General features: G+C 65.8%; 112 protein-coding genes and 1 riboswitch (1 of these 113 running past the window's edge). Of the genes, 62 read left to right on the top strand and 50 right to left on the bottom strand.

The window, feature by feature from the left end; all coding sequences use genetic code 11:
- The first annotated feature begins 12 nt into the window (after positions 1-12).
- The 5 genes from BBTA_RS08275 to BBTA_RS08255 all read left to right on the top strand — a co-directional run bounded on the left by BBTA_RS08275 (position 13) and on the right by BBTA_RS08255 (position 3,112).
- Positions 13-459 carry a nuclear transport factor 2 family protein gene (locus BBTA_RS08275; RefSeq protein ID WP_012042015.1) on the top strand — a complete coding sequence of 149 codons (447 nt, stop codon included), beginning with the start codon at positions 13-15 and terminating at the stop codon, positions 457-459.
- Between the two features lie 120 nt (positions 460-579).
- A complete protein-coding gene (locus BBTA_RS08270) occupies positions 580-855 on the top strand; it encodes a hypothetical protein (RefSeq protein ID WP_012042014.1) in 276 nt (91 codons plus the stop codon).
- 187 nt (positions 856-1,042) lie between these two features.
- Complete coding sequence (locus BBTA_RS08265) at positions 1,043-1,483, top strand: nuclear transport factor 2 family protein (RefSeq protein WP_012042013.1); 441 nt, start codon at positions 1,043-1,045, stop codon at positions 1,481-1,483.
- 126 nt (positions 1,484-1,609) lie between these two features.
- Positions 1,610-2,539, top strand: a complete 930-nt coding sequence (locus BBTA_RS08260) for a hypothetical protein (RefSeq protein ID WP_012042012.1) — start codon at positions 1,610-1,612, stop codon at positions 2,537-2,539.
- A 150-nt stretch (positions 2,540-2,689) separates the two neighbouring features.
- Positions 2,690-3,112: a hypothetical protein gene (locus BBTA_RS08255; protein WP_012042011.1), complete on the top strand. Its 423-nt coding sequence runs from the start codon at positions 2,690-2,692 to the stop codon at positions 3,110-3,112.
- A gap of 312 nt (positions 3,113-3,424) precedes the next feature.
- Here BBTA_RS08255 and BBTA_RS40675 read toward each other — a convergent pair whose 3' ends face one another.
- From BBTA_RS40675 to BBTA_RS08240, 3 genes are all read right to left on the bottom strand, one after another.
- Positions 3,425-3,568 carry a hypothetical protein gene (locus BBTA_RS40675; protein ID WP_041750475.1) on the bottom strand — a complete coding sequence of 48 codons (144 nt, stop codon included), beginning with the start codon at positions 3,566-3,568 and terminating at the stop codon, positions 3,425-3,427.
- Positions 3,569-3,686: 118 nt separating this feature from the next.
- Positions 3,687-4,166: a MaoC family dehydratase gene (locus BBTA_RS08245; protein ID WP_012042010.1), complete on the bottom strand. Its 480-nt coding sequence runs from the start codon at positions 4,164-4,166 to the stop codon at positions 3,687-3,689.
- Positions 4,166-4,627 carry a MaoC family dehydratase gene (locus BBTA_RS08240; protein ID WP_012042009.1) on the bottom strand — a complete coding sequence of 154 codons (462 nt, stop codon included), beginning with the start codon at positions 4,625-4,627 and terminating at the stop codon, positions 4,166-4,168. The genes BBTA_RS08245 and BBTA_RS08240 overlap by 1 nt, the downstream gene beginning before the upstream one ends.
- A 222-nt stretch (positions 4,628-4,849) precedes the next feature.
- Here BBTA_RS08240 and BBTA_RS08235 point away from each other — a divergent pair, with 222 nt between their 5' ends.
- Complete coding sequence (locus BBTA_RS08235) at positions 4,850-5,140, top strand: DUF4282 domain-containing protein (protein ID WP_041750474.1); 291 nt, start codon at positions 4,850-4,852, stop codon at positions 5,138-5,140.
- A 15-nt stretch (positions 5,141-5,155) separates the two neighbouring features.
- Here the strand turns inward: BBTA_RS08235 and ychF are convergent, their stop codons facing one another.
- The 4 genes from ychF to BBTA_RS08215 form a co-directional block, all read right to left on the bottom strand.
- Positions 5,156-6,253 (bottom strand): redox-regulated ATPase YchF, encoded by a 1,098-nt coding sequence (ychF, locus tag BBTA_RS08230; protein WP_012042007.1) that lies wholly within the window; start codon positions 6,251-6,253, stop codon positions 5,156-5,158.
- Positions 6,254-6,292: 39 nt separating this feature from the next.
- On the bottom strand, positions 6,293-6,898 hold the full coding sequence (pth, locus tag BBTA_RS08225) for an aminoacyl-tRNA hydrolase (RefSeq protein ID WP_012042006.1): 606 nt from the start codon (positions 6,896-6,898) through the stop codon (positions 6,293-6,295).
- Between the two features lie 72 nt (positions 6,899-6,970).
- Positions 6,971-7,669, bottom strand: coding sequence for a 50S ribosomal protein L25/general stress protein Ctc (locus tag BBTA_RS08220; RefSeq protein ID WP_083780625.1), 699 nt, complete (start codon positions 7,667-7,669; stop codon positions 6,971-6,973).
- A gap of 194 nt (positions 7,670-7,863) precedes the next feature.
- Positions 7,864-8,154: an accessory factor UbiK family protein gene (locus BBTA_RS08215; RefSeq protein ID WP_012042004.1), complete on the bottom strand. Its 291-nt coding sequence runs from the start codon at positions 8,152-8,154 to the stop codon at positions 7,864-7,866.
- A gap of 243 nt (positions 8,155-8,397) precedes the next feature.
- Here BBTA_RS08215 and lgt point away from each other — a divergent pair, with 243 nt between their 5' ends.
- The 5 genes from lgt to BBTA_RS08190 all read left to right on the top strand — a co-directional run bounded on the left by lgt (position 8,398) and on the right by BBTA_RS08190 (position 13,026).
- Positions 8,398-9,255 carry a prolipoprotein diacylglyceryl transferase gene (lgt, locus tag BBTA_RS08210; protein WP_012042003.1) on the top strand — a complete coding sequence of 286 codons (858 nt, stop codon included), beginning with the start codon at positions 8,398-8,400 and terminating at the stop codon, positions 9,253-9,255.
- Entirely contained in the window at positions 9,252-10,379 is a 1,128-nt protein-coding gene (locus BBTA_RS08205; RefSeq protein ID WP_012042002.1) for a class I SAM-dependent methyltransferase, read from the top strand. Before lgt ends, BBTA_RS08205 begins: the two co-directional genes overlap by 4 nt.
- A gap of 20 nt (positions 10,380-10,399) precedes the next feature.
- On the top strand, positions 10,400-11,146 hold the full coding sequence (pgeF, locus tag BBTA_RS08200; protein WP_041751328.1) for a peptidoglycan editing factor PgeF: 747 nt from the start codon (positions 10,400-10,402) through the stop codon (positions 11,144-11,146).
- Between the two features lie 201 nt (positions 11,147-11,347).
- Positions 11,348-11,908, top strand: coding sequence for a hypothetical protein (locus tag BBTA_RS08195; protein WP_371260187.1), 561 nt, complete (start codon positions 11,348-11,350; stop codon positions 11,906-11,908).
- Between the two features lie 164 nt (positions 11,909-12,072).
- A complete protein-coding gene (locus BBTA_RS08190; protein WP_012041999.1) occupies positions 12,073-13,026 on the top strand; it encodes a ribose-phosphate pyrophosphokinase in 954 nt (317 codons plus the stop codon).
- A 961-nt stretch (positions 13,027-13,987) separates the two neighbouring features.
- Here the strand turns inward: BBTA_RS08190 and BBTA_RS08175 are convergent.
- Positions 13,988-14,452 carry a hypothetical protein gene (locus BBTA_RS08175; RefSeq protein WP_012041997.1) on the bottom strand — a complete coding sequence of 155 codons (465 nt, stop codon included), beginning with the start codon at positions 14,450-14,452 and terminating at the stop codon, positions 13,988-13,990.
- A gap of 185 nt (positions 14,453-14,637) precedes the next feature.
- Here BBTA_RS08175 and BBTA_RS08170 point away from each other — a divergent pair, with 185 nt between their 5' ends.
- The 5 genes from BBTA_RS08170 (at position 14,638) to BBTA_RS08150 (ending at position 20,509) form a co-directional block, all read left to right on the top strand.
- Positions 14,638-15,870: a benzoate/H(+) symporter BenE family transporter gene (locus BBTA_RS08170; RefSeq protein ID WP_012041996.1), complete on the top strand. Its 1,233-nt coding sequence runs from the start codon at positions 14,638-14,640 to the stop codon at positions 15,868-15,870.
- Positions 15,871-16,019: 149 nt separating this feature from the next.
- Complete coding sequence (locus BBTA_RS08165) at positions 16,020-17,339, top strand: sugar ABC transporter substrate-binding protein (RefSeq protein WP_012041995.1); 1,320 nt, start codon at positions 16,020-16,022, stop codon at positions 17,337-17,339.
- Positions 17,336-18,274, top strand: coding sequence for a carbohydrate ABC transporter permease (locus BBTA_RS08160; protein ID WP_012041994.1), 939 nt, complete (start codon positions 17,336-17,338; stop codon positions 18,272-18,274). Before BBTA_RS08165 ends, BBTA_RS08160 begins: the two co-directional genes overlap by 4 nt.
- Positions 18,271-19,095 carry a carbohydrate ABC transporter permease gene (locus BBTA_RS08155; RefSeq protein WP_012041993.1) on the top strand — a complete coding sequence of 275 codons (825 nt, stop codon included), beginning with the start codon at positions 18,271-18,273 and terminating at the stop codon, positions 19,093-19,095. The genes BBTA_RS08160 and BBTA_RS08155 overlap by 4 nt, the downstream gene beginning before the upstream one ends.
- Positions 19,096-19,414: 319 nt before the next feature.
- Positions 19,415-20,509 (top strand): HWE histidine kinase domain-containing protein, encoded by a 1,095-nt coding sequence (locus tag BBTA_RS08150; RefSeq protein WP_012041992.1) that lies wholly within the window; start codon positions 19,415-19,417, stop codon positions 20,507-20,509.
- A 7-nt stretch (positions 20,510-20,516) separates the two neighbouring features.
- On the opposite strand, the gene BBTA_RS08145 is transcribed toward BBTA_RS08150, so the two are convergent.
- The 8 genes from BBTA_RS08145 to BBTA_RS08110 all read right to left on the bottom strand — a co-directional run bounded on the left by BBTA_RS08145 (position 20,517) and on the right by BBTA_RS08110 (position 30,054).
- Positions 20,517-21,332 (bottom strand): XdhC family protein, encoded by an 816-nt coding sequence (locus tag BBTA_RS08145; protein WP_012041991.1) that lies wholly within the window; start codon positions 21,330-21,332, stop codon positions 20,517-20,519.
- Between the two features lie 27 nt (positions 21,333-21,359).
- On the bottom strand, positions 21,360-22,565 hold the full coding sequence (locus BBTA_RS08140) for a VWA domain-containing protein (RefSeq protein WP_041750471.1): 1,206 nt from the start codon (positions 22,563-22,565) through the stop codon (positions 21,360-21,362).
- Positions 22,562-23,431: a MoxR family ATPase gene (locus BBTA_RS08135; protein ID WP_041750470.1), complete on the bottom strand. Its 870-nt coding sequence runs from the start codon at positions 23,429-23,431 to the stop codon at positions 22,562-22,564. The genes BBTA_RS08140 and BBTA_RS08135 overlap by 4 nt, the downstream gene beginning before the upstream one ends.
- A gap of 272 nt (positions 23,432-23,703) precedes the next feature.
- Positions 23,704-26,124 (bottom strand): aerobic carbon-monoxide dehydrogenase large subunit, encoded by a 2,421-nt coding sequence (locus BBTA_RS08130; RefSeq protein ID WP_012041988.1) that lies wholly within the window; start codon positions 26,122-26,124, stop codon positions 23,704-23,706.
- Positions 26,121-26,621, bottom strand: a complete 501-nt coding sequence (locus BBTA_RS08125; protein ID WP_012041987.1) for a (2Fe-2S)-binding protein — start codon at positions 26,619-26,621, stop codon at positions 26,121-26,123. Before BBTA_RS08125 ends, BBTA_RS08130 begins: the two co-directional genes overlap by 4 nt.
- A gap of 192 nt (positions 26,622-26,813) precedes the next feature.
- The gene (locus BBTA_RS08120) at positions 26,814-27,677 is read right to left on the bottom strand and encodes a xanthine dehydrogenase family protein subunit M (RefSeq protein ID WP_012041986.1); all 864 of its coding nucleotides are present in this window, start codon (positions 27,675-27,677) and stop codon (positions 26,814-26,816) included.
- Positions 27,678-28,038: 361 nt separating this feature from the next.
- Positions 28,039-29,271 (bottom strand): MHYT domain-containing protein, encoded by a 1,233-nt coding sequence (locus tag BBTA_RS08115; protein WP_012041985.1) that lies wholly within the window; start codon positions 29,269-29,271, stop codon positions 28,039-28,041.
- Between the two features lie 171 nt (positions 29,272-29,442).
- Positions 29,443-30,054, bottom strand: a complete 612-nt coding sequence (locus BBTA_RS08110) for a 6,7-dimethyl-8-ribityllumazine synthase (protein WP_012041984.1) — start codon at positions 30,052-30,054, stop codon at positions 29,443-29,445.
- A gap of 76 nt (positions 30,055-30,130) precedes the next feature.
- A riboswitch (FMN riboswitch) is annotated at positions 30,131-30,326 on the bottom strand.
- A 392-nt stretch (positions 30,327-30,718) separates the two neighbouring features.
- Between BBTA_RS08110 and BBTA_RS08105 the strand changes: the two genes are divergently transcribed.
- A complete protein-coding gene (locus BBTA_RS08105; RefSeq protein ID WP_012041983.1) occupies positions 30,719-31,219 on the top strand; it encodes a YbjN domain-containing protein in 501 nt (166 codons plus the stop codon).
- A 183-nt stretch (positions 31,220-31,402) separates the two neighbouring features.
- On the top strand, positions 31,403-32,224 hold the full coding sequence (gene proC / locus BBTA_RS08100) for a pyrroline-5-carboxylate reductase (protein WP_012041982.1): 822 nt from the start codon (positions 31,403-31,405) through the stop codon (positions 32,222-32,224).
- A 152-nt stretch (positions 32,225-32,376) separates the two neighbouring features.
- Here the strand turns inward: proC and BBTA_RS08095 are convergent, their stop codons facing one another.
- The 4 genes from BBTA_RS08095 to BBTA_RS08080 all read right to left on the bottom strand — a co-directional run bounded on the left by BBTA_RS08095 (position 32,377) and on the right by BBTA_RS08080 (position 36,384).
- The gene (locus BBTA_RS08095) at positions 32,377-32,772 is read right to left on the bottom strand and encodes a thioesterase family protein (RefSeq protein WP_012041981.1); all 396 of its coding nucleotides are present in this window, start codon (positions 32,770-32,772) and stop codon (positions 32,377-32,379) included.
- Positions 32,773-32,993: 221 nt separating this feature from the next.
- Positions 32,994-33,257 carry a tautomerase family protein gene (locus BBTA_RS08090; protein WP_256374695.1) on the bottom strand — a complete coding sequence of 88 codons (264 nt, stop codon included), beginning with the start codon at positions 33,255-33,257 and terminating at the stop codon, positions 32,994-32,996.
- A 48-nt stretch (positions 33,258-33,305) separates the two neighbouring features.
- Positions 33,306-34,844, bottom strand: coding sequence for a histidine--tRNA ligase (gene hisS / locus BBTA_RS08085; RefSeq protein ID WP_371260206.1), 1,539 nt, complete (start codon positions 34,842-34,844; stop codon positions 33,306-33,308).
- 460 nt (positions 34,845-35,304) lie between these two features.
- Positions 35,305-36,384, bottom strand: a complete 1,080-nt coding sequence (locus BBTA_RS08080) for a branched-chain amino acid aminotransferase (RefSeq protein ID WP_012041978.1) — start codon at positions 36,382-36,384, stop codon at positions 35,305-35,307.
- Positions 36,385-36,725: 341 nt separating this feature from the next.
- Here BBTA_RS08080 and BBTA_RS08075 point away from each other — a divergent pair, with 341 nt between their 5' ends.
- From BBTA_RS08075 to BBTA_RS08065, 3 genes are all read left to right on the top strand, one after another.
- The gene (locus BBTA_RS08075) at positions 36,726-37,277 is read left to right on the top strand and encodes a MarR family winged helix-turn-helix transcriptional regulator (RefSeq protein WP_041750469.1); all 552 of its coding nucleotides are present in this window, start codon (positions 36,726-36,728) and stop codon (positions 37,275-37,277) included.
- Positions 37,274-38,005, top strand: coding sequence for a response regulator (locus BBTA_RS08070; protein ID WP_012041976.1), 732 nt, complete (start codon positions 37,274-37,276; stop codon positions 38,003-38,005). Before BBTA_RS08075 ends, BBTA_RS08070 begins: the two co-directional genes overlap by 4 nt.
- 318 nt (positions 38,006-38,323) lie before the next feature.
- Entirely contained in the window at positions 38,324-39,712 is a 1,389-nt protein-coding gene (locus BBTA_RS08065; protein WP_012041975.1) for an ATP-binding protein, read from the top strand.
- A gap of 81 nt (positions 39,713-39,793) precedes the next feature.
- Here BBTA_RS08065 and BBTA_RS08060 read toward each other — a convergent pair whose 3' ends face one another.
- Together BBTA_RS08060 and BBTA_RS08055 are read right to left on the bottom strand one after the other, a co-directional pair.
- Complete coding sequence (locus BBTA_RS08060; protein WP_012041974.1) at positions 39,794-40,339, bottom strand: DUF3617 family protein; 546 nt, start codon at positions 40,337-40,339, stop codon at positions 39,794-39,796.
- A gap of 81 nt (positions 40,340-40,420) precedes the next feature.
- Entirely contained in the window at positions 40,421-40,741 is a 321-nt protein-coding gene (locus BBTA_RS08055; protein WP_041751327.1) for a hypothetical protein, read from the bottom strand.
- 169 nt (positions 40,742-40,910) lie between these two features.
- Here BBTA_RS08055 and BBTA_RS08050 point away from each other — a divergent pair, with 169 nt between their 5' ends.
- From BBTA_RS08050 to BBTA_RS08035, 4 genes are all read left to right on the top strand, one after another.
- Positions 40,911-41,375: a hypothetical protein gene (locus tag BBTA_RS08050; RefSeq protein WP_012041972.1), complete on the top strand. Its 465-nt coding sequence runs from the start codon at positions 40,911-40,913 to the stop codon at positions 41,373-41,375.
- Between the two features lie 134 nt (positions 41,376-41,509).
- On the top strand, positions 41,510-42,211 hold the full coding sequence (locus BBTA_RS08045) for a ribonuclease T2 (RefSeq protein ID WP_012041971.1): 702 nt from the start codon (positions 41,510-41,512) through the stop codon (positions 42,209-42,211).
- A 123-nt stretch (positions 42,212-42,334) separates the two neighbouring features.
- Entirely contained in the window at positions 42,335-43,195 is an 861-nt protein-coding gene (locus tag BBTA_RS08040; protein WP_012041970.1) for a 23S rRNA (adenine(2030)-N(6))-methyltransferase RlmJ, read from the top strand.
- Positions 43,196-43,446: 251 nt separating this feature from the next.
- Positions 43,447-43,662 (top strand): cold-shock protein, encoded by a 216-nt coding sequence (locus BBTA_RS08035; protein WP_012041969.1) that lies wholly within the window; start codon positions 43,447-43,449, stop codon positions 43,660-43,662.
- 335 nt (positions 43,663-43,997) lie between these two features.
- On the opposite strand, the gene BBTA_RS08030 is transcribed toward BBTA_RS08035, so the two are convergent.
- Positions 43,998-44,618 (bottom strand): outer membrane protein, encoded by a 621-nt coding sequence (locus BBTA_RS08030; RefSeq protein WP_012041968.1) that lies wholly within the window; start codon positions 44,616-44,618, stop codon positions 43,998-44,000.
- Between the two features lie 242 nt (positions 44,619-44,860).
- Between BBTA_RS08030 and uvrC the strand changes: the two genes are divergently transcribed.
- The 10 genes from uvrC to BBTA_RS07980 all read left to right on the top strand — a co-directional run bounded on the left by uvrC (position 44,861) and on the right by BBTA_RS07980 (position 55,298).
- Entirely contained in the window at positions 44,861-46,927 is a 2,067-nt protein-coding gene (gene uvrC, locus BBTA_RS08025) for an excinuclease ABC subunit UvrC (RefSeq protein WP_012041967.1), read from the top strand.
- A gap of 125 nt (positions 46,928-47,052) precedes the next feature.
- Positions 47,053-47,388 (top strand): GIY-YIG nuclease family protein, encoded by a 336-nt coding sequence (locus BBTA_RS08020; RefSeq protein ID WP_012041966.1) that lies wholly within the window; start codon positions 47,053-47,055, stop codon positions 47,386-47,388.
- A 283-nt stretch (positions 47,389-47,671) separates the two neighbouring features.
- Positions 47,672-48,289, top strand: coding sequence for a CDP-diacylglycerol--glycerol-3-phosphate 3-phosphatidyltransferase (gene pgsA / locus BBTA_RS08015; protein ID WP_041750468.1), 618 nt, complete (start codon positions 47,672-47,674; stop codon positions 48,287-48,289).
- Positions 48,286-48,537 carry a molybdopterin converting factor subunit 1 gene (gene moaD / locus BBTA_RS08010; protein WP_012041964.1) on the top strand — a complete coding sequence of 84 codons (252 nt, stop codon included), beginning with the start codon at positions 48,286-48,288 and terminating at the stop codon, positions 48,535-48,537. Before pgsA ends, moaD begins: the two co-directional genes overlap by 4 nt.
- A gap of 24 nt (positions 48,538-48,561) precedes the next feature.
- Positions 48,562-49,026 (top strand): molybdenum cofactor biosynthesis protein MoaE, encoded by a 465-nt coding sequence (locus tag BBTA_RS08005; protein ID WP_012041963.1) that lies wholly within the window; start codon positions 48,562-48,564, stop codon positions 49,024-49,026.
- Complete coding sequence (gene prmB, locus BBTA_RS08000; RefSeq protein WP_041750467.1) at positions 49,026-49,991, top strand: 50S ribosomal protein L3 N(5)-glutamine methyltransferase; 966 nt, start codon at positions 49,026-49,028, stop codon at positions 49,989-49,991. Before BBTA_RS08005 ends, prmB begins: the two co-directional genes overlap by 1 nt.
- Before the next feature lie 332 nt (positions 49,992-50,323).
- On the top strand, positions 50,324-51,667 hold the full coding sequence (locus BBTA_RS07995; protein ID WP_012041961.1) for an aspartate aminotransferase family protein: 1,344 nt from the start codon (positions 50,324-50,326) through the stop codon (positions 51,665-51,667).
- Between the two features lie 184 nt (positions 51,668-51,851).
- Entirely contained in the window at positions 51,852-52,415 is a 564-nt protein-coding gene (locus BBTA_RS07990; protein WP_041750466.1) for a phage holin family protein, read from the top strand.
- A gap of 417 nt (positions 52,416-52,832) precedes the next feature.
- Positions 52,833-54,428 carry an EAL domain-containing protein gene (locus BBTA_RS07985; RefSeq protein ID WP_012041959.1) on the top strand — a complete coding sequence of 532 codons (1,596 nt, stop codon included), beginning with the start codon at positions 52,833-52,835 and terminating at the stop codon, positions 54,426-54,428.
- 15 nt (positions 54,429-54,443) lie between these two features.
- Positions 54,444-55,298 (top strand): TIGR01459 family HAD-type hydrolase, encoded by an 855-nt coding sequence (locus tag BBTA_RS07980; RefSeq protein WP_012041958.1) that lies wholly within the window; start codon positions 54,444-54,446, stop codon positions 55,296-55,298.
- A gap of 67 nt (positions 55,299-55,365) precedes the next feature.
- Here the strand turns inward: BBTA_RS07980 and BBTA_RS07975 are convergent, their stop codons facing one another.
- Complete coding sequence (locus BBTA_RS07975) at positions 55,366-55,761, bottom strand: response regulator (protein ID WP_006613531.1); 396 nt, start codon at positions 55,759-55,761, stop codon at positions 55,366-55,368.
- A 268-nt stretch (positions 55,762-56,029) separates the two neighbouring features.
- Here BBTA_RS07975 and BBTA_RS07970 point away from each other — a divergent pair, with 268 nt between their 5' ends.
- The 6 genes from BBTA_RS07970 to BBTA_RS07945 all read left to right on the top strand — a co-directional run bounded on the left by BBTA_RS07970 (position 56,030) and on the right by BBTA_RS07945 (position 64,759).
- Complete coding sequence (locus tag BBTA_RS07970) at positions 56,030-57,010, top strand: bifunctional riboflavin kinase/FAD synthetase (RefSeq protein ID WP_012041956.1); 981 nt, start codon at positions 56,030-56,032, stop codon at positions 57,008-57,010.
- Positions 57,011-57,231: 221 nt separating this feature from the next.
- A complete protein-coding gene (ileS, locus tag BBTA_RS07965; RefSeq protein WP_012041955.1) occupies positions 57,232-60,231 on the top strand; it encodes an isoleucine--tRNA ligase in 3,000 nt (999 codons plus the stop codon).
- A 226-nt stretch (positions 60,232-60,457) separates the two neighbouring features.
- Complete coding sequence (gene lspA / locus BBTA_RS07960; RefSeq protein ID WP_012041954.1) at positions 60,458-60,955, top strand: signal peptidase II; 498 nt, start codon at positions 60,458-60,460, stop codon at positions 60,953-60,955.
- Between the two features lie 168 nt (positions 60,956-61,123).
- Positions 61,124-61,822 carry a hypothetical protein gene (locus BBTA_RS07955; RefSeq protein ID WP_041750465.1) on the top strand — a complete coding sequence of 233 codons (699 nt, stop codon included), beginning with the start codon at positions 61,124-61,126 and terminating at the stop codon, positions 61,820-61,822.
- Between the two features lie 172 nt (positions 61,823-61,994).
- Complete coding sequence (locus tag BBTA_RS07950) at positions 61,995-63,380, top strand: pitrilysin family protein (RefSeq protein ID WP_012041952.1); 1,386 nt, start codon at positions 61,995-61,997, stop codon at positions 63,378-63,380.
- Between the two features lie 8 nt (positions 63,381-63,388).
- Complete coding sequence (locus tag BBTA_RS07945; RefSeq protein ID WP_371260205.1) at positions 63,389-64,759, top strand: M16 family metallopeptidase; 1,371 nt, start codon at positions 63,389-63,391, stop codon at positions 64,757-64,759.
- Between the two features lie 136 nt (positions 64,760-64,895).
- On the opposite strand, the gene BBTA_RS07940 is transcribed toward BBTA_RS07945, so the two are convergent.
- The gene (locus BBTA_RS07940) at positions 64,896-65,531 is read right to left on the bottom strand and encodes an alpha/beta hydrolase (RefSeq protein WP_041750463.1); all 636 of its coding nucleotides are present in this window, start codon (positions 65,529-65,531) and stop codon (positions 64,896-64,898) included.
- 867 nt (positions 65,532-66,398) lie between these two features.
- Here BBTA_RS07940 and arfB point away from each other — a divergent pair.
- The 5 genes from arfB (at position 66,399) to BBTA_RS07915 (ending at position 69,959) form a co-directional block, all read left to right on the top strand.
- Positions 66,399-66,818, top strand: coding sequence for an alternative ribosome rescue aminoacyl-tRNA hydrolase ArfB (gene arfB, locus BBTA_RS07935; RefSeq protein WP_006610408.1), 420 nt, complete (start codon positions 66,399-66,401; stop codon positions 66,816-66,818).
- A gap of 219 nt (positions 66,819-67,037) precedes the next feature.
- Positions 67,038-67,355: a c-type cytochrome gene (locus BBTA_RS07930; protein ID WP_041751325.1), complete on the top strand. Its 318-nt coding sequence runs from the start codon at positions 67,038-67,040 to the stop codon at positions 67,353-67,355.
- Position 67,356: 1 nt separating this feature from the next.
- Positions 67,357-67,752, top strand: coding sequence for a VOC family protein (locus BBTA_RS07925; protein ID WP_041750462.1), 396 nt, complete (start codon positions 67,357-67,359; stop codon positions 67,750-67,752).
- Positions 67,753-67,803: 51 nt separating this feature from the next.
- Positions 67,804-68,352: a hypothetical protein gene (locus BBTA_RS07920; protein WP_012041946.1), complete on the top strand. Its 549-nt coding sequence runs from the start codon at positions 67,804-67,806 to the stop codon at positions 68,350-68,352.
- A gap of 38 nt (positions 68,353-68,390) precedes the next feature.
- The gene (locus tag BBTA_RS07915; RefSeq protein ID WP_012041945.1) at positions 68,391-69,959 is read left to right on the top strand and encodes a GMC family oxidoreductase; all 1,569 of its coding nucleotides are present in this window, start codon (positions 68,391-68,393) and stop codon (positions 69,957-69,959) included.
- A 202-nt stretch (positions 69,960-70,161) separates the two neighbouring features.
- On the opposite strand, the gene BBTA_RS07910 is transcribed toward BBTA_RS07915, so the two are convergent.
- Positions 70,162-70,476 carry a ribbon-helix-helix domain-containing protein gene (locus BBTA_RS07910; RefSeq protein WP_012041944.1) on the bottom strand — a complete coding sequence of 105 codons (315 nt, stop codon included), beginning with the start codon at positions 70,474-70,476 and terminating at the stop codon, positions 70,162-70,164.
- Between the two features lie 204 nt (positions 70,477-70,680).
- Between BBTA_RS07910 and mutL the strand changes: the two genes are divergently transcribed.
- The gene (gene mutL, locus BBTA_RS07905; RefSeq protein WP_012041943.1) at positions 70,681-72,537 is read left to right on the top strand and encodes a DNA mismatch repair endonuclease MutL; all 1,857 of its coding nucleotides are present in this window, start codon (positions 70,681-70,683) and stop codon (positions 72,535-72,537) included.
- A gap of 221 nt (positions 72,538-72,758) precedes the next feature.
- Here mutL and rsmD read toward each other — a convergent pair whose 3' ends face one another.
- Positions 72,759-73,313 (bottom strand): 16S rRNA (guanine(966)-N(2))-methyltransferase RsmD, encoded by a 555-nt coding sequence (gene rsmD / locus BBTA_RS07900; protein ID WP_012041942.1) that lies wholly within the window; start codon positions 73,311-73,313, stop codon positions 72,759-72,761.
- Positions 73,314-73,322: 9 nt separating this feature from the next.
- Positions 73,323-75,395, bottom strand: coding sequence for a pseudouridine synthase (locus BBTA_RS07895; protein WP_012041941.1), 2,073 nt, complete (start codon positions 75,393-75,395; stop codon positions 73,323-73,325).
- Between the two features lie 131 nt (positions 75,396-75,526).
- On the opposite strand from BBTA_RS07895, the gene BBTA_RS07890 reads away from it, so the two are divergent.
- Positions 75,527-75,973: a nucleoside deaminase gene (locus tag BBTA_RS07890; RefSeq protein ID WP_012041940.1), complete on the top strand. Its 447-nt coding sequence runs from the start codon at positions 75,527-75,529 to the stop codon at positions 75,971-75,973.
- 12 nt (positions 75,974-75,985) lie between these two features.
- Here BBTA_RS07890 and purD read toward each other — a convergent pair whose 3' ends face one another.
- From purD to BBTA_RS07870, 4 genes are all read right to left on the bottom strand, one after another.
- A complete protein-coding gene (gene purD, locus BBTA_RS07885; RefSeq protein ID WP_012041939.1) occupies positions 75,986-77,269 on the bottom strand; it encodes a phosphoribosylamine--glycine ligase in 1,284 nt (427 codons plus the stop codon).
- A 68-nt stretch (positions 77,270-77,337) separates the two neighbouring features.
- A complete protein-coding gene (locus BBTA_RS07880; RefSeq protein ID WP_012041938.1) occupies positions 77,338-77,652 on the bottom strand; it encodes a transcriptional regulator in 315 nt (104 codons plus the stop codon).
- Positions 77,653-77,657: 5 nt separating this feature from the next.
- Positions 77,658-78,206 carry a hypothetical protein gene (locus BBTA_RS07875; RefSeq protein WP_012041937.1) on the bottom strand — a complete coding sequence of 183 codons (549 nt, stop codon included), beginning with the start codon at positions 78,204-78,206 and terminating at the stop codon, positions 77,658-77,660.
- A 13-nt stretch (positions 78,207-78,219) separates the two neighbouring features.
- Positions 78,220-79,143, bottom strand: a complete 924-nt coding sequence (locus tag BBTA_RS07870; RefSeq protein WP_012041936.1) for an alpha/beta hydrolase — start codon at positions 79,141-79,143, stop codon at positions 78,220-78,222.
- A gap of 197 nt (positions 79,144-79,340) precedes the next feature.
- Between BBTA_RS07870 and xseA the strand changes: the two genes are divergently transcribed.
- Positions 79,341-80,951 carry an exodeoxyribonuclease VII large subunit gene (gene xseA, locus BBTA_RS07865; RefSeq protein ID WP_012041935.1) on the top strand — a complete coding sequence of 537 codons (1,611 nt, stop codon included), beginning with the start codon at positions 79,341-79,343 and terminating at the stop codon, positions 80,949-80,951.
- Positions 80,952-81,022: 71 nt separating this feature from the next.
- On the opposite strand, the gene BBTA_RS07860 is transcribed toward xseA, so the two are convergent.
- Complete coding sequence (locus tag BBTA_RS07860; protein ID WP_012041934.1) at positions 81,023-81,850, bottom strand: dienelactone hydrolase family protein; 828 nt, start codon at positions 81,848-81,850, stop codon at positions 81,023-81,025.
- A gap of 179 nt (positions 81,851-82,029) precedes the next feature.
- On the opposite strand from BBTA_RS07860, the gene BBTA_RS07855 reads away from it, so the two are divergent.
- A complete protein-coding gene (locus BBTA_RS07855; protein ID WP_012041933.1) occupies positions 82,030-82,257 on the top strand; it encodes a DUF2093 domain-containing protein in 228 nt (75 codons plus the stop codon).
- Here BBTA_RS07855 and lpxK read toward each other — a convergent pair.
- The 6 genes from lpxK to BBTA_RS07825 are packed head-to-tail and all read right to left on the bottom strand — an operon-like array spanning position 82,227 to position 87,808.
- Entirely contained in the window at positions 82,227-83,264 is a 1,038-nt protein-coding gene (gene lpxK / locus BBTA_RS07850; protein ID WP_012041932.1) for a tetraacyldisaccharide 4'-kinase, read from the bottom strand. The genes BBTA_RS07855 and lpxK overlap by 31 nt on opposite strands.
- Positions 83,257-84,564: a 3-deoxy-D-manno-octulosonic acid transferase gene (locus BBTA_RS07845; protein ID WP_012041931.1), complete on the bottom strand. Its 1,308-nt coding sequence runs from the start codon at positions 84,562-84,564 to the stop codon at positions 83,257-83,259. The genes lpxK and BBTA_RS07845 overlap by 8 nt, the downstream gene beginning before the upstream one ends.
- A complete protein-coding gene (locus tag BBTA_RS07840; RefSeq protein ID WP_012041930.1) occupies positions 84,557-85,294 on the bottom strand; it encodes a lysophospholipid acyltransferase family protein in 738 nt (245 codons plus the stop codon). The genes BBTA_RS07845 and BBTA_RS07840 overlap by 8 nt, the downstream gene beginning before the upstream one ends.
- 17 nt (positions 85,295-85,311) lie before the next feature.
- Entirely contained in the window at positions 85,312-85,551 is a 240-nt protein-coding gene (locus tag BBTA_RS07835) for a DUF4170 domain-containing protein (protein WP_009031572.1), read from the bottom strand.
- 57 nt (positions 85,552-85,608) lie between these two features.
- Entirely contained in the window at positions 85,609-86,355 is a 747-nt protein-coding gene (locus BBTA_RS07830; RefSeq protein ID WP_012041929.1) for a 3'(2'),5'-bisphosphate nucleotidase CysQ, read from the bottom strand.
- A gap of 58 nt (positions 86,356-86,413) precedes the next feature.
- Positions 86,414-87,808, bottom strand: a complete 1,395-nt coding sequence (locus BBTA_RS07825; RefSeq protein WP_012041928.1) for a TldD/PmbA family protein — start codon at positions 87,806-87,808, stop codon at positions 86,414-86,416.
- Between the two features lie 283 nt (positions 87,809-88,091).
- On the opposite strand from BBTA_RS07825, the gene BBTA_RS07820 reads away from it, so the two are divergent.
- On the top strand, positions 88,092-88,616 hold the full coding sequence (locus tag BBTA_RS07820; protein WP_041750459.1) for a DUF6101 family protein: 525 nt from the start codon (positions 88,092-88,094) through the stop codon (positions 88,614-88,616).
- On the opposite strand, the gene ubiA is transcribed toward BBTA_RS07820, so the two are convergent.
- From ubiA to BBTA_RS07805, 3 genes are all read right to left on the bottom strand, one after another.
- On the bottom strand, positions 88,617-89,549 hold the full coding sequence (gene ubiA / locus BBTA_RS07815) for a 4-hydroxybenzoate octaprenyltransferase (protein ID WP_012041926.1): 933 nt from the start codon (positions 89,547-89,549) through the stop codon (positions 88,617-88,619).
- Entirely contained in the window at positions 89,546-90,217 is a 672-nt protein-coding gene (locus tag BBTA_RS07810; protein WP_041751324.1) for a hypothetical protein, read from the bottom strand. The genes ubiA and BBTA_RS07810 overlap by 4 nt, the downstream gene beginning before the upstream one ends.
- Positions 90,218-90,489: 272 nt before the next feature.
- The gene (locus BBTA_RS07805) at positions 90,490-90,918 is read right to left on the bottom strand and encodes a hypothetical protein (protein WP_041750458.1); all 429 of its coding nucleotides are present in this window, start codon (positions 90,916-90,918) and stop codon (positions 90,490-90,492) included.
- Positions 90,919-91,121: 203 nt separating this feature from the next.
- On the opposite strand from BBTA_RS07805, the gene BBTA_RS07800 reads away from it, so the two are divergent.
- The 6 genes from BBTA_RS07800 (at position 91,122) to BBTA_RS07775 (ending at position 97,123) form a co-directional block, all read left to right on the top strand.
- On the top strand, positions 91,122-91,874 hold the full coding sequence (locus tag BBTA_RS07800; protein WP_012041923.1) for a 16S rRNA (uracil(1498)-N(3))-methyltransferase: 753 nt from the start codon (positions 91,122-91,124) through the stop codon (positions 91,872-91,874).
- Positions 91,875-91,992: 118 nt separating this feature from the next.
- Positions 91,993-93,153: an ATP phosphoribosyltransferase regulatory subunit gene (locus BBTA_RS07795; RefSeq protein ID WP_012041922.1), complete on the top strand. Its 1,161-nt coding sequence runs from the start codon at positions 91,993-91,995 to the stop codon at positions 93,151-93,153.
- Positions 93,150-94,127, top strand: coding sequence for an ATP phosphoribosyltransferase (hisG, locus tag BBTA_RS07790; protein WP_012041921.1), 978 nt, complete (start codon positions 93,150-93,152; stop codon positions 94,125-94,127). The genes BBTA_RS07795 and hisG overlap by 4 nt, the downstream gene beginning before the upstream one ends.
- Before the next feature lie 70 nt (positions 94,128-94,197).
- Positions 94,198-95,241, top strand: a complete 1,044-nt coding sequence (locus BBTA_RS07785) for a glycosyltransferase family 2 protein (protein ID WP_012041920.1) — start codon at positions 94,198-94,200, stop codon at positions 95,239-95,241.
- Entirely contained in the window at positions 95,238-96,080 is an 843-nt protein-coding gene (locus BBTA_RS07780; protein ID WP_012041919.1) for a ChbG/HpnK family deacetylase, read from the top strand. Before BBTA_RS07785 ends, BBTA_RS07780 begins: the two co-directional genes overlap by 4 nt.
- A 239-nt stretch (positions 96,081-96,319) precedes the next feature.
- Entirely contained in the window at positions 96,320-97,123 is an 804-nt protein-coding gene (locus BBTA_RS07775; protein ID WP_041750457.1) for a DUF2076 domain-containing protein, read from the top strand.
- Positions 97,124-97,442: 319 nt separating this feature from the next.
- On the opposite strand, the gene BBTA_RS07770 is transcribed toward BBTA_RS07775, so the two are convergent.
- The gene (locus BBTA_RS07770; protein ID WP_012041917.1) at positions 97,443-98,222 is read right to left on the bottom strand and encodes a L,D-transpeptidase; all 780 of its coding nucleotides are present in this window, start codon (positions 98,220-98,222) and stop codon (positions 97,443-97,445) included.
- 308 nt (positions 98,223-98,530) lie between these two features.
- Between BBTA_RS07770 and BBTA_RS07765 the strand changes: the two genes are divergently transcribed.
- Entirely contained in the window at positions 98,531-99,310 is a 780-nt protein-coding gene (locus tag BBTA_RS07765; protein ID WP_041750456.1) for a protein phosphatase CheZ, read from the top strand.
- A 120-nt stretch (positions 99,311-99,430) separates the two neighbouring features.
- Here the strand turns inward: BBTA_RS07765 and BBTA_RS07760 are convergent, their stop codons facing one another.
- Positions 99,431-99,943, bottom strand: a complete 513-nt coding sequence (locus BBTA_RS07760) for a hypothetical protein (RefSeq protein ID WP_041750455.1) — start codon at positions 99,941-99,943, stop codon at positions 99,431-99,433.
- Between the two features lie 330 nt (positions 99,944-100,273).
- On the opposite strand from BBTA_RS07760, the gene groES reads away from it, so the two are divergent.
- The 3 genes from groES to BBTA_RS07745 all read left to right on the top strand — a co-directional run bounded on the left by groES (position 100,274) and on the right by BBTA_RS07745 (position 103,667).
- Positions 100,274-100,570, top strand: a complete 297-nt coding sequence (gene groES / locus BBTA_RS07755; protein ID WP_008961387.1) for a co-chaperone GroES — start codon at positions 100,274-100,276, stop codon at positions 100,568-100,570.
- A gap of 119 nt (positions 100,571-100,689) precedes the next feature.
- Positions 100,690-102,333 (top strand): chaperonin GroEL, encoded by a 1,644-nt coding sequence (gene groL / locus BBTA_RS07750; RefSeq protein WP_012041914.1) that lies wholly within the window; start codon positions 100,690-100,692, stop codon positions 102,331-102,333.
- A gap of 140 nt (positions 102,334-102,473) precedes the next feature.
- On the top strand, positions 102,474-103,667 hold the full coding sequence (locus BBTA_RS07745; RefSeq protein WP_012041913.1) for a hypothetical protein: 1,194 nt from the start codon (positions 102,474-102,476) through the stop codon (positions 103,665-103,667).
- Between the two features lie 121 nt (positions 103,668-103,788).
- Here the strand turns inward: BBTA_RS07745 and BBTA_RS07740 are convergent, their stop codons facing one another.
- Positions 103,789-104,199: an META domain-containing protein gene (locus tag BBTA_RS07740; RefSeq protein WP_041750454.1), complete on the bottom strand. Its 411-nt coding sequence runs from the start codon at positions 104,197-104,199 to the stop codon at positions 103,789-103,791.
- Positions 104,200-104,344: 145 nt separating this feature from the next.
- On the bottom strand, positions 104,345-106,009 hold the full coding sequence (locus tag BBTA_RS07735; RefSeq protein WP_012041911.1) for an L-lactate permease: 1,665 nt from the start codon (positions 106,007-106,009) through the stop codon (positions 104,345-104,347).
- A gap of 319 nt (positions 106,010-106,328) precedes the next feature.
- Here BBTA_RS07735 and BBTA_RS07730 point away from each other — a divergent pair, with 319 nt between their 5' ends.
- Positions 106,329-108,095, top strand: a complete 1,767-nt coding sequence (locus tag BBTA_RS07730; RefSeq protein ID WP_012041910.1) for an ABC transporter ATP-binding protein/permease — start codon at positions 106,329-106,331, stop codon at positions 108,093-108,095.
- A gap of 358 nt (positions 108,096-108,453) precedes the next feature.
- Here the strand turns inward: BBTA_RS07730 and BBTA_RS07725 are convergent, their stop codons facing one another.
- From BBTA_RS07725 to BBTA_RS07710, 4 genes are all read right to left on the bottom strand, one after another.
- Positions 108,454-109,446: a TorF family putative porin gene (locus tag BBTA_RS07725; protein ID WP_012041909.1), complete on the bottom strand. Its 993-nt coding sequence runs from the start codon at positions 109,444-109,446 to the stop codon at positions 108,454-108,456.
- Positions 109,447-109,906: 460 nt separating this feature from the next.
- Positions 109,907-110,353: a hypothetical protein gene (locus BBTA_RS07720; RefSeq protein WP_012041908.1), complete on the bottom strand. Its 447-nt coding sequence runs from the start codon at positions 110,351-110,353 to the stop codon at positions 109,907-109,909.
- 75 nt (positions 110,354-110,428) lie between these two features.
- Positions 110,429-111,754, bottom strand: coding sequence for a glycolate oxidase subunit GlcF (gene glcF, locus BBTA_RS07715; protein ID WP_012041907.1), 1,326 nt, complete (start codon positions 111,752-111,754; stop codon positions 110,429-110,431).
- Positions 111,751-112,376 carry the 3' portion of an FAD-binding protein gene (locus BBTA_RS07710; RefSeq protein ID WP_012041906.1) on the bottom strand. 613 nt of this gene lie beyond the right edge of the window, so 626 of the gene's 1,239 nt are visible here — the last part of the coding sequence; its start codon lies beyond the right edge, outside the window; its stop codon occupies positions 111,751-111,753. The genes glcF and BBTA_RS07710 overlap by 4 nt, the downstream gene beginning before the upstream one ends.

The following is a 112,376-nucleotide window of genomic DNA, read 5'->3' as shown; positions in this document are numbered from 1 at the left end:
CATGGAGACAGGATGATCGAGCACATCAACAAGCAGCGCGTGCGCAAGCTGCTCGAGGCCCATGCCGCCGGCGATTTCGACGCGGTCCTGGCCCATTGCAGCGAGGACATCGAGCATTTCGCCTCGGCGCCGATCGACATCTTTCCCCATCTCGGCCGCCGCGTCGGCAAGGCCGAGGTGCGGCAGATGTGGGAGATGACGCGCAGCCGCTATGCCGATGTCAGGCACGAGATCAAGACCATGATCTGCGAAGGCGACCAGGTTGCCGCCGACCTGCGCATCTTCCTCCGCAAACGCGACAATGACCGCATCGTGCAATACGACCTCGCCGCCTTCTACACCCTGCGCGACGGCCGCATCAGCCGTATCCGCGAGATCATGGATACATTCGACCTGGTGCAGCAGGTGCTCGAATGCGATCTCGGCCGGCTGCTGATCGCAGGCACCGCCCGCCCCTGAGGCCAGCGCGACGCGGATCACCGCCGATCACGCAAACGTCACTGGCACCAGGTTCCGCTCATTGAACCTCGCCTCTGCGCCCCGAACCCATCAGCGGGCGGTTGATGGGGCATGGCTGAGATGAGAATCGCGTTCCTCGCGATAGCGGGACTGATCATGGGCGTCGTGGGCGGCGCCACGGTGGGCATCGGCCTCGGACTGGGCTGGATCCAGCTGTTCAATAGCAGCGAATTCGAAGGCTACGCCGGCATGCTGGTGGTCTTCACCTTCATGCCGCTCGGCGCACTGATCGGCGGCCTCGGCGGGGCAACCCTGTTCGGCATGGCCGCCTTACGCGAGCATGAGGCAACCATTGCGCGTCAGCGCATGGGTCACGAGGGCGTTAACGAGGCGTGAATGCCGGAAGCCTTGCCATCGCAACACGGACACGCATTTGTGCGATGCGAAAACAAGCCTTGCGTGTGTCGCTGTTTCGCGTATCTGGTGCAGCGGAATGAGATTCGGTGCCCGGCGCGACTCCATCGACGATGTCGCCTGCAGACTGGTGCGCCGCCTTGCAAGCCAGATCAGGATCACCATCAGGATGACGGAGCACAGCCTCTGGCGTCTGTCGCACGCATTGCATCGCGCGATCAACGAACGCCATTTCGACCCGCTCGCCGAACTCATCGACGACGACATCGACTGGGCCATCTACGGCCCGATCGACATGTTTCCCTTCCTCGGCGCGCGGCTCGGCAAAGAGGCCGTGCTCGATGCCATCCGCCAGATCGCCGACCATGTGCGCATCCGGAAGCTGGAGCGTGAGACCCTGATGCTGGGTGACAGCACCGCCGCCACCATGGTCCGCTGCGCGATGACCACACAGCATTCGGACAAGCCGATCACAACACGTCTCGCGCAATTCCTGCAGTTTCGCGCCGGCAAGCTGGCGCGGCTGCGGATCCTGATCGACACCTTCGATCTGGTCGAGCAGACCTTGGGCCATCCGATCGACCTGCCGCGGATCGGCAGCTTCGCCTGACCTTCCGTCGCAGAGTTGTATAAATTTGATATACAACCAAACACATCGTGATTGGTGCGGTCATAATTTTGCGCCAAGATTCAACCATATTCCGACGGACAGGTTCGGGCGGCGGGGGTTGCTCTCATGATATCGTGTGGTCGCGCGCTGGCGGTTATCACAGCCAGCTTTGGGCTCACTGCGGCCGCCGCCCAGGCGCAGACATTGATGCAGGCAACGCCACAGTTGCAAATCACGCCGTGGCAGCAAATCGCCCCCGCGCCTCAGGACGGCGACGAGGATGGACCGGACAATCAAGCAGCGGCCGTCGATCCGATGCAGGATATCGACGTCAGCAAGCTCGACTGGACTCAACTCGCGATCGACGAGACGACCTTTCTCGACCGGCCTGAAGCCGCAGCCGCGAAACGAAAAGCCGCCGCAGAAAAGGCCGCCGCGCTTGACTGGGCCAACCAGAACAAGGGCGCTGCAACAGGCGTGTCAGTCAAGCAATCGGTCTCACCGTTCTGGGATGCGCGCGTCGGCGCTGACATGACCGTCGCGCGACAACCGACAACGATGTCCGAACTGCTGGCCGAGAAAGCCGAGAACGGCGGCAACGCTCCGCAATCCGGCGGCTCGGCCTGGGCCGCCGTCACCGCACCGGGCGCCGGCTCCATCTGGGACAAGACAGCAATCGAGGCGCGCGTCGATCCCAGCTCGGACCAGAGCCGGATCGGCACCACCATCACCAAGGCGGTGCCGATTGATCACTACAATCTGACTCTGCAGAACGGCTACAATGTCACGCAACAGGGCATGGTGCCGATTCCGGGCGCAGCGCCGCGCTCCAGTCGCAGCTTCGATACCGAACAATCCGCGAAACTATCCATCCAGGATACTGGTACGAGTGTCACCGCCGGGCAGACGCTGTCGTCCAGTGACGACAAATGGCTGCGCAAGATCGGCGCCGAGCAGAAGCTGTCCGATGGCCTCAGCGTATCGGGCTCGATCGGCGAGACGGCGCAAGGCGGCACCAGCAAAAGTATCTCCGCCGGCTTCAAACGGAGCTGGTGAGCTTGACAATTGTGGCGACTTGCCACGAATGATCGAACCGCTGCCGCAGCTTCGCCGCGATGTGGCCCAATTTGGCCGCACTGATAGGTTTTAGGTTTTCGTCGTGCGGGGACACCGCGCTCGCTTGAACGCGAAATGAGGAATGAGCCGATGAATGTTATCCGTCCGGACAAGATCGAGGGAACTGAAACCGAGCTGGATCCGGATCTGGCGGCAGTGTCCGAAGTCGAGGCCGGCATTCGTGATTTCGTCCGTAACGACATCGCTTACCTGCGCCGTCCGAATGCCACAGCCGCAGCAGCCACAGCTGAGCCTGCGATCGATGCGGATGCGGCGGTCAACAGCGTCACGTCGCTGATCCAGCGCGTCGCGGGGACCTCGCTGTCGGAGATCGAGAACCTGATCGGGGAGCTCGAGAGCCTGCGCGAACTGCTGCATGCTGAAGGCCAGCGCGTTCAGCGCGAGATCGCGAGCTACGCCCAGCTCAGTCAGGCCGCGATGAAATCCACCCGCGCCATCGCCGAGAATGTGACGCAGTGGAAGCGCGCGGCCGACGGCCTGCGCAACAGCTGAGCCCTTCCTGAGAGTTCATCGAGAACCGTCGCGCGTGGCCTCGCGCGGCGGTTTTCGTCGTAGCGAAGGGATGTCGCCGGCAATGACGCGCCCCGTCGTCCGCCGGGCGCGTCGTCAGGGCTGATCTTGATAAAGACAACAGGCCGAGGAAGGTTCAACCTCGTCCACCGCACCAAGGGTGGTGGTTGCTGAGACCGAGGCGATCCGCGTCATCGGATCGGGGCAATCCCGTGGCGGTCGGGGTCGTCCGCGTCAACCGCCGGGCCGTTTGGTCGATGCGCCGCGCGCGCGACCTTAACGAAGTCTTAACGATCACTCCTCGATCGAGGCTGACGTCTCCAACGAATACGAACCGTCGGCATAGCCCTTCACGACCATCCCGGTCGCAAGCATCACCGCGAGCGTCACGCTGGCAAAGATAAAGCCAAGGAGTTTCAGACCGCTCCGATCTGCCATGCTTACTCACCCCAAATCCTGATCCCTGGATGGCTGTCTTATAGAGTCCGGGTTCAGAATGCGTTAGCGCGAACTTCGTTCCGGGCCGACAAATCCCACCAAGCGTGACCTTTTCGCCTCAACCATTGTTCCGCCGCGGCACAAAGGCCGACGCGAGCACGGAGAACACCAACTCATCGCGTTGATTGATGCCGATGTTGCGCACTTGCAGAATCCCCCACTGGGGACGCGAGGCGGATGCACGCAACGAAGCGATTTCGCTGGAGTAGGTGATCGTATCACCGGCGAGCACCGGCTTGTACCAGCGCAGATCCTTGAAGCCAGGCGACGGGCCGCCGAGAACGATCGGCTCGCCGCGCGTGGGTGCAAGATCTGCGAGCCGCTGATTGTCGGCAACAATCAGTTTCATGCAGACCGATCCGACATGCCAACCGGATGCGGCCAATCCGCCGAACAGCGAATTTCGGCCCTCGTACTCGTCGAGATGAAAACGTTGCGGATCGAATTGCCGAGCGAAACGTTTGATGTCTTCCGCGGTGAACGTGTAGGTTCCGAGTTCGCGCCGCTGTCCAAGCTGGAGGTCCTCGAAGAAGCGCATCAGCCGGCCCTCCCACTGCCATCACGCCGCTCGACGATGATCGGCGACACCATCTCGCAGAGCGTCTCGCCAGACTTGTTGCTCACGCTGCATTTGAACGTGACGATGCCGGTCGACGGCCGGCTTTGCGAGACCCGTGCTTCTACGACCTCCACATCGAGCATCAGTTCATCGCCCGGCCGCAACGGCGACAGCCAGCGCACCTCGTTGACCCCCGGCGAGCCGAGCGAGGCGGTCCGGCCAATGAAGCCGTCGAACATCATCCGCATCATCAAAGAGCAGAGATGCCAGCCCGAGCCCGAGAGGCCCTTGAGCATCGACTGCAGGGCGGCCTGCTCGTCGAGGTGCATCGGTTGCGGATCGAACTCCGACGCGAAGGCGATGATCTCGTCGCGGGAGACAAACCGCGGACCGAAACTGCCGAAATGTCCTTGCGGAAAATCTTCGAAGGTGAGGGTCATGGGGACAAGATTGGCTGGGAGAAGCCCGATTGTGGCCGCACTTTGCAGCAATCACAACCGGGCCGCTCGCATGGCTGACGCCCGGTGCGGTCGCACAAGAGCGCCACGAGGCCCTCCATCCCGAGAACGATGTCGACCGCGCCTGATCGTCATCTGGCGGAAGAGTCGAGCACGACTTAAAGACGGACTTGCCTGCGATTCGGAATTTGCTGGGGGATCAGGATGTTGGAATTTCGCGATTTGTTCCAGTGGGACCGCTTCATCACGCCCACGATCATCAAGACCTTCTATTGGCTGGTGATCGCTCTCATCATCCTCTCCGGAATCCGCGGTATTTTCGCGGGGCTGTCGGAGATGGCCATCAGCCCGTTCGGCGGCTTCCTGATGCTGTTGTCGTCGCTGGCCGGGATCATCGTCGGCATGGTGTTCTCGCGCATCATTGCCGAGTTCGTCCTGATCGTCTTCCGCATCAACGAGCACCTCGGCGCGATCCGCGAGCAGGGGCGGATGTAGCCGCCCCAAAAGGCGCTAGTTGTTGAAGCGGAAGTGCATCACGTCGCCGTCGGCGACGACATACTCCTTGCCCTCGAGACGGAGCTTGCCACCTTCGCGCGCCCCTGCCTCGCCGCCGAGCGCGACGTAGTCGGCATAGGCGATCGTCTCGGCGCGGATAAAGCCCTTCTCGAAATCGGTGTGAATGACGCCGGCCGCCGCCGGCGCCTTGGTGCCGCGGTGAATGGTCCAGGCACGCGCCTCCTTCGGACCGACGGTAAAATAAGTGATCAGATCGAGCAGCTGATAGCCGGCGCGGATCAGCCGGTCGAGCCCGGCCTCTTCAAGACCCAGCGTCTCGAGGAAGTCGGCACGTTCCTCGCGCGACAGCGTTGCAATCTCGGATTCGATCTTGGCGGAGATGACGACGGCGACCGCGCCCTCCTCCTTGGCCCGCGCGAACACCGCCTGCGAGAAGCTGTTGCCGTCCTTGGCCGAGCCTTCCTCGACATTGCAGACATAGAGCACCGGCTTCGATGTCAGCAGTCCGAGCATGCCGAAGGCGCGCTCCTCCTCGGGCTTGCGCTCCAGCAGCCGCGCCGGCTTGCCGTCACGCAACAGCCCCAGGGCGCGGGTGACGAGATCATGCTGCTCCTTGGCGTCCTTGTCGCCGCCCTTCGCCTTCTTGGCGAGGTTGTCGACGCGCTTCTCGAGGCTGTCGAGATCGGACAGCATCAGCTCTGTCTCGATGGTCTCGATGTCTGCGAGCGGCGCGATCTTGCCCTCGACATGGGTAATGTCGGAATCCTCGAAGCAGCGCACAACATGCGCGATCGCGTCCACTTCGCGGATGTTGGCCAGGAACTGGTTGCCGAGGCCCTCGCCCTTGGACGCACCACGCACCAGGCCCGCAATGTCGACGAAGGTCAGCCGCGTCGGAATGATCTGGCCCGATTTGGCGATCGCCGCGAGCTTCTCGAGCCGCGGATCGGGCACGGCAACTTCACCGACATTTGGCTCGATGGTGCAGAACGGATAGTTCGCGGCCTGCGCCGCGGCCGTTTCCGTCAGTGCGTTGAACAGAGTCGACTTGCCGACATTGGGCAACCCGACAATTCCGCATTTGAATCCCATGATCCGTCCCGCATCCTCTCAGGGCCACAGCCTGGGCGCTCACGCGGCGCCGGCGTCGCCCTTGTCCAGAAAACCCTTGGCCTGCAGCGCCAAATGCACCTTGTTGGCGAAGGTGGAGTCGCGCTTGCCCGTCAACAAACCCGCATTGTCGGCCACCGCCTGGCAAAGCGCCTCGACCCACGGCATCTCGGACTTGGCGAAGTCCGACAGCACGTGGCCATGCACCAGCTCCTTGACGCCGGGATGACCGATACCAAGCCGGACGCGGCGGTAGTCATTGCCGAGATGCGCCGAGATCGAGCGCAGCCCGTTATGTCCGGCGATGCCGCCGCCGACCTTCACGCGCAGCTTGCCGGGCGGCAATTCCAGCTCGTCCTGAAACACGGTGACGTCGCCGACGCCGAGCTTGAAGAAACCGGCCGCTTCCTGCACCGCGCGGCCGGATTCGTTCATATAGGTCGTGGGCTTCAGAAGGATGACGCGCTCGGAATCGAGCGTGCCTTCCGAGGTCTCGCCCTGAAACCTGCGGCGCCAGGGCGAAAAGCCGTGACGCCGCGAAATCTCATCCACGGCCATGAAACCGATATTGTGCCGGTTGCGCGCATATTTCGCGCCGGGATTGCCGAGACCAACAAACATCAGCATGGCGCGGCATCCGGACATGCCGGTGTCCCGGCCAGCGCGAGCATCGCCCGCGCCAGCCGGAAGCACACAGGCTTACTTCTTCTTCTCGGGTGCCTTGGCCGCGGCAGCCGGGGCCTTGGCGGCAGCGGCGGGAGCCTTGCCAGCGGCAGCAGGCGCAGCCGCGGCCGGAGCAGCCGCCGCACCAGCGGCCTTCTGCTCCTCGCCATAGCCCGACGGCGGCACGATGGTGACGAGGGTCGCGTCCTCGCGCGACAACGTCTTCACGCCGGTCGGCAGCTTGACGTCGGAGATGTGCAGCGAATGGTTGATCTCAAGCGCGCTGACATCGGCCTCGATGAACTGCGGAATATTCTCCGCCAGGCATTCGAGGTCGAGCGTGTGGGTCACGATGTTGACGGTGCCGCCGCGCTTCACGCCCGGCGCGCCTTCCGAACCCACCACATGCAGCGGCACGCTGACGCGGATGGTCGCGCCCTGGCCGAGCCGCATGAAGTCGACGTGGATCGGGAAGTCCTTGACCGGATCGAGATGGAAGTCGCGCGGGATCACCCGGTGCTTCTTGCCGTCGAGGCTGATGTCGAAGATCGTGGTCAGAAACCGGCCCGCCAGGATGCGCTGGCGCAGCTCGCGGTCCTCGACCGAGATCGGCAGCGGGGGCTGGTTGTCTCCATAAATCACTCCGGGCACTCTCCCGGCGCGACGCTCTGCCCGTGCGGCCCCCTTGCCGACTGACGGACGGGCGGTCGCCTTCAGTTCTCTGACGGTCGCCATCGTGTTAAGTCCTTGTTTTAAAAAGTTAAAGGCCGCAATGCGGCCCGTTGCTGGACGTCCTTCGGCAAGCCTCCAGGGGTGCGGGGGCCGCGGACGTGGCGGCGTTCTAGCGGCAAACCGCCGAAATGACAAGGAAATGAAGGGGCCGCCTGCCCCTTCCTCCCGGCCCGGCCTGGGATGACCCGGCCGCAGCGTCAGCCATCCGCGCTGCCGCCGCCCGGCTGGCCGCCAGCGGCGCCGCCCAATTTGGCCTCCAGCGCGGCGATCCGCGCCTTCAAGGCCTCATTCTCCTCGCGGGCGAGCCGCGCCATGTCCTTGACGGCCTCGAACTCCTCGCGCTTCACGATGTCCAGGTCGTTCAGGATCTTTTCCGCCTGGTTGCGGATGACGGAATCGACTTCCCGCTTCATGCCCTGGGCGGCCCCGGCGGCATCGTTCATCAGGCGGCCGAGTTCATCGAAAAACCGGTTGTTGGTCTGGGTCATGCTAAAAAACTCCGCGTCCCGCGACGAGCACGATGATGGAAGACAGAATGGCGATCCGTCCGGCCGCCTTCAAGATGGGCCCGTCTTGTCACGCCGCGGTTTCCTTGTCATCGTACTTGTTGTGCTGGCCGGCCGCGCTGTATGAGCGGCCCAGCGACCGCATCGCGCCGCGCATGGTCACGCGGGGCCGTTCGAAGCCCGCATGCACCTGAAGCGGGACGCCGTGCCCACGAAAGCCAGTGAATGACGCCTCTCCTCATCGACTTTCCCGTGTTCGATCCGATCGCGATTGCGATCGGCCCGTTCGCCATCCGCTGGTATGCGCTCGCTTATATCTGCGGCATCGTCATCGGCTGGCTCTATGCCCGCTCGCTGCTCGGGAAAGACCGGCTGTGGGGCGGCCCCGCCCCGGTCTCGCTGCCGCAGTTGGACGACTTCATTCTCTGGGTCACGCTCGGCATCATCCTCGGCGGCCGCACCGGTTATGTGCTGTTCTACAATCTGCCGTTCTTCATCGATCACCCGCTGGAGATCTTCGAGCTCTGGAAGGGCGGCATGTCCTTCCATGGCGGCTTCGTGGGCTGCGTGATCGCGGTGATCTGGTTCAGCCGTCGCAATGGCCTGCCGATCCTGTCGCTCGGTGACCTGACCACCGCGGTCGCGCCGATCGGCCTGCTGCTCGGCCGCATTGCCAATTTCATCAACGGCGAATTGTGGGGGCGCGCGGCCGATCCGAGCCTGCCCTGGGCCATGATCTTCCCGACCGACCGCGCCCACCTGCCGCGGCATCCGAGCCAGCTCTATGAAGCAGGACTCGAGGGCATCGTGCTGTTCATCGTGCTCGCCGTGATGATCCGGTTCGGCGCACTGAAGCGTCCAGGCCTGATCCTCGGCAGCTTCATCGGCCTCTACGGGGTCGCGCGCATCGTCAGCGAGCTGTTCCGCGAGCCGGACCCGCAACTCGGTTTCCTCTGGCGCGGACTCACCATGGGCATGCTGCTGTCGGTGCCGATGCTCATCGTCGGTGCGATCCTGGTGGTGCGGGCGCTGCGCAAGCCTGAGCCGCATCAAGCCACTCCCTCGCTGCAGGCCAATCCGTGATCGAACTGTCGCCGCTCCACTCCGAGATCAAGCGGGTGATCAAAGCGTCCGGGCCGATGCCGGTCTGGCGCTATATGGAGCTGTGCCTGATGCATCCGGAACACGGCTATTACATTTCGCGCGACCCACTCGGTCGCGAGGGCGACTTCACCACCGCCCCCGAAGTGAGCCAGATGTTCGGCGAGTTGCTTGGCTTGTGGGCGGCCTCGGTCTGGAAAGCTTCCGGCTCGCCCCAGCAGTTCCGCCTGATCGAGCTGGGCCCCGGCCGCGGCACCATGATGTCTGACGCGCTGCGGGCGCTGCGCGTCCTGCCGCCGCTGTACCAGACGATCTCCGTGCACATGGTCGAGATCAACCCGGTGCTGCGCGAGAAGCAGAAGGCGACCCTGACCGGCCTGCGCAACATCACCTGGCATGAGAGCTTCGACGACGTGCCGGAGGGCCCAAGCGTCATCTTCGCCAACGAATATTTCGACGTGCTGCCGATCCACCAGATGCTGAAGCGCGAGACCGGGTGGCATGAGCGCGTCGTCGAGCTCGATGCGGAGGAGAACTTCGCCTATGGCACGGCGGCCGAGCCCACGCCGGGATTCGAGCTGCTGCTGCCGCCGCTGGTGCGGGCGGCGCCGCTGGGGGCGATCTTCGAATGGCGCCCGAACAACGAGATCATGGCAATCGCCAAGCGCATCCGCGAACAGCGCGGCGCCGCCGTAATCATCGATTATGGTCATGTCCGCAGCGATGTCGGCGACACGTTCCAGGCCATCGCACGGCACAGCTTTGCCGATCCCCTGAAAACCCCGGGGCTCGCCGACATCACCGCGCATGTCGATTTCGAGGCGCTGGCGCGCGCGGCGGACGCCGTCGGCGCCCGCGTCCACGGGCCGATCACGCAAAGCGAGTTCCTGCGCCGGCTCGGCATCGAGACGCGCGCATTGACCTTGATGCAAAAGGCCTCGCCCGACATTTCCCGGGACATCGCAAGCGGATTGAAACGCCTGATCGAGGGCGGCCGCGGCGGCATGGGCTCGCTGTTCAAGGTGCTCGGCCTGTCCGATGCCAGCATTCCCGTTCTGGCTGGAATCAGCGACGAACATACGGGCGGAAAACCAGGAGGGGCATGATGCTGGTGTCATCGGATGTGATGTCCGCGATTCCCGGCGTGCGACACGCCTTCTTCACCCGCGAGGGCGGTGTCTCCGACGGCATCTATGCCGGCCTGAATGGCGGGCTCGGATCGAATGACAGTCCCGACAGCGTGCGGGAAAATCGCCGCCGGATGGCGGAGCGGCTCGGCGTCGCGCCGGACCAGCTTCTCAGCCTGCACCAGGTCCATTCGCCCGACGTCGTCATCGCGACCGGCCCCTGGGACGGCCCTGTCCGGCCGAAGGCCGACGCGCTCGTGACCGCGACGCCCAATCTCGCGATCGGCGTGACCACGGCCGATTGCGGGCCGATCCTGTTCGCCGACCCGGAGAAGCGCGTCGTCGGCGCCGCTCATGCCGGCTGGAAGGGCGCGCTGACCGGTGTGCTCGAGGCCACGCTGCAGGCGATGGAGGAACTCGGCGCCGAGCGCGGCCGGATCATCGCCGCGATCGGTCCTCTGATCCGCCAGCAAAGCTACGAAGTCGGCGCCGAATTCGTCGCGCGTTTCATCGACGACGACGCCGAGCACGCCCGCTTCTTCCTGCCCTCGCAGCGTAAGGGTCACGCGATGTTCGATCTCGGCGGCTTCATCCGGATGCGGCTCGAGAGCGCCGGCGTGCTGCTGATCGACGATCTCGGGCTCGACACCTATGCGGATGAACGCTTCTTCAGTTACCGCCGCTCCGTGCATCGCAAGGAGCCGGACTACGGCCGGCATGTCCACGCGATCATGATCGAGGGCTGAAGCAGGGCGTGATTGTGGCCGCATGGGGGTTGGTTAACCCTTTCTAAACAACAGGCTGCACTCTGTCCCGGTCTGTGGCAGTGGCGACCTAGACGTTAATCGATTTTAACGATATCGCTCCCATCCATGAGGGGAGCGTCGACACCATTGCGACTGATCAGCCGCGCCACGCAGCACGCATGCGTCCTTGCCGCTTTGATCATGTCTGCCGCAACGCTCGCCGGCTGCGCGACCAGCGGCACCAGCGGCCCCGCCAACGCCTATGCGATGGCGCCCTCCTCCGACGGCGCGACCATCGCCTTCGAGCAGATCGACGGGCCGCCGCCACAAATCTTCGACCGCATGGTCAACGTGCTCGACAGCGAGTCCAAGCTGCGCAGCCTCGCCATCGTGTCGCGCGAGGCGCCTGCCGCCTATCGGGTCCGCACCTATCTTTCGGCCCAGGTCGTCAGCGGCAAGAGCGTCATCGCCTGGGTGTTCGACGTCTATGATCGCAACCAGCAGCGCGCGCTCCGCCTGTCCGGAGAGGAGCCGGTCGGACGCGGCGGCCGAGACCCCTGGAACGCCGTCGACGACATGGTGTTGCGGAAGATTGCCCAGGCCGGATTCAGCGGGCTCTCCAATATGCTCAACGGCACGGCGCCCGCCGAGACCGCGCCGGCACAGCCCGCCCCCGTCACCCGCGGCCCTGCGGTGGCCACGACCGAGCCTCCCTCCACCGCCGGCACCAGCGTCGCCGCCCTGGGCTACACCGACCATTAGGCTAGCGGCGCAATTTGCGCCGCTTTTTGACCGGGAAAACAGCTGCGGCGGGTTGCCATGCGCGCAGTGTCCTTGATATCACCTCGCCCGTCACACAGTGCCGGTTCCACGGATATCCCGATATGCTGAACAAGGTCTCCAGCGAGCCGCGAGGAGAATTCGCGATGTCGGCCAAGAACGGCTCCATCAAACTCGTCGCCGGCAACTCCAACCCGGCTCTCGCCGCCGGCATCGCCGCCGAGCTCGGCCTGCCGCTGACAAAGGCCGTGGTCCGGCGCTTCGCCGACATGGAGATTTTCGTCGAGATCCAGGAGAACGTGCGCGGCTCCGACGTCTTCATCCTGCAGTCGACCTCGTATCCCGCGAACGACCTGCTGATGGAGCTCCTGATCATCACCGACGCGTTGCGCCGCGCCTCCGCGCGCCGCATCACCGCGGTGGTTCCATATTTCGGGTACGCGCGGCAGGATCGCAAATCCGGCTCGCGCACGCCGATCTCGGCCAAGCTCGTCGCCAACCTCATCACCCATGCCGGCGTCGATCGCGTCATGACGCTCGACCTGCATGCCGGCCAGATCCAGGGCTTCTTCGACATCCCGACCGACAATCTCTATGCCGCGCCGCTGATGGTGCGCGACATCAAGGACCGGTTCGATCTTTCCAGCGTGATGGTCGTCTCGCCCGACGTCGGCGGCGTCGCGCGCGCCCGTGGCCTCGCCAAGCGCATCAATACGCCGCTTGCGATCGTCGACAAGCGCCGCGAACGGCCCGGCGAATCCGAGGTCATGAACGTGATCGGCGACGTCTCGGGCCGCACCTGCATCCTGATCGACGACATCGTCGATTCCGGCGGCACGCTGGTGAATGCCGCCGATGCGCTGCTCAAGCACGGCGCCAAGGATGTCTACGCCTACATCACCCATGGCGTTCTCTCCGGAGGGGCCGCGACCCGCATCACCTCGTCGCGCCTGAAGGAGCTCGTGATCACCGATTCCATCATGCCGACCGAAGCCGTGCGCAACGCCCCGAACATCCGCGCTTTGCCGATCGCCCCGCTGATCGCCGAGGCCATCGGCCGCACCGCGGCAGAAGAATCGGTGTCGAGCCTGTTCGACTGAGTTGCTGAACTAACAGCATTACCCCCGGCCTCATCCGACCTCGTTCCTAACGCGCGATCGCCTCGATCTGGGCCACCCTCCCCTGGATGGGGAAGGTCGCTCGCGGGCGAGCGGGGTGGAGTGATGCCACGGATGCCGGTGCTTGCGGAGAGATCACCCCACCCCGCTTCACGATCCGCTTCGCTAGCGCCCCTGCCCTCCAGGGGAGGGTGGGCATCGTGCCACACGCGGACATCTCGCCGTTCGTGATAACGCCGTGCCTCTTTCATCGCGACAATCCCCGACAGCATCTTGCAGATGAGCTTCTGCGATCTCGCAGCGCGTTTGCGTCCGAGCTCTGAGTCAGCATCGCCCTTGACTTAGAGGGCGCAGGGAAGGCCGGGCCTCGACTGAGGCCCGTGGCCCGCCTGCTCAAAAAAATGCAGGCGGCAGGTACCACAGGTCCAGCCGGACGACCCGGCCCTCCCTGCGCGGTGGCTTTAACGGCTGCTTCGCGTTCTCCCCGGTGCGCCGGGCTTTCTGGCCACCGTTGCCTGCGCGGCGCGTCAGCGCCGGCGCAAGCGTGACACCAGCATCGGGGTGCCAGGACCGCGCGACTTGACCGTGCGCAACGAACCGTTCGTCGGCGCGACATCAGCCGCGCTGCGATCCGCTACGCCCATCGCATTCCGCTGCCGATGCCGTCTGGTGGGGCAAACTCGCACAGGAATCCTTCACTCATGATCTTGCCCTTCCTCAAGCGACCGGCACGCTAGACAACGGTTGTAGAGCCAGACGTCACCGCGGATCGCTCCCTCGGCGTCCAGCCAATAGGCGTAGGCGACGCGGCCATTATCCTCGACGACAATCGTTGCGGTGGCCGCCAAGAGGCTGATGACTGACGAGGCCGCCTGAGGTCGCGCGTGCATCTGCCTCCGATCTGAACGGTTCGAGTTTTCCTGACGGGCTCGAACGACACCGATCACATATCACCGTCGAGCCGCTCGACAGAACCAAACTCCAAACGCAGCAATCTCTCCATCGCCGCACTCATGTTGGGAACGACGGTGCCGTAGTCGAAGCGACTGGGTGACGCGATCACCCCGCGCAGATAGTCGCCCACGCGATACACCGCGCGGACGTTCGAGCCGAGCCGATCGAGCGTCGCCCCGATCCGATCCAAAGGTGTCTCCGACTCCAACGTGAAGACAGCCGACACGAATGAGGACAGGACGCTCTCGACGATGGCGCCCTCGCGCAGCATCAGTTCGATGGCGTCGGAGCGATCGTTCGCGATCGTCTCATTCGTATCGTCGCGAACCTGAAGCAGCACATGACACACTCTCGTGCGCTGGAGAGGAGGAATGGACACGTCGCCCCGCTCGAGCGCCTGCAAGGTCTCTGCGGGCACAAAGTCTCCAAAGATGGCGCGGAGACGTTTTCTCATGAACCAACTCACGGTCGATGATAGCCTCGACGAGTCCAACTCCGTCAATCGAAACCGTCGTCACCGCGCGGAACGCCAGCTGCGCGGCGATCATCGGCCGCCTTGCACAGCTCATGCGGTTGGTTCACAACATCCCACGAGACGCCCTGGACAACAACAAGAACACGGCCCGAGCCCCGCCCCTCATGTTCAATGCCATCGAACGCCCCGCGGGCCCGCCGCCCGGCCTTGGCCAGATCATCAGCGATTTCGGCCCGCTCTACGCCTCGCACGGCTTCATCGGCTGGCTGTTCGCGATCACCGGGCCGGTCGCCATCATCCTGTCGGTCGGCGCCAATGGCGGGCTGTCGCAGGCCGAGATCGCGTCGTGGATCTTCGGCGTGTTCTTCATCAACGGTCTGCTCACGATCCTGCTGTCGTGGCGCTATCGCGAGCCGTTGGTGCTGTTCTGGACCATTCCCGGCACCGTGCTGATCGGCCAGTCGCTGACGCATCTGAGCTTTGCGCAAGTCGTCGGCGCGTTCTACGGCACGGCGCTGTTGATGCTGATCCTGGGGCTCTCCGGCTGGGTCAAGCGCGCGATGCAGCTGGTGCCGATGCCGATCGTGATGGGCATGGTGGCCGGGGTGTTCCTGCGCTTCGGTCTCGATCTGGTCCGCGCCGTGCTCGCCGACTTCGCCATCGCCGGGCCGATGGTCATCATCTGGCTGGTGCTGACAGCCCTGCCCGCGCTCGGGCGGCGCTGTCCGCCGATCATCGGCGCGCTGGTGATCGGCACGCTCGCGGCCTTCATGTTCGGCAAATATGATCAGGGCACCTCGCTGCAGATCGCGCTGATCACGCCGGTGATCCCCACGCCGTCCTGGTCGCTCGCGGCCATGATCGAGCTCGTGGTGCCGCTCGCAGTCACCGTGCTGGTGGTGCAGAACGGCCAGGGCTTTGCCGTGCTGAGCGCCGCCGGCCACAAGCCGCCGGTCAACCTCGTCACGGTGGCCTGCGGCATCGGCTCGGCGCTGGCCGCGATCGTCGGCGGCGTCTCGACCTGCCTCACTGGCCCGACCAACGCGATCGTCGTCGCCGGCGGCGAGCGCAAGCGTCATTATACCGCCGCGATGCTGGTCGGCGTGCTGGCGCTCGGCTTCGGCTTGCTGGCGCCGACCTTCACGACGCTGCTGTTGATCGCGCCAAAATCCTTGATCACCACATTGGCCGGACTGGCCATGCTGCGGGTGCTGCAGACGGCGTTCGTGACCGCATTCAAGACGCGGTTCTCGCTCGGTGCGCTGATCGCCTTCCTGGTTACGGTGGCCGATGTGCCGCTGCTGAATATCGGCGCCGCATTCTGGGGGCTGGTCGCCGGCTTTGCCACCTCCTGGCTGTTGGAGCGGGCCGACTTCACAGCCGACGCTCAGACCTGAGTCGAAGCGCCTGCGATCTCGCTGCATCGCATCACGCTCGCTCGTGACATCTGCGCACATCGCGCAACGCCCTGTTGCAGCGCCGCTGGATCGCGCTACACTTCCCGACCAAACAAGAATGATCTCAAGAATCATTTGGGGAGGACACGATGACCGCGATCACGCGCCGGAACATGCTTGCGGGCACGGCAGCAGCGGGCGCATGGGCGCTCACCGGCCAACCTGCCTGGTCAGAACCGCAGTGGAAGAAATATGCCGGCACCAAGCTCGAGGTGATCCTGGCCAAGGGGCCGCGCGGCGACAATCTGCAGAAGAACATCAAGGAATTCACCGCCCTGACCGGCATCGAGGTGGAATCCGAGCAGATCCCCGAGCAGCAGCAGCGCCAGAAGGTGGTGATCGAACTGTCGTCCGGCAAGCCAAGCTTCGACGTCGTGCATCTCAGCTATCACGTGCAGAAGCGGCAGTTCGAGAAGGCCGGCTGGCTCACCGACGTCACCGACTTCATGAAGGATCCGAACCTCACGGCCCCGGACCTCGTGCCGGGCGATTTCTCAGCCGCCGGCCTGACTTACGCCAGCAACGACAAGGCCCGCATGTTCTCGCTGCCTTGGTCGGTGGACTACTTCATCCTCTACTATAACAAGGAGCTGCTGGCGAAGAAGGGCGTCGAGGTGCCGAAGACGCTCGACGAGATGGTGGTGGCGGCGCAGAAGCTCACCGATCCCAAGGACGGCACCTTCGGCTTCGTCGGCCGCGGCCTGCGCAACGCCAACATGACCTTGTGGACCAACTTCTTCCTCAATTATGGCGGCGAATTCCTCGACGCCAAGGGCAACATCCAGACCGATGGTCCCGAGGCGATCGAGGCCACCAAGCTGTATCAGAAGCTGCTGACCACTTGCGCGCCTCCGGGCGTCGCCGGCTTCAACTGGATGGAGTCGATGGCCTCGTTCACGCAAGGGCGCTCGGCGATGTGGATCGACGGCGTCGGCTGGGCGCCGCCGCTGGAAGATCCCAACGCCTCGCGCGTCGTCGGCAAGGTCGGCTACACCGTGGTGCCGGCCGGACCCAAGGGGCAGTATTCGGCGACCTATGGCGACGGCGTCGGCATTCCCGCGGCGTGCAAGAACAAGGAAGCCGCCTGGCTGTTGTGCCAATGGATGGTCTCCAAGGCGCAGGGCGCGCGGCTGGTGCAGGCCGGCGGCGGCGTGCCGTTCCGCAACTCGGTGCTGGGCGATGCCGAGATCCAAAGCGGCGTGAAGATGCCCAAGGAATGGCTGCAATCGGCGATCGACTCCGGCAAGATCTCCAAGCTCGGCCTGCCCGTCATCATTCCGGTGGCCGAATTCCGCGACCTCGTCGGTGCGGCGCTGACCGCCACGCTGTCGGGCGCCGATCCCGCGACCGAATTGAAGAAGGCCCACGAACAGTTCCGCCCGATCCTGGAGCGCAGCGAGAAAGCGTGAGCACGATCGTCGAGCAGGTCTCCGGCGCGGCGAGCGAGGCCGCCGCGCCGGAACGCGCATTGCGGCCGCCGTCCTACTGGCCGTTCGTGGTGCCGGCGCTGGTCACCGTGCTCGCGGTGATCATCTTTCCCTGGCTGTTCACGATCTGGATGAGCTTCCAGGAATGGAAGGTCGGTTCGCCCACGGCCTTCGTCGGGCTATCGAACTATCTGCGCTTGCCGGCCGATCCGCGCTTCGTCGAGTCGGTCGGGCACACGCTGTCCTACACGGCGCTGTCGGTGCTGCTGCCGCTGGTGCTCGGCACCTTGGCTGCCGTGGTCTTCCACGCGCGCTTTCCGGGACGTGGCCTGCTGCGCGCGCTGTTCATCATGCCGATGATGGCGACGCCGGTCGCGATCGCCCTGGTGTGGACCATGATGTTCCACCCGCAGCTCGGCATATTGAACTATCTGTTGTCGCTCGTCGGCCTGCCGCCGCAGCTCTGGGTGTTTCATCCGGGCACGGTGATCCCGTCGCTGGTGCTGGTCGAAACCTGGCAATGGACGCCGCTGGTCATGCTGATCGTGCTCGGCGGCATCGCCTCTTTGCCGACCGAGCCCTATGAGAGCGCGCAGATCGACGGCGCCTCGACCTGGCAGATGTTCCGCTACATCACCTTGCCGCTGATCATGCCGTTCTTGTTCATCGCTGCGATGATCCGTGCCATCGACGCGATCAAGAGCTTCGACATCATCTTTGCGATCACGCAAGGCGGTCCGGGCTCGGCGTCGGAGACCATCAACCTCTATCTCTACAGCGTCGCCTTCGTCTATTACGACCTCGGCTATGCTTCGGCGATCGCGGTGGTGTTCTTCGCGCTGATCGTAGCGCTGACCGCATTGCTGCTGGTGCTGCGCCGGCGCGCGCAGTGGAATGCGCTGGGGACCGACACATGAGCGCGCACACCATCCTCGGCCGGCTCGGGCTGGCGCTGGGCGTGTTCCTCATCGTCTCGCCGGCGATCCTGTTCTTCCTCTGGATGATCTCGCTGTCGGTGAAGTTCGAGGTCGACAACGCGGCCTATCCGCCGGTGTTCTGGCCGGAGCATTTCGCCTGGAAGAACTACACTGATGTGCTGTCGTCCAACCGCTTCTTCACCTATTTCAAGAACAGCCTGCTGGTGACCGGCGGCGCCACGGCGCTGGCGATGCTGGTCGGCGTGCCCGCCGGCTACGGCATCGCCCGCATGGCGGCACATAAATCAGCGATCGTGATCCTGATCGCACGCATCACGCCCGGCCTGTCCTACCTGATCCCGCTGTTTCTGCTGTTCCAATGGCTCGGCCTGCTCGGTACCTTGTGGCCGCAGATCATCATCCATCTCGTCGTCACCGTGCCGATCGTGATCTGGATCATGATCGGCTATTTCGAGACCACGCCGATCGAGCTCGAGGAGGCCGCGCGGATCGACGGCGCCACGCGCTGGCAGGTCTTCCGCCACGTCGCATTGCCGGTGGCCAAGCCGGGTCTGGCCGTCGCTTTCATTCTCGCGGTGATCTTCTCCTGGAATAATTTCGTGTTCGGCATCGTCCTGGCCGGACGCGAGACACGCACCTTGCCGGTCGCGGTCTACAACATGATCTCGTTCGACCAACTCTCCTGGGGCCCGCTCGCCGCAGCGGCCCTGATCGTGACATTGCCGGTGCTGCTGCTGACGGTCTTCGCGCAGCGTCAGATCGTGGCCGGGCTGACGGCGGGGGCAGTCAAGGGCGGTTGACGAACGATTGGCCATCATTGCGGCCGCGACCGCGCATATTCCGCTCGATGGAGAACGGATCGCGGACAATTTGCGGCGCGCACGCCGTTCGCCTTCGTCAAGCCATGTTCCGCTCCATGGTTACCTAAATGGAACCGGGATTCGTTCCCGTGCTTGACGCGTGGAGAGATCATCTTCAAAGGTTTCAAAGAGTTTCTGTGCCGGCTTCGTTCCAGCCGAATACCACTGTGCCCGCGCGATCGACCGGCTCGGATTGGCGCCCCGTTCGGTTCGTCGTGCAGATCCATCACCGGCTGAACGCCAGACCGACGAAAGTTGCATGACGTCCGATCGCGACGCCTCCGCGCCAGACCGATTGGCTGCCCTGTTGCAGACCGAGCTGCTCGACTCGCCGCCCGAGCCCGGTTTCGATCGCGTGACGCGGCTTGCGACACGGCTGCTGGCTGCGCCCGCATCGATCATCGCGCTGGTCGACCGCGACCGGCAGTTCTTCAAGAGCTCCGTCGGCCTGTGCGAGCCGTGGGCGTCGCTGCGCGAAACGCCGCTCAGCCACTCGTTCTGTCAGCATGTCGTGACCACGGCTCAGCCGCTCGTGGTGGTCGACGCGAGCGAGCATCCGCTGGTGAAGGACAATCTCGCAGTGCCGAGCCTCGGCGTGATCGCCTATCTCGGCGTGCCGCTGAAGCTGCCGAGCGGCGAGGTGATCGGCGCGCTCTGCGCCATCGACCACGTGCCGCGTCCATGGAACGAGGAGGATATCGCGCAGCTCACCGAGCTCAGCGAGATCGTGATGGACGAGATCGCGCTGCGCACCGAGAATGCGCGCAGACGCACCATCGAGCAGCATCAGCGCGTGCTGGTGCACGAGCTCAATCACCGGGTCAAGAACACGCTCGCGCTGGTCGACAGCGTCATCGCGCTCAGCATCCGCGCCGACACCGCGCTGACCGAGTTCGGCGAGGTGCTGCGCGGCCGCATCGCCGCGCTCACCCGCAGCCACGCGCTGGCGCTGGATCGCGGTCGCGAGGCGCTGGGCCTCGACGAGCTGGTCCAGGCCGAGCTTGCGCCGCTGCAATGCGACCGCGTCGCAGTCGAGGGGCCCGCCGTGCAGCTTGCGCCGGGGATTGCGCTCTATCTGTCGATGGGCCTGCACGAGCTGATCACCAATGCGGTGAAATATGGCGCGTTGTCGAATGACGGGGGACACGTGGCGCTGAGCTGGACGGTCGACGATGGCCGCCTCAAATTATCCTGGCAGGAAAGCGGCGGGCCGCCGGTCGCGCCGCCTGCGCGCAACGGCTTCGGCTCGCTGCTGTTCGAACGTATTCTCGGCGCGGCACTGAAGGGCGAGGTGACGCGCGACTTCGCCACCGATGGTGTCAAGGTGACGTTCGATCTGCCGCTGACGCCGTGAGCTTCGTTCAGCCGCGCTGACCGCGCCGGCGCGTCAGCGTGATCTCGGCGAGGATCGACATCGCGATCTCCTCCGGCGTGATGGCGCCGAGATCGAGCCCCGCCGGCGCTTTCACCCTGTCGAGCAGCGCAGCGTCGATGCCGTCTTTGATCAGCTTGTCGCGCAGGCTGTCCATCTTGCGGCGGCTGCCGACGAAAGCGAGATAGGTCGCATCGCAGCTGAGCGCGGCACGCAGGGCGACTTCATCGCCCTTGCCTTGCGTCGAGACCACGATGAAGCGGGCGCCGCCGGCCAGCTGCTCCAGCGCAAAGCCATCGACGCACACATCGACCTCCGGTGTCGCGACGAGGTCGGCGGCCGGCGCCGCCAGGGTGACATGATAGCCCAGGGGCCGCGCCTGCGCGGCGAGCGACAGCGCGACCGGGCTCGCGCCGAAGATGACCAGCGACGGATGCGGCAGCACCGGCTCGACGAAGACGTCCATCGTCCCCTGGCTTGGACACATGTTGGCGGCGAAGCGCACGCCCTCGCGGGTCTCGCCGGGCCTGACGCCGAGCTCGGCCAGCAGATTGTCCGGTTGCACCGAGATCATGCGCGGGATGCCGTCGGCCAGCGCCTCGCGCGCCGCCTTCAGCACCGCGCCGCGGGCGCAACCGCCGCCGATCCACCCCGCCACGATCGTGCCATCGGACCGGATGATCGCCTTGGCTCCGGCTTTCGCAGCGGTCACCGACACCGTGCGCACGACGGTGGCGAGCACGAAGCTTTCTTCCCTGGCCTTGAGCTGCGCGGCCAGATCGAGCAGTTCGGTGGCGCCCATCATGAGTCTGTTCCTCGCGACGACATGGCCTCACAACCTCGCCAGATAGGGCTCCAGCGCCGCGAGCGAACGCAGCGTGTGCGCCGGGGCGTAGAGATCGACATGAGGCAGCGCGGCCTTGATGCCGCGCGCCTCCGGCGCGTAGCCGTCCCAGCCGAGCATCGGGTTGAGCCAGACGATGCGGCGGCAGCGGCGGCGCAGTTGCGCCATCTCGCGGCCGAGCAGGGCCGGATCGCCGGTGTCGTAGCCGTCGGACACGATCATCACGCAGCTGCGCGAATGGAGCACGCGCGCGGCGTGCCAGCGATTGAAGGTCTGCAGGCTCTCGCCGATCCTGGTGCCGCCGCCCGCCCCCTGCGCCATCATCGACAACCGGTCGAGCGCGCGCGCCGCGTCCCTCTCCTTCATCGCATCGGACACGTAGGCGAGCCTGGTGTGAAACAGGAACGCCTCGGCCTCGCGAAACGTGTCGAGCACGCCATGGATGAAGCGCAGGAACACCGCCGTGTAGGCGCTCATCGAGCCGGAGGCGTCGAGCAGCACCACCAGCCGCAGCGGCTTGGACTTGCGGCGCCGGTGCACCAGCGCAATCGGCACGCCGCCATGGCTGATGCTCCGGTGAATCGTCCGGCGCAGGTCGAGCCGCTGGCCCTTGCGCCTGACCTGATCACGCCGCGTCAGCCGTGTCCGCATCACCCTGGCAAGCCGCGCGGCCGCCTCATGCGCCAGCGCGACCTGTTGGGGATCGGCGAGCCTGCGGAAATCGGTGTCGGCCAGCGTCTCAACCCGCGAAGCGCCCTCGCTGCGGCCTTCGCCGCCGGCATCGCGCGGCGGGTCGTCGGAGGGGATCTGATCCGTCGCGCCCTGCGGGCCGGATTGGCCCGCATTGGCGTCCTGCAGGCTCTTCAACGATGGACTGTTCGCGGCCGGCGCGGCGCCCGACACCAGCGAGCGCGAGCGCACGCGCTTGCCGAGCCAGAACGCATCGAACAGACCGTCGAAACGATCCCATTCGCTCTTGCGCGCCGCGAACAGATGTTTGAACGCCGAGCGCAACAGGCCAGGTTTGCCGGCATAACCCGCGGCCATCACCGCCGCGGCGTCCTGCCCTTCCTGCAGTCCGACTGCGAAGCCGTTGTCGCGCAACGTTTTCACAAACGCGCCCAGGCGGCCCACGAGGAGCCGCGCCACCGCGTCGAGGTCTTCATGGTCAGGCGTGGCGCCACAACAGCTCATGCGACCTTCCCCACCAGCCGCGCCGTGATCTCGCGCGTGATGCGGGCGCGGTCCTCATGCGTCTTGAGCAGACACATCAGCGTGTCGTGCACGAGCTCGGGCTGATCCTTGAGATCGCGCACGTCGAGCCCGACCAGCGCCGCCGCCCAGTCGAGCGTCTCGGCGACGCCAGGCACCTTGCGCAGTTCCTCCTTGCGCAAGCCTTCGACCAGCCGCGCGATCTGCAGTGCGAGCGAAGCCGAGGCGCCGCCGATCCGCGCCAGGATGATGCGCGCCTCGCGATCGACATCCGGATAGTCGACATAATGATAGAGACAACGCCGGCGCAACGCGTCCGACAGCTCGCGGGTGCCATTGGAGGTCAGCACGACGTGCGGAATGCTGGTCGCCTTGACGGTGCCGAGCTCGGGGATGGAGACCTGGAAGTCGGACAGCAGCTCCAGCAGGAAGGCCTCGAACTCGTCGTCGGCGCGGTCGATCTCGTCGATCAGCAGCACCGGCGGCCTGGCGCGCCTGATGGCCGCGAGCAGCGGCCGCTCCAGCAGATATTTCTCCGAGAAGATCTGGTCCTCGATCGTATCAGGCTGGCCGCGATGCGCCTCGATCGCCAGCAACTGGCGCTGATAGTTCCATTCGTAGAGCGCCGAACTTTGATCGAGGCCTTCATAGCATTGCAGCCGGATCAGCTCGGTCGCATGAACCGACGCCAGCGCCTTGGCGACCTCGGTCTTGCCGACACCAGCCTCGCCTTCGAGCAGCAACGGCCGCTTCAGAAGCTGCATCAGCGCAACCGCCGTTGCCAGCTCGCCATCGGCGATGTAGCCGCAGGCGGCGAGAGATTTGGCGATGTCGTCGCGGGCTTTCATACCAGTTCGTTTCTCGATCTCACCGCACAAGCAGTACGTTCCCTGCCCCTTGTGGGGAAGGGCTCAAGGAGCCCCAAGCGAGTCTGCCGCCGGGGACCCTACCTCCGACCCCTCCCCGCAAGGGTGAGGGGAGTGCACCATTGATGCGGTGACCGCGTCGGTTCTCTCTCCGTCATTGCGAGCGAAGCGAAGCAATCCAGGGTGGTCGGCGGGACTCTGGATTGCTTCGTCGCTTCGCTCCTCGCAATGACGGCGGTGATCTTGGCTACAGCCTACGCCACCACGCCCAGATTCTTCGCCGCCTGCCAGTTGCGCCAGTAGTCGTGGGGCATCTGGATGTGGGTGGCGCCGAGGAACGCGAACGCGTCGTTGACGGCGTTGGAGAACGCCGGCACGCCGCCGACATTGGGGCTTTCGCCGACGCCCTTGGCGCCGATCGGATGATGCGGCGAGGGCGTCACCGTGAAGTCAGTCTCCCAGTGCGGCGTCTCCACGGCGGTCGGCATGAAGAAGTCCATGAACGAGCCGGTGACGACATTGCCCTCGGAATCGTAGCGGATCTCCTGGCCCATCGCGATCGCGAAGGCTTCGGTGAGACCGCCATGGATCTGGCCCTCGATGATCATCGGATTGATGCGGGTGCCGCAATCATCCAGCGCATAGAAGCGCCGGACCTTGTACACGCCGGTATCGACGTCGATGTCCATGACGCAGAGATAGGCGCCGAACGGATAGGTCATGTTGGGCGGGTCGTAATAGCTGACCGCCTCCAGCCCCGGCTCCATGCCCGGCGGTACCGAGTTGTAGGCCGCCCAGCAAATGTCCTTCATCGACATGACCTTCTCCGGCAGGCCCTTGACGCGGAAGCCGTCAATGTCCCATTCGAGATCGTCTTCGTGGACCTCGAGCTTGTAGGCCGCGATCATCTGCGCCTTGGCCTTGATCTTGCGCGCCGCCATCGCGATGGCGGCACCGGCGACCGGGGTCGAGCGCGAGCCGTAGGTGCCGAGGCCGTAGGGCGCGGTGTCGGTGTTGCCCTCCTCCACCATGATGTTGTCGGCGGGAATGCCGATCTCGCTGGCGATGATCTGCGCCCAGGTGGTCTCGTGGCCCTGGCCCTGGCTCTTGGTGCCCATCCGCGCGATGCCGGCCCCGGTCGGGTGCAGCCGGATTTCGCAGGAATCGAACATCGCAATCCCCAGGATGTCGCAGTTCTTGGACGGACCGGCGCCGACGATCTCGGTGAAGAACGACACGCCGATCCCCATGATCTCACGGGTCTCGCCGCGTTTGAACGCCGCGCGCTTCTCGGCCTGCTCCTTGCGCAGGCCTGCGTAGTCCACCGCTTCCATCATCTTGCGCATGGCGGTGTGGTAGTCGCCGGAATCATATTCCCAGCCCAGCGCCGAGTGATAGGGGAATTGCTCCGGCTTGACGAAGTTCTTCAGGCGCAGCTCCGCCGGGTCCATGCCGAGCTTCTGCGCGAGAATATCCATCGCCCGCTCGATGCAATAAGCCGCCTCGGTGACGCGGAACGAGCAGCGATAGGCGACGCCGCCCGGCGCCTTGTTGGTGTAGACGCCGTCGACGCTGAGATGCGCGACCGGGAAGTCGTAGGAGCCGGTGACGATGTTGAAGAAGCCGGCCGGCCATTTCGACGGATCGGCGCAGGCGTCGAAGCCGCCATGGTCAGCGAGCACGTGGACGCGCAGGCCGGTGACCTTGCCGTCCTTGGTCGCCGCGATCTCGGTGGTCATGTGATAGTCGCGCGCGAACGCCGTTGCGGTCAGGTTCTCGATGCGGTCCTCGACCCATTTCACCGGCTTGCCGGTGACAATCGAGGCCACCGCGGCGCAGATATAGCCGGGATAGGCGCCGACCTTGTTGCCGAAGCCGCCGCCGATGTCCGGCGCGATGACGTGGATCTTCTGCTCGGGGATCTTGGCGATCAGCGACACCACGGTGCGGATCACATGCGGCGCCTGGAAGGTGCCCCAGATCGTCAGCTCGCCCTTGATCTTGTCGAACGCGCAGACGCACTGGCAGGTTTCCAGCGGCGACGGATGGGTGCGGTGATAGGAGATCATCTCCTTGATGGTGACCTCGGCCTTCTTGAACGCGGCGTCGGTCAGCTCCTTGTCGCCGACGCTCCATTCGAAGATGTGGTTGTGGTGCTTGCGCGGCCCGTGTGCGCCGACGGTCTTGCCAGCAAGATCCTCGCGCAGCACCGGCGCATCCGGGTCCATCGCCTTGAACGGATCGACCAGCACCGGCAGCGGCTCGTACTCGACGACCACCTTGGAGACGCCGTCATCGGCGGCATAGCGGTCGGTGGCAACGACGAAGGCGACCTCCTGGTTCTGGAACAGCACCTTGCCGTCGGCCAGCACCATCTGCACGTCGCCGGCGAGCGTCGGCATCCAGGCGAGGTTGACGGTCTTCAACGTCTCGGCGGTGATGACCGCGAGCACGCCGGGCACCTTCAGCGCCTCCTCGGTGTGGATCGCCTTCACCCGCGCATGCGCATGCGGCGAGCGCACGAAATCGCCATGCAGCATGCCCGGCAATTTCACGTCGTCGACGTAGTTGCCCTTGCCTTGCGTGAAGCGGATGTCCTCGACGCGCTTGCGCCGGCAGCCCATGCCTTCGAGCGCGGCTTCGCGTTGTTCCCGCGTGGGAGTCATGTCGTTCATTCCGCGGCCTCCTGGAATTCAACGCCGTTGATCTTGGCGGCGGCGTATTGGATCGCCTTGACGATGTTCTGGTAGCCGGTGCAGCGGCAGATGTTGCCGGAGATGCCGGCGCGGATCTCGGCTTCCGTCGGCGACGGATTTTCCTTCAGCAGCCGATGCGCGCGGATGATCATGCCGGGGGTGCAGAAGCCACATTGCAGGCCGTGCATCATGCGGAAGCCTTCCTGCAGCGGCGACAGGGTGCCGTCGGCGTTGGCCATGCCCTCGATCGTGGTGATCTCGGCGCCGTTGGCCTGCACCGCGAGCATGGTGCAGCTCTTCACGCTCATGCCGTCGATGTCGATCGTGCAGGCGCCGCAATGGCTGGTCTCGCAGCCGATATGAGTACCGGTGAGCTGCGCCTGCTCGCGCAGGAAATGCACCAGCAACGTGCGCGGCTCGGCGAGGCCTTCGACCTCGCTGCCGTTCACCTTCATTGTGATGTGGGTTTTGGGCATTGGTTGCTCCCTGGAAGATCGCATGGCTTGGGCTCGACTCGAGCCGCGTTGTCAGTGCGCTCCCCTCCCCCTTGCGGGGAGGGGTCGGGGGTGGGGGTCCACGGCGGCAGTGTCGCCTTGGGCTCCCCCCTCCCCGCCCTCCCCCACAAGGGGGAGGGGGACGAGAGTGTTCGCCGCCTGGCGAAGCGAGCTTCAGCTCGCCCGGCTTGCCGCGCGCTGCAGCGCGCGCATCACCATGATGCCGCCGACATGGATGCGGTACTCGGCAGGTCCGCGCGCATCGGAGGCCGGTTGCATGATCGCGCGCGCTGCGCTTGCGGCCGCCTTCAGCGCAGCGTCATCGAGCGTGGTGCCGATCACGGCGTTCGCCGCGTCGGTGGCCAGCAGCGGCGTCTCGTGCAAATTGGTCAGCGTGATGACGCAGCTCGCCACCTTGCCGCCGGCCATGGTCAGCACCACGCCGGCCGCCGCGGTCGCGTAATCGCCGACCTTGCGCTTCAGCTTCTCATAGGCGTAGCCGTGACCGGCAGGCGGAACGGGGATGCTGATGCCGGTCAGGATCTCGCCGGGCTCGAGCGCCGTGAAATAGGCGCCCTGGTAGAACTCACGCGCCGCGACCTCGCGGGCGCCGTTCGGACCTTCGAGGCGATAGCTCGCATCCAGTGCCAGCATCAGCGCCGGCATGTCGTTGCCGGGATCGCCATTGGCGACATTGCCGCCGAGCGTGCCGCGGTAGCGCACCTGCGGATCGGCGATCAGGAGCGCGGTCTCATGCAGGATCGGCAGTCTCTCTCCGATCTCGGCCGACGCCAGCAGCTCGGCCTGCGTGGTCATCGCGCCGATCACGATGCGGTCGCCGTCGCGGCAGATCCCCTTCAGGCCGGCGATGCCGTGCAGGTCGATCAGATGCGCCGGGGTCGCCAACCTCAGCTTCATCATCGGCAGCAGGCTGTGACCGCCGGCGAGCGGGCGGGCTTCGTCGCCGAGATCGGCGAGCAGCTTGACTGCGTCGCCGACACTCGCCGGCCGGTGATAGTCGAACGGGCCTGGAATCATGGCGTTTCCTCCTGTGCTGGCTTGCCTTGTCGGCTTGGCCTTGCGCTGAAACGGCCGGCGCTTGTTCTTGCTGCGAGAGCGAAGGACGAAGACAGGCGCGTCGCGCTGTTGTTGCAGAGAGTCGACCGGGTTGACCGGTTGCGCAACGAAGCCGGCACGGAGGGCGGTGAAATCGCACGAATTGCGGGTCGCTGCGCACGAACTGCGTCAGCGAGGGCGACCCAATTCGGCGGAGACGCGGTGCGAGTCGGCGCGCGACGCCACGCCCGCGGCGACGCGCGGTGCGCGCCTGACATGATCGACATGTGTGCGTTGCGACGACGAGCGGCGCGCTGCCGCAGCTGCGAACTAAGTCTCAGGCTCAGGCCGGCCGCCGCAGCCCGAGCCGCGCCTTGACCTCGGCGACCTTGGCGCGGCTCACCGGCACGCGCGGCTTGGACGGACCATCGAGCTCGATGATCGCCCCCTCGCCTTCCTTGCCCACAAAGATCACGTGCTCGATGGCGATGATGTGACTGCGATGGACGCGGAGGAAGCGGCCGGGATCGAGCTGCGCCTCGGCCTCGGAGATTGACCACGGGCACATCCGCTCGCGGGTGCCGTCATGCACCCTCGTATAGTGCGCGTCAGCGCGCACGCTGCGGACATCGCCGGCATCGATGAAATGGGTTCCATTGGCGCCTTCCAGCGGCAGCCGGGCTGCGGCGACGCGCGGCGGCTGGCCGATGCCGCCGAGCGGCGCGGCGATGCGGCGGGCGGACGGGGGATTCTCGACGGGATCGGGAGACGCCGGCGCCGCCGGCTGCGCCGGCGGCGGCGAAGCGGCCGGTTCCGGCGCGAGACGGGGCGCCGCCTCAGGCAGCACCGCGGTCACCCCCGACTGGCGGCGCGGGTCGGGCACCAGGGACAGCAGGAAGCCGGCAGCGAGGACGAAGCAGAGCACCGCGACGACGATCGCCAGCGCTTGCGGCGATGCAGCAAGCCCCGCGGCGTGATGATGTCCCGCGCCTTCCGGCACGACATGCATGCCCAGCATCGCCGTATAGTGCATGCCGGAGACCGCGATTCCGAACGCGACCGCACTGATGGCGAGCCGCAGCCCGTCCTGCCGCGCCAGGAAGATGCGCAGGCCGCCATAGGCGGCGATGATCGCGATGCCGACCGACAGCGCCACGAGCGCCGGATCATGCGTCAGTCCGAACGGCCCGGCGAGACCGTGCATCCCGACATAATGCATGCTGGCGATGCCGGCGCCGAGCAGCAGCGCTGACGGAACGACGCGCCTGGCTGCGGGATCGCCGATGCTGACGAAGAACAGCGAGATGCCGACCACCAGCGCGCAGATCAGGAAGGAGATGATGGTCGGTAGCACCAGATAGACCGCATCGGCCGGCAACGGGGCCGCCATCATGCCCACGAAATGCATGGTCCAGATGCCCACGGCCAGAATGCCCGCGGCGCCGGACAACAGCACGCGCGGATTGGCTCCCGGCCCGCTGCGGATGCGCGCAGCGAGACCAAAGCCGGTATAGCCACCCAGGCTCGCGATCACGACCGAGAGCGCGACGAGATAAGGATCGTATCCTTCGATCATCCTTGTCGGCCGCCCGTCGCCACGGGCAGGCCTCCTCCCGGGGAGATTTTACAGGCGCCGCAAGGGGAATGACAACATGAGGCGACGAGCGGAAGGGGACGCGTTGTCGCTGGGGGTGTTGAAAGCGGCGCGCATGTGGCTGGCCGCGACCAGCCACACGACGTCGCCGCCTCAGATGATCCCGGCCGCCACCTGGCTGCGCAGCCGCTCCAGGCTCAGCAGGGTCTCCGCGCAGGCCGTCGCCACCTCGATGCCCTTGGTGGCGAAATGCTTGCGGAAGAAATCGAAATGCGCCTGCGTTTCGTGGAATTGCTGTGGCGTCAGCACCGCTGAAAACACCGGCACCTCGGTGCGCAGTTGCACATCCATCAGCGCCTTGATCACGGTGTCGGCGACGAATTCGTGGCGGTAGATGCCGCCATCGACGACGAGCCCGGCCGCGACGATCGCGGTGTAGCGCCGCGTCTTGGCCAGAAGCTGCGCATGCAGCGGGATCTCGAACGAGCCGGGCACCTCGAAGATATCGACGCGGTCGCGCGCGATGTGGCGCGCCGCGATCTCGTCGAGAAAGGCATGGCGGCATTCGGCGACGACGTCGCGATGCCAGGCCGACTGCACGAAGGCGACGCGTTGCGGCTTGGTGAAGCGCGGATGCGATGGCGCCGGCGGCGCGTCGTCGGGCGGGCTCGGCTCAGCCGGCGCGCTGTCTGCGCTGATCGTCGCAGTGGGTGAGGTGTCGGCGTGAGGGGTATCGGTAGGCGCGTCTTGTAGGATCTGATTCATGGTTGTCCTCGTCAGAGACCAGAATCAGGGCACACGGAACGACGACGCCCCGCGCGGAATTGCGCGGAGAGCCGGGACCCGTTCTCTTTCATCCGGACTGTGACCGTCGGCTTCGGAATCGCACCGAATCTGCTGACCCTTCTGTTCTTGGCGCGATCCGGGGAACAGGATTCCCCGGATTACGCCTTTTGCAGAAGGCGCTCGCGGGCTCGCGCGCTCGACCGAGAGCGCTTACCGCCGGTGGGGAATTTCACCCCGCCCTGAGAACATGAGCCGCCCGGATGGACGGCCCACAGGAACTATGCAGGGGCTCTGCGGCGTCGACAAGGGCTCACGCCCGCGCTCCATGAGGGACGGCCATGCGGCCAGAAGCGGCCGTTCCTCCGCAAATCAGGCCCCTGATCAGACGCTGCGTCGAATCCGATTCCGTTTTGTTCTCATTCGGCCATGATTCCACAGGCTGGACAGGAGTTGTGGACGAAGCGGTGTTTGGCTGTGGACGGACTCACCCCCCCGTTGCGCGGATTCCGCAAATCACATCACTTTGTCCGCGCACGCCCGGGCATCCTCCGGGGCTGCAAGCCGGGTTCGAGGCGCCGACAGGGCGCGGGCCGGGTCGCCGCGTATGTACCAACGAGATCAAGAAGACAGAGGTCGAGACGGCATGTCCCTGCTCGAGAGCACTATCGATTCCGGAGATCATCCTTTGAGCGTGGTGGAGAACATCGCGTCCGACAACAATTGGATGTTCGAGCGCTCCGGCGAGGACGAGATCACGATCGCCTCCAAGGGGCAGTGGACCGACTATCAGCTCTCCTTCACCTGGATGGCCGAGATCGAGGCGCTGCATCTGGCCTGCGCCTTCGACATGAAGATTCCCGAAGCGCGCCGTGCCGAGGTGCAGCGGCTGATCGCCGCGATCAACGAGCAACTGTGGCTCGGGCATTTCGACATCTGGACCCACACCGGCATGGTGATGCACCGTCAGGCACTGGTGCTGCCGGGCGGCATCACCGCCTCCGGGCCGCAATGCGAGAGCATGCTGGCCGGCGCCATCCACGCCTGCGAGCGCTATTTCCCGGCGTTCCAGTTCGTCGTCTGGGCTGGCAAGTCGACGCAGGACGCCATGGCAGCAGCGCTGTTCGACACCGAAGGCGAGGCGTAAGGCGGCCCTCTCGCCCAGCGCGGGCTTGCCCGCGCATCCATCTCACATCATGATCTTTCCGCTTTGTTTGAGCATGATCTTTTCAGAAAACCGGTTTCCACTTTTCCGGATCATGCTCTAAAAGCCGCTTCTCGATATTGATGGATGGCCGGGTCAAGCCCGGCCATGACGGGTAGTGGCTCGATGACGTCCGTTTCCGAACTGCAACACACCACAGGCCCCATCGTCCTCGCCGGCGCCGGCAAGATGGGCGGGGCGATGCTGACCGGCTGGCTGGCCGGCGGCCTCGATCCGGCGCGCGTGGTGGTGATCGAGCCGATGCCGTCGGCGGAGATCACCGCGCTCGCGGCCAGGGGCATTCGCCTCAATCCGGCTGCGCCCACCCCGGCCGAGGTTGTGATCGTGGCCGTCAAGCCGCAGATGTTCCGCGAGGCCGGGCCGGCGCTGAAGCCATGGGTCGCCGACACCACGCTGGTGCTGTCGATCATGGCGGGCACGACCATCGCCAGCCTGCAGAACGTCGTGGGCGGCGCCGTGGTCCGCGCCATGCCGAACACGCCCGCCGCGATCGGTCGCGGCATCACCGTCGCTGTTCCCGCCAGCGATGTCAGCGCCGCCCAGCGCGCGCTGACCGATGCGCTGCTGCGCGCCACCGGCGCGGTCGAATGGGTCGATGACGAGGCGCTGATGGATGCGGTGACGGCCGTCTCCGGCTCGGGTCCGGCCTACGTGTTCCTGCTCGCCGAGGAACTCGCCCGCGCCGGCATCGCCGCCGGCCTGCCCGAGGCGCTCGCCACCAGGCTCGCGCGCGACACGGTGTCCGGCGCCGGCGAGCTGCTGCATCGCTCGGAGCTGTCGTCCGCGACGCTGCGCCAGAACGTCACTTCGCCCGGCGGCACCACCGCGGCCGCGCTGTCGGTGCTGATGGGGCCAGATGGATTCCAGCCGCTGCTGGAGCGCGCAGTGGCCGCCGCGACGGCGCGGTCGAAGGAACTGGCGACGTAGTCCCCGCGCCCTCCGCCGTCATTGCCGGGCTTGGCCCGGCAATCCATCTTCTTAGCAAAAATGTTTCTGGTGAGAAGATGGATGCGCGGGTCAAGCCCGCGCATGACGAGCTTGTTTGACGCAAGATCGCGGCATCTGCCGCACCAAGCGCACTACGGCACGGCGAACCGCTTCTTGAACTGCTCGACATTGATCAGCCCGCGGCCGTGACGGCCGTCGCCGATCTTGGTCTCGCCGTGATAGGCCTCGACGCTGAAGCGGATGACGCGGCGCTCGACCTCGATCACCTCGGCGACCGTGCGGATGGTGGCGCCGACCGGTGACGCTGCGAGGTGGCGGACATTGACCTCGGTGCCGACCGTGACCCAGCCCGGCGGCAGCACCGGATTGATGGCGTCGCCCGAGGTCATCTCCATTTCCAGGATCATCATCGGCGTCGCATAGACCATCGGCATATGCGGAACAAAGTGCCCGACCGTGCGCTCCGGCGGCACCACGAGCAACCGCTCGGCGCGCATGCCCGGCTTGATGATCTCACGTGCGTCCATGATCGCTCCGAACTCCGTTGTCGTCCCGGACAAGCCGTGACGCGCGACAGCGCGGCTCGGCGCCGATCCGGGCCCCCTACGCCGCGGCGGTCGTGACGGGCGAAAGGCCGATGACCAGCGCGCCTCAAACCATTCACTGGGGGTATGGGTCCCTGCGTTCGCAGGGACGACAGCGAATTTTGTCGAGACAGATGTTATGGCCTCGCCGGGATGACGGCCAACTACTTCTTCTGCTCAGCCGCGCGCTCGACGAAGGTCTTGCCGCCCTTCATCTTGTGCGTCAGCGGCGCCTCGTTGATCTGGATCACCACGGCCTCCGGATCGACGCCGAGATGCGTCACCAGCGCCTGGGTGATGTCGCGCATCATGTTGGCCTTCTGCTCGTCGGTGCGGCCGGCAGCCATGTTCACGGTGATCTCGGGCATTCGTTTCTCCCTGTCAGTTATCTCAGCCGCGTCATTGCCGGGCTTGACCCGGCAATCCATCCTCTGAAGAGATGGATGCGCGGGTCAAGCCCGCGCATGACGAATCCCCTATCCCCAGCTCACGTCGTGGCGCGCGAGCACCTCGCGGACGGCGGCGACGAGCTCGTCCTCCTTGGCCGAGAACTGCGCGGGGCGGCTCTCGCGCCATTCCTGGTTGGAGGCGATCGCGGCCGCGGCTTTCGCGCCCTCGATCAGGTCCTTGATCTGCACTTCGCCGCGCGCCTTCTCGTCACTGCCCTGGATGATGACGCAGGGCGCGTTGCGGCGGTCGGCATATTTGAGCTGATTGCCCATGTTCTTCGGATTGCCGAGATAGAGCTCGGCGCGGATGCCGTGATTGCGCAGGATCGAGACCATCTTCTGGTAGTCCGCGACGCGTTCGCGGTCGAACACGGTCACGACCACAGGCCCGAAGGCCGGCTTCGTATCCAGCTTGCCGAGAAGCGTCAGCGCGGCTTGCAATCGCGAGACGCCGATCGAAAATCCGGTCGCCGGCACCGGCTCGCCGCGGAAGCGCGAGACGAGGCCATCATAGCGCCCGCCGCCGCCGACCGAGCCGAACCGCACGGGCCGGCCCTTCTCGTCCTTGGTCTCGAGCAGCAGCTCAACTTCGTAGACAGGACCCGTGTAGTATTCGAGACCGCGGACGACGGAGGGATCGATGCGAACTCTATTTCGATCGTAGCCTGCAGATTCGGCCAAGTCCGATATTTGCTTAAGTTCTTCAATACCGGCCCGAGAGGTCTCGTTCGAACCGAAATGAGTCATCAACCCATCGATGACTCCTTTATTGCTCTCGACAAAGTAGGACTTACTTCCGTCGACCGTTGAAAAAGTCATTACCGAACCACGCTCTTGACGAGTTCCGGGTGGCACGTTGGTAACATCTTCCAACTCAGTGAAGTTACCCTCTTGCAGCAGAGCAAATACTAGAACCTTGTCGATCTGCTCTTTATCCAGACCGGCGCCTTTGGTGAAGTCGCCTTTCCCTTCCTCACCACCGTCCCATCGCCCAGACCCAAGCAGCTTCTCTATCTCGCTTGCTGGGAACTTATCGAGCTTATCAATCGCCCGCAAAACTGTCAGTCTACGACCGGCATTTTCATCCCCACCTAGGCCGATGCTCTCTAAAATTCCATCGAGTACCTTGCGATTGTTCACCTTCACTACATACTGGCCGCGCGCAATGCCGAGCGCCTCCATCGTATCCGCCGCCATCATGCACATCTCGGCGTCCGCGGCCGGCGATGCGGAGCCGACCGTGTCGGCGTCGAACTGCATGAACTGGCGGAAGCGGCCGGGGCCCGGCTTCTCGTTGCGGAACACGTAGCCGGAGCGGTAGCTGCGATAGGGCAGCACCAGGCCGTCGGTGCCGTAGCGCTCGCCGACATAGCGCGCCAGCGGCGCGGTGAGGTCGTAGCGCAGCGAGATCCATTGCTCGTCATCGTCCTGGAACGAGAACACGCCCTCGTTGGGGCGGTCCTGGTCGGGCAGGAACTTGCCGAGCGCATCGGTATATTCGAACGCCGGCGTCTCCACCGGCTCGAAGCCGTAGCGTTCATAGACGGCGCGGATCTTCTCGACCATCTCGCGCGTGGCGGCGATCGCCGCGGGGCCGCGATCCTCGAGCCCGCGCGGCAGCCGCGCCTTCAGCTTCTGTTGTTTCTTCGGTTTGTCGGACATGGGACTCGACACGTAGGGTGAGCCAGACGCAGCGGGCCCACCAATGGCTGGATGACATCGCAGCGGTGGGCAGGGTCCGCTGCGCGGCCCTTTGCCCACCCGATGGGATGGAATTCGTTGCTTGGTTGGTAGCAGCCGGGACGGGGTGCGGCAACCCGCGGCTCCGGTCGAGCGCTGACGCGTAGCACTGGCTCGAACATCTCCATGTGAGCCGGGATGTTCGCCGCACGGGCAGCGTGCCCCCTCCCCCCTTGCGGGGGAGGGTCGGGGCGGGGGGCCACACGGGCAGTCTTTCCTGGGACCCCGCCCCCGACCCCTCCCCGCAAGGGCGAGGGGAGTCGACCTTTGTCGGAGCAACAGCCCCCTACTTCACATCCCGGATCCAGTTGTGCGGATCCGCGCTGCGGCCGTACTGGATATCGACGAGCTGCTTGCGCAGGCCCATGGCGACCGGGCCGGCCTCGCCGCCATTGATCAGGACATCGCCGCTCGCCGAGCGCACCTTGCCGATCGGCGAGATGACCGCGGCGGTGCCGCAGGCGAACGCCTCCTTGAGCTTGCCGCTCTTGGCGTCCGCGCGCCACTGGTCGATTGCATAGGCCTCCTCGCGCACCTCGCGGCCGGCGTCGCGCGCCAGCTTGATGATGGAGTCGCGGGTGATGCCCGGCAGGATGGTGCCCAAAGGCGGCGTCGACAGCGAGCCGTCGTCGAACACGAAGAACACGTTCATGCCGCCGAGCTCCTCGACATAGCGGCGCTCGATCGCGTCCAGGAACACGACCTGGTCGCAGCCATGCGCGATCGCCTCGGCCTGCGCCTTGAGGCTGGCGGCATAATTGCCGCCGCATTTGACGCCGCCGGTGCCGCCGACGGCGGCGCGGGTGTAGTTCTCCGAGACCCAGATCGAGACCGGCGCCGGGCCGCCCTTGAAATAGGAACCGACCGGCGAGGCGATCACCGCGAAGATGTATTCCGCCGACGGCTTCACGCCGAGGAACACTTCGTTGGCGATCATGAAGGGACGCAGATACAGGCTGCCCTCGCCGCCGGGGATCCAGGCGCGGTCGATCCGCACGAGCTGCTCGACCGCCTCGATGAAGACGTTCTGCGGCAGCTGCGCCATCGCCATGCGCTCGGCCGAGTTCCAGAAGCGCTGCGCATTGGCGTCGGGCCGAAACAGGTTCACGCCGCCATCGTCACGCTTATAGGCCTTCAGCCCTTCGAAGATCTCCTGCGCGTAGTGCAGCACCGCGGCAGCCGGATCGAGCGGGAAGTTGGCGCGGGATTCGACGCGCGCGCTGTGCCAGCCCTTGTCCTGGCTGAATTGGACCACGGCCATGTGATCGGTGAACACGCGGCCGAAGCCCGGATTGGCGAGCTTGGCGGCGCGCTCCTGGTCGGAGGTGGGGTTGGTCGTCGGCTTGATGTCGAATGTCAAAGTCATGTCCTTGCTTCCCCCGCTTGATCGCCATGCGCGAGTTCTGTGGCCGACCTGCCCGTCCGGTTCAGTCGGCTCTTTGAATGTCGGACCAGCCGCGGCCGGTCCTTGAGCCGGTCGCCAGGCAAGCATGCCGTCACAGGACATGCTTTTGCGCCCGGCGGAAGTCCAGTATGGTTTGCCGAAATGCCGCTCGACATCACACGGTTGTTCAATCAGTGGCCCCGGACACCCGTCCGGGTTGCCTAACCCGTTCAGTCACGTCCTGAAACCGTCGCCATCCATGAACGATCAAAAATTTCGTGGCGGGCGATTGTTTTGTAACATTGAACCGCAGAAACGTCAATATGGCTGACATAAATTTCTCGTCTCCGGTATTGAGTCCCGAGCTGCGGGCAGCCGAGCCTCAGGCCGGTGCAGACGGAGAGCCGCTGCGCTGGGACATCATCGAGCTCCTGTTCTTCGCCTATCGCGACTTCGTCGGCGATGCGGATCAGGAGCTGGAGGCGTTCGGCTTCGGCCGCGCGCATCACCGCGTGATGCATTTCGTCACCCGCTATCCCGGCCTGAAGGTCGCCGATCTGCTGGACGTGCTGCGCATCACCAAGCAGTCGCTCGGACGCGTGCTCAAGCAACTGCTCGACGAGGGCTACATCGTGCAGAAGACCGGCAACAATGATCGCCGGCAGCGCCTTCTTTTTGCCACGCCCAAGGGCGAGGCGCTGGTGGCCAAGCTGGCCGGGCTGCAGACGCGGCGCATCGATCATGCGCTGGAGCAGATCGGACCGGCCGGCGCCGACAAGGTCCGGCAGTTCCTGCGCGCGATGATCGATCGCGACGATCCGGACAAGGTGCTGGAAGCCATTTTCAGGACGCCCGTCGCCGCTGCCAAGGAGTGACCGTGCCGATCGCCGCCATCACCTCCCATCCGCCGCAGACGCCGGCCGACGACGCACCGCATCTGTTGCTCGTCGACGACGACCGCCGCATCCGCGATCTCTTGTCGCGCTTCCTGCGCGGCGAAGGCTATCGCGTCACCACCGCGGCGAGTGCGAGCGACGCGCGCGCCAAACTGACCGGCCTGCATTTCGATCTCCTGATCCTCGACGTGATGATGCCGGGCGAAAGCGGCTTCGACCTCGCCCGCTTCATCCGCACCCAATCCTCGGTGCCGATCGTGATGCTCACCGCGCGCGCCGAGCCGGACAGCCGCATCGAGGGCCTGCAGCTCGGCGCGGATGACTACGTGGCCAAGCCGTTTGAACCACGCGAACTGGCGCTGCGCATCGGCAACATCCTCAAGCGGGCGGCGCCGCCGCCGGCCGAGGAGGTCATCGAGCAGATCGCGTTCGGCCCGTTCGTCTATCATCTGGCGCGCGGCGAATTGAAACAGGGCGAGGAGATCGTCCATCTCACCGACCGCGAGCGCGAGATGCTGCGCATCCTCGCCAATGCCCGCGGCGAAACCGTGCCGCGCGGCGCGCTGACCGGCAACGGCACCGTCAACGAGCGCGCCGTCGACGTCCAGATCAACCGCCTGCGCCGCAAGCTCGAGATCGATCCCGCCAACCCGCTGTTCCTGCAGGCCGTGCGCGGCATCGGCTACCGGCTGATGGTTTCGGGCTGAGTATGAAAAACTGCTCCGACATCACGCGCGTCTGTTTCTCCGGTGGCGGTCATGCTCGTCCGCTTCTCTCGAACGCTGAGGCTTACGACGCCCTCGCCGCACGGTCGGTGCAGCCTCTCCCCTTGTGGGAGAGGGGGGATCGCATGAGCGGAGCGACATGCGAGCCGGGTGAGGGGTCTATCTCTGCAGACGAGATCGCGGAAGCATATCCCTCACCCGGTTTTGAACTTCGTTCGAAACCACCCTCTCCCACAAGGGGAGAGGGTGCACCGACCCTGCCGTGGACGGTCGTGCAACAACAACAATGCTCTCTCTGACATGACCACGCTCGACACCGGCCTCACCCTCATCCGCACCGCCTCGCGCCGGGTGTCGCGGGTCAACAGCATCGTCGGCAACGCTTTCAAGGGCTGGATGCCGACAGGGCTCTATGCCCGCGCGCTGCTGATCATGATCGTGCCGATGGTGATCCTGCAGACCGTCGTGGCCGGCGTGTTCATGGAGCGGCACTGGAACACGGTGACGCGGCGACTGTCGGCCGCAGTGGTGCAGGACGTCGCGGCGCTGATCGAGATCTACAAGGGCTATCCGCAGGACAAGGACCGCACCACGCTGCGGCGAATCGCGCAGCAGCGGCTCAATCTGGTGGTCGACTTCCTGCCGGCCGGCGACATGCCACCGCCCGGCCCCAAGCCGTTCTTCAACCTGCTGGACCAGTCGCTGTCCAGCCAGATCGGCCGTCAGATCAGCCGCCCGTTCTGGATCGACACTGTCGGCCGCTCCAACCTCGTCGAGATCCGGATTGCGCTCGACGATGCCGTGATGCGGGTGTTCGCGCAGCGCGGCGCCGCCTATGCCTCGAACACCGACATCTTCCTGTTCTGGATGGTCGGCACCTCGTCGATCCTGCTGATCGTCTCGGTGCTGTTCCTGCGCAACCAGATCAAGCCGATCCTGCGGCTGGCCGATGCCGCCGAGAGTTTCGGCAAGGGCCGCGAGGTCCACAACTTCCGGCCGCGCGGGGCGCGCGAGGTGCGGCGCGCGGCGCATGCGTTCCTGGAGATGAAGTCGCGCATCGAGCGCGCGATGGAGCAGCGCACCGCCATGCTGGCCGGCGTCAGCCACGATCTACGCACCATCCTGACGCGCTTCAAGCTCGAACTGGCGCTGCTCGGCGACAGCCCCGAGATCGACGCCATGCGCAAGGATGTCGACGAGATGTCGCATATGCTGGAGGATTATCTGGCGTTTGCGCGCGGCGACAATGGCGAGATCGCGCAGCCCACCGATATCTCCAACGCGCTGGAGGAGCTGCGCGGCGACGCCGAGCGCAACGGCCATTCCGCCACGGTCTCGTTCCATGGCCTGCCGGTTGTCACAGTGAAGCCGCAGGCGCTGAAGCGCTGCCTCGGCAACCTCGTGTCCAACGCGGCCCGCCATGCCGATGCGATCGCCATCACCGGCCATCGCGACCACCGTTATCTCACCATCACGGTCGATGATGACGGTCCGGGCATTCCGGCCGAGATGCGCGAGGAGGTGTTCAAGCCGTTCCTACGCCTGGACGACGCGCGCAACCAGGACGAAGGCGGCACCGGCCTCGGCCTGGCCATCGCCCGCGACATTGCGCGCTCGCATGGCGGCGACATCACGCTCGGCGACAGCCCGATGGGCGGATTGCGCGCCAGCGTGCGGATCCCGGTCTGAGCAGCGGAGCGCGCTGCCGTCGCAGCAACCCGTTCGTAGTTCACTCGGCTCGCCGACAGGTGCGGCGATCGATCTTGCGCGCTACTGCTTCACACCCGGGATCAGGTTCTTGAGCTTGCCCATGTCCTTGATGTTCATCTTCATGCCGCCGGGCATGACGATGTCGCCGGGCTTCTGGCCGGGCTTGCAGGCTCCGAGCCACTTGGCCTCGATCGTCATCGCGGTATCCTTGACACCGGTGCCGGCGGCGCCGCCGGTGACGCGCGACATCGTCTTCACCGTGTAGGCGGAGTTGAAGTCGCCGGTGATGTCGGCGTGCGACGTCGTATTGATGCCGCCGAAATTGCACACCGAATCGGTGGCGTAGCCGGTGGCGGTCTTCTGGATGTCCTGCTTGGAGCAGACCTGCTGCGCCATCGGCGAAGCGAAGTTGTTCATCTCCTTGTCGGTGGTCTCGTCGGTGCAATGCTGCATCGTCGCCTCCGGCGTCTGGCCGCCGGCGCTGAGCATCTTGAGCTCCCACAGGCCCGGCTTGCGCACCGGCAGGTCGAGGGCAAAAGCGACGCCCGCCGTTCCGCCCAGAAGGCCGCAACAAAGAGCTCCGAGGACGAGGCGCTGACGTGTCATGATTGTGTTCCGGCTTTGCTGTCGATCGGCGGACCGATGACGCCGAATCATGGCGTTAGTTTAGTCAGGCCACGATTCGGTTCAGTACAGCGTCCGCAAGGGCCGCTGCGCCGAACCGTAAGGCACCCAGCGGCAGGCAAAGGACACATAGCCGCCATAACGCGCATCGACCGCGAGGAATTTCGCGACCTTGCCGTAGGAGGCGCAGTGATCAGCCGCGATCTGGCGGGCATCAGCGGTCTGCGCCACCGGATAGGCGATGATGCCGCCGGTGTCGTTGCCCTTGATCGGCGGCACCCAATCGGCGTGGGCGGGCGCGACCGCCAGCACCGCCATGGCGGCCATCAGGCCAGCCATCGTTCCGAATCGGGCCTTCGCGATCCCGCCCTTCAGCATCCGCATTGCATTCTCCTTGCGCTGGTCTGTCATCCTAAAGGTCATGTCCGGCCAAGAAAAGAACACCGGCCTGCGGTTAACAGGACTAATCGTGGAGTGTTGCCGCGTTGCACTTGACCTGCTGGGGCGGTCGCGGCACGGTCTCTCCCTCAGATCCAGCCTTTGCGGACGGCCCATGCGCGACTTCAGCACAGCTTTCAAGACGTTCGGCGCGGTTTGTGGCGCGCTGCTGGCCACGCTTGCCGCGTCCGCTCCCGCCAAGGCCGCCAATCCGCTGGAGATGAACTTCTGGCTGTCCGGCCCGAAATATGAAGGCCGAGTCGCGCCCTGCGAGGCAGCCGTTCCGACGATCGTGTCGCGGTTCCAGGAGAAGGAAAGCACCTTCTGGAATTCGACGCTGACGATCACCGGCGTCGCCAATGTCCGTGAGATCGCGTTCCGCCCCTGGCAGTCCGATAACATTCCGCGCCGGTTCTGCACCGGCAGCGTGATGGTTAGCGACGGCAAGGTGCGGACCGTCAACTACTCGATCATCGAGGATGGCGGCTTCGCCGGCTACGACCAGGGCGTCGAGTTCTGCGTCGTCGGCCTTGACCGCAACTGGGCCTTCAATCCGGCCTGCCGCGCCGCCAAGCCCTGATCCACTCGCCACCTGCTGCTTGTTGATCGGCAGGTTTCGCGCATGTGACAGAGCCGGCCGCGCGCAGCGTCATCTTTGTTCTTGAAATGTTCCCGCCGACTGCTAAGTTCCTGGAATTCTCCGGGGAGTTAACCATGTTCGAATGCCTGCGCCGACCTGCCGCCCTGCTGTTCAGAACGGCCGCCTGTATCGCGTTGCTCTGCGCCCTCGGGGCCGGGCCCGCCGGCGCCCAGGACCGGCGCCAGAACGCGCCGGGCGCGTTCGATTTCTACGTGCTGTCGCTCTCCTGGTCGCCCTCGTTCTGCGCCGAGGCCGAAGAGCGCGGCGGCCGCGGCAGCCGCTCCCAGCAATGCAGCGGACGGCCCTATTCGTTCGTCGTGCATGGGCTTTGGCCGCAATATGAAAATGGCTATCCCGAATATTGCGAGCAGCCGGCGCCGCGCCTGCCGCGCAACATCATGACCTCGATGCTCGATCTGATGCCGGCGCCGGGGCTGATCTACAACGAGTGGGACAAGCACGGCACCTGCGCCGGCCTGTCCGCGAAGACCTATTTCGAAACCATCCGCAAGGCACGCGCCGCGATCAAGATCCCGGAGGAATTCCTCGATTTGTCGCAGGCCAAGACGGTCACCCCCACCGCGGTCGAGGAGGCCTTCATCAAGGCCAATCCCAAGCTCACCAGTTCGGCCATCGCCATCACCTGCAACCGCACCCGGTTGAGCGAGGTGCGGATCTGCCTGTCGAAGGATCTGGAATTCCGCAACTGCGACGAAGTCGATCGCCAGGCCTGCCGCCGCGACGAGGTCAACATGCCGCCGGTCCGCGGCGGCTAGCAGTCCGCCGGGCAAGGGCCGGGGGTCGGCAAGCCTGCATTCCCGGCCGCGGGCTGTTCGTTGTCCGCGGCCGGCGCATCGCCGGGGTACCCTTTTCATCCGGAACGGCGTAACTGCTGCGGCATGAATTACCGACATGCCTTTCACGCCGGCGGCTTTGCCGACGTCATCAAGCACATCGTGCTGACGCGCATTCTGGTCTACCTCCAGGAGAAGCCGGCCGCGTTTCGTGTCATCGACACCCATGCCGGCGCCGGCCTGTATGATCTCACCGGCGACGAGGCCACACGCAGCGGCGAATTCCTCACCGGCATCGCGCGACTGTTGCAGGCGCGGCTGTCCGAGCAGGCCTATGCGCTGGTCGCGCCCTATCTCGACATCGTCAGATCCTTCAATCCGCCCGGCGAGCTCGTCGCCTATCCCGGCTCGCCACTGATCGCCCGCGCGCTGCTGCGGCCGCAAGACCGGATGACCCTGTGCGAGCTGGCGCCGGTCCCGCGCAAGCAATTGATCGATGCGCTGCGCCGCGACACGCAGGCCCGCGTCGTCGATCTCGACGGTTGGGTCGCCTTGCCGGCTTTCGTACCGCCGAATGAGCGTCGCGGCCTCGTGCTGATCGACCCCGCCTTCGAAGCCAAGGATGAGTTCGAGCGTCTCGCAGACCGCTTCGCGACCGCGTTCGCCAAATGGACAACCGGTATCTATGTGCTCTGGTACCCGGCCAAGAGCCGCCGCGCCACCGAGCAACTGGCGGAGCGCGTCGCCCATCTCGCAGCCGCGGCGAAGCCGCCGGGCAAGGTGCTGCGGATCGAGTTCAGCGTGGCGCCGCAGATCGAGGGCGAGGCGCTGACCTCGACCGGCCTGCTGGTGGTCAACCCGCCTTGGACATTGCATGATGAGCTCAAGCTGATCCTGCAGGAGCTGCAACGCCCGCTGGGCCAAGGTGGCGCCGCACGGTTTCGGCTGGAATTCCCCAAAGCTTGAAGCGGGCACCGGTCGAAAAGCCGTAGTCAATCGGCGCGGAACCGTATTACAGTGTCCGATTGTAAGACTGGCTTTACGTTCCGCTTCCGCGAATGGTTGCGGCGGGGTGATCAAGGCCTAACAAGATCCGACGTTCCGGCGTGATGAGCGCTGGACGTTAAGGTGGCCAACGCTTTCCGATCAAAGTGATGTCCGGTCGGACGCTGCGCAGACGCGCAGTGGAGGAAGCAATGCGGGGGAGGAGTTTCCCGATGGCCATGACTGGGACAGTCAAATTCTTCAATGGTGAACGCGGCTACGGCTTCATCAAGCCGGACGATGGTGGGCGCGACGTGTTCGTGCATATCACGGCAGTGGAGCGCGCCGGCTTGAAGGATCTGAGCGAAGGACAGCGTATCAGCTTCGAGGTCGAGCCGGACAAGAAGGGCAAGGGCCCCAAAGCGGTGAACTTGGTGCTGTCGTCCTAGAGCGACGCCCGCGCCATCGCGACCGCGCTTGAAAAGCGGTCGCAGATCGCGGGCGGCTCGACGTCAAACCATCCGTTTGTCTGAAAGTGCTGGCTCCCGGCCGGGTCGCGTGCACGGCTTTCACGCCGTTGCCGATGATGCTGCGCGCCTGTCCCGAACAGATCATGCGGCGCATCCGGAGCGGCATCATGAACTGATCGCTTTGTTCGAGCCTGCTCCTTGCGGAGAAGCGGTTGCCGCTTTTCCGGATCGCGCCCGCGCGACCAAAAAAATCCCGGCCGCTCGCGCGGCCGGGAGGTTGTTGTTCGGCGTTTCTTCTTCCTAATTTTTTCCTATCAGAAATGGAAGTTGATGCCTGCGCGCACCACTCCAAAGCGATAGTCGTTCTTCGCCCCCGTGATCACGAAATTGCTGCTGTCGAGATCGATGTAGAGATACTCGATCTTGGCCGTCCAGTTCTGCGCCAGGCCGAACTCGGCGCCTGCGCCGAGCGTCCAGCCCAGCGAGGTGTGGGATTCGGAGAGGCCGAAGGTCTCGCCGCGCAAGCCGCCGAAAGCGAGACCGCCGGTGCCATAGAACAGGATGTTGTTGAAGGCGTAGCCCGCGCGGCCACGCACGGTGCCGAACCAGGGGTTCGAGAACTTCCACGGTGCGAAGGTGTCGTTGGCCCCGGTCAGGTTGATGTCGCCCTCGGCGCCGAACACCCAGGGGCCGTTCTGCCAATTATAGCCCGCGGTCAGGCCACCGACGAGGCCGGATGGCTTGGTCGGGTTGTTGCCGACCGATCCCCATTCATAGCCCAGCGTGCCGCCGAGATAGGGGCCGGCCCAGCTATAGGCATTGAGCGGCTGGTTCACCGTATAGGGCGCCTGGCGCCCGTAATTGAAATCGGCCGCCTGCGCCGACACCGATCCCAGCGCCGCTGCGACGGCAGCACCCACCATGAACCTGTTCATCGCTCACTCCACGCAACTCGCCGTCACCACCCGAAGCATGCGCCGCGCGACGATCGCGCGCGGGCCGGCATGGTTACGGAACTCCGTCTTTTTTCGTGAGCATTTATCGAGAGTTTTAGGTTAAGCCGTTGTTAAGCCGGGTTACCCGCCGATTAACGTGCTTAACGAAGCGTTACCGCGGCCGCTGTGCATGGCGCCACCGCACGCTGGCGGGCGCGGCCGCGAGCGCTTAATTTGCTGACATGACCACCCAAAGCTCTGATCCATCCAAGGCGCCGGCGCCCGACCCCAGGCGTGGCGCCGCGGCCGACCTGCCGCCCGAGCCGACCGATACGCCCGATCTCGATCCCGCGGCCTCCGCGGCCGACGAGGACGATGAATCGCGTCTGCCGGAGTTGACGGAAGAGACCCTGGAGCCGGTCGGCGAAGGTCCGCTCGCGACCGGCCATGCCGCCATCGAGAACGCGGTGCGGCTGGCGCCGACCTCACCCGGCGTCTACCGCATGCTGAATGCGGCCCATGACGTGCTCTATGTCGGCAAGGCCAAGAACGTCAAAAAGCGCCTGTCATCCTATGCCCGCGCCAATGCGCCGCTGCCGGCGCGCATCCTGCGCATGATCGCGGCCACCGTGGCTGTCGAGATCGTCTCGACCACCACGGAGACCGAGGCGCTGCTGCTCGAGGCGAACCTCATCAAGCAGCTCAAGCCGCGCTTCAACGTGCAGCTGCGCGACGACAAGTCGTTCCCCTACATTCTCATCACCGGCGACCATTGGGCGCCGCAGATCCTCAAGCACCGCGGCGCGCAGTCGCGGCCCGGACGCTATTTCGGCCCGTTCGCTTCGGCCGGCGCCGTCAACCGCACCATCACGGCGCTGCAGCGCGCGTTCCTGATCCGCTCCTGCACCGATTCGTTCTTCGAGAGCCGTACCCGCCCCTGCCTGCTGCACCAGATCCGCCGCTGCGCCGGTCCCTGCACCCAGGAGATCGACTTTCCCGGCTATACCGAGCTGGTGCGCGAGGCGACCGACTTCCTGTCCGGCCGCAGCCAGGCGGTGAAGGCCCTGCTCGCGGCCGAGATGGAGAAGGCCTCGAGCGAGCTCGAGTTCGAGACAGCCGCCGTCTATCGCGACCGTCTCGCGGCGCTGTCGGCGATCTCCTCGCAACAGGGCATCAATCCAAGGACGGTCGAGGAGGCCGACGTATTCGCAGTCCACCAGGAAGGCGGCTTCTTCTGCGTCGAAGTGTTCTTCTTCCGCACCGGCCAGAACTGGGGCAACCGCGCCTACTTCCCGCGCGCCGAGAAGACCTTCACGCCCGAGGAGGTGCTGTCCGCCTTCCTGTCGCAGTTCTACGACGACAAGCCGCCGCCGCGCCTGGTCCTGCTGTCGCACGAGATCGAGGAAGCCGAACTGCTGGCTGAGGCGCTGTGCGTCAAGGCCGGCCACAAGGTCGAAGTCTCCACGCCGAAGCGTGGCGAGAAGAAGGACCTCGTCACGCATGCGCTGACCAATGCGCGCGAAGCCTTGGGCCGCAAGCTCGCCGACACCGCGACGCAGAGCCGCCTGCTGGAAGCGATGACGACGACGCTCGGCCTACCGCAGATCCCGAAGCGGATCGAGGTCTACGACAACAGCCACATCCAGGGCACCAACGCGGTCGGCGCGATGATCGTCGCCGGCCCCGACGGCTTCATGAAGAACCAGTACCGCAAGTTCAACATCAAGTCGGAAGGGCTCACGCCCGGCGACGATTATGCGATGATGAAAGAGGTGCTGCAGCGCCGCTTCAAGCGGCTGGTCGCGCCGTCCGAGAAGGACGTCGCGCGCGCCGCGAAAGAGGACGACGTGCCACAATGGCCGGACCTCGTGATCATCGACGGCGGCCGCGGCCAGCTCAATGCCGTCCGCGAGATCTTCACCGAACTCGGCGTCACCAACGTGGCGCTGATGTCGGTCGCCAAGGGCCCCGACCGCGACGCCGGCCGCGAGACGCTGTTCATCCCTGAGCGCGCGGCGATCAAGCTCGAGCCGCGCGATCCCGTGCTTTATTTCATTCAGCGCCTGCGCGACGAGGCGCATCGCTTCGTCATCGGCTCACACCGCAAGCTGCGCAAGAAGGACATCCGCGAGGCCGGCCTGCAGGAGATCCCCGGCATCGGCCCGTCGCGCAAGCGCGCGCTGCTGCACCATTTCGGCACCTTGAAAGAGATCGAACGCGCCTCGATCGCCGATCTCGGCAAGGTGCCGGGCGTGAGCGCCGAAAGCGCGCGGAAGATTTTTGAATACTTCCACAGTAGTGCAAGCTGAGGTGCGGCCCCGGAAAGACGGCGAGGGTGGCGCCCCACCGAGGCACCGGCTCCAGTCTGACGAAAACAATTTACCCGGACAAAAACATCCGATATACACCCGGATGAAAATCCAGGAGCCCCACCATGACCCCCGACCTGCGCAAGGCGGCCGTCGCCGCCTATAAGGAACGCAAGTCTCCCGCCGGCATCTTCGCGGTGACCTGCGCCGCCACCGGCGAGCGCTGGATCGGCTGCGCGCCGGACCTCGACAAGATCCAGAACCGCCTCTGGTTCACCCTGCGCCAGGGCGGCCATCGCCGCGGCGGCCTGCAGGCGGCCTGGACCGCCCATGGCGCGGAGGCGTTCAGCCTGGACATCATCGAGGCCCTGGACGAGGAGACGCTGGGCTATGTCCGCGACCGCGTGTTCGCGGAACGCCAGGCGCATTGGTGCGCGGTGCATGGCGCCGAGGCCATCTGACAGGGACCGCTGAGATGGCCGGCTGACTTGGCTTGGCCCGTGCTTCGCGCCATTGTCATTGCAGCGCAATAAGGTCGGGCGGCGGACGCCGGCCGCGCCGATCTGGAGACTGGCGCGACCGCGTCCGGTTGCTTAATGAAGCATTGCGGCTCGCGTTGCCCTGCGCGGGAGAGTTCCTATCTCGGCAAGACTTCGTTGCGATTCGCGTCATATCTGCGTCATCCTGCCGGTGCGGTTCGGCTCGAAGGTTGACGTTCGCACGGCATCAGTATTGGTACACCGGATGAACATTGCGACCACACGCGTGCCCAGCAAGACGTCGACGTCCCTGCCGAATATCCTGACCTATACGCGGATCGCCGCGATACCGGTCGTGGTCGGCTGCATCTACGCGCAGTCCATCATGGACTATCCGCTGTGGCTGCGCTGGGTCGCCGTCGCCGTGTTCATCGCGGCCGGCGTAACCGATTATCTCGACGGCTATTATGCCCGCATCTGGAACCAGCAATCGGCCTTTGGCCGCATGCTCGATCCGATCGCGGACAAGCTCCTGGTCGCGTCCTGCCTGTTGATGCTGGCCGCCGACAACAGCATCCATGGCTGGACCTTGTGGGCGGCCATCGTGATCCTGTGCCGCGAGATCCTGGTGTCGGGCCTGCGCGAATATCTCGCCGCGCTGCGCGTCAGCGTTCCCGTGACCAAGGTCGCGAAATGGAAGACCACGATGCAGCTGATCGCGATCGGCTTCCTGCTCGCCGGCGAGGCCGGTGACCAGATCGTGCCGGTGGTGACCATGATCGGGATCGTGCTGCTGTGGACCTCGGCGATCTTCACGATCTATACCGGCTATGATTATTTCCGCTCCGGCATCCACCACCTCATCGAGGAAGATTCGCGATGAAGGTGAAGTATTTCGCCTGGGTGCGCGAGCGCATCGGCAAGGCCGAGGAGACGATCGAGCCGCCTGCGAGCGTGCGCACGGTGGCCGAGCTGATCGCCTGGCTGACCGCACAGGGCGAAGGCTATGCCTATGCCTTCGAGAAGCCGAAGGTGATCCGCGCCGCCATCGACCAGTCGCATGTGCAGCCGGATGCCCCGATCTCGGGCGCCCGCGAGATCGCTTTCTTCCCGCCGATGACCGGCGGCTGAGCACGCCAGCAGAAGACCCGCACCATGACCGCGATCGTCACCGTCCGCGTGCAGCCAGAGGATTTCGACACCGCGGCCGAGATCGCGGCGCTCAGCCATGGCCGCACCGATATCGGCGCAGTCGTCAGCTTCTCCGGCCTGTGCCGCGGCAACGACCATGACACGCCGATCAGCGCGCTGGTGCTCGAACACTATCCGGGCATGGCAGAAGCCGAGATCATGCGCCATGCCGAGGAGGCGATGGCACGCTGGCCGCTGCAGGGCCTGACCGTGATCCACCGCTTCGGCCGCATCACGCCCGGTGAGAACATCGTGCTGGTGGTCACCGCGTCGAGCCACCGCCGGGCGGCGTTCGAGGCCGCGGAGTTCCTGATGGATTATCTCAAGACCAACGCGCCGTTCTGGAAGCGCGAGGAGACCGCTGATGGCGGCAGCTGGGTCGAGGCCAAGAGCCACGACGACGCCGCCGCGGCGCGCTGGACATCGTGATGGCGAAGAAGGTCAAGACGACTGCGCCGCGCAAGGCGCCGGCACCCAAGCTGCCGAAGGTGAATGCTGGCGAGCTTGTGACCCTGCTCGACTATCTGCGCTATGCGGTGAGCCGGTTCCAGGACGCCGACCTGGTGTTTGCGCATGGCACCACCGATCCGGTGTCGGAGGCCGCCTTCCTGATCGGTGAGGCGCTGCATCTGCGTCCCGATCAGTTCGAGAGCTTCGTCACCGCCCGCGTGACCGCCGCCGAGGGCAAGCAGATCCTCGACCTGATCACGACCCGGATCACCACGCGCAAGCCGGCGGCCTATCTGGTCAACAAGGTCTACATGCGCGGTCTGCCGTTCTATGTCGACGAGCGCGTCATCGTGCCGCGCTCCTTCATCGGCGAGCTCCTGGAGACGCATTTCGGTGGCGCCGAGGCCGACGGCACCTCGCTGATCGACGATCCGCTGGCCGTCGACAGCGTGCTGGATCTCTGCACCGGCTCCGGCTGTCTCGCCATCCTGGCCAGCCGCCACTTCCCCAACGCGATGATCGACGCCGTCGACATCTCCAAGGATGCGCTCGCGGTCGCCGCGAAGAACGTCGCCGACTACGACCTCGGCGAGCGCATCTCGCTGCACCGCGGCGATCTGTTCGCGCCGCTCAGCCAGCGTCGCTATGATTTGATCATCAGCAATCCGCCCTATGTCGATGCCGAGGGCATGGCCGGGCTGCCGCAGGAATGCGGCGCCGAGCCCGCGCTCGCCTTCGATGGCGGTGCCGACGGCCTCGACATCATCCACCGCATTCTCGGCCAGGCACGCGACCATCTCACCGCCGAAGGCGGGCTGCTGTGCGAGGTCGGCCGCGACCGGCCGCAGATCGAGGCGTCGTATCCGGACCTGCCGCTGCTGTGGCTCGATACCGAGGAGTCCGAGGGCGAGGTGTTCTGGATCACCGCGCAGGATCTGGTCTGAGGCAGCGTCCGCCAGGCGCAGGCGCGATCCCCGCGCCGTCCGATCCATTGGCGCAAAATGACGCGGCAACTTCCACCAAACAGCACTTTCTGCCGTTGCCGTGCAGAATCCGCTCACCAGAGCAGCAGGAACGCTGGACCTTTGACATTTCCGTCGGTGCGCGAAGCTGATAGCTTGCCGCTGGCTCGGACAGTCGGCTGACCACGTCGGCGCGCATTCGGGCCCATCAAGCACGATCCGTTTCGGCAAGCTGTCTTGGCACCGGTTCGCCACCTTTCCGGATCATGCTGGCGCCGTCGCACAACCTGCCTTGAACGTCCCGAGAGGTCCCCATGCTGGACAAGAGCCCCCGCCCCGCCGTCACCGTTCCGAACGATCTTGCCGCGCATTGGATGCCGTTCACCGCGAATCGCGCGTTCAAGAAGAATCCGCGCCTGCTCGCCGGTGCCAAGGACATGCACTACATCACGATCGATGGCCGCAAGATCATCGACGCCGCCGCCGGCATGTGGTGCTGCAACGCCGGACACGGCCGCACCGAGATCGCCGAGGCGATCGGCAAGCAGGCCGCCGCCCTCGATTACGCGCCGCCATTCCAGTTCGGCATTCCCCAGGCATTCGAGCTGGCGAACCGCATCGCCGACCTCGCGCCCGCCGGCCTCGATCACGTGTTCTTCTGCAACTCCGGCTCGGAGGCCGCCGATACCGCGCTGAAGATGGCGCTCGCCTATCACCAGATCAACGGTCAGGGCAGCCGAACCCGCCTGATCGGCCGTGTCCGCGGCTATCATGGCGTCGGTTTCGGCGGCACCTCGGTCGGCGGCATCGTCAACAACCGCAAGATGTTCGGCACGCTGCTGACGGGCGTCGATCACATCCCCGCCACCTATGATCGCGAGAAGCAGGCCTTCACCAAGGGTGAGCCGGAGTACGGCGCGCATTTTGCCGAAGAGCTGGAAAACCTGGTCGCGCTGCACGGTGCCAACACCATCGCCGCGGTCATCGTCGAGCCGATGGCCGGCTCGACCGGCGTGATCCCGGCACCGAAGGGCTATCTCAAGCGCCTGCGCGAGATCACCCAGAAGCACGGCATCCTGCTGATCTTCGACGAGGTCATCACCGGCTTCGGCCGCCTTGGCCACGCGTTTGCCGCCGAGCGCTACGGCGTGACGCCGGACCTGCTCACCTTCGCCAAGGGCGTCACCAACGGCGCCGCGCCGATGGGCGGCGTGGTGGTGCGCGACACCATCCACGATGCCTTCATGAGCGGCCCGGAGCACATGGTGGAGTTCACTCACGGCTACACCTACTCGGCACATCCGATCGCCTGTGCCGCCGGCCTCGCCACGCTCGACATCTACCGCGACCACAAGCTGTTCGAGCATGCCAAGGCGATCGAGCCGAAATGGGCCGACGCCGTGATGTCGCTGAAGGGCCTGCCCAACGTGCTCGACATCCGCACCGTCGGTCTGACCGCCGGCATCGACCTCGCGCCGCTGCCCGACGCGGCCGGCAAGCGCGGCTACTCGGCGATGGAGCAAGCCTTCCACAACACCGACCTGATGCTGCGCATCGCCGGCGATACCCTGGCGCTGACTCCGCCGCTGATCATCAGCGAGGACCAGATCGGCGAGATCGTCGACAAGGTCGGCAAGGTCATCAAGGCCGTGGCGTAAGCCTCAGCCCTCCTGGTCAGCTCGATCATCCCCTCCCCGCGCCAGCGAGGAGGGGATTTGTTTTGGTGCCACGACCGGCGGCGCAGCCCCGAGGCCGCGCTCGCCGGGAACCTTCGCACCCCCTCCACGTTCATGTCGCGAGCCGGCGTTTCGCGCGCGGCAAACGAACCTTCGGAGGACGCGCATGCTCGCACCGCCAGGCGAACTCTTGCAGCTGGGGCTGGAGCAGCGGCTGAACCGCGTCAAACGCGCCACGCAATCCTACATGCGCGACCGCGCGCGGCAGGCCACGGGCACGGTGACTTCCTACGTCGTGGCTGCCGGGCTGTTCGCGACCGCAGGCCTCTTCCTGATCGCGGCCTGCATCGTCGGCCTGACGGCGCTGTTCCGTTGGGTGGAAATGACCTACGGCCTGTTCACCGCATTCGCGGTGGTCGGCGGCATCCTGGTCGCGCTGGCGGTGATCTTTGCCGTGATCGCAGCCGTCAAGTTGCGCAGCCCGGCCCCGCATTATCCGTCCCTCGGCAGCCGGCTGCGCGTGGCGATCGCCTCGCCGACGTCGCGCCAGCCCGACGCCGACGAGATCGACCCCGACACCATCCCGCTCGCACCCTCGGCGACGTCTTCGAACCACGGCGGCGGTCTTGGTGGCGCACTCGGCCGCGTCAACCTGCCAGTCGGAGTCGCCGTTGCAGCGCTGCTGCTCGGCGTGGCCGCCCTGCGAAGGCGTCAGCACCGCAACGCGTGACGCTGAGGGGAACGCTTGGTTCGATGAGGGTCGAACCATGACTGGATCATCTGAGCTGATCAACTTGACGAGGGTGACATGTGCACCAGCATGCGGACACCTTCGCGGAGGCGCCGATCGGTCCGCGTCAGCGCGTCAGAAATGATCCAGAAACAAAATCGCCGATTTCGTCGCGTGGAACGCGGCCGATCGACTTCCGCCTCTCATGAATGTTCACCATGTCCAGCGACGCTGGCCCGTACTCCGTTGTTCTACGGGACGCGTCACTACGATGACACTTCACCTTGCGGCGTGATTTTGCGTAAATGACACGCCCTGGGGAAATCATCTGTCTCTCCCGGTATTTGAATCCTGCCAGCTATCCTCGCGAATCAACAGAAGTGCTAGGGTTGTATTCGGTTGGGAGCGTCGCGCAGCATGATCCGGATTTCCACGATTTTCATCGCCATCTGCATGGTTCTGGTCGCGGCTTCGCTCGGCCTGATCCTGTATTCGGTGGCCGGTATGAGTGGCTCGGAATCTGCGATCGTCGCACTCGCCGCGCTGACCTTCCTCATCCTCTACAACGCCGTGTCGATGCGGCTGCGCGACCGCTCCGACGTCGGCAGCCAGATTGCTGATCTGTCGCGCGGCACCGCCGATCTCGCGCGCCAAGTCGCCGAGTTCGGTCGCCGCCTGTCCGCGGTCGAAGGGCGCGTGGTGTCGTCGAATTCGGTCAGCACCGACCGCCTGCAGGGCGTGATCAGCGAGATCAACGAGCTCGGCGGCCTGATGAAGCAGCTCGCCGTCACGGTCGCACAGCACGAGGATCTGATCGCCGCGATCCCCTCTCAGGCCCAGCCAGCAGCATCGGCACCGACACCGTCTGCTTCGGCGGAACCCGTGCGTCCTGCTGCGGCCGCACCGGCTTCGACTCCAGTCGTGGAGCCCAAAATCGCCCCCGCGACCGCGCCCGAGGTGAAGCCGGCCGAGCCCAGCATGCGCGTCACGCCTCCCGCCGGCCTGACGCCTGCGAAGCCGGTCCCGTCGCAGCCGAGCCCCTCGCCTGTCGCGACCAACGCGCCCCCGGCCGCTGCCGCAGCCCCCGCCGCCCCGCGCAGCCAGCCGCAGATGCTCGCCGCCGTAAAGGCTGCGCTCGACGACAACCGTCTCGACATTTATCTGCAGCCGCTGGTGACGCTGCCACAACGCAAGGTGCGATTCTACGAAGCGGTGACACGGCTGCGCGACGAGCGCGACCAGGTGCTTGCCGCCGACGACTTCATCGGCATCGCGGAGGCGGCCGGCCTGGTGGGGCGCATCGACCACATGGTGATGCTCCGCTGCGTGCAGGTGCTGCGCCGGCTGATGGTGCGCAACAAGGAGGTCGGGATCTTCTGCAACGTCTCGTCGGCCACCCTGAGCAGCCCCGCCAACTTCTCACAGTGCCTGGATTTCCTGGAAGCCAACCGCGCGCTGGCGCCGTCCTTCGTGCTCGAATTCAAGCAGGCGACGTTGCGCAACCTCGGCCCGACCGAGACCGAGCATCTCGCGGCGCTCGCCCAGCGCGGCTATCGTTTCTCGATGGACCACGTCACCGAATTGCGGTTCGAGCCGCGCGAGCTCGCCGACCGCGGCATCCGCTTCATCAAGGTGCCGGCGGCGCTGCTGCTCGATCCCAAGCAGGGCTCGGTGTCCGACATCCACCCGACCGACCTCTCCGACCTGCTGGGCCGCTTCGGCATCGACCTGATCGCCGAGCGGATCGAGGGCGAGCGCAGCGTCATCGACCTGCTCGACTACGACGTCCGGTTCGGCCAGGGCTTCCTGTTCGCCCCGCCGCGGCCATTGCGGCCCGAGGGTTCATCTGCTACCGGCGTGGCCGCTGCGGCCTCCCCTGGAGGCGGGCAGGACATCAAGATTCAGGATCCCAATGCCGCCGGCCCTCATTCCTCCGACGCGTCAACCACCAGCGCCTCACCGCGAAGCGTCGGCAATGCTGCACTGGCGCGTCGCATCGCCGGACCGGCCTGAGCCGCGCCTGCTGCCATGACGTCGCTGCACTTCGAAGAGCGGCTGCGCGACCTGGTCGGCCGCAAGCAGGTCGTGCTGAGCGACATCTGGGGCGTGGTCCATAACGGGCTGGAATCCTTTCCCGAGGCCTGCGAGGCGTTGCATTGCTTCAGGCGCGAGGGCGGTACGGTGATCCTGATCACCAATGCGCCGCGGCCGGCCGATTCCGTGCAGCGGCAGCTGCGCAAGCTCGGCGTGGCCGACGAGGTCTACAGCGCCATCGTCTCCTCCGGCGACCTGACCCGCCATTACGTGGCGGACCATCCCGGCGGCAAGGTGTTCTGGCTCGGCCCCGAGCGCGACAACTCGATCCATCGCGGCCTCGAGGTGACCCTGTCGCCGCAGGACGAGGCCGACTACATCATCTGCACCGGCCTCTACGACGACGAGACCGAGACCGCCGAGGATTACCGGCCGATGCTGCTTCGCGCGCTGGAGCGCAAGCTGCCGCTGATCTGCGCCAATCCGGACATCGTGGTCGAACGCGGCGACCGCCTGATCTACTGCGCCGGCGCCATCGCCGAACTCTACCGCGAACTCGGCGGCGAGGTGATCTTCTACGGCAAGCCGCACCGGCCGATCTACGAACGCGCCATGCGGCTCGCCGAGCAGCATGCCGGCCGGCCGGTCGCGCGCGAGGAGGTGCTCGCGATCGGCGATTCCGTCCGCACCGACCTCGCCGGCGCGCATGCTTTCGGCATCGACTGCCTGTTCGTGACCCGCGGCATTCATTCCGAGGAGTTCGCCGGCGTCGATCAGCTCGATCCGGCCTCGGTCAAGGAGCTGTTCGGCCATCCGCCGCGCGCCCTGATGCGGGAATTGAAGTGGTAACAATGAAAAACGCCCGGCTGTCAGGCCGGGCGCTTTTCATGCTGGGATCGCAGGATTCGACCGGCGCTCAGGCCGTGGCCATGTCCGGGAACACGGCGTCGATCTTGGTCTTCAGGGTCGCCGCGTTGAACGGCTTGACGATGTAATTGTTCACGCCGGCCTTCTTGGCCGCGATCACGTTCTCGGTCTTGGATTCCGCCGTGATCATGATGAACGGGGTGGTCGCCAGGTTGGGATCGGCGCGCACCTCGCGGAGCAGGTCGTAGCCGGTCATCGGCTCCATGTTCCAGTCCGAGATCACGAGGCCATACTTCTTGGCGCGCATCTTGTTGAGCGCCATCGAGCCGTCGCTGGCGTCGTCGATGTCCTCGAACCCAATCTGTTTCAGAAGATTCCTGATGATACGGATCATGGTGCTGTAATCGTCGACGACGAGCACCGGCATCGTCAAATCAACCGCCATCTTGACTCCCCCAACGCGAACACAACGCGCAGACTGTTACCAAAACGATCTTTTCGGCTCAGGTCTCGAACGACCTCCGCCATCCGGGTTCAGGAGTAGCACCAGCCGTTAAACAGCGCGTTAACTGCACCCCGTTCGCATGTCGGCTTTGCTGCGCTGCATGCGCCCGGGGCCCCCTTCGGCTTGACTTCGGCAGGCCGGCCGCCCACGGTCCAGGTCGACCTCCGCCGATCGGCGGCTTCGCGAATCCACGAGATATTTCCGTCACATGGCTGCTTTCACGATCATCCGCGACACCACCCCGCCGGCCGACATCATCAAAGGCGCGGTGGTGGCGATGGGAAATTTCGACGGCGTCCATCTCGGCCACCGGGCCGTGATCGAGGCGGCGGTCGAAATGGGCAAGAGTCACGGCCGTCCGGCGCTGGCCCTGACCTTCGAGCCGCATCCACGGCGCTTCTTCAGCCCCAACACACCGCAATTCCGACTCACCGACGAACGCGCCAAGCTGCGGCTGTTGGCCGGAACCGGGCTGCAGGGCGCCGTCGTCATGACCTTCGACAAGGGCCGTGCCCAGACCTCGGCGCAGGATTTCATTCACCATGAACTGATCGGCCGCCTCGGCGTCGCCGGGATCGCGGTCGGCTACGACTTTCATTTCGGCAAGGGCCGCGTCGGCTCGCCCACTCTGCTCGCCAGCGAGGCCCCCAAACTGGGCATCGAGGTGGACGTGCAGCCCCATGTCGACATCGACGAGCGGCCGGTCTCTTCGACCGCGATCCGCGAGGCGCTGGCCGAGGGCCAGGTCGCCGAGGCCACCGCGATGCTCGGCGGCCCCTGGTTCGTGACCTCGGAGGTCATCCATGGCGAGAAGCGCGGCCGCGATCTCGGCTACCCCACCGCCAATATGCGGCTCGACCGCGATTGCGGCCTGCGCCACGGCATCTATGCCGTCCGGGTTGGCCGCGGCCGCGGTGCGAACCGGGTGCTGATCGACGGCGTCGCCAATTTCGGCCGCCGGCCGACCTTCGACAATGGCGCGCCGCTGCTCGAGACCTTCCTGTTCGACTTCAAGGACAGCCTCTATGGCGAGGTCCTGGATATCGCTTTCATCGGCTTCATCCGCGAGGAGGCGAAATTCAGCTCGATCGAGGCCCTGATCCGGCAGATGGACGACGACAGTGCCAAGGCCCGCGCCCTGCTTCAGGCGAATGCAGGCCTCTTCCCCCGGCTCGGCGAGATCGAATAGGCCCGGCTGCCCGGCGGCGCACGATCACTTTGCGATTTCGCCGTCCGGCTGCTATGAGAAAGCCCCATGTTGATACGGCGCATCATCGGCATTAGCGGCCCGGCTTCCGCCTGAGCTTTTCGAGCTCGGCGCAAGACCGGGATGTCTCTGCTCGTTCCGCCGCCCGCGATCCCAGATCGCGCCTCCGCGCCCCCTCTTTGAGCTCATCAAGCCAGATCACGATGTCCGAGAAGCCGCAAAAGTCCGACGCCGCCGATTACTCGAAAACCCTCTATCTGCCGCAGACGGAATTCCCGATGCGCGCCGGCCTGCCGCAGCGCGAGCCGGAGATCCTGAAATACTGGAGTGACATCGACCTCTACGGCAAGCTGCGCGAGACCGCCCAGGGGCGGCCGAAATTCGTGCTGCATGACGGCCCGCCCTACGCCAATGGCAACATCCATATCGGGCACGCACTCAACAAGATCCTCAAGGACGTCGTGACCAAGAGCCAGCAGATGCTCGGCCACGATTCCAACTATGTGCCGGGCTGGGACTGTCACGGCCTGCCGATCGAATGGAAGATCGAGGAGGAGAACTACCGCAAGAAGGGCAAGACCAAGCCCGACTTCCGCGACTCCGCCGCCATGGTCGCGTTCCGCAAGGAATGCCGCGCCTATGCCGAGCATTGGCTCAACGTGCAGCGCGAGGAGTTCAAGCGTCTCGGCGTCATTGGCGACTGGGACCATCCCTACGCCACCATGACCTATCCGGCCGAGGCGCAGATCGCGCGCGAGCTGATGAAGTTCGCCGCCAACGGCACGCTGTATCGCGGCTCCAAGCCTGTGATGTGGAGCGTGGTCGAGAAGACGGCGCTGGCCGAGGCCGAGGTCGAATACGAGGATTATCAGTCCGACACGGTGTGGGTGAAGTTTCCGGTGACCTCGCCGGCCCATGGCGCGCTCGCCGGCGCTTCGGTGGTGATCTGGACCACCACGCCCTGGACCCTGCCCGGCAACCGCGCCATCTCGTTCTCGCCCAAGATCGCCTATGGCCTTTACGAGGTCACCGACGCGCCTGCGGACAATTGGGCCAGGACCGGCGACAAGCTGATCCTCGCCGACGCGCTCGCGGAGGGCGTGTTCAAGCAGGCGCGCGTCACGAGCTACAACAGACTGCGCGACATCCCCGGCGACACGCTGGATGCCGTCGAATGCGCGCATCCGTTCAGGGGTCTCGCCGGCGGCTATAATTTCGTCGTGCCATTCCTGCCCGGCGACCACGTCACCGACGACACCGGCACCGGCTTCGTCCACACTGCGCCCGGCCACGGCCGCGAGGACTTTGACGTCTGGATGGCGCATGGCCGCGAGCTGGAAGGCCGAGGCATCGCGACCACCATCCCCTACACTGTCGACGAGAACGGCGCGCTGACCGATCACGCCCCGGGCTTCACCGGAAAACGCGTCATCAACGACAAGGGCGAGAAGGGCGACGCCAACGAGGCCGTCATCAAGGCGTTGACCGAGGCGGGCATGCTGCTGGCGCGCGGCCGGCTCAAGCATCAATACCCGCACTCCTGGCGCTCCAAGAAGCCGGTGATCTTCCGCAACACGCCGCAATGGTTCATCGCGATGGACAAGGACATCGCTGATGACGGTCAGGCGAAGTCCGGCGACACCCTGCGTGCCCGCGCGCTGCGCGCGATCTCGGTCACGCAATGGGTGCCGGCGGCCGGCCAGAACCGCATCAACGGCATGATCGCCAACCGGCCGGACTGGGTGATCTCGCGCCAGCGCGCCTGGGGCGTGCCGATCGCGGTGTTCGTGCGCGAAAAGGGCGACGGCTCCGCCGAGATCCTGCAGGACGAGACGGTGAACACCCGCATCGCGGACGCCTTCGAGAAGGAAGGCGCCGATGCCTGGTACGCCGACGGCGCGCGCGAGCGCTTCCTCGGCTCGCGGGCCAATGAGGACTGGAAGAAGGTCGACGACATCTGCGACGTCTGGTTCGATTCCGGTTCGACCCATGCCTTCGTGCTCGAAGACCCCGTGCATTTCCCCGGCCTCGCCGGCATCAAGCGCAAGGTCGATGGCGGCCAGGATACGGTGATGTATCTTGAAGGCTCGGACCAGCATCGCGGCTGGTTCCACTCCTCGCTGCTCGAGAGCTGCGGCACCCGCGGCCGGGCGCCGTACGATGTGGTGCTGACGCACGGCTTCACCCTCGACGAGAACGGCCGGAAGATGTCGAAGTCGCTCGGCAACACCGTCGAGCCGCAGAAGGTGATCAAGGATTCCGGCGCCGACATCCTGCGCCTGTGGGTCTGCGCGACCGACTATGCCGACGACCAGCGCATCGGCCCGGAGATCCTGAAGAACACCATCGAGACCTATCGCAAGCTGCGCAACTCGATCCGCTGGATGCTCGGCACGCTGCATCACTACAAGCGCAGCGAGGCGGTGGCGTTCGCCGACATGCCGGAACTGGAACGGCTGATGCTGCATCAATTGTCCGAGCAGGCCGAGGTCATCCGCCGCGCCTATGCCGCGTTCGACTACAAGACCGTGATCGCCTCGCTCGCGGCGTTCATGAACACCGAGCTGTCGGCGTTCTATTTCGACATCCGCAAGGACACGCTGTATTGCGACCCGCCGTCCTCGGTGGCGCGCAAGGCCGCGCTCACCGCGATCGACCTGATCTGCGACGCGATCCTGAAATGGCTGGCGCCGGTGTTGTCCTTCACCACCGACGAAGCGTGGCGGATGTACCGGCCCGACGCCGCACCGTCGGTGCATCTGACGCTGTTCCCAGAAACGATGGATGGCTATCGCGACGAGGCGCTGGCCGCGAAATGGGAGACCATCCGCAACGTCAGGCGCGTCGTCACCGGCGCGCTGGAGCTCGCCCGCGCGGCCAAGACCATCGGCTCCTCGCTGGAAGCCTCGCCGATCATCTATGTCGCCGATCGCGCGCTGCTCGGCACCTTGTTCGACACGGATCTGGCCGAGATCTGCATCACCTCGAACTATGAGGTGCGCGAGGGCGAAGCACCGGCGGAGGCGTTCCGGCTCGATGCGGTGCCGGGCGTTGCCGTCATCGTCGAGAAGGCCGTCGGCCGCAAATGCGCCCGCTCCTGGAAGATCCTGGAAAGCGTCGGCGAGGACGCAGAGTATCCCGACGTCTCGCCGCGTGACGCGCAGGCGCTGCGCGAATGGAAGGCGCTCGGGGTGAGTGTCTAGTGAATCACAGACCCTTACCTGGCTTGGACGGATGGCGCGACGCGCTCCGCTCTAACTTCTCTCCGCCTGCGGGGAGAGGTCGGATTGGATCGCCAGATGCAATCCGGGTGAGGGGGTACAGGTCTCACCGCGGACACTCCCCGTGCGTCCGCCCCTCCCCCCAACCCTCTCCCCGTAAGAACGGGGCGAGGGAGCGCACCGTCGTCTGCGGAGCACTTTTCGTCCAATGACCCCCCGCCTCCGCCTCGGCCTGCTCGCCGGCCTCGCCACGCTGGTCATCGACCAGGCCTCCAAGCTGTGGCTGCTCTATGTGTTCGACCTGCCGAACCGCGGCACCGTGAAGGTCACACCGTTCTTCGACCTCTATCTCGCCTGGAACATCGGCATCTCCTTCGGCTGGCTGCAGAACGAGGGCGCGCTCGCGCAATATGGGCTGATGGCGGTGAAGGCCGTCGCTGTGGTGGCGCTGGCGATCTGGATGGCGCGGTCGGAAACCAAGCTCGCCACGGCGGCGCTCGGCATGATCATCGGCGGCGCCATCGGCAATGGCATCGACCGGCTCGCCTATGGCGCGGTGGTGGATTTTGCGCTGTTCCATGTCGAGATCGGCGGCACCGTGTACAACTGGTACATCTTCAATCTGGCCGACGTGGCGATCGTTGCCGGGGTGGCGGGCCTGCTGTATGACTCCTTCTTCGGCGGCCCCGCCGCAAAAGCGCCCTGATCGGGGTCGATACCGGTCCTGCCGATCTGGGCTCAAGAGCCTGAGGTTCTTCACGTTTTCGGGATCGGCGGATGACCGGACGACCCGCTTGCGGAGGGTCCGCGAGTGTCGGGGTCACGGTTGGTTCGTCTGATCACGAGCACTGGACAAGCGAGGACAGGGAAAGCCATGCGCAAGACCGAAGTCAGCGGCCGGATCGTGACCAGCACGGCCATTCGCGCTCTGCGGCTGTCCGCCGTGGCGCTCGGAATCGGCCTCATGATGGCCGCCGGCACCGCGCGCGCCCAGGACGACGACGAAGACGACAAGACCTTCGAAGAGAAGATCATCGACAATCTGATGCGCGGGATCGGCGGCACCAACATGGAGACGCCGACGATCGACTACCGCGAGCGTTCGCCGCTGGTGGTTCCGCCCAAGCTCGATCTGCCGCCCCCGGCGGCGGCCGCGGCACAGGCCACGGCGCCGAACTGGCCGAAGGACCCGGATGAGCAGCGCCGTCGTGCCGCCGCGGCTGCGCGCAAGAAGGAAAACAAGGATCCCGTCGCGTCGGCGCGTCCGCTGACGCCCGCCGAGATGCGCGCCGGACGCACCGCGTCCGCCAAGCAGACCGAGCCGGTCCAGCCGGGCGTCACCAACAATCCGATGCTGAGCCCGTCGCAGCTCGGCTTCAAGGGCGGCCTGTTCGGCATGTTCAAGGGCAATGACAGCGAGGCGAAGCCGTTCACCAGCGAGCCGCAGCGCGAAAGCCTGACCCAGCCGCCGCCCGGCTACCAGACGCCATCGCCGAGCTATGCCTACGGCACCGGTCCGCAGGAGCCGCTGGGTGCCAAGCAGATGGACATCATGACCGGCAAGGAACGGTAATTCCGTCCGCCGACCCAAGGTCTCCGGAACCGCCGGCAGTGCCGGCGTTAGCGAAATTTAATGTCTTGCGGCAGCACCATGCATCGCCGCTTTGTGACGCCGGGCTCCGTCCCGCGCGGTGTAGCATGCTGCGCTCAAACCCGATCGCCCCTCTCGGGCCTTCAGAAGGATCATGATGTCCTCGCACCGGTTCATCCCCGTCGCTGCCGCGCTCGTCTCTCTGCTCGCGTTCACGGCCGGCGCTGCGGCGCAAACGACGTTTGCCTCCGAGCCCCCCGCCAGTTTCACCCTTCCGAACGGCCTGCAGGTCGTCGTGATCCAGGATCACCGCACCCCGGTGGTCACGCAGATGATCTGGTACAAGGTCGGCTCCGCCGACGAGACGCCCGGCAAATCGGGACTGGCGCACTTCCTCGAGCACCTCATGTTCAAGGGCACCGAGAAGCATCCGGCCGGCGAGTTCTCCAAGACCGTGCTGAAGATCGGCGGCAATGAGAACGCCTTCACCTCGGTCGACTACACCGGCTACTTCCAGCGCGTGCCGCGCGATCAGCTGCCGAAGATGATGGAGTTCGAGGCCGATCGCATGACCGGCCTGGTGCTGAAGGATGAGAACGTGCTGCCCGAGCGCGACGTCGTGCTCGAGGAATACAACATGCGCGTCGCCAACTCGCCGGAAGCCCGCCTCAACGAGCAGATCATGGCGGCACTCTACGTCAACCATCCCTATGGCCGGCCGGTGATCGGCTGGAAGCCGGAGATCGAGAAGCTCAGCCGCGAGGATGCGCTGGCGTTCTATCGCCGCTTCTACGCGCCCAACAACGCGATCCTGGTGATCGCGGGCGACACCGACGCCAAGGAAGTGCGGCCGCTGGTCGAGCAGACCTTCGCCAAGATCCCGTCGCAGGCAGACATTCCCGCACGCAGGTTGCGGCCGCAGGAGCCGGAGCCGGTCGCGCCACGCACCGTCACTTTGGCGGATCCGCATGTCGAGCAGCCCTCGATGCGCCGCTTCTATCTGGTGCCGTCGGCCACGACAGCCGCCCCCGGCCAGTCGGCCGCGCTCGACGTGCTGGCGCAGCTGATGGGCAGCGGCAGCAATTCCTATCTCTACCGCGCACTGGTCGTCGACAAGCCGCTCGCGATCAATGCCAGCGCGTCCTATCAGGGCACGTCGCTCGATCCGACCCAGTTCTCGATCGCGGTGGCACCGCGGCCCGGCGTCGATTTCGCCCAGGTCGAGGCGGTGGTCGACAGCGTCATCGCCGAGATCGCGCAGAACCCGGTTCCGGCCTCCGACCTCGAACGCGTCAAGACCCAGCTGATCGCGGAGGCGATCTACGCCCAGGACAACCAGGCCACGATGGCGCGCTGGTATGGCGGCGGCCTCACCACCGGCCTCAGCATCGAGGACATCAGAAGCTGGCCGGACCGCATCCGCGCCGTCACCGCCGAGCAGGTGCGCGCCGCGGCGCAGACCTGGCTGCAGAAGACGCGATCCGTCACCGGCTATCTGGTCAAGGACAATGCGGCCAAGCGCGAGGAGAAGCGGTCGTGATCAGCACAATGACCTTCGCCCGCCGTTTCGCCTGCGTCCTCACCGTCGCGGCCGCAGCGCTCACGATCGCTCCGGCCGCAGAGGCCGCGACCAAGATCCAGCGCCTGGTGTCGCCCGGCGGCATCGAAGCCTGGTTCGTGCAGGACGCGACCGTGCCCTTGATCGCCATGGAATATGCGTTCCAGGGCGGCGCCGCGCAGGACCCTGCCGGCAAGCCCGGCGTCGGCAATCTCGTCGCCGACCTGCTCGACGAGGGCTCCGGCGAGCTCGATTCCAAGACCTTCCACGAGCGGCTCGACCGCCGCGCCATCGAGCTCTCGTTCCAGGTCGCGCGCGACAATTTCCGTGGCTCGCTGCGGATGCTGCGCGACAACAAGGACGAGGCGTTCGAGCTGTTGCGCACGGCGCTGACCTCGCCGCATTTCGACAGCACCGACGTCGAGCGCATCCGCTCGCAGGTGCTCTCCGGCCTGCGCCGCGAGACGACCAATCCGAGCGCGCTGGCGGGCCGCAAATTCCTCGAGCTCGCCTTCCCGAACCACCCCTATGGCCGCCCCTCCAACGGCACGCTGGAGAGCGTGCCGACCATCACCGTCGACGATCTCAAGGACTACACCCGGCGCGTGCTCGCCAAGGACACGCTGAAGGTCGCGGTCGTCGGCGACGTCGATCCGGCCACGCTCGGCAAGCTGCTCGACCAGACCTTTGGCGCGCTGCCCGCCAAGGCTCAGTTGACGCCGGTGCCCGACATCGTCGCCACCAAGCCGCCGGAGCGCGTGCTCGTGTCGCTCGACGTGCCGCAGACCGTCATCACCTTCGGCGGCCCCGGCATCCGCCGGCACGACCCGAACTTCATGGCCGCCTATGTGGTGAACCACGTTCTCGGCGGCGGCGGACTGTCGTCGCGGCTCTACAAGGAAGTGCGCGAGAAGCGCGGTCTCGCCTACTCCGTCTATGACGCGCTGCTATGGATGGATCACTCCGCGCTGTTCATCGGCAACACCGCCACGCGCTTCGACCGCGCCGGCGAGACCATCGCCGCCGTCGAACAGGAGATCCGCCGCATCGCCGAGGACGGCCCGACCCAGCAGGAGCTCGACGAGGCCAAGTCCTACATCAACGGCTCGCAGATGCTGGCGCTCGACACCTCCTCCAAGCTGGCGCAGGCGATGCTGCAATATCAGCTCGACAAGATGCCGATCGACTACATCGAGAAGCGCAGCGAGATCGTCAACGCCGTGACGCTCGACGACGCCAAGAAGGCGGCCAAGCAGCTCTGGAGCCAGGGCCTGCTGACCGCCGTCGTCGGCCGCACCCCGCAGGCCGCCGCCGAGCCGGCCCAGGCCCCTGCCACCGCGCCTGTGACCAAGACGAACTGAGGCGGGCGGCCGGGCCGAAGCCGCATCGGCGCGGCGAAGGCCCGAGCATCCTCGTCTTTACGGGTCGCTGATCGACGTGGATGGCCGGGACAAGCCCGGTCATGACGGATGGAAAGACACGGGCATAAATCGCCACTCAAGAAGCGCGCTCGCTGATTGCTTCGGGAACTGTCCTCGTCAGCCACGCGCGTGCGATCGCGACGTCCTCCGATGTGATCGCATGGCCGGTGTCGAGGACATGATGTGTCACATCAGCGCCGGCGCGTATCAGCGTCTGCGCCAGCCTCAGACCATCGCCACGAGAACGCCGGCTGTCGTTCGCGCCGTCTATGATCAGCACAGGCGTCGCCTGCATCGTCGTCGGCAGTTCTCTCGATAGTGGGGACAGCGGCCGAAACAGAATGGCCCCTCTCAGCAATCCGGGCCGCATCAGAAGCAGCGCAGCGGCCATGATCGCACCATTCGAAAAACCAACGGCGACCGGAGCTGCAAATCCGTGATGGTCGCGACATGAATTCAGAAAGCCGGCCAGAGCCTCCAGCCGCTCCGTGATGTCAGCTTCATCGATGGTTCGGTTTGAATGACGGCAGAAAAACGCAAAGCCTCCTTCGATCTCGACCGTGCCGCGTACCGCCAGGCTCGACATCGCAGGACCGAGGTCTCGAGCCAAAGCCAGCAGGTCATGTTCCGTGCCGCCGGTCCCGTGCAGCAGGAGCAGGGGTGAGCCAGCAGGATCGGCTCCTCGGAGGAAGCGGTGAGCCATCTCACTCATGCCGGCCACGATACCATATCGGCCGGCCGACGACAGTCCCAGCCGGCATCAAATTCTGAAAAAGCAAAATTTCTTGCGCATTATCGGAATCTATGATTGTATGTCCGCATCCCGCCTCACTGCGGAGGGGCGTTGCGCGCGATCGTCACGACACGCGAGGCGGGGAGGCGGTGGCCGCGAGAGGTCGCAGCGTCCTCTTCTCGAGGGCGCGGACGAACGATCTGTCGCGGACGTGAAGTCGCAGCGTCCCGATACCCCGATGCTGGTATCACGCGCCGATGCGCAAGCGTCGCGCAATGGTGGCCAGAAAGCCCGGCGCACCAGGGAGACTGTGTATAAGCGTGAAGCCCATCGCGCGGGGAATGCCGGGATGTCTCGGCTGAACCTGTGGTACCTGCCGCCTGCATTTTTTTCGCAGGCGGGCCATGGGTGCGGCCAGCACCCGGCATTCCCCGCGCCCTCTGCACTCCTCGCGAGGGACGAGTTTAACGCGGAGCTCGGGCACGAGATGCCGCGAGACCGCGGAGCCATGTCCTTTGACGCCGCGCCTGTCCCTTGCGTTCCCTCGGCTGTTTGAAGCGTGAATCCGCCCTCCCCACCACCGTCATCCCGGACAAGCGATGACGCGCGCCCGCGCGGCGCGGCGCCGATCGGGGGTCCAAACTCCGCAGTCGACCTGATGCGGAAGGGATCAACGATCAACCTGCCACAAAGCTTGTCCTGGGGTTATGGATCCCGGCGTTGGCCGGGATGACAGCGGAGGCTTTGGCAGCTGTCCCAGGCCAACCACGTCCCCATGACGAGCCGCGCACGCCTCCCCTAAAGCCGCTATGGTGCGCGCGAAAACCTCGATTCCCCTGGTGCCCCATGCTGCGGATTTCCCGCGACCTCGCCATCGACGAAAACGACATCGAGATCTCGTTCGTCCGCGCCTCCGGCCCCGGCGGACAGAACGTCAACAAGCTGTCGACCTCGGCCCAGTTGCGCTTCGACACCAGCAGGATCACGCTGCCGGAGGATGCGGCGGCACGGCTGGCGCGCCTCGCGGGCCAGCGCATGACCAAGAACGGCGTCATCGTGATCCAGGCCGAACGCTTCCGCACCCAGGAGCGCAACAAGGCCGACGCCATCGAACGTCTCGTGACGCTGCTGCGCGAAGCGATGGTGCGGCCGAAGGTGCGGCGCCCGACCAAGCCGACTTTCGGCTCCAAGCAGCGCCGGCTCGAAGGCAAAAAGCTCCGCAGCGACGTCAAGGCGGGACGCGGCGCGCGCCGTTTCGACGATTAGTCCGCAACACTGACATATGCTGCGTCGCGCACGACTGCTGCGCACGCTTTGTTCTCGCTGAAACAGCCCGCTACTACCACGCCGCGCCAGCTGCGACCTAGGCTCAAGAAAAATGATGAGCGAGGATCGATGTCGGGACGGCGTGCGGCGCAATACGCGCTTCTTCTGTGTGGGTCATTCATTGGCGCGGTGCTGAGCACCACGATTGCGTTTGCGCAGATGGCCCTGCCTGCCCCAAAGCCTGTCGATGGCGCGACCTTGTTCAAGCAGCAATGCGGTGTCTGCCATACGCTGAGCAGCGCCGAGCCGATGCGGCAGGGACCGCCGCTGACGAAAGTCGTCGGCCGACGCGCAGGTTCGGTCGAAGGCTTCCGCTATTCGGCCGGCTTCGCCAAGGCCGATTTCACCTGGGATGAGGCCAGGCTCGATGCTTGGCTGACCAACCCGCAAGAGCTGATCCCCGGCGCCGTGATGGCCTACCGCCAAGCCAAGCCCGAATTGCGCGCCGCGATCATCACCTATCTGAAGGACAATTGAGATGGCAAAACCGGTTCATTCGATGATCCGCGTGCTCGACGAAGCCAAGGCACTCGACTTCTACAAGCGCGCCTTCGGCCTGGAGATCGCCGACAATCTGCGCTTCGACGGCTTCGCACTGATCTATCTGCGCCATCCGTCGTCGCCGTTCGAGGTCGAGCTGACCGTCAATTACGACCGCAAGGAGCCGTATACGCTGGGCGACGGCTATGGTCATCTCGCCGTCGTCGTCGACGATCTCGATGCCGAACATGCCCGCTTCGAGCGCGAGAACCTGTCGCCGGGCCCGTTGCGCGACTTCAAGCACAATGGCGCGACGTTGGCGCGCTTCTTCTTCGTCACCGATCCCGACGGCTACAAGATCGAGGTGATCCAGCGCGGCGGCCGCTTCGGCTGAGCCGCGAGACCAACCAAAAACATAAGTAACAAACACACGGAGGAAATAGCCATGAGAGAAGTCGATCGCCGCAACAAATACGACCGCCGCGTCTTTCTCAAGGGCGCGGCCTCGACCGTGCCGGCCGCCGCCGTCGCCTCCGCGACCGGCCTCGGCATCACCGATGCCTGGGCCGAGGATGCCAAGGCGCTGACCCCGGCTACCCTGAAGACGCTGGTGAAGGTCGCGCGCGACATCTATCCGCACGACTTCCTCGCCGACCGCTATTACATCGTCGCGGTCAAGCCGTGGGACGGCAAGGCCGCCGAAGATGCCGCCGTCAAGGCGATGATCAATGACGGCATCGCCCGGCTCGACCAGGATGCGAAGGACCGCCACAAGGTGCCGTATGCGCAGGTGCCGTGGGAGGCCGACCGCGTCGCGCTGCTGCAGGGCATCGAGCAGACCACCTTCTTCAAGACCATCCGCGGCGACCTCGTGGTCTCGCTCTACAATCAAAAAGAGCTCTGGCCGAAATTCGGCTACGAGGGCTCCTCCGCCGAGCATGGCGGCTACATCAACCGTGGCTTCTCCGACATCGACTGGCTGCCGAAAGCCTGACGCCGGCGAACAACAACGAGAACACGGAGGAAACCACAATGGCAAAATTCGATCAGAACGATTCGAGCGTCGTCGTCATCATCGGCTCGGGTGCCGGCGGCGGCACGCTCGGCAACGAGCTTGCGCAGAAGGGCATCAAGGTCGTTATTCTCGAAGCCGGCAATCGCTACGAGATTCCGGACTTCATCAACGATGAATGGGAGAGCTTCACCCAGCTCGCCTGGACCGACATGCGCACGACGTCCGGCACCTGGCGGGTGGCGAAGGACTTCGCCAATCTGCCGGCCTGGATCGTGAAGGCGGTCGGCGGCTCCACCGTGCACTGGGCCGGCGCCTCGCTGCGCTTCGAGGAGCACGAGTTCAAGGCCCGCACCACCTATGGCGGCGTGCCCGGCGCGAGCCTGATGGACTGGCCGGTGACGCTCGCCGAGATGGAGCCGTGGTACGCCAAGGCCGAGTTCAAGATGGGCGTGACCCGCACCAACGACATTCCCGGCCTGCCCGGCAACAACAACTTCAAGGTGCTCGAGGCCGGCGCCCGCAAACTCGGCTACAAGACCGTGCACACCGGCAACATGGCGATCAACTCGCAGCCGCGCGACGGCCGCGGCGCCTGCCAGCAGATCGGCTTCTGCTTCCAGGGCTGCAAATCCGGAGCGAAATGGTCGACCCTGTACACCGAGATCCCGAAGGGCGAGGCCACCGGCAATCTCGAAGTGCGTTCCGGCAGCATGGCGATCAAGATCGAGCATGATGCCTCCGGCAAGGTCACCGGCGTGGTCTATGCCGACAGCCAGGGCAAGATGCAGTTGCAGAAGGCCCGCATCGTCGCCGTCGCCGGCAACTCGATCGAGAGCCCGCGGCTCCTGCTCAACAGCGCCTCGAACCTGTTCCCGGACGGCCTCGCCAACTCCTCCGGCCAGGTCGGCCGCAACTACATGCGGCACATGACCGGCAGCGTCTATGCGACGTTCGAGAACCCGGTGCACATGTATCGCGGCACCACGATGGCCGGCATCGTCCGCGACGAGGCAGCGTTCAATCCGAAGCGCGGCTTCGTCGGCGGCTATGAGATGGAAACGCTGTCGCTCGGCCTGCCGTTCATGGCGGCGTTCCTCAATCCCGGCGCCTGGGGCCGCAGCTTCACCGCGGCCATGGAGACCTATCCGCGCATGGCCGGCATGTGGCTGGTCGGCGAGGACATGCCGCAGGAGACCAACCGCATCACGCTCGACCCGGTCGCCAAGGACAAGTTCGGCATGCCGGTGGCGTCAGTGCATTTCGACGATCATCCGAATGACGTCGCGATGCGCGCCCACGCCTACAAGCAGGGCTCGGCGATCTACGAGGCGGTCGGCGCCACCGTGACCTATCCGACCACGCCCTATCCCTCGACGCATAATCTCGGCACCAACCGGATGAGCGAGAAAGCCAAGGACGGCGTCGTCAACAAGTTCGGCCAGACCCACGACATCAAGAACCTGTTCGTCTCCGACGGCAGCCAGTTCACCACGGGCGCGGCGTGCAACCCCACGCTGACCATCGTGGCGCTGGCGATCCGCCAGGCCGACTACATCGCGGGCGCGATGCAGAAGAAGGAGATCTGACCCCCGGGGTGATCGCGAGTTCGCAGCATCCGGCACGACGGCTCGACGTGACCTCTCCCCGCTTGCGGGGAGAGGTCGGATGCCATCGCAAGATGGCATCCGGGTGAGGGGGACTCTTCACGAGCGCGGTCTGTGGAGAGTCCCCCTCACCCTGCCCTCTCCCCGCAAGCGGGCCGAGGAAGACGAGAGACTGCCCGAGCGGCTACTCGGCAGCGTCCATGATCGCAGCCGCCGCGCGAAAATCCGGCAGCGCGGCGGTCGCCTTGGCGCGGTAGATCAGACAGGAGCAGCGCAACAGCGAGGCAAAATTCTTCACCTCGCCGTGATGATCGAGCACCTCGGCGTAGAGCGTGGTCACGAATTTGGCGAGGCTCATGCCTTCCTTGGCGGCGATCTCCTCGAGCGTGTCCCAGAACGCCATTTCGAGCCGGATCGATGTGCTATGGCCGCCGATCCGCAACGAGCGGGTCTGCGACTCATAATCGTGCTGAGGCTGGTGTGCGAACAGACGGCACATGGGCTTCCTCCGGCTGATTGTGATTTTCGTGAAACGATATACTGGCCCCGCCCGCCTCACAATCCCGTTGGAGAACGTGGCTTTCGCCTGCCGCACTGCGTGAAAAAGGCTATTCTACCGTCACAATTGTGGCGAGCGGCAGCCTGGCTCCGCGCCGCTGCGGTGGCTAAAACAGCACATCCGAATCCTCCGACAGTCTGCCTCATGCCCGTCCGCCAGCTTCCCGAACAGATCATCAACCGCATCGCCGCCGGCGAGGTGGTCGAACGCCCCGCGAGCGTGGTCAAGGAGCTGGTCGAGAACGCGATCGACGCCGGCGCCAGCCGCATCGACATCTTCACCGATGGCGGCGGGCGGCGGAAGATCGCGATCACCGACGATGGCGGCGGCATGACCGCGGCCGATCTGGCGCTCGCGGTCGAGCGCCATGCGACATCGAAGCTCGACGATGAGGATCTGCTGCAGATCCGCACCCTCGGGTTCCGCGGCGAGGCGCTGCCCTCGATCGGCTCGGTGGCGCGGCTGTCGATCACGACGCGGCACAAGAGCGAGCCGCATGCCTGGGCGCTGCAGGTCGATTGCGGCGAGAAATCACCGGTCGTTCCGGCGGCGCTCAATCAAGGCACGCGCGTCGAGGTCGCCGACCTGTTCCACGCCACGCCAGCGCGTCTGAAATTCCTCAAGACCGACCGCACCGAGGCCGAGGCGATCCGCGAGGTGGTGCGGCGGCTGGCCATGGCGCGGCCTGACATCGCCTTCACCATTGCCGGCGAGGAGCGCGCGCCGGTGACCTGGGCCGCGGCCCTGCCGGGGGCGCCCGGCCAGCTGACGCGGCTCGGCGACATCCTGGGTGCTGACTTCCGCAGCCATGCCATCGCGGTGCAGAGCGCGCGGGAGAGCGTCGCGGTCGAAGGCTTCGCGGCCGCGCCGGCGCTGACGCGGGCCAATGCGCTCGGCCAATATCTGTTCGTCAACGGCCGTCCCGTGCGCGACAAGCTCATCCTTGGCGCGGTGCGCGCGGCCTATGCCGACTATCTGCCGCGCGACCGTCATCCCGTCGTGGCGCTTTTCGTGACGCTGGATCCACGCGAGGTCGACGCCAATGTGCATCCGGCCAAGACCGAGGTGCGCTTCCGCAATGCCGGTCTGGTCCGTGCGCTGATCATTCACGCGCTGAAGGAAGGCCTGGCGCGTGAGGGACGCCGCACCGCCGCCAATGACGGCGGCGCGACCATTGCCGCGTTCCGCCCGGCGTTCGCGCCGCCGCGCCCCAACCCGGGTCCCATGAACTGGGATTGGCAGCGCTCACCATCGGCGCCCGCCGCGCCGGTGCCGCGCGATCACGGCGCGGATGCGATGCCCGCCGCTGCGGCGTTCTCGCCTGCGGCCTTTGCCGAGCCGGCCCAGGCCGCATTCGACGTCGGCGGCCCGCGCGCCGATCTGCGCCTGCACGAGCAGCCGGCCGCGCCCGACCTGCTCGACCGTCCGCTCGGGGCAGCGCGCACGCAGCTCCACGACACCTATATCGTGGCGCAGACGCGCGACGGCCTCGTCATCGTCGACCAGCACGCCGCCCATGAGCGCATCGTCTATGAGCGGCTGAAAGCCTCGCTATCCGCGCATGGCGTGCAGCGGCAGATCCTGTTGATCCCGGATATCGTCGAGCTTGATGAGGCCATCGTCGAGGCGCTGCTCGCGCGAACCGATGAGCTGGCCTCGTTCGGTCTCGCCATCGAATCCTTCGGTCCCGGCGCGGTGGCGGTGCGCGAGACGCCGTCGCTGCTCGGCAAGATCAATGCAGCCGGGCTGCTGCGCGATCTCGCCGAACACATGGAGGAATGGGGCGAGGCGCTGCCGCTGGAGCGCCGCCTGATGCATGTCGCCGCCACCATGGCCTGCCACGGCTCCGTTCGCGCCGGCCGCCGCCTCAAGCCGGAGGAGATGAACGCACTGTTGCGCGAGATGGAAGAGACGCCGAACTCCGGCCAGTGCAATCACGGCCGTCCGACCTATGTCGAGCTCAAGCTCGCCGATGTCGAAAAGCTGTTCGGGAGGAGATAGGAGACGGCCTGGCGATCGACGAGGAGCGGCACGACGACAGATGCAAACGAGCTGTCGTCCCGGGCAAGCCGCAGCGGCGCGAAGCGCCGCGGAGGTGCAGACCCGGGACCCATGTGCCGCAGCTGACGTGAGGGAAAAGATCGGCGTGGCGAGCAGCCTGCGCCCAACGTAATTCTGTGGTTATGGGCCCCTGCGTTCGCAGGGGCGACACCGAGCAAGGATCAAGGGCGGCGCAGGAACACGAACTCGGTGTCGTCATAAGCGCGGCGCTCGAGTTCTTCAAAACCCTCGGGCGCCTTGAACGCGGCGGCTTTCGACTCCTCGACCACCAGCAGCGCTGACGGCACAAGCCAGCCGCCGTCGCGCAGCGAAGCCAGCGCCGTCTCGGCCAGACCCTTGCCATAGGGCGGATCGAGAAACACCAGCGAGAATGGTTCGACCGGATAGGCCGGGCCGAGGTTGGTGGCATCGCGGCGGTAGACCTTGGTCACGCCGCCGAGGCCGAGCGCCTCGACATTGTTGCGCAACAGCGCCCGCGCCTCGGCGCCGTTGTCGACGAACAGCGTGAACGCGGCGCCGCGCGAGACCGCCTCGATGCCAAGCGCGCCGGTGCCGGCAAACAGGTCGAGCACGCGCGCGCCGTCGATCGGATCGTCGTAGGCGTGCACGAGGATGTTGAACAGCGCCTCGCGCAGCCGGTCCTGGGTCGGCCGGATGTCGCGCGAGGCGGGCGAGGCGATGTTGCGGCCCTTCAGCCGTCCACCGACGACACGCATCGCACCACCCTACTCGTCCTGCGGCGTGATATCACGCTTGCCGTGATAGCCGCGCTTCGGCCGCCGCGGCGGACCGGGAAAGCGCGCCTCGGCCTCGTGGCGCGCGCGCGCCTCCTCGCTGCCGGTGCGCTGGACCAGCACGCGGCGGCCCTTGCGGTCGGCGACGACCTCGCGCTTCGGCTTGGGCTTGGGATCCGGCAGCGGCTCGCGATTGCCTTTGCCCGCCGGACCGAGATCCGCACCGGACTGCGCGATCACCTTCTCGCCGAGTTGCTCGCGCAGCACCCGCGTCTTGACCTCCTGCACCTCGCCCTCGGGCAGCTCCAGCAGCTGGAACGGACCATAGGAGACGCGGATCAGGCGGTTCACCTCGAGGCCGAGATACGCCAGCACGTTGCGCACCTCGCGGTTCTTGCCTTCGCGGATCGCGACGATGAGCCAGACATTGGCGCCCTGGTCGCGCTCGAGCGTGGCTTCGATCGGGCCGTATTTCACGCCATCGACCTCGACACCCGCGGCGAGCTGGTCGAGCTGCGCCTGGGTGATCTCGCCATGGGCGCGGACGCGATAGCGTCGCGTCCAGCCGGTGTCCGGCAGCTCCAGCACGCGGGCGAGGCCGCCATCATTGGTGAGCAGCAACAGGCCTTCGGTGTTGAAGTCGAGCCGGCCGATCGAGATCAGCCGCGGCAGGCCTTCGGGCAGATTATCGAACACGGTCGGGCGACCCTCGGGGTCGCTGTGCGTCGTCATCAGGCCGCGCGGCTTGTGGTACAGAAACAGCCGCGTGCGCTCGCGCTGCGGCAGCGGGGCGCCGTCCACCTGGATGACGTCGTTCTCGGTGACGTCGAGCGCCGGCGAGTTGATGACGCGGCCGTTCACGGTGACGCGGCCCTGCGTCACCATTTCCTCGGCATCGCGGCGCGACGCCAGGCCGGCGCGGGCCAGCACCTTGGCGATCCGATCGCCAGCCTTGCCGGGCTTCGGCGCCTCGTCGGGCACGACGCGCTTCACACGCTTGTCGGTCTCCGGCTTGCGCTCGCGATAGGCACCGCGGCCGCCAAAGGCCGGACGCTTGGCGAAGACCCTGCTGTCGTCCTCATTGTCGCGGCGCGGACGATCGCCGAAATCGCCACCGCGGCGCTCGCTGCGCGGATGCTCCTGCCAGTCGGTGCGCCCTTCCGGACGGCGCGGACGATCGAACTTGGGCTTGTCGAATTTGGGTCTGTCAAACTTCGGACGATCCTCGCGCGGACGATCGGACCGAGGACGGTCGAAGCTCCGGCCGCCCTCACGCGGGGCACGCGGGCTGCGCTCCGGACGATCGCCATCCGCGCCGCGCTTCTGCCAGGGCTTGGTCTCGCCGCGCTGCGGCCGATCCCCGAACTCCTTGCGCGGCCCACGCGGTCCTGCTCCGAATTTGCGCTCGCCGCGATCCCCTTCAGCGCCGCGCGAGAACTTGCGTTCTCCGCCAAATTTGCGCTCCGGGCGATCACCGGTCCGCGGCGGCCGGTCCCCGAAGCTGCGGTCTGCACGCGGACGATCGCCGCGGTCACGCGCACCCTCTCCGCGCGGCGTATAGGGCCGCTTGTCGCCGTCACGCTCTCGCGCGGCGTAAGGCTTGCGCTCACCGAACTTGCGCTCGGACGAGCGGCCCGCCGGGCGGGCCTCGTCGCGATTGGCGCGCGGCGTATAGGGGCGCTTCTCGCCACTGCGCTCGTCACGGTCGAATTTCGGCCGGTCGCCGCGCGGCTTGAAGGCGCGCTTCTCGCCATCGGCAGCCCGCGCCGGACGGGCGGCAAACGGCCGATCGCCGCGCGGACGCTCATCGCGGTTGAAGCGCGGCTTGTCGCCATAGGATTTGCGCGGCGCATCGCCGTCGTCGCGACGGCGCGGGGCGCGGCCGTCGTCGAACGAGCGCTTGCCCTTGGCGCCAGCGTCCTTGTCACCGAAGCCGCGCTTGGCGAACTTCTTCTCCGGCCCGCGTGCGGCGCCCGAGCGTCCCTTGCCGCCTTCGGACCGCCCCCGCGGGGCGCCGCCGCGGCGGCCGCGGGAATCGTTGTCTTTGTCGGTGTCACGGGGCATGAAGGTCTCGCTTCGAGGTGCAGGACGATGGGTGATACGCGCGCTCTGAGCAGCGCATGTCACGCAGGAAATCGGGGTCCGGTTTTGCTGAAGGGCGATGCAGTAGCAGACTTGGGCGGGTATTACGAGCCATGAAGAGCCCTTCTTTCATGGATTTGGCGCTGAAAGCGGCCGAATCGGCCGCAATTTCCGGCGAGGTGCCGATCGGCTGCGTCGTGGTCCGGGACAATGCTGTCATCGCCACCGCCGCCAACCGCACTTTGACCGATCGCGATCCGACCGCCCATGCCGAAATCCTGGCGCTCCGCCAGGCCGCGCAGGTGATCGGCAGCGAGCGGCTGGTCGATTGCGATCTCTACGTCACGCTCGAGCCGTGCACGATGTGCGCCGGCGCCATCTCCTTCGCCCGCATCCGCCGGCTGTATTACGGGGCGGCCGACCCCAAGGGCGGCGCCGTCGAGTCCGGTGTCCGCTTCTTCGCCGCGCCGACCTGCCATCACGTGCCGGAGGTCTATTCGGCCGTCGGCGAGCAGCAGGCGGCCGAGATGCTGAAGGCGTTCTTCAAGGCGCGGCGCTGAGATTGCGCGACGTCAGCCGCCGGCCTTCTCCTGCGCCAGCGCCTGCCAGGCGATGTCGCGGCGGCAGAAGCCGTCCGGCCATTGGATGAGGTCCACGGCCTGGTAGGCGCGCGCCTGGGCTTCGGTGACCGTCTTGCCGCTGGCGCAGATGTTGAGCACGCGGCCGCCATTGGCGAGGATGGCGCCGTCCTTGGCGACCGTGCCGGCATGGAAGATCTCGACGCCCTCGACCTTGGCCGCCGCATCGAGCCCCTCGATCACGCTGCCCTTGGCGTAGTCGCCCGGATAGCCCTTCGCGGCAATCACGACGGTGACGGCCGCATCTGGAAACCAGCGCAGATCGAAGTTCTTCAGCTGCCCGTCGCAAGCGGCCAGCATCGCCGGCACGAGATCCGACATCATGCGCAGCATCAGCACCTGGCATTCCGGATCGCCGAAGCGGACGTTGTATTCGAACAGCTTGGGGCCCTGCGCCGTCAGCATCAGACCCGCATAGAGGATGCCCTTGAACGGCGTGCCGCGCGCATTCATGCCGTCGATGGTCGGCAGGATGATCCGCGACATGATCTGATCGTGGATCTCCGGCGTCACGAACGGCGTCGGCGAATAGGCCCCCATCCCGCCGGTGTTGGGCCCCTGATCGTGATCGAATACCCGCTTGTGGTCCTGCGCCGATGCCAGCGGAATCGCGGTCTGGCCGTCGCACAGCGCGAAGAACGACACCTCGCGGCCTTCGAGAAACTCCTCGATCACGACCTCGGTGCCGGCGACGCCGAAGCCGCCCTCGAACATCATCCTGACGGCGTCCTCGGCCTCGGCCAGCGTCTTGGCCACCACCACGCCCTTGCCGGCCGCCAGGCCATCGGCCTTGACGACGATCGGCGCACCGTGCTCGCGGACATAGGCGAGAGCCTCCGGCGCATTGTCGAACCGGCAATAGGCCCCGGTCGGAATGCCGTATTCAGCGCACAGATCCTTGGTGAACCCCTTGGAGCCCTCGAGCTGCGCGGCGAGCTTGCGGGGCCCGAAAATCTTGATGCCGGCGGCCTCGACATCGTCGACAATTCCGGCCGCGAGCGGCGTCTCCGGCCCGACCACGACGAGATCGACCTTGTTGGCCTGGCAGAACGCGATCACGCCAGCATGATCGGTCACGTCGAGCGCAACGCATTCCGCCTCCTTGGCAATGCCGGCATTCCCCGGAGCGCACCACAGTGTGGTGAGCAGTGGAGAGCCGGCAATCTTCCAGGCGAGCGCATGCTCGCGACCGCCGGAACCAATCAGGAGAATGTTCATCGTCGATGCCGTCGCAGGGTGGGTCAATTCGGAGGCCCCAATTGCCCGGCCCTCGCAACAGAGTCAAATCATGGCTCGGGCGGTTTCGCCGCAGCACCGGCAATGATTTCCTGCAGGCCCGCCACATGGCGGGCGAAGGCGGCCCGGCCCGGGCCGGCCAGCGTGACCGTCGTCTGCGGTTTCTTGCCGACAAAGGCCTTGTCGACGGTGACGTAGCCAGCCCGCGCCAGCGTCTCGATATGGGCGCCGAGATTACCGTCGGTCGCCCCCGTCAGCTTCTTCAGCCGGACGAATTCCAGTCCTGTCCCTGCCGGCAGCGCATTCAGGGCCGCCATGATCCGGAGCCGCAGCGGCTGATGGATGATCTCGTCGAGCTCCGCCAACGCCGTCAGCTCCGCCGCATCCAGAGACCGCCGATGATCAGGCCGCCGCCATTGACGAACGCCATCCAGAGCGGGAATGCCGCGCCGATGAAGATGTAGCCGATCAGGGTCAGGACGGTGACGCAGAGCCCGAAGACCGTGAAAGCGATGCCGAACCATAATCCGGCAAGACAGTAGAACAGCATGAAATAGATCGGCCAGAACGCGCCCATCTCGCGCGGCCCAAAATGGCCGATCGTCTCGACGAAGAAGCCGAAGGCAAACAACATCACGAAGGCGAGCAGCGACCTGACATCGAAACTGCTCATCCCCCGCCGGGTTTTCTCCGTGGCGCCCAGCACGACCGATCCGCCGATCGCCAGCACGTAGACCGACAACCACGCTTTGTCGGCGTAGTGAGGCGTCAGATAGGTCACGAGATTACCGGCGAACACCAGCGCGCCCCACAGCACCATCAGCAGGCTGGACAGCCTGTAGATCTGCGACTGGCGCACGCGCCTGGTCATGTCCTCGATGTCGTCAAGCGCGCGTGCGGCTTCCAGGCTGTCGATCATGCGCGTGACCCCTCTAGCGCGTAGCCACGTCCTCGGCGATCGCGCTGACGGCCTGCGGCGCCGACACGATCTCCATGTGATTGACGCCGGGGATCAGCCTGACGTCAACGGCGGGCGCCACCGCATGCACAGCGTCGGCATATTTGTCGGCCTGCATCAGCTCATCATCGGCGCCCGCGATCAGGGTCACCGGGTGCTTCGCCGCGGTGAGATCGGGCTTGTAGCCGCGCGTCGCGAAATTGCGCAGCAGGCGGTAGCTGTAGGTCGAGGCGACATATTTCTCGGAGTTCGGCCTGACGGCGAAGGCCAGCGCCGGCAGCGCCTCGCAGCACGACACGCCGATCCGGCTCAGCAGCCCGAGCGCGAGAATGCGGGGAATGTCGGGGCTGGCCCAGCCGCCGGAATTGTCGCGATTGGTCGGGGCATCATAGCCGAGATAGGGCGAGAGCAGGATGGTGCGCGCGAACAGCTCCTGGATCGGCGCGCTCGCGGCGCGCAGCGCGAAACCGCCACCTGCGGAATGCCCGAGCAGCACGATAGGCTGGGCCGGAACCGATTTCCTGACCTCCGTGACGAGGTCGGCGAGATCGTCCTCGAGCTGGCCGAGATAGCCGATGTCGCCGCGGGTGCCGGAGCCGCCGTGGCCGCGAATGTCGGGGGCAAACGTGTCGATGCCGTGGGCGGCGAGCCCGTCGGCGAGGGCATGCACGGCCACGCTGGAGCCCGACGAGCCGTGGACCAGGATGGCGATCTTTCCGACCGGCGTCGCCCGTGCCGGATAGTGGCGATAAGCGAGCTCAGTGCCGTCGCGGGCGCTGAAGCGCTGCAGGGCCGGCATGGTGCTGCGATCAACACGTCCGACGGTCTCCGAGATCGACTTCAGCTCGGGCGGATGCACCAGCGGCGTTGCGATCATGCCGCCGAGAACCAGCGCCAGAGCCCCGGCGAGGCCGAGGCCCCAGCCAATGAGCCGCCCCACGATCGTGATGCTCTTCCGCATGGCCTCTCTCCCTGCCCAGCCTTATATAGAGTACTCTATAATACAGAGTTATCGAAAAGCCAACGGCTTGATTGGCGGTCGGGACCGAAAGCTCCTACCTTGGCAGCTGCTCCCCCAATCCGAATCAGCGATCGATGCCGCCCGCAGAAGCCCTGCCCAACGCGCCCGAATTTACCGTCTCCGAACTGTCCTCCGCGCTGAAGCGGACGGTCGAGGACCAGTTCGGCCATGTCCGGGTGCGCGGCGAGATCACCGGCTTCCGCGGACCGCATTCCTCGGGCCATTGCTATTTCGCGCTCAAGGACGAGAGCGCCAAGATCGAGGCGGTGATCTGGAAGGGCGTGCACGGCCGCATGCGCTTCAAGCCCCAGGAAGGGCTCGAGGTCATCGCCACCGGCAAGCTCACCACCTATCCGAACTCCTCGAAATATCAGATCGTCATCGAGGCGCTGGAGCCGGCCGGCATCGGCGCGCTGATGGCGCTGATGGAGGAGCGCAAGCGCAAGCTCGGCGCCGAAGGCCTGTTCGATCCCGCCCGCAAGCAGCTGCTGCCCTGGCTGCCCGAGGTGATCGGCGTCGTCACCTCGCCAACCGGCGCCGTCATCCGCGACATCCTGCACCGGTTGGAAGACCGCTTTCCCCGCCACGTGCTGGTGTGGCCGGTGAAGGTGCAGGGCGAAGGCTCGGCCGAGCAGGTCGCGGCCGCGATCCGCGGCTTCAACGATCTGCCGGAGGACGGCCCGATTCCACGTCCCGACGTGCTGATCGTCGCGCGCGGCGGCGGCTCGCTGGAGGACCTCTGGTCCTTCAACGAGGAGATCGTGGTTCGCGCCGCAGCCGAGAGCATGATCCCGCTGATCTCGGCGGTCGGGCACGAGACCGACGTGACCCTGATCGATTTCGCCGCGGACAAGCGGGCGCCGACGCCCACGGCCGCTGCGGAAATGGCGGTGCCGGTGCGCAGCGAGCTGATGCAGGAGGTCGCGAGCCTCGCCCGCCGCGTCAGCGTCTGCTGGCAGCGCAGCCAGGAGGGCCGCCGCAACGAACTGCGTGCGGCCGCGCGCGCCCTGCCCGGAGCAGCCGAGCTGCTCGCCATTCCGCGGCAGCGGCTGGATTCGGCCGCGGCAAGCCTGCCGCGCGCGCTGAAAACCAACACCAATGTGCATTTCCGCCAGTTCGCGGCGGCCAGCGCCAAGCTGACCTTGCGCGTGCTGCATGGGCAGATCGCGCAGGCCGATCATCGTCTCATCGTGTCCTCGGAGCGGCTGTCACTGTCGGCGCGGGCGCTGCTGCACCGGCGTCGCGAGCGGTTCGAAGCGCTCGACGCCCGCTTCAAGGCGTCTCGCCTCGCTTATGCCCAGGCCAAGCGACAAGCGATCGAACGCGAGCGCGACCGCACCGAGCGGCTCGCGGATCGCGCGGCCCGCGCGCTGGCGACGTCGATCTCGCGGCTGTCGGCGCGCGTCGACCACGCCGGCCAGCTGCTGGCGGCGTTGTCCTATCGCAGCGTGCTGGCGCGCGGCTTCGCCCTGGTCCGCGATGATGCCGGTCACCCGCTGCACCAGGCCGCAAGCATCGGCCCCAACGCCGCGCTCTCGATCGAGTTCGCCGATGGCGTGGTCGCAGCGACGGCCGCTGCCGGCCGCGCGGCACCAGTGGCAGCGCCGCCCAAGACCGCACGCGAGACCAAGCCGGCGGCAGCGAAGCGCTCACCCGATCCGGCCGATCAAGGCAGCCTTTTCTAGCGTAACTCCGACTGGAAGAGCCGGAATCGGTTTTTTTCGAAAGATCGTGCCCCAGCAAACAGCTTGGAGCATCAACGCGCCAGCCAGTCGGAGACGAGCTTCTGGGCGTCGGCGCGGGCTTCGGGATCGGAGCCTACATGGCCGCGCTCGGGCGCCGCCGCATCACTGCCGGCCACCATATGCACCGGCAGATTGACGCGGTCGAAATCGTGATAGGCGCCAGGATAGACCACGATCCGCGTCAGCGCGCTGCGGCCCCGCGCACCATCGATCATCTGCCGGCAGGCCGGTGGCGAATAGACGTCGTCCATGCCGCCGATCAGGATCAGCGTGGGAACCCGTGCGCTCCAGCCAAGCCCCGACGACGCGCGGCAATCCGGGTAGAAGGCGACCGCCGAGCGGAAGTCTGGCGAGACATGGTCCGGCAATTGCGGCCGCACGGCCCACAGCAGCGCGCTCGCGCCGCTCGCCCAGCCCAGCAGGCTGACGCGATCCGGCATCACCCAGGATTGCTGGGTCAGCCATTTCTGCGCGGCGACGATATCGGCGACGCGTTCGCGGCGGCCGCTGATGCGGCGTTCCTTGACCCGGCATTGCGGTCCCAGGCCACGCGAGCCGTAGCTGTCCGGTAGCAGCACGGCCTTGCCGTCCTTGACGAGTTCCTCGGCCCAATCGCGGTAACGCGGCAGCACGGGATCGGAGTGGCCGGCAAGCCCGCCACAGCCGTGCAGCGCGATGACGACAGGAAATGGTCCCGCACTGCTCGGCCTGTAAAGCTGCGCATGCAGCACGTAGCCGGCGGACGGGATCTCAATGGCCACGGGCGCAGGCAATGGCTCCGCAGCGGCTGAGGTGATCACCGCACAGAGCAGGGAAAGGACGGTGATGAGGGAGCGCATCAAACCAGCCGGGCACGACGAGCGGCAGAGATCCAAAATTCTAGCTAGCACGGAGTTTCCGGCCGAAGCATCACAAATCAGTGGGTTTGCGGAAGCGACAGCGGCCTCCATCTGTGTTAGAAATCAACAAGCTATGACCTTCGTGCGCTCGTCGGCGTACATGGATGGAGATCACGGACGTGCTCAACAAGTTCGGCCCCTCGGGCCAGGGGGAAGCGCAGGTGCAGTATCTGGATGGCGACTTCCGCGTGATTTCGCCAGGAAGCTACGTGCGATGCGCCGTGACCGATGCGCGGATCCCGCTCGATGAGCTGAAATATTGGAGCGTCGATCTGCAGGAGGCCTATGCGCTGCCGAGCGCGGTGCTGCAGCGACATTATCCCGGCGCGCTCAAGGCGAATGGCTGACGCTGCCGCGCCGACGCGAGCCGGTGCGCGACCAAGCTGCGCAAGGCCGTCGGATCGCTGAATTGCAGCGTCACAGGAAACGCCGTGATCACCGGGTCCGATCTGCCCAAGATGCGATGGCCGCGAAGCCGGGCCAGATCCTTCTGGGTTGTGACCAGCGTCGCGCCTTGATGCCTGGCTTTGTCGGCCAGCGCGGCGATCTCATCGGTTGAAAACGGATGATGATCGGGAAACGCACGCTCGCCCACGACGTCGAGCCCGCTCGCACGGAGGGTCCGAAAGAAGCGCTGGGGATCGCCAATGCCCGCGAAGGCGAGCAGCGGCCGCCCGGCCAGCGCTGCGACCACCTCGGGGTCCGGCTGCAGATGCGCTCTGAAAACCGGCTTTCCCGCTGCGGTGACGCGGGCTGCGACCGCCTCACCAGCGGCGCCGCTGCCGACCACGATCAGCGCATCAGTGCGCGCGAGCTGCGGCGGCAAGGGCGCGCGCAGCGGTCCGGCTGGAAACACCCTGCCGTTGCCGAGCCCGCGCGCGCCATCGATCACGATCAATGCGAGATCCTTGGTGAGCGACGGGTTCTGAAAGCCATCATCCATGAGGATCACGCTGGCGCCTTGCGTCTTCGCCAGCCCGACGCCTTCGGCGCGATGGCGCGACACCACGACAGGCACGTGGGCGGCCATCATCAGCGGCTCGTCGCCGACGTCAGCGGCCGCGTGGATGGCGGGATCGACCGCCACAGGCCCAGCCAGCCGGCCACCATAGCCGCGGCTCAGCACGACCGGGTGCTCGCCGAGTTCGCGGAGCAGAGCCGACAGCGCCAGCACCGTCGGCGTCTTGCCGGCGCCGCCGACATGAAAATTGCCGACGCAGATGACGGGAACTCCGGCATCGAGGCCACTCTGCGCCATCCGATGTGCGGCGATGGCGCCATACAGCACCGAGAGCGGAGACAGCAGCAGCGATTGCCAGGCGTGCGGCCGGTGCCAGAAGGCCGGCTCACGCATCTCGCGCGGTCCCCATCTCCAGCCTGACCTGCAGGAGATACGGCTCCAGCGCAGCCATCGTTCGCTCCAGCGCGCCGCCAAGCTGATTGACGACGCGCGAGCCGGCAGCGACCAGGCTGTTGCCCGCCTCGGGATCGGCCAGCAGATGTCTGAACTGCCGGACCAGAGCCACCTGATCCTGGGCGAGACGGGCGCCAGCCGCCGAATCGAGCGCTTCGTAGACTTCGGCGAAATTGAAGACGTGGGGTCCGTGGACGATGGCTCCGCCGAGCTTGACGGCCTCGATCGGGTTCTGGCCACCATGCTCGACCAGCGAGCCGCCCATGAACACGATGGAGGCCAGCCGATAGAACAGCCCGAGTTCGCCGATCGTGTCGGCGACATAAATCTCGGTTCCGGCCAGCGGCTGACCATCGCGCGACCGCAGGCCTGTCTGCAGGCCGGCGCCGGCGACGAGATCGGCGATCGCGGATCCACGTTGAGGGTGCCGCGGCACGATCACGGTGAGAAGGGACGGCAAGGCGCTGGACAGCGCCTTGTGCGTCGCAATGAGGATCTCCTCCTCTCCCGGATGCGTGGAGGCGGCGACGATCACCGGGCGGCCGCGCGTCATCGCCGTCAATCGTTCGAGCTTGACCGGATCGGCCGGCGGCGCCGGCACATCGAGCTTGAGATTGCCCGTCGTGATCACATTGCGGGCGCCGAGCGCGGAAAACCGCTCGGCATCGGCCTGCGACTGGGCCAGGCAAAGGTCGAAACGGCCGAGCAGCGCGGAGATCGTGCCGGACATGCGGCGCCAGCGCGGGAACGAGCGCGGCGACATCCGTCCATTGATCACGACCATCGGCACCCGCCGGGAGGCGCCGGCGAGGATCAGATTGGGCCAGAGGTCGGATTCGATGAACAGCCCGAGCGATGGGCGCCAATGATCCAGAAACCGCTCCACAAAACGCGGCGTGTCATAGGGGACGTATTGATGGATCACATCCGGTGGGAAACGTTTGGCCACGATCGCGGCCGAGGTCACCGTTCCCGAGGTGAGCAGGATGCGGATGTTGAGCGCGCGCAACCGCTCGATCAGCGCCGCCGCCGCCAGCACCTCGCCGACGCTCGCGCCGTGAATCCAGACCAGCGGTCCGAGCGGGCGCGTGTCGTGGCTCAGGCCGCGGCGTTCGTCGGTCCGCTCCGGATCTTCCTTGCCGTGCTTGAGCCGCTGCCTGATCAAGGCCGGCGCAAGCGGCGCCGCCGCCGAGGACAACCCGCGGTACACGCGCAGGGCCATCGGGAGCGTGTTAGCCACTGGACGCCCCCGTCACGGGCGGCGGGCAGGCATCCGGGCGGCCAACGATCTGATAGGCGCGGCGCATGCATTCGTTCAGCGTGGCTTCGAGGTCGAGGCGCGCCTGCTCCATCGCCGCGGCGTCGGCATCGCGCGGCACGCTGATTTCCTTGATCCCCACCAATGCGCCGCGGCCAAAGGGCAGATTGATGGTGGTGCTGTCCCAGTTCTTCAGGCGGATGAAGCGGCTCGTGACCATCGCAAAGGGCATGATCGGACGTCCTGATTCACGCGCGAGCATGATGATGCCGAGGCCCGCAATCCGCGCACGCTTCGGCACATCCGCGGTCGATGCTACGTTATAGTTGTCTTCCAGGGCGCGCACCATCTCCTTGAAGGCCCCCACCCCGCCTTTCCGGTGGAAGGAGGACCCGTGGTCCCCCGAGCCGCGAATGGTTCCGATGCCGAGCCGCTCGGCGGCGATGGCGTTGAACTCGCCGTCGCGATGGCGGGAGATCAGCACCTTGGCGCGGTAGCTCGGCTTGTTCCGGATGAACGGTGTCAGGAGATGCTGGCCGTGCCAGAAGGCGAAGATCGCCGGCATCTGCGGCTCGACGATGTCGTAGACATCCGCCGGCTCATAGGTGAAGCGGTTGGTGAGCCAAACCAGGCGCAGGTACTCGGCCGCGAGAAACCCAACGGCGCGCTGGAACCAGCCGCTACGCAGCATATTACGGACGAGATGTTTCAAGTCGAAAGCTTTGCGTCTTACTTCGCGTCCTGACCGGGATCGAGCAGCCGGTGCAGGTGGACGATGAAATAGCGCATATGGGCGTTGTCGACCGTCATCTGCGCCTTGGCTCGCCATGCCGCGTGAGCCGCCGCATAGTTCGGATACACGCCGACAATATCGACCTTGTCGAGATCCTTGAATTCGTTCTTGTCGAGATTGATGAGTTCGCCGCCGATCACGAGGTGAAGGAGCTGCTGCGAGGCGCTATCTGTCATCGGTACCATTCCTAATCGGCGCCTTGCTGGCGAGTGGAGCGTGCGATCCGGAGCCGTTCAGCCTGGCGGTAAGCGGCGGTATTGCGCGACGATATCAGCATGTCGGTCGCGGCCCGCTGCTACCAGCACCCCGTGCACCACTTCCGGACGATTATAGAGGATCGTCTCGCCGGACAATGCGGTCATTTTACCTCCCGCTTCCTGCACGATCAGATGAGCCGCCGCAAGATCCCAATCGCGGCTTTGCCCGCCTGCAAAAGCGGCATCGAGCGCACCGTGCGCGACACGACACAGGCGCAGCGCCAATGATCCGATTCGGGGATGGAGTTCAATTCGGGCAAATTGCGGAGCCAGCTTCTCAACCAGCGGTTTGGGGCCCGCCACGCGCGCAAAGTCCAGTGCAGTCCCCTGGGCGGCCTGAACGGGCTGGTCGTTGAGCGTGGTGCCCTGTCCCAGGCCTGCGAAGAAGAACTCGCTGGTGACAGGGGCATAGACGGCGGCCAGGATCGGCGACTGGTCCTCGACCAAAGCGACGCTCACGCACCAATCCTGGCGGCTGGCGAGAAAGGACCGGGTGCCGTCGATCGGGTCGACGATCCAGACCCGCGACCGGTCGAGCCGATCGGAATCGTCAGCGCTTTCTTCCGACAGCCAACCGTAATCGGGCGTGGCCGACCTCAACCGGCGTTCGAGAAGCTCGTTGACGGCCATGTCGGCCTCGGACACCGGGGACGATGCCCCCTTGGTCCATTTGCGCAGCTCGGTGCCGAACATCGCGTGCGCCAGCTCGCCAGCCTCGCGCACCGCCTGCTTCAGAAGCCCGGCATCCGCCGCAAGGGTCGTCCCGGCCGGTTTCTCGATCTCAGCGTCCGCCAAGCGTCAACCCTTCGATGCGCACCGTCGGCGCATTGACCCCATAGCGGAACTCCAGGTCGCTGGCGGGCGTCATCGATTTGAAGATCTCGAACAGGTGACCGGCGATCGTCACCTCGCTTACCGCATAGGTGATCTCGCCATTCTCGATCCAGAAACCGGACGCGCCCCTGCTGTAGTCGCCGGTGACGCCGTTGACGCCGGAGCCGATCAGGTCGGTAACGTAGAAGCCCTGCTTGATGTCCGAGATGAGCTCCTTGGCCGTCACCACGCCTGCTTCGAGATGCAGGTTGAACGGACCCGGCGATGGCGAGGACGACACCCCGCGATGGGCATGCCCGGTCGTGGCCAGCCCAAGCTCGCGCGCCGTCGCCGAATCCAGCAGCCACGTCGTCAGGACGCCATCGTCGACCAGCGCGGTCTTCTTCACCTGGACGCCCTCGGCGTCGAAAGGTTGCGAACGCAGGCCACGCGGACGCAGCGGATCGTCGATGATGCGGATGTCCTTGGCAAACAGCTGCGCGCCGAGCTTGTCCTTCAGGAAGCTGGTCTTGCGCGCGATCGAAGCGCCGTTGATAGCGCCGACGAGATGGCCGACCAGCGAACCGGACACCCGCGGATCGAACACGACCGGCACCTGGCAGGTCGCGACCTTGCGCGGATTGGCGCGCGCCACGGCACGCTCACCGGCGCTGCGGCCGACCGCCGCCGGGGCCAGCAGATCGGCGCCGTGCGGCGCCGCCGTGTAGTCATAGTCGCGCTCCATGCCGGTGCCTTCACCGGAGATCGCGGTCGTCGAGATGCTCTGGCTTGAGCGCAGATACGCGCCATGAAAGCCGTCGCTGGTGACCAGCACCATGCCGCCGATGCCGGCCGAAGCCGACGCTCCGCCCGATTTGGTTACGCCCTTGACCGCCATCGCCGCAGCTTCCGCCTCCTGGGCACGCCGCTCCAACTCGGCGATCACAGGGATCTGCGGATCGAGAAGGTCGAGCTCGGGAATGTTGCGGGCCAGCAGCGCGGGATCGGCGAGGCCGACATATTTGTCGTCGGGCGCCACGCGGGCCATGGCGACGGCCCGTTCCGCCAGCCGTGCCACACCGTCGCCGCTGACGTCGTTGGTCGACACCACAGCCTGGCGCTTGCCGACCAGGACGCGCAGCCCGACATCGTCGCCTTCGGAGCGTTCGGATTCCTCGACACGACCGTCGCGGACCTCGACGCCCTGGGAAACGCCGCGCACCGCGATCGCATCGGCGGCATCGGCGCCGGCCTTCCGTGCAGCCTCGACCAGCCGCTGGGCGAGCGCCGTGAGCGCGGACTGATCGAGAAGATCGGAATGAACGGAGGTCGACGAAGCAGGAGCTGAGGGGGAAGAGGTCACGAACAAATTCCGATCGATGTCTGGTGGCGACGAGGACGACTCAATCCAAACGAAATGTGGCCTGTTCACGCCGACTTCAAGCAGGCAGGCGGACGGCACGTCGGATTGTCGGCAAATCGGCAAGGTCTCGTCAATCATGCGGGGCAAGCGCTTGTCAATCATGACGGTAAGAGGATCATGCGTCACCGCTGATTAACCAGGCTTCTTAAGCTGAAACGGGCGGGGTGCGTGGCAAGGTCTCACGCATCGACCGGGAACATAATCCCGGCGGGGAGACCAAGCCGTGAGGCGTCAAACAGCAACAGGCGGAAGCCATTCCGCAGGGTCGGGCCGCGCCGTGCGGCTCGACCCTCTTTCCCTGCCCGTCTCGTTCAGCGCGCACGATACCCGTGCCGATGGCGGAATCCGGCAGGTCGAACTGCACCGGGAGCGCGTGGTGCTGCGCCGTGCCGTCAGCGGCATGCGCATGGCCGTGAACCTCCGCGTCAGCGACTTCCTCGGCATCGCGCTTCGCGAGCTCGACGACTCGCGGATGATGCTGGTTCTCGTCCACCGCGACCCGTCGCTCACCATCCCTCTCTGCGTCGACGACGACCCGAGCGAGATCGCTGCAGCCTGGGCGATGTGGAGCGAAACGTTCGCGCTGCCGCAGCTTCAGGACACGCACAGAGAAGCCGCGCCGCGCCGCCGTCGCCGCAACGCGATCCGCGACCGCCGTCCGCGTTTCCTGATGCGCCGCCGCGTCGGCCACCTGCTCAATCCGGCGTCGATCTATCGCGGCGAACGCGAGATCATCGCGCGCAACTGATCACAGTACGCGCAAGACCGCGTCGACCAGCAGGGCTGCGAACAGCAGCAGCCCGGCATCGCGATTCGACTTGAACACGCGCAGACACAGCGCCGGATCGGCGGTGTCGAGCCGGTGGACCTGCCAGCCGAGATGGGCCGCGAAACCGGCAAGCCCGATCCAGGCAGCCACGCCAGCGTGGGCAGTGACGAGCGCGGCGCCGATCAAGACCACGGCCAGCCCGTAGAAGAGGATGAGCGCCAGATGCGTGCGGTCGGCGAACAGCCGCGCCGTCGACTTGATGCCGATCAACGCATCATCCTCCGCATCCTGATGCGCGTAGATCGTGTCGTAGGCGATCACCCATGCGATCGAGCCGGCGTAGAGCAACAGCGCCGTGGCATCGAGGCGGCCGAAAGCGACCGCAAATCCCATCAGCGCGCCCCACGAGAAGGCGAGCCCCAGGACCATCTGCGGCCACCAGGTGATTCGCTTCATGAACGGATAGATCGCGACAATGACCAGCGATGCGATCCCGGTCAGGATCGCGAAACGGTTGAACTGCAGCAATACCATCAGGCCGATCAGCGCCTGCGCGACCAGGAAGGCCAGCGCCTGCTTGACGCCGACCTGCCCGGCCGGGATCGGCCGCGAGCGCGTGCGTTCCACCTTGGCGTCGAGATCGCGGTCGGTGATGTCGTTCCAGGTACAGCCGGCCCCCCGCATCGCGAACGCGCCGACGAAATACAGCGCGATCCAGGCCGGCAGCATGGTGAGCTGTCCCGACATGCCGGCCGCCAGCGCGGCCGACCACCAGCACGGCATCAACAGCAGCCAGGATCCGATCGGGCGATCATAGCGGGCCAGCCGCAGATAGGGCCGGCTCCAGACGGGCGCCAGCGTGTCGACCCAATTGCCGGTCGCGTCAGCAACGCGGACGGCGGTGTCGCTCATCGGGTGAGAACGTTGCCGGTCATGGTGTCGAACGCCGACCCGCCCTTCTTGCCGGTGTTGGCTTCGGGCAGCGCGGCGGAGCTCCCCAGCACATCGCTCAGGCTGGGCGCGGCCGGGCTGCCCCGCGTCTGCATCTGGGCGGCCACGGCGCAAACCTTCTTCTCAAGGGCTTCCGTACCCTTGTGACCCGTCTTCAGCTGTTCTGCGATCTGCTGCGGAATGCCGCAACTTGCAGCATGCGCTTCGACATATTTGATCATCTTCACTTCGGCCTTGCCGAAATTTCCGATCAGCTTGCAGGCCTCATCCGGAGAGGCCTTGCGGTCGCTCGCGGCCTTGATCAGCTTGCCGCGCCGCTCCGCCTCTTCGCGCAACGGGATGAATTCCTTCATGCAGTTGTCCGGCGGACCGCCCTGTGGCGCGGCCATGGCGGGCGGCTGGAAACCACCACCGCCGCCGCCGAACGCCGGCGCTCCGGTACTCGGAAAGGCGGTGGGCGCCGCCGCCGGCGCGGCAGGCCTGCCACCGATCGGTGGAAAGGCCGAGCTGTTATTGGCGGCAGGGCGGGACTCACCCGGCAAGGCCGGGAATGCGCTTTGTGCCAGCGCCGGCCCCGAGCAGAGGCCGATCAGCACGGCAAGCGACAGCAACGAATGGCGGGCGATCAAGGGCTGGTTCTCCGGCAAGACCAAAGTTCCTCAAAACTTCCGGACGAAAGCACGATCCGATCCGGGGCCTTTTACGATTCCCGCCCGCTTGGCACAACCGCGGAGTTTGTCACCTCTGCGGCGCAGGGACGCAGCTCCGCCTCAGAATGGCCACAGATTCCTCGTCCTGGGCGGAGCGAACCGCAGAGTTGCGAACTCTACGCAGAATCCGGCTCCGACCTGTCGTCAGCGACAATCCCATCCCGGCATCGCCGGAACAAGCCGCCTCCGGATCACGTCGCCGTGCAGACCTTCCGCATCACGGCCAGGGTGTTTTCGTGATTGGCCTTCAGCTGATCCGTGATCTTGGGCGGAATCCCGCACGTCGAGGCATGTGCGACCGCGTAATCGATCATCTTCGTCTGAGCCAGCTCATACTCATGGACCAGCTGGCAGGCCTCGCCAGGCGCGAAGCGACGCTCGGTCGCCGCCTTGATGAGCTTGGCGCGGCGGGCTGTCTCGTCCCGCAGCGGCGTAAACTCCTTCAAGCAGCTTTCAGGGGGGCGAAAGCCGGCAGTGGCCGGCCCGCCGGGGCCGGCGGCCCGCGGCGGGGTGGCCGCCCCCGCCTGCCCCGCGACCGCCTTGTCGTCGGCGCGACAGGCCACGGCGAGCGTGAGCGCGATTATGGCGGCGAACGCCCAGGTCCAGTTCTTGTCGATCACCGGCTGTTCTCCTCGCCAAGGCGTCCCGGACGCCGCCGGGACATCGCGTCCGAACACCGGACGGCCACCACGTCGCTGCCGATCCAACCGGTAAAATCTGTCGACAGCGCGGCCAAAAGGCGCCATCGCCAATGCGGCCGGGCGCGGGTCATCCGCCTGCTTCGGCGCTGGTAGGGACGCCTTTTCTTCACGGTCGAAGCAACATGCCCGAATACGACTTCAACGCGCCGCGCCTGTATGTCGATGCGCCCCTGCAGCACGGCGCCCATGTCGAATTGGACCGCGACCAGAGCAACTATCTCGGCAATGTGCTCCGCCTTGGCGCCGGCGGTCGCGTCCTGGTCTTCAACGGCCGCGACGGCGAATGGCAGGGTCTGATCGGCGGCCGCAAGCGGCCCGACAGCTTGACGATCGAGCATCGGACCCGGCCACAAGACCGGCTCGCCGACCTCGCTTATGTCTTCGCGCCGCTGAAGCACGCGCGGCTCGACTACATGGTCCAGAAGGCGGTCGAAATGGGCGTCTCGTCGCTTGCGCCGGTGATCACCCGGCACACCCAGGTGTCCCGCGTCAACGGCGAGCGCATGCGCGCCAACGTCATCGAGGCGGCCGAGCAATGCGGCATCCTCAGCCTGGCAGAGGTGCGTGAGCCGGTGTCGCTCGAGCGTTTCTTGGCGCAGCGCCCGCCGGACCGCCTGCTCGTGTTCTGCGACGAGGCGGCTGACGTCGCCGATCCGCTGCAGGCGCTGCGCGGCGGCAGCGATTACGCCGGCATCGACCTGCTGATCGGTCCCGAAGGCGGCTTTGCCAGCGAGGAGCGGGAATTGCTGCTGCGGCAGCCACTTGTGCTCCGGGTCGCGCTCGGGCCGCGCATCCTGCGCGCCGACACTGCGGGGGTGGCTGCCCTCGCCCTGATCCAGGCCACTTTGGGCGATTGGCGCAGTCAGAGCCGTTAAGGCCCGTCCCCAATTGTCGTCCGCCGCGCCCATTCATGGTCGAAACCGCGGAATGGCCATGCTAAGGGGCTGCCGCTGCCCGCCGGGCGGCGCTCACCCCGAGTGGAACCAGATCGAGATGACCGGACCCGCTTCAACCGGCCCCGCCGCCTGGGCCGACACGCTGCTGCAGTCGTTCGCCCAGGCCGGCTATGACCGCGCCGAGCCGGCGATTCTGCAGCCAGCCGAACCGTTCCTCGATCTGTCCGGGGAAGACATCCGCAAGAGCCTCTACCTGACGACCGACGCGAGCGGCGAGGAGCTCTGCCTGCGCCCCGACCTGACCATTCCAGTGGCGCGGGACTATCTGGCCTCCGCCCGCGCCGGCCATCCCGCGGGCTTCAGCTATCTCGGACCCGTATTTAGATACCGTAACGGCCGCCCCGGCGAATTCCTGCAGGCCGGCATCGAGTCGTTCGGCCGCAAGGATCACCCCGCCGCGGACGCGGAAATGCTGGCGCTGGCGATCGAAGCGACGGCAGCGGCGGGCCTCGCCGAGGTCGAGATCCGCACCGGCGATGTCGCGCTGTTCACCGCCTTGATCGACGCCCTCGACCTCTATCCGGTGTGGCGGCGGCGGCTGATCAAGGACTTCAACCGCAAGGTCACGCTGGAACAGGATCTCGAGCGCCTGGCAGTCGCATCGGCAGCGACGCGTAACGAATATGAGGGTGTCCTCGCCGCGCTCGCCGGTTCGGATCGCAAGGCGGCGCTGGCCCTCGTCACCGACCTGATGTCGATCGCCGGCGCCACCGCCGTCGGCGGCCGCACCGTGGCCGAGATCGCCGATCGCTTCCTGGAACAATCGACCCTCAAAGGCGGCGCCCTGCCGCGCGACGCGCTCAACACGATCAAGCGCTTCCTGGCGATCGCCGGCAATCCGATAGACTCCGTCAAACAGCTCCGCGCGCTCGCCGCGGACGCGAAGCTCGACATCGCCAGCGCGATCGACGCGCTGGAGGCGCGCGTCGATCTCATGGCCAAGCGCGGCATCGACCTCGGTCAGGTGCGCTTCGCCACGGCGTTCGGCCGCGGCCTCGACTACTACACCGGCTTCGAATTCGAATTGCACCGCAAGGATGGCGGCGACGAGCCCCTGGTCGCCGGCGGCCGCTATGACGGGCTGCTGAGCCGGCTCGGCGCGGCGGCACCGATCCCCGCGGTCGGCTTCTCGATCTGGGTCGAGGGTCTCGCCCAGGTTAGCAGTCACCGCACGACCCAGCGTGGGAGAGCATCATGAGCGGCCCTCTCGTCGTCGCCGTTCCGTCCAAAGGGCGCCTGCAGGAAAATGCGGAAGCGTTCTTCGGACGCGCCGGCCTGACCCTGTCGAAGACGGGCGGCGCGCGCGACTATCGCGGCACGATCTCAGGCCTCGACAATGTCGAGATCGCCTATCTGTCCGCGAGTGAGATCGCCTCGCAACTGGCGCGCGGCAGCGTGCATCTCGGCGTGACCGGCGAGGATCTTGTGCGCGAGAGCATTCCGGACGCCGACAAACGCGTGCTGCTGATCGATACGCTGGGCTTCGGCGGCGCCAATGTCGTCGTCGCCGTGCCGCAGGCCTGGATCGACGTTCGCACCATGGCCGATCTCGATGACGTGACCACCGGCTTTCGCGCCCGGCACAATCACCGCATGCGGGTCGCCACCAAATACATCAACCTGACGCGCAGCTTCTTTGCCGCCCATGGCATCGTCGATTACCGCATCGTCGAGAGTGCCGGCGCGACCGAGGGCGCTCCCGCGGTCGGCACGGCCGAGCTGATCGTCGACATCACCAGCACCGGCTCGACGCTGGCCGCCAACGGGCTGAAGGTGCTGGACGACGGCGTGATCCTGCGCAGCCAGGCCAATCTCGTCGCCTCCCGCGATGCCGACTGGTCCGACGGACCGCGCGAGAGCGCCCGGATCATTCTCGACCACATCCATGCCCGCGCCCGTGCCAGCAAGTACCGCGAGGTGCGCACACGCTTCAAAGGGTGCGACGCAGCAATGCTGACCGAGGCCCACAACCGGTTCGGCGTCGTGGCGCCGTTCGGCGGGCCAACGTCGTCAGGCATGCTGACCCTCCATTGTCCGCCGGCGCAAATCTACGCGCTGGGCAGCTTCCTCCGCGCGCACGGGGCCGAGACCGTATCGGTCGCCTCGCTCGACTACGTGCTCGACCGCGAGAATCCGCTGTTTGCCCGCCTCGAGGCCTTCCTGCGATCATAAATCGCCGTTCATCGTAGCGACAGGCGGCGGCTGCTACCATATGTTGGTAGGCGAACGAGGACTCTGAGCGATGCTGGGAACTGACGTGTCCGACCTGACCACGACCGCGGCCGATGCCGCGTCGCAGGGCCTGTCGATCGTTATCCCCGTCTACAATGAAGGCGCGGGACTGACGGCGCTGCACGAGCGGCTGAACAACCTCGCCCGCACGCTGCGCCAGCGCTTCGGCCTCGCCTGCGAACTCGTCTATGTCGACGATGGCAGCCGCGACAACACGCTCGCGATCGCGCGCACCTTGCAGGCCGACGCGCTCGACGTTCAGGTGGTGTCGCTGTCGCGCAATTTCGGCAAGGAGGCGGCGCTGATGGCCGGCCTCGATCATGCCCGCCGCGGCGCCGTGCTATTCATGGATGGCGACGGCCAGCATCCGCCGGCCCTGGTCGAGCAGCTCGTCACGCACTGGATCAAGGACGGCTATGACGTCGTCTACACGGCCAAGGCGCACCGCGACAACGAGCCGTTCCTACGGCGGGTCGCGGTGCACGGCTTCTATGCGCTGATCAATTGGGGCGCGCGGCAGAAGATCCCGGAGGACGCCGGCGACTTCCGCCTGCTGTCGCCGCGCGCCGTGGCGGCGCTGCGCCAGCTGCCCGAGCGCAACCGCTTCTTCAAGGGATTGGCGAGCTGGATCGGCTTCCGCCAAATCCGCGTCGATTACGAACCTGCGGCACGCGCCCATGGCGTCACGAGGTTCAACGTGACCAGCCTGCTCGGCCTGTCGATCGAGGGCCTCACCTCGTTCTCGGTGGCGCCGCTGCGCTTCGCCAGCCTGCTGGGAATCCTGCTCGCCTCGGCGGCCTTCCTGTTTGGTCTGTCGATTCTCTGGGAGACCTTGACCACCGGCAAGTCCGTACCCGGCTATCCCTCGCTGATGGTCGGCCTGATGACCATCGGCGGCGTCCAGCTGATCATGATCGGTATCATGGGCGAGTATATCGGCAAGATCCTCTCGGAGCTGAAGGCGCGCCCGATCTACTTCGTCGCCGAGCACAGCGAGAAGCGCGCCGCGCTCGACTCGCGGAGCGACGGCGCCGAAAGGACTGCCGCCGAATGAGCGGGGCGCCGCACCGGCGCATCTGGCTGTGCGCCGATGATTACGGCATCAGTCCAGGGGTCAATCGCGCCATCCGCGACTTGATCGGACGTGGGCGTCTCAACGCGACCTCGGTGATGATGGTCGGCGCAGCGATCGGTCGCGACGAGGTGACGGAGCTGACCAAGGTCGCGGCCGACAGTTCGCGCTGCGCCATCGGCCTGCACGTGACGCTGACAGCGCCGTTCCGGCCGCTGACGATGCATTTCCGGCCCGCCGAGGGCGGCATGTTTCCGCCCTTTCCCAAGCTGCTGCGCGCCGGGCTGACCCGCCGGCTCGATCCCGAGATGATCCGCGCCGAGGTGATGGTCCAGCTTGCCGCCTTCAGCGAGCTGTTCGGCCGCGCCCCCGATTTCGTCGATGGTCACCAGCATGCGCAGCTGTATCCGCAGGTGCGCGAGGGCTTTCTCGCGGCGGTCAAGGACGCCGCGCCATCGGCCTGGGTCCGCCAGGGCGGCCGCCCTGGGCCGCTGATGCCGCGACTGACGGCGCCGAAGGCCCTGCTGCTGGACGCGCTGAGCGCGCAATTCCGCAAGCATGCCAAGCGCGTCGACATCACCTTCAACCCCGCTTTTGCGGGCGCCTACGACTTCACCAAAGCGTCGGACTTCGGCGCCTTGATGGACGGCTTCCTGACCGCCCTGCCCGAGAACGGGCTCGTCATGTGCCATCCTGGCTTCGTGGACGACGTCCTGATCGAGCTCGATCCGTTGACGGTGCAACGGGAGCATGAGCACGCTTATCTCGCCGGCGAGCACTTTCCGGACCTGCTCGAGCGACGCGGGGTGACGCTGGCCTGACCAGATCTTCATTCCGGCGACGAACAAAACCGCGCGGAACAGCGTTCCCTTTCGCAGCAAAGTGGCGCCGGCGTCGCGAGTCCTTCGCAACTCCCAAGTCCTCGCTATTCCAATGACGCTTTGTCGCATGGGGAAAATCGCCCACGGAAATTTAATCCACGGCCCGGCTGGCCGGACCACAAAGTCCCCCTAAATCTTGGCCGCGCTTCGCTGGAACCGGCAAGCGACAGGAGAACCACATGACACCGCAAGAACGCCAACTCATCGACGAACTGTTCGACCGGCTTGCCAAGTTGGAGAGTGCGCCGCGTGACCCGGACGCGGCCGCCGCGATCTCCCAGGCGCTGCAGCGGGCTCCAAACGCCGTGTATGCGCTGGTGCAGACGGTCCTGGTCCAGGACGAGGCTCTGAAACGCGCCAATGCGCGGATCGAGGAGTTGCAGCACGCCCAACAGGCGCAGCAGCCTCAGTCCGGCGGCTTCCTCGATTCGATGCGCGACAGCATCTTCGGCTCGGCCAGCAGCCGCGGCTCCGTTCCCAACGTTCCGCCGCCGGCCCCGAGCCGCCCGGTCTGGAACAACGGCCAGGCCATGCCTCCGGGCTATCAGGGACAGCCCGGCTATCCCGGTCAGCCCGGCCCCTATGATCAAGGCGGTTTCGGCCAGCCGCGGGGCGGCATGTTCGGCGGCGGAGGCGGCTCGTTCCTCGGGACCGCGGCGGCGGCGGCGGCCGGCATGGTCGGCGGCTCCCTGCTGCTCGGCGGCATCCGCTCGATGATGGGTGGCGGTTCGCACCAGGCATTCGGTGACACGACCATCATCGAGGAGCGTGGCGGTGGCGCCAACCCGTGGAGCGACCAGTCGGGTGGCTCGCTGGCGCGCGACGCCGGTGTCGACGACATCGGCCGTTCGGGCGACGGCGGCGGTCGGGCCGGCCTGTTCGATCAGGCGAACTACGACGACAGCGGCAATGGCGACGACGCCGATTTCGACGCCGACGACGGTTACGGCAACGATGACAATGGCGGCAGCGACTATGCGTGACGCGTCATCGTCCTGCGCCAGGACTTGAACGACGAAGGCCGCCCCCGAGGGCGGCCTCTTGCTTGGTGACCGTCACACTAGACGATCGATGCTTCTGGACGACGGTTTCCAAAGTCTTGGTCCCGTTGATATGGACGTATGGACCCCCGCTGTCTTCGTCCGCGAAGGCGAAGGCGGACGATCCAGTACGCCGCGACGTTTCAGTTCGATCCCTTCTGCCGCGGCATACGGGATGCTCCGCCTTCGCCGAGCATGACAGCATTGCAGACGACGAGAGCTCAAACCAGCACGGGCCGTCGGATTCTAAGGAAACGCTCGTCTAGATCACGATCACGCGGGTCCCGACATTCACGCGTCCGTAGAGATCGATGACGTCCTCGTTGCGCATCCTGATACAGCCGGACGATACGTTGGTTCCGATGGTCCACGGCTCGTTGGAGCCATGGATGCGGTAGAGCGACGAGCCGAGATACATGGCGCGGGCGCCGAGCGGATTTTCCGGGCCGCCTTCCATGTGCCGCGGCAGGTCGGGCCGCCGCGCCAGCATCTCAGGCGGCGGGGTCCAGTCCGGCCATTCCCGCTTCGCCGAGATCGTCTTCACACCCGACCAGGTGAAGCCCGGGCGGCCGACGCCGATGCCGTAGCGCAGCGCCTTGCCCTCCCCCTGCACCAGATAAAGGAACTTGTTGGGCGTATCGACGACGATCGTGCCCGGCCGTTCTTTGCCATCATAGTCAACGATCTGTTTCTCGTATTTCGGGTCGAGCGGCCGCTGGGTCTGCTCATAGGCCTCCTCGTCCGGCACTGCCTGCGGTGCCCTGCCGGGCGCCGTCGGATATTGCGGCTGGTAGTAGGACGGCTGCTGCTGGTACATCGGCTGAGCGCCGCGGCCGCCCTGCGGATCGCCGAACAGGAATTCGATGAAGCCGCCACCCATGCGCGAGCGTTCGACATAGGCGGTGCGCACCGGCGCCGTCTGCTGCGGCGGGCCGCTATAGATCACCGTCGGCTGCTGAAATCCCTGCGCTGCGGCCCGATCCAGACCCGCATAGAAAAAGCATGCGCCGGCCAGCAGCGCCGTGGAGAATGATTTGAACATCGACGTACTCTGTACTGTTTCGTCTGGAGACTGTCGTCGCGCGGAAGACCCCGAGATCGGCCGCGCATCGTCAATAAAGAGCAAAACCCGATCGCTTTGGTAAACGATAGCGCCGCCTGGATTCACCATCGACGCAGATGAGGGCGGATTCGATCGCTAGCGTTTATTTTGCGTGAAGGGCGGAGACGCATGGTTAATCGTTGATGCATAGCGCACGCGAGCGTTGCGGGATCGGGTTCCTGCCGTGAACGCGATGTTAAATAGCATCCGAGTAGAACTAAGCGCAGTAGAAGGTCAGGGATACTCTCATGCCGGTTCGCAAGCGTTTCCGTATCGAAGAAGCAATCGTCGGCCATATGCCGGAGCCAGACTTCGTGGGTGGCGAGATCGGCCCCAACCACAAGGAAATCATGGACGAACTCCGCGCCATCCGCGCCCAGATGGCCAATGCCATCCGCAGCGGTGGGAGCAACACGGCCAACGCCGCCATCGAAGAATCCGCTGCCCGCGAGGTCGCCGAAGCGCGCGCGCTGCTCGAGACCTATCGCGCTCAGATCGAGCAGTGCGAGAAGCTGAAGGTCGAACTGGACCTGATCCACGATGCGATCAATCGCACCAAGGGCGAGATCGCGACCCTCCATGCCAAGAGCTTCAATGGCGAGGAGATGGCCAAGGTCAACGGCGAGCTCGGCGCCGTCGTCGGCGGCACCGAACAGGCGACCCAGCAGATCCTCGAAGCCGCGGAAGCCATCGACCAGGCCGCCAGCGCGCTCGGCAAGGTGGATTCGGCGGATCAGCAGAAGATCCTGAGCGAAGAGATCCAGGAGCGCGTGGTCTCCATCTTCGAGGCCTGCAACTTCCAGGACCTGACCGGCCAGCGCATCAACAAGGTCATGACCACCATGAAGTTCATCGAGCACCACATCGTGGTGATGATGGACATCTGGGGCGGCGTCGACGCCATCAAGGCGCATGTGCCGCCGATCGTCGACACACGCGAGGGCGACGCCAGGCTGCTGAACGGCCCGAAGGCGGAAGGCGATGTCGGCCACGCCTCGCAGGACGATATCGACGCGATGTTCAACTAAGCTTGCGGCCGCGCCTGGAGCGAAGGCTCCGGCAGGTGCGCCTCACAAAAAACGCCGGCGTTCGCGCCGGCGTTTTTCGTTCATCAGTCACGATGGGAACGGCACGATGGGAACGGATTGTCAGGCCCGCGGTCCGCAGCGCACATAGACCATGTTGCCGTAACGCGTTCCGGCATCCTTGTCGACGAACCGGGTGACCAGGACCCGGCCATCGAAGGAAATGACCTCGCGGTCCTGCTCGCCGCCGGGGGGACCTTCGGGACCGATATAATTCTTGCCGCTGGCAGAGCCCTTCAGCCGCAACTCCTGGGGGGTCGCCTGGTCGGCCAGGTGCATCACGACGCCGCCGGCCGTGCCGGGACCGATCGTGTAGGGCTGCTTGCATTGAGCCAGCGCCATCTTTTCAGTGCGCGCCCGATCGTTCGGATTCTGATACGAGGCCAGGCCCCATTTGCCCACGATCTCGTCAGGACGGATCGTCGCGGGCCGCTCGGGCTCCACCGCCATCTCCGGCGGCGCCGCGGGGGTCGACGGCGACAGGTTGAAGCCACCTGCGCACGCTCCCAGAAACATCGTGAGCGCCGACGCGATCGCGAGATTGGCAACCGGCCGCACGCACCGTGGACTCGTCATGGCATCCCCTTAGGAACAAGATCATGGCCGCCCCGTCTGGCAACCAAGCGCAAAACGCACGCAAGAGCAACGACGTCGGATGACGACGCCGCTCCACTAACATGTCTTGGCTAGGACAACATCCCCTAACAGCCTCAAGAAGCGCTTAACCGTCCGCCTTTGCTTGACAGGATCGGCGGCAAGCCATATTTCCCCGGACGGTCTTTAGCACTCGGAGGGCACGATTGCTAAAGCCGCGAGTCAGTTGGCACCACGTTGGCGCCAAATGTGGCCGCATTCAGATTTCCTCCGCCAGCAACCGTTATCGAAGCATCCCAAAAGGGACCCGTCATGGCCAAATCGAAGTTTCGTCCCCTGCACGACCGCGTCGTGGTTAAGCGCATCGACGCCGAAGAGAAGACCAAGGGCGGCATCATCATTCCCGACAGCGCCAAGGAAAAGCCCTCGCAGGGCGAAGTCGTTGCCGTCGGCCCCGGCGGCCGTGACGAGAGCGGCAAGCTGATCCCGATCGACGTCAAGGTCGGCGACCGCGTGCTGTTCGGCAAGTGGTCCGGCACCGAGGTCAAGCTGGACGGCGAGGAACTCCTGATCATGAAGGAGTCCGACATCATGGGCGTCGTCGCCTGATCCCGACCGCCCGGGGCGGCCGTGAGCCGCCCGGGGCGACAGTGCTCACAATCTTGATCCGGTGACAGACGGGCGATCACGCCGCTGACCATCGAGGTCCACTCCAGGAGAGATTTTACATGGCAGCCAAGGACGTCAAATTCGCTGGCGACGCGCGCGACCGCATGCTGCGCGGCGTCGACATTCTCGCCAACGCCGTCAAGGTGACGCTCGGCCCCAAGGGACGCAACGTCGTCATCGAGAAGAGCTTCGGCGCTCCGCGCATCACCAAGGACGGCGTCACCGTCGCCAAGGAGATCGAGCTGGAGGACAAGTTCGAGAACATGGGCGCGCAGATGCTGCGCGAGGTCGCCTCCAAGACCAACGACCTGGCCGGCGACGGCACCACCACCGCGACCGTGCTCGCCCAGGCGATCGTCCGCGAAGGCGCCAAGGCGGTTGCCGCCGGCATGAACCCGATGGACCTGAAGCGCGGCATCGACACCGCGGTTGCCGCGGTCATCAAGGACATCGAGAAGCGCGCCAAGCCGGTCGCCTCCTCCGCCGAGGTCGCCCAGGTCGGCACCATCTCCGCCAATGGCGACGCCGCCATCGGCAAGATGATCGCCCAGGCGATGCAGAAGGTCGGCAATGAGGGCGTGATCACGGTCGAGGAGAACAAGTCGCTCGAGACCGAGGTCGACATCGTCGAAGGCATGAAGTTCGACCGCGGCTACCTGTCGCCCTACTTCGTCACCAATGCCGAGAAGATGACCGCCGAGCTCGACGACGTCTACGTGCTGTTGCACGAGAAGAAGCTGTCGGGCCTGCAGGCCATGCTGCCGGTGCTCGAAGCCGTGGTGCAGTCGGGCCGTCCGCTGCTGATCATCGCCGAGGACGTCGAGGGCGAGGCGCTGGCCACCCTGGTCGTCAACCGCCTGCGCGGCGGCCTCAAGGTCGCAGCCGTCAAGGCGCCGGGCTTCGGTGACCGCCGCAAGGCCATGCTCGAGGACATCGCGATCCTGACCGGCGGCCAGCTGATCTCGGACGATCTCGGCATGAAGCTCGAGAACGTCACCATCAAGATGCTCGGCCGCGCCAAGAAGGTCGTGATCGACAAGGAGAACACCACGATCGTCAACGGCGCCGGCAAGAAGGCCGACATCGAGGCGCGCGTCGGCCAGATCAAGGCGCAGATCGAGGAGACCACCTCGGACTACGACCGTGAGAAGCTGCAGGAGCGTCTGGCCAAGCTCGCTGGCGGCGTCGCGGTGATCCGCGTCGGCGGCGCGACCGAGATCGAGGTCAAGGAGAAGAAGGACCGCGTCGAGGACGCCCTCAACGCCACCCGCGCGGCTGTGCAGGAAGGCATCGTTCCCGGCGGCGGCGTCGCGCTGCTCCGCGCCAAGAAGGCGGTCGGCCGCATCACCAACCCGAACTCGGACGTCCAGGCCGGCATCAACATCGTGCTGAAGGCGCTCGAGGCTCCGGTGCGCCAGATCGCCGAGAACGCCGGCGTCGAAGGCTCGCTGGTGGTCGGCAAGATCCTGGAAGAGAAGTCCGAGACGTTCGGCTTCGACGCCCAGAGCGAGGACTATGTCGACATGGTCGCCAAGGGCATCATCGACCCGGCCAAGGTGGTCCGCACCGCGCTGCAGGACGCCTCGTCGGTCGCCGGCCTCCTGGTCACCACCGAGGCGATGGTCGCCGAGCTGCCGAAGGAAGCGGCTCCGGCCATGCCGGCCGGCGGCGGCATGGGTGGCATGGGCGGCATGGGCTTCTGAGCCCGTCCTGACCCAGCATGATCGTTCAGGAAGGCCGCCTCCGGGCGGCCTTCTTTTTCGCGGAGTGTCCGGACGGGGGTGCAGCGATCGCAAATCGGCGCTACAGCTAGCGCCGATTCTGCTCCCACAAGGATTTTCAGATGCGCGCGATTTTGGTTGCGCTTGCCGTGATTGCAGCGGCTGCGCCGGAACTCGGTTGGGCCCAGGCCAAGAGCGGGAGCAAGGCGGCCCCGGCCAACGAGACACGCTACTTCACGGCGCTCGACGGCCTGATGGATGGCAACGCAGATGTCATCCTGAAGGAATCGCGGCAGGGCAAGACCGTCACCGGGGCGACCCTCGACGTCTGTTATCCGATCGCGAAAAATTCGGACCGCAAGGACCGCTTCGTGGTCAATCTCGCGGTCAACGGCCAGTCGCTGACCGGCACCACCCAGAGCAACGGCGCCAAGGAGCCGGTCTCGGTCAAGCTGACACGCAAGCCGAACGGCGACACGTTCGAGTTCCGGGGCCAGATCACGATCGGCAAGACCGTCACCGAGGTGGCGTCGACCGACAATTCGGACATCAGCGAGAAAGAGTTCCAGGAGAGCCAGTCGAGCGACGACGGCATCAGCGCGCAGCCGAAGGATTTCACCGACGTCTCGCCTGAAGCGGTCTCGGTCCGCCTCAAGCTCGACGCCGTGGTCGATTTCCTGAAAAGCCTGAAGGGCCAGGATGTCGAGGTCTCGCTGTCGAGCCTGAACGTCACCTGCGACGCCTTGCGGGCAGGCGAACAGACCATCAGCATGACCGTCGATCCGGAGCGGGCCGGAGCCCTGATCGCCAAGGCGCGCGCCATGAACGGCGTCGTGACCGCTGGCTGGACCGCTGGCATGGTCGAGATGGACCGGGCCATCCGCTTTGCCGCGGCCGACTGGCGTGACGGCGACAAGATCAACAAGGACAAATTGGCGGCCGCGATCTCGGACGTGCTGGCCAAGACTTACGCGGCGAAGCCGACCAGCGCGGCCTGGAACCCGGTGACCGGAAAACTGAAACTCACTCTGAAGCGGCCGAGCCAGCTGATGCCCGCGCTCGAGCTCACCGATGTCATCGAGGTCAGCGGCCTGGTCTCCGCCGACAAGCCGGGTGGCACGGACGCGCTGATGCTGTGGATCAGCAGCCCGACCACGACCACCATCGATGAGGCCGCGGGCGGCAAGCTGGTCCTGTCCGACGAATCCTCCGGCGACGAGGAAAGCGACACCCGCGACGATGGCGGCGCCATCGAGGAACTCGCGAAGGCCCTGAAGGCCAAGCGCTGGGATGCGGACAACTCGGTCTGGAAGTAGCGCGCGAGCCATGACGGCAGGCGCCGCGATGTCGGTCTCACCCTCCCCTGGAGGGGCAGGGTGACAGCGAGGCCTGCACGCCGATTGATGTGACGTGGTCTTTGGAAACGGTCGTCTCGGCTCAATTGGTGTTCAACCTGAAGCGCAGGGTCTTCGGCCCGATGAAGGTGATCAGGTCGCCCTGACGCTTCCAATTCGTCGCCGCGCCGAGGGCCGCGATCAGTTCGTCATCGGCCTGGGCCCGTGCGGCGGGGCAGTTGCGATCCTCGATCTTGCCGGCAATGAAGATGATGCTGTTGCCCGCAACCGAGAACTGACCTTTCCCGCCCTTGCACCAGAGCTCCAGCACCGTCTCGCCATTGTCGCCGATGTCGAGATCCGGCACCCGCTTCGAGCCCGGCTGGGGCAGCGCGTCGAGTGTCATTTCCATCCCGAACGGAAAGCCCTCATCCGCCGCGGCAGGACGGGCCACAATCGACGCCAGCAACAGAACCGCGGCCGAGCCGGCTACGAAAAGTCCAGATCTCACCATGCCCCCTCGAACTCCAGACACGCGATCGGCCACCAGCGGTCACGATTCGCATTGACGCGCACGGCTCCCGCACAAATGTGACCCAAACATAGCAATCCCCGCGCCGCCTGGGCGACGCGGGGATCTTTTTAGCAACGTGCCGGCGCTACTTCAGCACCATCGCGGTGAACGGATAGACATAGGCTTGCAAGGTCACGAACAGGCCGACCAAGCAGGCCAGCACGATCGAGTGCAGGAAGACGTAGCGCAGGATCGAGCTCTCATGGCCGTACCAATTGGTGGCGGTCGAGGCGACCACGATCGATTGCGCATCGATCATCTTGCCCATGACGCCGCCGGACGAGTTGGCGGCCGCCATCAGCACCGGCGACAGGCCGAGTTGCTCCGAGGTGATCTTCTGCAGATTGCCGAACAGCACGTTGGAGGCGGTGTCCGATCCCGTCAGCGCCACGCCCAACCAGCCGAGCAGGGTGCCGAAGAACGGGTAGAGCACGCCGGTCGCCGCAAAAGCGAGGCCGAGCGTCGCGTCCACACCGGACAGCCGGGTCAGCGTGCCGATCGCCAGCATGGCCGAGATCGTGATCAGCGAGATCGCGCAGAGCCGGATGGTGCGGCCATATTCGGCGATCAGTCTGCCCGGCCCGACCCCCATCAGGAAGCCGGAGATGATCGCAGCGATCAGCATGCCGGTGCCGGTGAAGGTCAGATAGGTGAACGAGAAGACGGCGCCTTCAGGCGTCGGCTTCGCCGCCACCGGCGGCATCTTGTTGATCAGCTTATCGAGCTCCGGGACCGGATAACTCCAGGTGAAGATCGAATTCGCCCAGCTCTTGAAGGCGCCATTGCCCCAGATCAGCATGATCACGCAGACGATGATCCAGGGCAGCAGCGCGCCCCACAGTTCGGCTTGCGTCAGCGGCGTGCGGTCGAGCGGCTTCTGCGCCGCCATCGTGGCGGCCGATTCGTCACGGCCACGCAGCGCCGGCGACAGCCAGAGCTGGCGCGGCTGCCAGACCTTCAGGAACAGGATCAGCGCGCCCATCGAGATCAGCGAAGCGCCGATGTCGACGATCCACGGATTGACGTAGTTCGAAATCAGGAACTGCGGCACAGCGAAGGAGATGGCGGTGACGAGAATCGCCGGCCAGACGTCCTTCATGCCCTTCCAGCCCGCGAACGCCCAGATCACCCAGAACGGCACGATCAGCGAGAACACCGGCAGCTGACGGCCGACCATGGCGCCGAGAATGTAGGGGTCGAGACCGGTCACCGAGGCGAGGCCCTGGATCGGCGTGCCCAGCGCGCCATAGGCCACCGGCGCCGTGTTGGCGATCAGCGACAGGCCGGAGGCCGCCAGCGGCGAGAAGCCGAGTCCGATCAGCACGGCGCCGGTGATCGCCACCGGGGTGCCGAAGCCCGACGCGCCCTCAAAGAACGCGCCGAACGAGAAGGCGACTAGCAGGAGTTGCAGACGGCGGTCCTCGGTGACGCCGCCGATCGCCCGCTTCAAGAGCTCGAAGCGGCCGGTCGAGACCGTGACCTGGTAGAGGAAGATGACGTTCAGCACGATCCAGCCGATCGGGAAGAAGCCGGTCACGACGCCGAGGAACGTCGCGCGCAGCGACATGTTGGCCGGCATCGTGAAGACGAAGATCGTGATCAGGTTGGTCAGGATCACGGCGATGATCGCCGCGATATGCGCCTTCACCTTGCCGCTGGCGATCAGCACCAGCAGCGTCACCACCGGCACGGCCGCCGCCAGCGTCGACAGCGCCGGGCTCCCCAACGGGTCGTAGATTTGATTCCACATCGTGACTTCTCCCCCCACATTCTTGTTGTTGGACCAGATCCGGCGGGACGGACCAGGTCTGCTCGCCCGTCGCGCCGGGCAAGAAAGCCGCAAAAACGAGATCACAAATCCGACAACGCCCCACTCTGCTCAAATTCTCGCGAAATCTGGCAGCAGCGGCGGTGCCTCTTGTATGCAGCATGCTACGGTTTGCCGCACGCGACCGACAAGCCAGTGGGCAGCGGCGGAGTTACGACTTTAGTCTAGACAGCCTGCCGAGACTGCGAAAATCTCGTTCTTGTCCAGTCCGTTAAGCCATTTTCTCAGGAGCAGACTCTCTGTGAACAATCTGCGCTCGACCCTCGCCATCGTGTGGCGGATCGCCATTCCCTACTTCCGCTCCGAGGACAAGGTCGCCGGCCGCTCCCTGCTCGCCGCCGTGATCGCCATCGAGCTTTCGCTGGTCGCCATCGATGTGCTCGTGAACCAGTGGTATAATCGGTTCTACAATGCGCTTCAGGACCGCAATTGGAGCACCTTCACCTGGGAGCTTGGCGTCTTCATCGTCCTGGCAAGCGTCAGCGTCGCACTCTCCGTCTACCAGCTCTATCTCAATCAATGGCTTCAGATCCGGTGGCGCCAATGGATGACGCGGGTCTATCTCAGCCAATGGCTCGACCGGGCCAACCATTACCGCATGCAGCTTAAGGGCGACGCAGCCGACAACCCGGATCAGCGCATCGCCGATGACGTGCAGATGTTCGTCGAAAAGACGCTGAGCATCACGATCGGCCTGCTGAGCTCGATCGTCACACTGGCCTCGTTCGTCGTGATCCTGTGGGGGCTTTCCGAGGCCGCTCCGCTGACCATCGGCGGCCAGGAATTCGCCATTCCGGGCTATCTGGTGTGGGCGGCGCTGATCTACGCCATCTTCGGCACGGCACTGACGCATTGGATCGGCTCGCCCCTGGTGAACCTGTCGTTCCAACAGCAGCGCTTCGAAGCCGATTTCCGCTTCAATCTGGTGCGCGTTCGCGAAAATTCCGAGCAGATCGCGCTGCTGCGGGGCGAGCATGCCGAGCGCGGGCGCCTGATGGATCGCTTCGGCAGCGTCATCGACAACTGGTACAGCATCATGAGCCGGACCAAGCGGCTGACCGCCTTCACGGCCAGCTACTCGCAAGCCGCCGTGATCTTCCCCTTTATCCTGACCGCCCCCGCCTATTTTGCCGGCAAGATCCAGCTAGGTGGCATGCTGCAGACCTCGTCGGCCTTCGGGAGCGTGCAGAAGGCGCTGTCGTTCTTCGTCAGCGCCTATCGCACCCTGGCGGACTGGCGCGCGATCGTGGCTCGACTTGATGGCTTCGAGATGTCGATCGAGAGCGCTGCCACGCTCTCCAGCGAGCCGCAGACAGTCGGCGTGGTGGACCATGCCGGCGACAGCATCGAGCTCGCCCAGCTGCTGTTGAAGCTCCCGAACGGCCTGCCGCTGATCGCGGCCGACGGGTTCAGCATCAAGAGCAGCGAGCGCACGCTGCTGACCGGGCCATCCGGCGCCGGCAAGTCGACCTTGTTCCGCGCCATCGCCGGCGTCTGGCCGTTCGGCAGCGGCGCCATCAGCGTACCTGCGCATGCCAAGCTCATGATGCTGCCGCAGCGCCCGTATTTCCCGATCGGCACGTTGCAGGCCGCGATCGTCTACCCGGCTGCTCCGGACCGTTTCAGTGTCGAGCAGGTCAAGGATGCGGTCGCTGCGGTCGGGTTGCCGCAGCTGGCGGACCGGCTGGACGAGGACGCGCATTGGAATCGCATGCTGTCGCTCGGCGAGCAGCAGCGCCTCGGGATGGCCCGCGCCCTGCTGCATGGCCCGCAATACCTGTTCCTGGACGAAGCCACAGCCTCGCTGGACGAGCCGAGCGAAGCGCGACTCTATCGCGTGATCGCCGAGCGCCTGCCGCAGACCACGGTCGTCTCGATCGGCCACCGCTCCACCCTGCACGACTTCCATGACCGCAAGGTCGAACTGATTCGGGAGGGCGACCGGTTCACGCTGCGGCCAACCACGCCGGCGGCAGCGGCGGACGCCCCGACGGGTGGCGCGGAGTAGCCGCGCCGACGCCGTCCCCGGATCACGAGACTGCCCCCAAACAGGCGCGCATGGTCCGCGCCTGTTTCATCCAGCCCGGCCGTTCAGTCCTTCTCCCATGGCGCGTGCGCCCTGCCCTGGATCATTATTCGGCCTCACCCAATCACCGTCGTCGCGGTCGGGTAGTTCGCCACGGCCTGCGCATCTCAGACGACCAGCGCGCTCCAGGGCTTCTATCGAGCGAATAAGAGTCGGACCAGCTCCGTACCGACCAAGCCCGCGATGCCGATCGCCAGGAACAGCCGGACCACCGGGCAAGCAAAAGGGCGGCAGATTGCTCTGCCGCCCTTGCTTGAAAAATTGTTCCGCCTGACGATGCTTACTTCAGGTTGGTCATCGCCGTCAGGTCGACCGAGAGCTTGGCAATGCCAGTCGCACCGCACCACTTCGAGCCCAGGCCAGTCGGATTGATCGGCGTGACGCTGGTGGTGCCGCCGGCAGTGAAGTCACCCGTGAAGGCGTTGCAATTGCCCTTCGACAGGTCGGTGTCGGAGTAGCGCAGATCCAGCGTGAAGACCTTGTAGGTGAAGCCGACGCCGATATTCCAGGTGTTGTAATCGGCATATTTGATGCCGTTCGGGAACGCAGCCGTACCGTAGAAGCTGTCGGTGGTACCGAACCACTGACGGCCGAACTCGCCGGAGACGTACATGCCGACGCCGCTCGAACCGAACACGGTGCTCGGGGCGGTATACTTGCCGGTCACCGAAGCGTAGTTGCCCCAGGCGCCGGAGTTCAGGAAGCTCGGGGTGTAGAACTCGGTGACGCCGAACGTCCAATTGTCGTTCACCGTGTAGTTCATCTTGCCGTACACTTCGAAGAAGCTGACGTCCTTCTTCATCGTGTTGCCGTTGGCGAGCGCGTTCGCGGCGCACTCTGCGCCCTGGAAGCGACCAGAGGCGTCGAAGCCGGTGCCGCCGAATTGGCAGGTGCCGCCCGGATACAGATAGCCCCAGACGCCGATGTCGAAGGCAAAGGCGCCGAAGGTCGGGCGGATACCGCCGTAGACGTCGATCTCGGCAGCAGCGCGGTTCGGGAACGAGATGCTCTCGCCGGCAACGCCGATGTAGAACTGCAGATCCTTGTTGACGTTGAAGCGGGGCTCGAAATAGGCGGCCACCGACGGCTTGTGGTTCGACTGGGTGATGCCGCGGAACACGTAGTCGTTCATGATCGCTGCGCCGAAGGCGATGTCCCAGGGATCGAACGCCGGGGCGGGTGGCGCCTTCAGGGCCTTCACCGCCATATCAGCGGCCGAAGCCGATCCGGACATCATTGCCAGCGCCGTTGCCAACAAAGCCAACTTCTTCATGAAGATCCCCATCACCCAAATTTCGAACATCAGCCCGACATTCGGCCCCCCAGGGCGCAAACAAGGCCGGCTGCGTCTATCGGACGCAATTTGTGCCAGGGTCCCGCCGCAGGTGAAGCAAAAAAGCGCGGCATCTGCCGCCTTTTTGGGCGATTTGACAATTCTACGGCAGGTTGTCCGCGCCTGTTGCATTTGAACAACAAATCTTCGTGTCACGCGGTATCCCGAACCTGCCCCGAGCACAGGATGAATGCGCATCTGTCAGCGTCGTCCCAACTGAATTGGGGTGAGAGACAGGCGGCTCCGTCACGGATTCGCGCGGCCGTAGAATTGCGGACGACGATTCGACGAGCGCAGTGACGAGGAGCCGATCGCGATCGGCAACAAACAACGAGGCCGCAGCGTCACCGCTGCGGCCTCGTCATGTGGTCTGGTCGGTCGTCAGAACGGGCCGAAGAGATCAGCTCTCCGACGCGGTCCCCTCCCCGGTCTCATGCTCCTCGGACGCTGGGCTCGGCATCGCCCAGTTGGTCTCGGACGCCGCTTCGGCCTCGTTCACTTCGGGGGTTTCAACCAGCGGAGCCTTCTTCGGCGCGCGCTTCTTGGCGGCCTTCTTCGGCGCAGCAGGCGCCTTGGACACCGATTTGGTCGCCGCCGATTTCTTGGCCTTCTTGGCGGGAGCCTTGGCCGCGCTCTTGGCGGCCTTCTTCGCCGCGCCCTTCACCGCCTTCTTCGCCTTCTTGGCGGGAGCCTTCACCGCCTTCTTGGCAGCTTTCTTTGCGGTCTTCTTCACAGCCTTCTTGGCAGACTTCTTCGTCGCCTTCTTGGCCGCCTCGGCCTGCGCCATCAGCTTCTTCTTGTCCTTCTTTTCTTTTTTGTCCTTCTTGGCCTTCTTGTCCTTCGCCATCAGAAACCCTCCAGTTGCCGCCGATTGATCACATCATCCGGCGAGACGGGCCGGCTGTCCGCACGCGCCCATCCTTCAATTCAATCCTGGTCGCGGACCGCCCGTCGCCCAGTCGAGAAGTTCAACGGTGTGGACGACGGGGACAGTCGTGCCGCTGGCAATCTGCATCATGCAGCCGATATTGCCCGCCGCGATCACATTCGGCTTGACGGTCGCGATATTGGCGACCTTGCGATCGCGCAGCTTCATCGCGATGTCAGGCTGGAGAATGTTGTAGGTCCCCGCCGAACCGCAACACAAATGACTCTCCGGTATATCTTTCACCACGAATCCCGAGTTGGAAAGCAATTCTTTCGGAATGCTCGTGATTTTCTGCCCATGTTGCAGCGAGCAAGCGGAGTGATAAGCAACGACGATGTCGCCGTGCGGCGCCTTTCCGGTCTGCAGATCGAGGCCTGCGAGATATTCGCTGATGTCCTTCGCCAAGGCCGAAACAGCCGCGGCCGAAGCCGCATATTGCGGGTCCTCGCGCAGCATGTGGCCGTAGTCCTTGATCACCGTTCCACAGCCTGACGTGGTGACCAGGATCGCATCGAGGCCGCGTGCGCTCGCCTCGGCGCTCCACACGCCGACATTGCCGCGCGCCCGCGCCAGCGCATCGGCATCCTGGCCCATGTGATGGGTCAGCGCACCGCAGCATTGCTCGTCCTTCACCAGCACGACCTCGATGCCGTGCCGGGTCAGCACGTTGATCGCGGCCTGGTTGATGCGTGGGGCGAGCGCCTGCTGGGCACACCCCTGCAGCAGCGCCACGCGGCCACGACGCGCTCCCTGCGCCGGAAATACGGTACCGCCGGACGGCCCGGGCGGCGGCAGGGCCGCCGCGGGGGCGAGATCGAGCATCGCCCTGAGCCGCCGCAACAGGCTCGGCGCCGGCCCTCGGGTCTGCGAGGACGCGGGCAGCAGCGCCTTGAACGGCCGGCCGAGCCGCGCCAGGCTCATGGCGAGCCGAAACTCGCGCGGCCGCGGCAGCACATAAGCGAGCACGCTGCGCAGCAGCCGGTCAGTCAGCGATCGCCGATAGGTCTTTTCGATTCGCACACGCGCCTGATCGACCAAATGCATGTAGTGGACGCCCGACGGACAGGTCGTCATGCAGGAGAGGCACGACAGGCAGCGGTCGATATGCTTGACCACATCGGCGGTCGGCGCCTGGTCCTTCTCCAGCATCTGCTTGATCAGATAGATGCGGCCGCGGGGACTGTCGAGCTCATCGCCCAGCAGCACATAGGTCGGACAGGTCGCGGTGCAGAAGCCGCAATGCACGCAGGCGCGCAGGATCTTGTCGGCGACCGCGATATCGGGGTCGGCAAGCTGGGCCAAAGTGAATTCGGTTTTCATGACGCAACGCTCCGACGCATCCGGCCGCGGTTGAAAATGGACTTCGGATCGAAGGACACCCGCACCCGCTCTTCCAGGGCAGCAACGCCGGCCGGCTGCGGATGAAACACGTCGACCGCGTGGCGCATCTCGTCCCAGGCGCGCAGCAAGGTGGCGTGACCGCCGGCCGCCTCCACCTGCTGACGGACCAGGCCCGCCGATGCGTCGGGCTGCGGCGGAAGCGCCGCCCAGATCAACCCGCCACCCCAGTCATAGATCACCTCCCCGCCGGTTGGCCGCGTCAGCGCCTGTCCGATCGCAGCGCCCGATACGGGCGGGCAGACGATCCGCCACACCGGCCAGGCCCCGAGCGGACCGTTGGCCGCGAACGGCAGCACGTCCCGGGCGGCGCTCCAGAACCTGGCGGAGGCGTCATCCGCGATGATGTCGACCGGCCCGAAGGGCGACAGCTGCTTGGCCAGCGACGCGGCGCGATGCGTGACCGAGGCGGTGATGCCCTCCAGCCTGATCACGGTGACGGCCTCGCGCGGCGAGCCGATGTCACTAAGCCCATCGACATCGGGCCGGAGCGAGGAGGCCGGCAGATGGGCGGCGCCGGAGACGTCGAAGGGCGAGCCCAGCG

Source organism: Bradyrhizobium sp. BTAi1, assembly GCF_000015165.1.
In the GTDB taxonomy this organism is placed as follows: Bacteria; Pseudomonadota; Alphaproteobacteria; order Rhizobiales; family Xanthobacteraceae; genus Bradyrhizobium; species Bradyrhizobium denitrificans.
The sequence above is the reverse complement of the archived record's forward strand: the minus strand, read 5'-3'. Positions and strand labels throughout refer to the sequence as shown.

Bases quoted from the DNA above. Each gene is read 5' to 3' on its own strand.
- BBTA_RS08275 (WP_012042015.1), top strand. From the start codon at position 13: ATGATCGAGCACATCAACAAGCAGCGCGTGCGCAAGCTGCTCGAGGCC.
- BBTA_RS08270 (WP_012042014.1), top strand. From the start codon at position 580: ATGAGAATCGCGTTCCTCGCGATAGCGGGACTGATCATGGGCGTCGTG.
- BBTA_RS08265 (WP_012042013.1), top strand. From the start codon at position 1,043: ATGACGGAGCACAGCCTCTGGCGTCTGTCGCACGCATTGCATCGCGCG.
- BBTA_RS08260 (WP_012042012.1), top strand. From the start codon at position 1,610: ATGATATCGTGTGGTCGCGCGCTGGCGGTTATCACAGCCAGCTTTGGG.
- BBTA_RS08255 (WP_012042011.1), top strand. From the start codon at position 2,690: ATGAATGTTATCCGTCCGGACAAGATCGAGGGAACTGAAACCGAGCTG.
- BBTA_RS40675 (WP_041750475.1), bottom strand. From the start codon at position 3,568: ATGGCAGATCGGAGCGGTCTGAAACTCCTTGGCTTTATCTTTGCCAGC.
- BBTA_RS08245 (WP_012042010.1), bottom strand. From the start codon at position 4,166: ATGCGCTTCTTCGAGGACCTCCAGCTTGGACAGCGGCGCGAACTCGGA.
- BBTA_RS08240 (WP_012042009.1), bottom strand. From the start codon at position 4,627: ATGACCCTCACCTTCGAAGATTTTCCGCAAGGACATTTCGGCAGTTTC.
- BBTA_RS08235 (WP_041750474.1), top strand. From the start codon at position 4,850: ATGTTGGAATTTCGCGATTTGTTCCAGTGGGACCGCTTCATCACGCCC.
- ychF (WP_012042007.1), bottom strand. From the start codon at position 6,253: ATGGGATTCAAATGCGGAATTGTCGGGTTGCCCAATGTCGGCAAGTCG.
- pth (WP_012042006.1), bottom strand. From the start codon at position 6,898: ATGCTGATGTTTGTTGGTCTCGGCAATCCCGGCGCGAAATATGCGCGC.
- BBTA_RS08220 (WP_083780625.1), bottom strand. From the start codon at position 7,669: ATGGCGACCGTCAGAGAACTGAAGGCGACCGCCCGTCCGTCAGTCGGC.
- BBTA_RS08215 (WP_012042004.1), bottom strand. From the start codon at position 8,154: ATGACCCAGACCAACAACCGGTTTTTCGATGAACTCGGCCGCCTGATG.
- lgt (WP_012042003.1), top strand. From the start codon at position 8,398: ATGACGCCTCTCCTCATCGACTTTCCCGTGTTCGATCCGATCGCGATT.
- pgeF (WP_041751328.1), top strand. From the start codon at position 10,400: ATGTCCGCGATTCCCGGCGTGCGACACGCCTTCTTCACCCGCGAGGGC.
- BBTA_RS08195 (WP_371260187.1), top strand. From the start codon at position 11,348: ATGTCTGCCGCAACGCTCGCCGGCTGCGCGACCAGCGGCACCAGCGGC.
- BBTA_RS08190 (WP_012041999.1), top strand. From the start codon at position 12,073: ATGTCGGCCAAGAACGGCTCCATCAAACTCGTCGCCGGCAACTCCAAC.
- BBTA_RS08175 (WP_012041997.1), bottom strand. From the start codon at position 14,452: ATGAGAAAACGTCTCCGCGCCATCTTTGGAGACTTTGTGCCCGCAGAG.
- BBTA_RS08170 (WP_012041996.1), top strand. From the start codon at position 14,638: ATGTTCAATGCCATCGAACGCCCCGCGGGCCCGCCGCCCGGCCTTGGC.
- BBTA_RS08165 (WP_012041995.1), top strand. From the start codon at position 16,020: ATGACCGCGATCACGCGCCGGAACATGCTTGCGGGCACGGCAGCAGCG.
- BBTA_RS08155 (WP_012041993.1), top strand. From the start codon at position 18,271: ATGAGCGCGCACACCATCCTCGGCCGGCTCGGGCTGGCGCTGGGCGTG.
- BBTA_RS08150 (WP_012041992.1), top strand. From the start codon at position 19,415: ATGACGTCCGATCGCGACGCCTCCGCGCCAGACCGATTGGCTGCCCTG.
- BBTA_RS08145 (WP_012041991.1), bottom strand. From the start codon at position 21,332: ATGATGGGCGCCACCGAACTGCTCGATCTGGCCGCGCAGCTCAAGGCC.
- BBTA_RS08140 (WP_041750471.1), bottom strand. From the start codon at position 22,565: ATGAGCTGTTGTGGCGCCACGCCTGACCATGAAGACCTCGACGCGGTG.
- BBTA_RS08135 (WP_041750470.1), bottom strand. From the start codon at position 23,431: ATGAAAGCCCGCGACGACATCGCCAAATCTCTCGCCGCCTGCGGCTAC.
- BBTA_RS08130 (WP_012041988.1), bottom strand. From the start codon at position 26,124: ATGAACGACATGACTCCCACGCGGGAACAACGCGAAGCCGCGCTCGAA.
- BBTA_RS08125 (WP_012041987.1), bottom strand. From the start codon at position 26,621: ATGCCCAAAACCCACATCACAATGAAGGTGAACGGCAGCGAGGTCGAA.
- BBTA_RS08120 (WP_012041986.1), bottom strand. From the start codon at position 27,677: ATGATTCCAGGCCCGTTCGACTATCACCGGCCGGCGAGTGTCGGCGAC.
- BBTA_RS08115 (WP_012041985.1), bottom strand. From the start codon at position 29,271: ATGATCGAAGGATACGATCCTTATCTCGTCGCGCTCTCGGTCGTGATC.
- BBTA_RS08110 (WP_012041984.1), bottom strand. From the start codon at position 30,054: ATGAATCAGATCCTACAAGACGCGCCTACCGATACCCCTCACGCCGAC.
- BBTA_RS08105 (WP_012041983.1), top strand. From the start codon at position 30,719: ATGTCCCTGCTCGAGAGCACTATCGATTCCGGAGATCATCCTTTGAGC.
- proC (WP_012041982.1), top strand. From the start codon at position 31,403: ATGACGTCCGTTTCCGAACTGCAACACACCACAGGCCCCATCGTCCTC.
- BBTA_RS08095 (WP_012041981.1), bottom strand. From the start codon at position 32,772: ATGGACGCACGTGAGATCATCAAGCCGGGCATGCGCGCCGAGCGGTTG.
- BBTA_RS08090 (WP_256374695.1), bottom strand. From the start codon at position 33,257: ATGGATTGCCGGGTCAAGCCCGGCAATGACGCGGCTGAGATAACTGAC.
- hisS (WP_371260206.1), bottom strand. From the start codon at position 34,844: ATGGTCGAGAAGATCCGCGCCGTCTATGAACGCTACGGCTTCGAGCCG.
- BBTA_RS08080 (WP_012041978.1), bottom strand. From the start codon at position 36,384: ATGACTTTGACATTCGACATCAAGCCGACGACCAACCCCACCTCCGAC.
- BBTA_RS08075 (WP_041750469.1), top strand. From the start codon at position 36,726: ATGGCTGACATAAATTTCTCGTCTCCGGTATTGAGTCCCGAGCTGCGG.
- BBTA_RS08065 (WP_012041975.1), top strand. From the start codon at position 38,324: ATGACCACGCTCGACACCGGCCTCACCCTCATCCGCACCGCCTCGCGC.
- BBTA_RS08060 (WP_012041974.1), bottom strand. From the start codon at position 40,339: ATGACACGTCAGCGCCTCGTCCTCGGAGCTCTTTGTTGCGGCCTTCTG.
- BBTA_RS08055 (WP_041751327.1), bottom strand. From the start codon at position 40,741: ATGCGGATGCTGAAGGGCGGGATCGCGAAGGCCCGATTCGGAACGATG.
- BBTA_RS08050 (WP_012041972.1), top strand. From the start codon at position 40,911: ATGCGCGACTTCAGCACAGCTTTCAAGACGTTCGGCGCGGTTTGTGGC.
- BBTA_RS08045 (WP_012041971.1), top strand. From the start codon at position 41,510: ATGTTCGAATGCCTGCGCCGACCTGCCGCCCTGCTGTTCAGAACGGCC.
- BBTA_RS08040 (WP_012041970.1), top strand. From the start codon at position 42,335: ATGAATTACCGACATGCCTTTCACGCCGGCGGCTTTGCCGACGTCATC.
- BBTA_RS08035 (WP_012041969.1), top strand. From the start codon at position 43,447: ATGGCCATGACTGGGACAGTCAAATTCTTCAATGGTGAACGCGGCTAC.
- BBTA_RS08030 (WP_012041968.1), bottom strand. From the start codon at position 44,618: ATGAACAGGTTCATGGTGGGTGCTGCCGTCGCAGCGGCGCTGGGATCG.
- uvrC (WP_012041967.1), top strand. From the start codon at position 44,861: ATGACCACCCAAAGCTCTGATCCATCCAAGGCGCCGGCGCCCGACCCC.
- BBTA_RS08020 (WP_012041966.1), top strand. From the start codon at position 47,053: ATGACCCCCGACCTGCGCAAGGCGGCCGTCGCCGCCTATAAGGAACGC.
- pgsA (WP_041750468.1), top strand. From the start codon at position 47,672: ATGAACATTGCGACCACACGCGTGCCCAGCAAGACGTCGACGTCCCTG.
- moaD (WP_012041964.1), top strand. From the start codon at position 48,286: ATGAAGGTGAAGTATTTCGCCTGGGTGCGCGAGCGCATCGGCAAGGCC.
- BBTA_RS08005 (WP_012041963.1), top strand. From the start codon at position 48,562: ATGACCGCGATCGTCACCGTCCGCGTGCAGCCAGAGGATTTCGACACC.
- prmB (WP_041750467.1), top strand. From the start codon at position 49,026: ATGGCGAAGAAGGTCAAGACGACTGCGCCGCGCAAGGCGCCGGCACCC.
- BBTA_RS07995 (WP_012041961.1), top strand. From the start codon at position 50,324: ATGCTGGACAAGAGCCCCCGCCCCGCCGTCACCGTTCCGAACGATCTT.
- BBTA_RS07990 (WP_041750466.1), top strand. From the start codon at position 51,852: ATGCTCGCACCGCCAGGCGAACTCTTGCAGCTGGGGCTGGAGCAGCGG.
- BBTA_RS07985 (WP_012041959.1), top strand. From the start codon at position 52,833: ATGATCCGGATTTCCACGATTTTCATCGCCATCTGCATGGTTCTGGTC.
- BBTA_RS07980 (WP_012041958.1), top strand. From the start codon at position 54,444: ATGACGTCGCTGCACTTCGAAGAGCGGCTGCGCGACCTGGTCGGCCGC.
- BBTA_RS07975 (WP_006613531.1), bottom strand. From the start codon at position 55,761: ATGGCGGTTGATTTGACGATGCCGGTGCTCGTCGTCGACGATTACAGC.
- BBTA_RS07970 (WP_012041956.1), top strand. From the start codon at position 56,030: ATGGCTGCTTTCACGATCATCCGCGACACCACCCCGCCGGCCGACATC.
- ileS (WP_012041955.1), top strand. From the start codon at position 57,232: ATGTCCGAGAAGCCGCAAAAGTCCGACGCCGCCGATTACTCGAAAACC.
- lspA (WP_012041954.1), top strand. From the start codon at position 60,458: ATGACCCCCCGCCTCCGCCTCGGCCTGCTCGCCGGCCTCGCCACGCTG.
- BBTA_RS07955 (WP_041750465.1), top strand. From the start codon at position 61,124: ATGCGCAAGACCGAAGTCAGCGGCCGGATCGTGACCAGCACGGCCATT.
- BBTA_RS07950 (WP_012041952.1), top strand. From the start codon at position 61,995: ATGATGTCCTCGCACCGGTTCATCCCCGTCGCTGCCGCGCTCGTCTCT.
- BBTA_RS07945 (WP_371260205.1), top strand. From the start codon at position 63,389: ATGACCTTCGCCCGCCGTTTCGCCTGCGTCCTCACCGTCGCGGCCGCA.
- BBTA_RS07940 (WP_041750463.1), bottom strand. From the start codon at position 65,531: ATGAGTGAGATGGCTCACCGCTTCCTCCGAGGAGCCGATCCTGCTGGC.
- arfB (WP_006610408.1), top strand. From the start codon at position 66,399: ATGCTGCGGATTTCCCGCGACCTCGCCATCGACGAAAACGACATCGAG.
- BBTA_RS07930 (WP_041751325.1), top strand. From the start codon at position 67,038: ATGGCCCTGCCTGCCCCAAAGCCTGTCGATGGCGCGACCTTGTTCAAG.
- BBTA_RS07925 (WP_041750462.1), top strand. From the start codon at position 67,357: ATGGCAAAACCGGTTCATTCGATGATCCGCGTGCTCGACGAAGCCAAG.
- BBTA_RS07920 (WP_012041946.1), top strand. From the start codon at position 67,804: ATGAGAGAAGTCGATCGCCGCAACAAATACGACCGCCGCGTCTTTCTC.
- BBTA_RS07915 (WP_012041945.1), top strand. From the start codon at position 68,391: ATGGCAAAATTCGATCAGAACGATTCGAGCGTCGTCGTCATCATCGGC.
- BBTA_RS07910 (WP_012041944.1), bottom strand. From the start codon at position 70,476: ATGTGCCGTCTGTTCGCACACCAGCCTCAGCACGATTATGAGTCGCAG.
- mutL (WP_012041943.1), top strand. From the start codon at position 70,681: ATGCCCGTCCGCCAGCTTCCCGAACAGATCATCAACCGCATCGCCGCC.
- rsmD (WP_012041942.1), bottom strand. From the start codon at position 73,313: ATGCGTGTCGTCGGTGGACGGCTGAAGGGCCGCAACATCGCCTCGCCC.
- BBTA_RS07895 (WP_012041941.1), bottom strand. From the start codon at position 75,395: ATGCCCCGTGACACCGACAAAGACAACGATTCCCGCGGCCGCCGCGGC.
- BBTA_RS07890 (WP_012041940.1), top strand. From the start codon at position 75,527: ATGAAGAGCCCTTCTTTCATGGATTTGGCGCTGAAAGCGGCCGAATCG.
- purD (WP_012041939.1), bottom strand. From the start codon at position 77,269: ATGAACATTCTCCTGATTGGTTCCGGCGGTCGCGAGCATGCGCTCGCC.
- BBTA_RS07875 (WP_012041937.1), bottom strand. From the start codon at position 78,206: ATGATCGACAGCCTGGAAGCCGCACGCGCGCTTGACGACATCGAGGAC.
- xseA (WP_012041935.1), top strand. From the start codon at position 79,341: ATGCCGCCCGCAGAAGCCCTGCCCAACGCGCCCGAATTTACCGTCTCC.
- BBTA_RS07860 (WP_012041934.1), bottom strand. From the start codon at position 81,850: ATGCGCTCCCTCATCACCGTCCTTTCCCTGCTCTGTGCGGTGATCACC.
- lpxK (WP_012041932.1), bottom strand. From the start codon at position 83,264: ATGCGTGAGCCGGCCTTCTGGCACCGGCCGCACGCCTGGCAATCGCTG.
- BBTA_RS07835 (WP_009031572.1), bottom strand. From the start codon at position 85,551: ATGACAGATAGCGCCTCGCAGCAGCTCCTTCACCTCGTGATCGGCGGC.
- ubiA (WP_012041926.1), bottom strand. From the start codon at position 89,549: ATGAGCGACACCGCCGTCCGCGTTGCTGACGCGACCGGCAATTGGGTC.
- BBTA_RS07800 (WP_012041923.1), top strand. From the start codon at position 91,122: ATGCCCGAATACGACTTCAACGCGCCGCGCCTGTATGTCGATGCGCCC.
- BBTA_RS07795 (WP_012041922.1), top strand. From the start codon at position 91,993: ATGACCGGACCCGCTTCAACCGGCCCCGCCGCCTGGGCCGACACGCTG.
- hisG (WP_012041921.1), top strand. From the start codon at position 93,150: ATGAGCGGCCCTCTCGTCGTCGCCGTTCCGTCCAAAGGGCGCCTGCAG.
- BBTA_RS07785 (WP_012041920.1), top strand. From the start codon at position 94,198: ATGCTGGGAACTGACGTGTCCGACCTGACCACGACCGCGGCCGATGCC.
- BBTA_RS07780 (WP_012041919.1), top strand. From the start codon at position 95,238: ATGAGCGGGGCGCCGCACCGGCGCATCTGGCTGTGCGCCGATGATTAC.
- BBTA_RS07775 (WP_041750457.1), top strand. From the start codon at position 96,320: ATGACACCGCAAGAACGCCAACTCATCGACGAACTGTTCGACCGGCTT.
- BBTA_RS07770 (WP_012041917.1), bottom strand. From the start codon at position 98,222: ATGTTCAAATCATTCTCCACGGCGCTGCTGGCCGGCGCATGCTTTTTC.
- BBTA_RS07765 (WP_041750456.1), top strand. From the start codon at position 98,531: ATGCCGGTTCGCAAGCGTTTCCGTATCGAAGAAGCAATCGTCGGCCAT.
- BBTA_RS07760 (WP_041750455.1), bottom strand. From the start codon at position 99,943: ATGACGAGTCCACGGTGCGTGCGGCCGGTTGCCAATCTCGCGATCGCG.
- groES (WP_008961387.1), top strand. From the start codon at position 100,274: ATGGCCAAATCGAAGTTTCGTCCCCTGCACGACCGCGTCGTGGTTAAG.
- groL (WP_012041914.1), top strand. From the start codon at position 100,690: ATGGCAGCCAAGGACGTCAAATTCGCTGGCGACGCGCGCGACCGCATG.
- BBTA_RS07745 (WP_012041913.1), top strand. From the start codon at position 102,474: ATGCGCGCGATTTTGGTTGCGCTTGCCGTGATTGCAGCGGCTGCGCCG.
- BBTA_RS07740 (WP_041750454.1), bottom strand. From the start codon at position 104,199: ATGGTGAGATCTGGACTTTTCGTAGCCGGCTCGGCCGCGGTTCTGTTG.
- BBTA_RS07735 (WP_012041911.1), bottom strand. From the start codon at position 106,009: ATGTGGAATCAAATCTACGACCCGTTGGGGAGCCCGGCGCTGTCGACG.
- BBTA_RS07725 (WP_012041909.1), bottom strand. From the start codon at position 109,446: ATGAAGAAGTTGGCTTTGTTGGCAACGGCGCTGGCAATGATGTCCGGA.
- BBTA_RS07720 (WP_012041908.1), bottom strand. From the start codon at position 110,353: ATGGCGAAGGACAAGAAGGCCAAGAAGGACAAAAAAGAAAAGAAGGAC.
- glcF (WP_012041907.1), bottom strand. From the start codon at position 111,754: ATGAAAACCGAATTCACTTTGGCCCAGCTTGCCGACCCCGATATCGCG.